General features: G+C 37.5%; 80 protein-coding genes, 1 pseudogene and 1 other annotated feature. Of the genes and pseudogenes, 65 read left to right on the top strand and 16 right to left on the bottom strand.

Translation table 11 applies throughout. The annotated features are described in order from the left end of the window. Positions 1 to 253: 253 nt before the first annotated feature. The 5 genes from KI375_RS24375 (at position 254) to KI375_RS24355 (ending at position 3,733) form a co-directional block, all read left to right on the top strand. Positions 254 to 502: a hypothetical protein gene (locus KI375_RS24375; protein WP_212975971.1), complete on the top strand. Its 249-nt coding sequence runs from the start codon at positions 254 to 256 to the stop codon at positions 500 to 502. A gap of 97 nt (positions 503 to 599) precedes the next feature. Next, a complete protein-coding gene (locus tag KI375_RS24370; protein ID WP_212975970.1) occupies positions 600 to 1,484 on the top strand; it encodes a polysaccharide deacetylase family protein in 885 nt (294 codons plus the stop codon). 336 nt (positions 1,485 to 1,820) lie between these two features. Then, positions 1,821 to 2,090: a UPF0223 family protein gene (locus KI375_RS24365; protein ID WP_212975969.1), complete on the top strand. Its 270-nt coding sequence runs from the start codon at positions 1,821 to 1,823 to the stop codon at positions 2,088 to 2,090. A gap of 266 nt (positions 2,091 to 2,356) precedes the next feature. Further along, positions 2,357 to 2,551: a hypothetical protein gene (locus KI375_RS24360; protein WP_212975968.1), complete on the top strand. Its 195-nt coding sequence runs from the start codon at positions 2,357 to 2,359 to the stop codon at positions 2,549 to 2,551. A gap of 396 nt (positions 2,552 to 2,947) precedes the next feature. Then, on the top strand, positions 2,948 to 3,733 hold the full coding sequence (locus tag KI375_RS24355; RefSeq protein WP_212975967.1) for an inositol monophosphatase family protein: 786 nt from the start codon (positions 2,948 to 2,950) through the stop codon (positions 3,731 to 3,733). Positions 3,734 to 3,790: 57 nt separating this feature from the next. On the opposite strand, the gene KI375_RS24350 is transcribed toward KI375_RS24355, so the two are convergent. After that, positions 3,791 to 3,976 carry a DUF5325 family protein gene (locus tag KI375_RS24350; protein ID WP_212975966.1) on the bottom strand — a complete coding sequence of 62 codons (186 nt, stop codon included), beginning with the start codon at positions 3,974 to 3,976 and terminating at the stop codon, positions 3,791 to 3,793. Positions 3,977 to 4,168: 192 nt separating this feature from the next. Between KI375_RS24350 and typA the strand changes: the two genes are divergently transcribed. Next, a complete protein-coding gene (gene typA, locus KI375_RS24345; protein ID WP_212975965.1) occupies positions 4,169 to 6,004 on the top strand; it encodes a translational GTPase TypA in 1,836 nt (611 codons plus the stop codon). A gap of 328 nt (positions 6,005 to 6,332) precedes the next feature. Continuing rightward, the gene (locus tag KI375_RS24340) at positions 6,333 to 6,596 is read left to right on the top strand and encodes a YlaH-like family protein (protein ID WP_374706906.1); all 264 of its coding nucleotides are present in this window, start codon (positions 6,333 to 6,335) and stop codon (positions 6,594 to 6,596) included. 61 nt (positions 6,597 to 6,657) lie between these two features. On the opposite strand, the gene KI375_RS24335 is transcribed toward KI375_RS24340, so the two are convergent. Both KI375_RS24335 and KI375_RS24330 read right to left on the bottom strand, forming a co-directional pair. Next, positions 6,658 to 6,855: a YlaI family protein gene (locus KI375_RS24335; protein ID WP_212975964.1), complete on the bottom strand. Its 198-nt coding sequence runs from the start codon at positions 6,853 to 6,855 to the stop codon at positions 6,658 to 6,660. A gap of 584 nt (positions 6,856 to 7,439) precedes the next feature. Next, positions 7,440 to 8,027, bottom strand: coding sequence for a YhcN/YlaJ family sporulation lipoprotein (locus tag KI375_RS24330; RefSeq protein ID WP_212975963.1), 588 nt, complete (start codon positions 8,025 to 8,027; stop codon positions 7,440 to 7,442). 302 nt (positions 8,028 to 8,329) lie between these two features. Here KI375_RS24330 and KI375_RS24325 point away from each other — a divergent pair, with 302 nt between their 5' ends. Then, positions 8,330 to 9,661, top strand: coding sequence for a PhoH family protein (locus tag KI375_RS24325; RefSeq protein ID WP_212975977.1), 1,332 nt, complete (start codon positions 8,330 to 8,332; stop codon positions 9,659 to 9,661). A 200-nt stretch (positions 9,662 to 9,861) separates the two neighbouring features. Here the strand turns inward: KI375_RS24325 and KI375_RS24320 are convergent, their stop codons facing one another. After that, the gene (locus KI375_RS24320) at positions 9,862 to 10,350 is read right to left on the bottom strand and encodes a peptidyl-prolyl cis-trans isomerase (protein WP_212975962.1); all 489 of its coding nucleotides are present in this window, start codon (positions 10,348 to 10,350) and stop codon (positions 9,862 to 9,864) included. A 246-nt stretch (positions 10,351 to 10,596) separates the two neighbouring features. On the opposite strand from KI375_RS24320, the gene KI375_RS24315 reads away from it, so the two are divergent. Together KI375_RS24315 and KI375_RS24310 are read left to right on the top strand one after the other, a co-directional pair. Beyond that, entirely contained in the window at positions 10,597 to 10,878 is a 282-nt protein-coding gene (locus KI375_RS24315) for an Fpa/YlaN family protein (RefSeq protein ID WP_207451996.1), read from the top strand. 118 nt (positions 10,879 to 10,996) lie between these two features. After that, positions 10,997 to 12,235, top strand: a complete 1,239-nt coding sequence (locus KI375_RS24310) for an FtsW/RodA/SpoVE family cell cycle protein (protein WP_212975961.1) — start codon at positions 10,997 to 10,999, stop codon at positions 12,233 to 12,235. A gap of 30 nt (positions 12,236 to 12,265) precedes the next feature. On the opposite strand, the gene KI375_RS24305 is transcribed toward KI375_RS24310, so the two are convergent. Then, the gene (locus KI375_RS24305) at positions 12,266 to 13,237 is read right to left on the bottom strand and encodes a COX15/CtaA family protein (RefSeq protein WP_212975960.1); all 972 of its coding nucleotides are present in this window, start codon (positions 13,235 to 13,237) and stop codon (positions 12,266 to 12,268) included. Between the two features lie 439 nt (positions 13,238 to 13,676). On the opposite strand from KI375_RS24305, the gene cyoE reads away from it, so the two are divergent. The 7 genes from cyoE (at position 13,677) to KI375_RS24270 (ending at position 20,611) form a co-directional block, all read left to right on the top strand. Beyond that, a complete protein-coding gene (gene cyoE, locus KI375_RS24300; protein ID WP_212975959.1) occupies positions 13,677 to 14,591 on the top strand; it encodes a heme o synthase in 915 nt (304 codons plus the stop codon). A gap of 154 nt (positions 14,592 to 14,745) precedes the next feature. Continuing rightward, positions 14,746 to 15,822, top strand: coding sequence for a cytochrome c oxidase subunit II (gene coxB, locus KI375_RS24295; RefSeq protein WP_212975958.1), 1,077 nt, complete (start codon positions 14,746 to 14,748; stop codon positions 15,820 to 15,822). Between the two features lie 30 nt (positions 15,823 to 15,852). Next, positions 15,853 to 17,721, top strand: a complete 1,869-nt coding sequence (ctaD, locus tag KI375_RS24290; RefSeq protein WP_212975957.1) for a cytochrome c oxidase subunit I — start codon at positions 15,853 to 15,855, stop codon at positions 17,719 to 17,721. Next, positions 17,721 to 18,347: a cytochrome c oxidase subunit 3 gene (locus tag KI375_RS24285; protein WP_212975956.1), complete on the top strand. Its 627-nt coding sequence runs from the start codon at positions 17,721 to 17,723 to the stop codon at positions 18,345 to 18,347. Before ctaD ends, KI375_RS24285 begins: the two co-directional genes overlap by 1 nt. Before the next feature lie 5 nt (positions 18,348 to 18,352). Beyond that, a complete protein-coding gene (gene ctaF / locus KI375_RS24280; protein ID WP_212975955.1) occupies positions 18,353 to 18,685 on the top strand; it encodes a cytochrome c oxidase subunit IVB in 333 nt (110 codons plus the stop codon). A gap of 332 nt (positions 18,686 to 19,017) precedes the next feature. Continuing rightward, positions 19,018 to 19,935, top strand: a complete 918-nt coding sequence (gene ctaG, locus KI375_RS24275) for a cytochrome c oxidase assembly factor CtaG (protein WP_212975954.1) — start codon at positions 19,018 to 19,020, stop codon at positions 19,933 to 19,935. A 172-nt stretch (positions 19,936 to 20,107) separates the two neighbouring features. Next, a complete protein-coding gene (locus KI375_RS24270; RefSeq protein WP_212975953.1) occupies positions 20,108 to 20,611 on the top strand; it encodes an NUDIX hydrolase in 504 nt (167 codons plus the stop codon). Positions 20,612 to 20,793: 182 nt separating this feature from the next. Here the strand turns inward: KI375_RS24270 and KI375_RS24265 are convergent, their stop codons facing one another. Together KI375_RS24265 and KI375_RS24260 are read right to left on the bottom strand one after the other, a co-directional pair. Beyond that, entirely contained in the window at positions 20,794 to 21,012 is a 219-nt protein-coding gene (locus KI375_RS24265) for a DUF2922 domain-containing protein (RefSeq protein ID WP_212975952.1), read from the bottom strand. A gap of 39 nt (positions 21,013 to 21,051) precedes the next feature. Then, a complete protein-coding gene (locus KI375_RS24260) occupies positions 21,052 to 21,270 on the bottom strand; it encodes a DUF1659 domain-containing protein (RefSeq protein WP_212975951.1) in 219 nt (72 codons plus the stop codon). Positions 21,271 to 21,868: 598 nt separating this feature from the next. Between KI375_RS24260 and KI375_RS24255 the strand changes: the two genes are divergently transcribed. Further along, a complete protein-coding gene (locus KI375_RS24255) occupies positions 21,869 to 22,717 on the top strand; it encodes an HAD family hydrolase (protein ID WP_212975950.1) in 849 nt (282 codons plus the stop codon). A gap of 157 nt (positions 22,718 to 22,874) precedes the next feature. Here the strand turns inward: KI375_RS24255 and KI375_RS27585 are convergent. Next, positions 22,875 to 23,307 (bottom strand): annotated as a pseudogene (locus tag KI375_RS27585) (transposase); the annotation flags it as partial. Positions 23,308 to 24,223: 916 nt separating this feature from the next. After that, the gene (locus KI375_RS24245) at positions 24,224 to 24,910 is read right to left on the bottom strand and encodes an ATP-binding cassette domain-containing protein (protein ID WP_212975949.1); all 687 of its coding nucleotides are present in this window, start codon (positions 24,908 to 24,910) and stop codon (positions 24,224 to 24,226) included. 350 nt (positions 24,911 to 25,260) lie between these two features. Between KI375_RS24245 and KI375_RS24240 the strand changes: the two genes are divergently transcribed. From KI375_RS24240 to KI375_RS24220, 5 genes are all read left to right on the top strand, one after another. Then, positions 25,261 to 25,857 (top strand): ribonuclease FAU-1 family protein, encoded by a 597-nt coding sequence (locus tag KI375_RS24240; protein WP_212975948.1) that lies wholly within the window; start codon positions 25,261 to 25,263, stop codon positions 25,855 to 25,857. 120 nt (positions 25,858 to 25,977) lie between these two features. Continuing rightward, the gene (locus KI375_RS24235; RefSeq protein ID WP_212975947.1) at positions 25,978 to 29,475 is read left to right on the top strand and encodes a hypothetical protein; all 3,498 of its coding nucleotides are present in this window, start codon (positions 25,978 to 25,980) and stop codon (positions 29,473 to 29,475) included. Positions 29,476 to 29,610: 135 nt separating this feature from the next. Next, positions 29,611 to 31,347: an ABC transporter ATP-binding protein gene (locus KI375_RS24230; RefSeq protein WP_212975946.1), complete on the top strand. Its 1,737-nt coding sequence runs from the start codon at positions 29,611 to 29,613 to the stop codon at positions 31,345 to 31,347. 768 nt (positions 31,348 to 32,115) lie between these two features. Then, a complete protein-coding gene (locus KI375_RS24225; RefSeq protein ID WP_212975945.1) occupies positions 32,116 to 33,873 on the top strand; it encodes an ATP-binding cassette domain-containing protein in 1,758 nt (585 codons plus the stop codon). A 3-nt stretch (positions 33,874 to 33,876) separates the two neighbouring features. Beyond that, positions 33,877 to 35,655: an ABC transporter ATP-binding protein gene (locus KI375_RS24220; RefSeq protein ID WP_212975944.1), complete on the top strand. Its 1,779-nt coding sequence runs from the start codon at positions 33,877 to 33,879 to the stop codon at positions 35,653 to 35,655. Between the two features lie 108 nt (positions 35,656 to 35,763). Here the strand turns inward: KI375_RS24220 and ytvI are convergent, their stop codons facing one another. Further along, positions 35,764 to 36,822, bottom strand: coding sequence for a sporulation integral membrane protein YtvI (gene ytvI / locus KI375_RS24215; RefSeq protein ID WP_212975943.1), 1,059 nt, complete (start codon positions 36,820 to 36,822; stop codon positions 35,764 to 35,766). 172 nt (positions 36,823 to 36,994) lie between these two features. After that, positions 36,995 to 37,963: a quinone oxidoreductase family protein gene (locus KI375_RS24210; protein WP_212975942.1), complete on the bottom strand. Its 969-nt coding sequence runs from the start codon at positions 37,961 to 37,963 to the stop codon at positions 36,995 to 36,997. Between the two features lie 119 nt (positions 37,964 to 38,082). Between KI375_RS24210 and KI375_RS24205 the strand changes: the two genes are divergently transcribed. Continuing rightward, positions 38,083 to 38,682, top strand: a complete 600-nt coding sequence (locus KI375_RS24205; protein ID WP_212975941.1) for a TetR/AcrR family transcriptional regulator C-terminal domain-containing protein — start codon at positions 38,083 to 38,085, stop codon at positions 38,680 to 38,682. Between the two features lie 328 nt (positions 38,683 to 39,010). Here KI375_RS24205 and KI375_RS24200 read toward each other — a convergent pair whose 3' ends face one another. After that, positions 39,011 to 39,370 (bottom strand): YugN family protein, encoded by a 360-nt coding sequence (locus KI375_RS24200; RefSeq protein ID WP_212975940.1) that lies wholly within the window; start codon positions 39,368 to 39,370, stop codon positions 39,011 to 39,013. Positions 39,371 to 39,830: 460 nt separating this feature from the next. Between KI375_RS24200 and KI375_RS24195 the strand changes: the two genes are divergently transcribed. The 9 genes from KI375_RS24195 to coaD all read left to right on the top strand — a co-directional run bounded on the left by KI375_RS24195 (position 39,831) and on the right by coaD (position 45,896). Next, positions 39,831 to 40,796: a CAP domain-containing protein gene (locus tag KI375_RS24195; RefSeq protein ID WP_212975939.1), complete on the top strand. Its 966-nt coding sequence runs from the start codon at positions 39,831 to 39,833 to the stop codon at positions 40,794 to 40,796. A gap of 139 nt (positions 40,797 to 40,935) precedes the next feature. After that, entirely contained in the window at positions 40,936 to 41,346 is a 411-nt protein-coding gene (gene ylbD / locus KI375_RS24190) for a YlbD family protein (protein ID WP_244853033.1), read from the top strand. A gap of 13 nt (positions 41,347 to 41,359) precedes the next feature. Further along, a complete protein-coding gene (locus tag KI375_RS24185) occupies positions 41,360 to 41,599 on the top strand; it encodes a YlbE-like family protein (protein ID WP_207451777.1) in 240 nt (79 codons plus the stop codon). Positions 41,600 to 41,655: 56 nt separating this feature from the next. Further along, positions 41,656 to 42,027, top strand: a complete 372-nt coding sequence (locus KI375_RS24180) for a hypothetical protein (protein WP_212975938.1) — start codon at positions 41,656 to 41,658, stop codon at positions 42,025 to 42,027. A gap of 105 nt (positions 42,028 to 42,132) precedes the next feature. Further along, a complete protein-coding gene (locus KI375_RS24175; RefSeq protein WP_207451779.1) occupies positions 42,133 to 42,579 on the top strand; it encodes a YlbF/YmcA family competence regulator in 447 nt (148 codons plus the stop codon). Positions 42,580 to 42,665: 86 nt separating this feature from the next. Beyond that, the gene (locus KI375_RS24170; protein ID WP_207451780.1) at positions 42,666 to 42,941 is read left to right on the top strand and encodes a YlbG family protein; all 276 of its coding nucleotides are present in this window, start codon (positions 42,666 to 42,668) and stop codon (positions 42,939 to 42,941) included. A gap of 122 nt (positions 42,942 to 43,063) precedes the next feature. After that, on the top strand, positions 43,064 to 44,455 hold the full coding sequence (locus tag KI375_RS24165; protein ID WP_212975937.1) for a hypothetical protein: 1,392 nt from the start codon (positions 43,064 to 43,066) through the stop codon (positions 44,453 to 44,455). Between the two features lie 377 nt (positions 44,456 to 44,832). Then, complete coding sequence (gene rsmD, locus KI375_RS24160; RefSeq protein ID WP_374706905.1) at positions 44,833 to 45,417, top strand: 16S rRNA (guanine(966)-N(2))-methyltransferase RsmD; 585 nt, start codon at positions 44,833 to 44,835, stop codon at positions 45,415 to 45,417. Then, positions 45,414 to 45,896: a pantetheine-phosphate adenylyltransferase gene (coaD, locus tag KI375_RS24155; protein WP_207451783.1), complete on the top strand. Its 483-nt coding sequence runs from the start codon at positions 45,414 to 45,416 to the stop codon at positions 45,894 to 45,896. Before rsmD ends, coaD begins: the two co-directional genes overlap by 4 nt. A 272-nt stretch (positions 45,897 to 46,168) precedes the next feature. Here coaD and ylbJ read toward each other — a convergent pair whose 3' ends face one another. Next, complete coding sequence (gene ylbJ, locus KI375_RS24150; protein ID WP_374706904.1) at positions 46,169 to 47,371, bottom strand: sporulation integral membrane protein YlbJ; 1,203 nt, start codon at positions 47,369 to 47,371, stop codon at positions 46,169 to 46,171. A gap of 114 nt (positions 47,372 to 47,485) precedes the next feature. Between ylbJ and KI375_RS24145 the strand changes: the two genes are divergently transcribed. After that, positions 47,486 to 48,256, top strand: a complete 771-nt coding sequence (locus tag KI375_RS24145) for a patatin-like phospholipase family protein (RefSeq protein ID WP_212975935.1) — start codon at positions 47,486 to 47,488, stop codon at positions 48,254 to 48,256. 258 nt (positions 48,257 to 48,514) lie between these two features. Here the strand turns inward: KI375_RS24145 and KI375_RS24140 are convergent, their stop codons facing one another. Further along, positions 48,515 to 49,720, bottom strand: a complete 1,206-nt coding sequence (locus KI375_RS24140; protein WP_212975934.1) for a nucleotidyltransferase — start codon at positions 49,718 to 49,720, stop codon at positions 48,515 to 48,517. A gap of 287 nt (positions 49,721 to 50,007) precedes the next feature. Between KI375_RS24140 and KI375_RS24135 the strand changes: the two genes are divergently transcribed. The 3 genes from KI375_RS24135 to KI375_RS24125 all read left to right on the top strand — a co-directional run bounded on the left by KI375_RS24135 (position 50,008) and on the right by KI375_RS24125 (position 51,710). Continuing rightward, positions 50,008 to 50,547 (top strand): YceD family protein, encoded by a 540-nt coding sequence (locus KI375_RS24135; protein ID WP_244853031.1) that lies wholly within the window; start codon positions 50,008 to 50,010, stop codon positions 50,545 to 50,547. A gap of 32 nt (positions 50,548 to 50,579) precedes the next feature. Beyond that, on the top strand, positions 50,580 to 50,753 hold the full coding sequence (gene rpmF, locus KI375_RS24130) for a 50S ribosomal protein L32 (protein ID WP_212975933.1): 174 nt from the start codon (positions 50,580 to 50,582) through the stop codon (positions 50,751 to 50,753). 384 nt (positions 50,754 to 51,137) lie between these two features. Beyond that, on the top strand, positions 51,138 to 51,710 hold the full coding sequence (locus tag KI375_RS24125) for an RsfA family transcriptional regulator (protein WP_212975932.1): 573 nt from the start codon (positions 51,138 to 51,140) through the stop codon (positions 51,708 to 51,710). A gap of 200 nt (positions 51,711 to 51,910) precedes the next feature. Here KI375_RS24125 and KI375_RS24120 read toward each other — a convergent pair whose 3' ends face one another. Beyond that, entirely contained in the window at positions 51,911 to 52,351 is a 441-nt protein-coding gene (locus KI375_RS24120) for a DUF4064 domain-containing protein (RefSeq protein WP_212975931.1), read from the bottom strand. 72 nt (positions 52,352 to 52,423) lie between these two features. Next, positions 52,424 to 52,897, bottom strand: a complete 474-nt coding sequence (locus KI375_RS24115) for an N-acetyltransferase (protein ID WP_212975930.1) — start codon at positions 52,895 to 52,897, stop codon at positions 52,424 to 52,426. Positions 52,898 to 52,996: 99 nt separating this feature from the next. Here KI375_RS24115 and KI375_RS24110 point away from each other — a divergent pair, with 99 nt between their 5' ends. The 28 genes from KI375_RS24110 (at position 52,997) to ileS (ending at position 84,033) form a co-directional block, all read left to right on the top strand. Further along, positions 52,997 to 53,938: a 2-dehydropantoate 2-reductase gene (locus tag KI375_RS24110; RefSeq protein ID WP_212975929.1), complete on the top strand. Its 942-nt coding sequence runs from the start codon at positions 52,997 to 52,999 to the stop codon at positions 53,936 to 53,938. Between the two features lie 86 nt (positions 53,939 to 54,024). Continuing rightward, positions 54,025 to 55,653, top strand: a complete 1,629-nt coding sequence (gene bshC / locus KI375_RS24105; RefSeq protein ID WP_244853029.1) for a bacillithiol biosynthesis cysteine-adding enzyme BshC — start codon at positions 54,025 to 54,027, stop codon at positions 55,651 to 55,653. Positions 55,654 to 55,779: 126 nt separating this feature from the next. After that, positions 55,780 to 56,211, top strand: a complete 432-nt coding sequence (gene mraZ / locus KI375_RS24100) for a division/cell wall cluster transcriptional repressor MraZ (protein WP_207451793.1) — start codon at positions 55,780 to 55,782, stop codon at positions 56,209 to 56,211. Between the two features lie 121 nt (positions 56,212 to 56,332). Beyond that, positions 56,333 to 57,265, top strand: a complete 933-nt coding sequence (gene rsmH, locus KI375_RS24095; protein WP_212975927.1) for a 16S rRNA (cytosine(1402)-N(4))-methyltransferase RsmH — start codon at positions 56,333 to 56,335, stop codon at positions 57,263 to 57,265. Between the two features lie 141 nt (positions 57,266 to 57,406). Next, complete coding sequence (ftsL, locus tag KI375_RS24090; RefSeq protein WP_212975926.1) at positions 57,407 to 57,760, top strand: cell division protein FtsL; 354 nt, start codon at positions 57,407 to 57,409, stop codon at positions 57,758 to 57,760. Then, positions 57,757 to 59,922, top strand: a complete 2,166-nt coding sequence (locus tag KI375_RS24085; RefSeq protein ID WP_212975925.1) for a penicillin-binding protein — start codon at positions 57,757 to 57,759, stop codon at positions 59,920 to 59,922. Before ftsL ends, KI375_RS24085 begins: the two co-directional genes overlap by 4 nt. A 111-nt stretch (positions 59,923 to 60,033) precedes the next feature. After that, complete coding sequence (locus tag KI375_RS24080; protein ID WP_212975924.1) at positions 60,034 to 61,947, top strand: stage V sporulation protein D; 1,914 nt, start codon at positions 60,034 to 60,036, stop codon at positions 61,945 to 61,947. A 446-nt stretch (positions 61,948 to 62,393) separates the two neighbouring features. Beyond that, the gene (locus KI375_RS24075; RefSeq protein WP_212975923.1) at positions 62,394 to 63,851 is read left to right on the top strand and encodes a UDP-N-acetylmuramoyl-L-alanyl-D-glutamate--2,6-diaminopimelate ligase; all 1,458 of its coding nucleotides are present in this window, start codon (positions 62,394 to 62,396) and stop codon (positions 63,849 to 63,851) included. A 139-nt stretch (positions 63,852 to 63,990) separates the two neighbouring features. Continuing rightward, positions 63,991 to 64,965 (top strand): phospho-N-acetylmuramoyl-pentapeptide-transferase, encoded by a 975-nt coding sequence (gene mraY, locus KI375_RS24070; RefSeq protein ID WP_212975973.1) that lies wholly within the window; start codon positions 63,991 to 63,993, stop codon positions 64,963 to 64,965. A gap of 1 nt (position 64,966) precedes the next feature. After that, entirely contained in the window at positions 64,967 to 66,334 is a 1,368-nt protein-coding gene (gene murD / locus KI375_RS24065) for a UDP-N-acetylmuramoyl-L-alanine--D-glutamate ligase (protein WP_212975922.1), read from the top strand. 71 nt (positions 66,335 to 66,405) lie between these two features. Further along, positions 66,406 to 67,500 (top strand): stage V sporulation protein E, encoded by a 1,095-nt coding sequence (gene spoVE / locus KI375_RS24060; RefSeq protein WP_280528683.1) that lies wholly within the window; start codon positions 66,406 to 66,408, stop codon positions 67,498 to 67,500. A gap of 296 nt (positions 67,501 to 67,796) precedes the next feature. Beyond that, positions 67,797 to 68,897: an undecaprenyldiphospho-muramoylpentapeptide beta-N-acetylglucosaminyltransferase gene (gene murG / locus KI375_RS24055; protein ID WP_212975921.1), complete on the top strand. Its 1,101-nt coding sequence runs from the start codon at positions 67,797 to 67,799 to the stop codon at positions 68,895 to 68,897. Between the two features lie 57 nt (positions 68,898 to 68,954). Continuing rightward, entirely contained in the window at positions 68,955 to 69,734 is a 780-nt protein-coding gene (locus tag KI375_RS24050; protein ID WP_212975920.1) for a cell division protein FtsQ/DivIB, read from the top strand. Then, positions 69,715 to 70,419 (top strand): DUF881 domain-containing protein, encoded by a 705-nt coding sequence (locus KI375_RS24045; protein WP_212975919.1) that lies wholly within the window; start codon positions 69,715 to 69,717, stop codon positions 70,417 to 70,419. The genes KI375_RS24050 and KI375_RS24045 overlap by 20 nt, the downstream gene beginning before the upstream one ends. Beyond that, the gene (locus tag KI375_RS24040; RefSeq protein ID WP_212975918.1) at positions 70,419 to 71,144 is read left to right on the top strand and encodes a DUF881 domain-containing protein; all 726 of its coding nucleotides are present in this window, start codon (positions 70,419 to 70,421) and stop codon (positions 71,142 to 71,144) included. Before KI375_RS24045 ends, KI375_RS24040 begins: the two co-directional genes overlap by 1 nt. Position 71,145: 1 nt before the next feature. After that, the gene (locus tag KI375_RS24035) at positions 71,146 to 71,502 is read left to right on the top strand and encodes a small basic family protein (protein ID WP_212975917.1); all 357 of its coding nucleotides are present in this window, start codon (positions 71,146 to 71,148) and stop codon (positions 71,500 to 71,502) included. 130 nt (positions 71,503 to 71,632) lie between these two features. Continuing rightward, the gene (ftsA, locus tag KI375_RS24030; protein ID WP_212975916.1) at positions 71,633 to 72,907 is read left to right on the top strand and encodes a cell division protein FtsA; all 1,275 of its coding nucleotides are present in this window, start codon (positions 71,633 to 71,635) and stop codon (positions 72,905 to 72,907) included. 233 nt (positions 72,908 to 73,140) lie between these two features. Further along, positions 73,141 to 74,283 carry a cell division protein FtsZ gene (gene ftsZ, locus KI375_RS24025; RefSeq protein ID WP_212975915.1) on the top strand — a complete coding sequence of 381 codons (1,143 nt, stop codon included), beginning with the start codon at positions 73,141 to 73,143 and terminating at the stop codon, positions 74,281 to 74,283. A 437-nt stretch (positions 74,284 to 74,720) separates the two neighbouring features. Further along, positions 74,721 to 75,647, top strand: a complete 927-nt coding sequence (gene spoIIGA / locus KI375_RS24020; RefSeq protein WP_212975914.1) for a sigma-E processing peptidase SpoIIGA — start codon at positions 74,721 to 74,723, stop codon at positions 75,645 to 75,647. Between the two features lie 21 nt (positions 75,648 to 75,668). Then, on the top strand, positions 75,669 to 76,388 hold the full coding sequence (gene sigE, locus KI375_RS24015) for an RNA polymerase sporulation sigma factor SigE (RefSeq protein ID WP_207451808.1): 720 nt from the start codon (positions 75,669 to 75,671) through the stop codon (positions 76,386 to 76,388). Positions 76,389 to 76,553: 165 nt separating this feature from the next. Beyond that, positions 76,554 to 77,330: an RNA polymerase sporulation sigma factor SigG gene (sigG, locus tag KI375_RS24010; protein ID WP_207451809.1), complete on the top strand. Its 777-nt coding sequence runs from the start codon at positions 76,554 to 76,556 to the stop codon at positions 77,328 to 77,330. Between the two features lie 353 nt (positions 77,331 to 77,683). Then, a complete protein-coding gene (locus KI375_RS24005) occupies positions 77,684 to 77,956 on the top strand; it encodes a YlmC/YmxH family sporulation protein (protein ID WP_207451810.1) in 273 nt (90 codons plus the stop codon). A 167-nt stretch (positions 77,957 to 78,123) separates the two neighbouring features. Further along, complete coding sequence (locus KI375_RS24000; RefSeq protein ID WP_212975913.1) at positions 78,124 to 78,795, top strand: YggS family pyridoxal phosphate-dependent enzyme; 672 nt, start codon at positions 78,124 to 78,126, stop codon at positions 78,793 to 78,795. 21 nt (positions 78,796 to 78,816) lie between these two features. Then, the gene (locus KI375_RS23995) at positions 78,817 to 79,257 is read left to right on the top strand and encodes a cell division protein SepF (protein WP_212975912.1); all 441 of its coding nucleotides are present in this window, start codon (positions 78,817 to 78,819) and stop codon (positions 79,255 to 79,257) included. 3 nt (positions 79,258 to 79,260) lie between these two features. After that, positions 79,261 to 79,521: a YggT family protein gene (locus tag KI375_RS23990; RefSeq protein WP_207451813.1), complete on the top strand. Its 261-nt coding sequence runs from the start codon at positions 79,261 to 79,263 to the stop codon at positions 79,519 to 79,521. Positions 79,522 to 79,536: 15 nt separating this feature from the next. After that, positions 79,537 to 80,313 (top strand): YlmH family RNA-binding protein, encoded by a 777-nt coding sequence (locus tag KI375_RS23985; RefSeq protein ID WP_212975911.1) that lies wholly within the window; start codon positions 79,537 to 79,539, stop codon positions 80,311 to 80,313. A gap of 94 nt (positions 80,314 to 80,407) precedes the next feature. Continuing rightward, complete coding sequence (locus tag KI375_RS23980; RefSeq protein WP_212975910.1) at positions 80,408 to 80,923, top strand: DivIVA domain-containing protein; 516 nt, start codon at positions 80,408 to 80,410, stop codon at positions 80,921 to 80,923. Positions 80,924 to 80,978: 55 nt separating this feature from the next. Beyond that, positions 80,979 to 81,199, top strand: a binding site (T-box leader). Positions 81,200 to 81,270: 71 nt separating this feature from the next. Continuing rightward, positions 81,271 to 84,033 (top strand): isoleucine--tRNA ligase, encoded by a 2,763-nt coding sequence (ileS, locus tag KI375_RS23975; RefSeq protein WP_212975909.1) that lies wholly within the window; start codon positions 81,271 to 81,273, stop codon positions 84,031 to 84,033. Positions 84,034 to 84,175: the final 142 nt, after the last annotated feature.

Raw genomic sequence — 84,175 nt, 5'->3', positions numbered from 1 at the left:
ACTGGGGTTGTGTTATTTTTTTACTTGTCATAAATTAATAATACACGAGAGCAGACCCTTTGTGGTCTGTTTTTTTGTGCACAAAAAAACTGTTGCACGATCAGTTACCTGATTGTGCAACAGCTCCTTTTTTTGGATTATTTTATATATTTACATGCATATTATTTAAGAGGACGTTTTTTTTACAAGATGCTCCTTTTCCAACTTCTATCTAAAATAGCGTAAATCTTCAATGAAATGAGTGAAGAATTCAATGCTTCTAAAAAATTACGTAGCTGCTCTCATTCAAATTATGATTTGGAGTGGTTTTCATGTTGCACAATGGCTTTCGGGAAAAGATCGCTTTCTTGCAAAAGTTCTTCTATTCCTCGTCTTTTTTTATTTAGCTTATTTAGTTGCAAGAAAAATCATTGGATCAAAAGGAGCGACTATTCTTACAACGATAATGAGCTTATGTACTTATATTTCACTGCAATTTCTGCTACAGTTTTTATTCTACTAAATCTTCGAAATTACATCAAAATCTGATCGCTTGAATACTATATGTCGACAAATTATAATGGAAGTTAATTCCACATAAAGAGAGAAAGGGGAAACGTATGAAGAAACTTATGATTTTGCTCCTTGTTGCAGGCGGATTGGCCGCATGTGGCAATCAGAGTTCTCCAAGTCAGTCGACAGATGAGGCGGACAAGTCTTTAACAGAAGAAAAAGACGAGGGAAAGCAACAAGGTGAAGAACAGCAAGAAGAAGCGGGAGAAGAGCAGCAAGAGGAGACAGGAGAAGATAATGAAGCGGAAGAGGCTGAAGAATCGTCAGCACCAGTTGAAGAGGAAGAACAGGCTCCACAATATGAATTAAGTGAAGTTTATTCTATCGTGCCAATTGATGATGCAAACCAAAAAGTGGCGTTACTCACAATCGATGATGCTCCGGATGAACATGCCTTAGAAATGGCAAAAACGCTTAAAAAACTTGATGCGCCGGCCGTCTTTTTTGTAAATGGTCATTTTATAACCACACCTGAAAAAGAAAAAATCGTAAAGGAAATTTACGATATGGGCTTTGAGATCGGAAATCATACCTATTCACACCCAGATTTAACAACCCTATCACCAGATGAACAAAAGGAAGAAATTCTCTCTGTGAATGATCAAGTTGAAGAAATTACAGGAGAACGTCCTAAATTCTTTCGCGCTCCTTTCGGCCAAAATACTGACACAAGTAGAGAAATAGCGAAAGATGAAAAGATGGTGTTAATGAATTGGACCTATGGGTACGATTGGAATGAGGAATATATGAATAAAGAGGGAATTGCCGATATTATGGTCAATGCCCCTGAATTAGGCAATGGTGCTAATTTGTTAATGCATGATCGAGAATGGACGAATGCGGCTTTGGAGGATATTGTTAAGGGTCTAAGAGATAAGGGCTATGAAACTGTTGATCCTGATCTGATTAAAACTCCACGTAACGAAGAATAAGCATTAAGGCTGGGACAAAACTAAAATACTAAATTCTAGAGACGAACAATGCATTACTTTAGCGGTGGGAATATACCTAAACTCCTGCGGGAAGTGAGAGTTCGGCAAGATCCCGGAAGGCTCATGCCTGAGGAGACTTGCCACTCCCCGCAGAAAGCGAAGTGTATTTCCGAAGCGGGTATATGTAATTCGTTTTTTTCTTTGGTGAAAATCCCTTTGTCTCAGCCTCTTTCCATATCGGTTATCTATTTTTCGTGGGATTTCTACATAATTATCTGTATAAGTATAGAAGTCTGAATGTAAAGAAATAATAAGCAAAACAGGGAGGAAGTTGGTTTGGAATATTCTTATCCATTTTCTATTGATTGGACCCAGGATGAAATTGTGACTGTCATACAATTTTTTCAAAAAATTGAACAAGCTTACGAAAAAGGCACGAATAGAGATGAGTTATTACATGAATATCGTAAATTCAAAAAAATTGTCCCAGCAAAATCTGATGAAAAGATTTATGGGAAAGAATTTGAGGATTCGAGTGGCTATTCCTTGTATAAAACCGTTAAAAAGGCAAAAAGTACTACATCCAATCAATTAATTAAGATGTGAATCTCACGATATCTCCACGTACACATCAAATTTGAATAGCAACTACTTTACTCATTACAAGTTCCATTTGTTTAATCACGACTTGATCCGGGTACAAAATTACCAATAGCAAATTACACAAAGTGAAAGTGCATCATGAGTCGGAAAATATCTAATATGGGGTAATCACACAATTTAGTTCCTCCTTCTCTTCCGACAACATATATTATAATAAGTTATTCCAGAATGGTAAAAATATTTTGAATGACTAAAGGGGTGTTTCTTCCATGAAACAAGTGATGAATGCTTATCGAAGAAAAAACCTAGATAAACAAAGACTGGCTGTATTACGTTTAGAATTGAACTATGAATTGGCCGTTTTGTATGATGCTTTGCAAGAAGAAAATGAGGATAAAAAGACAAAAGCAAAGCGTAAGCTTACACGGATCCGGGAAGAGCTTATTAAGTTGGAAGCTTTGTAAGGTATTTGCTTATGACTAGATTCGAACTTCCTTTAGAGCTTAAGTAAGGAAGTTCGTTTCATGTTCTATATGCAATCATTCATTTTCTTAGCTAGCCGCCTTGCACTTTTCTTTTGGTTTGGAAAATTATAAAATTCTTGGCTATGGGTAACTAGCTTATGTGGCGGTTGGTGACTAGCTCTAGGTGCCATCGGCTCGAGACTCGTAGGAGCAAGCCTATCGGTGTTACGACGTACAGGATATATTAGTGCAGACGAAGTAACAGGGCGTCGCGAACTTAGCCTTTCTTCCTAGTCCAAGGCGCTTGCGCTTTTGGTTATAAAACACTTTGCTTGAAAACAAGGGTTGAAATCCCTATGCTATAGTAAATATAGGGAGTCGATGGAGGGTGGAAAAATGGCAATATGGCATGAAGTAGATCAATCTGTAAAGCAATGGTTAAAGGAAGCGAGAAACTCAATAGTAGAGTCGCTTGAACATGCATTAGATATTCAGACGAAATCAGATGCAAATGATTTAGTTACAAATGTAGATAAAGAAACAGAACAATTCTTTGTAAAGCAAATCAAAGAGCATTATCCCGATCATAGAATGATGGGAGAAGAAGGATTTGGAGATCAAGTGAATGACTTAGAGGGGGTTGTATGGATTGTTGACCCCATTGATGGAACGATGAATTTTGTCCATCAGCAAAGAAACTTTTTCATCTCCATTGGTATTTTAGAGGATGGGGTTGGGCAATTAGGTTATTTGTATGATGTCATATTAGACGAGCTTTACTGTGCAAGTAGAGGGAAAGGGGCCTTTTTCAATGAGAAAAAAATTGCTCCGCTACAAGAGGGCAATATAAATGAGGCAGTTGTTGGCTTTAACCCAGCGTCGATCCATTCCGAACAAACGGCTCGTATGTTTATTCCGTTAGTAAAAGATATACGAGGGGCTAGATCATACGGATCAGCAGCTATGGAATTCGCTTACGTTGCAACGGGGAGGATGGACGCCTACATAAGTTTGCAGCTCTCACCATGGGATTTCGCTGGTGGGAAAGTGATTATTGAAGAACTTGGAGGCGTCGTAACGGATTTGCAGGGGAATCCAGTAAATATGCTGGAAAAGAGCTCCATCCTTGCAGCGAAGCCTGAACTTCATAAACAATTACTTCCGTATTTTCAATCACGTTAAAACTTTAAACGGCAGTCTTCATTCGGTGGGGGGAATACCCACTGAATGAAGACTCTCTTATATATTACCTTCTTTTTGTAGCTTTTTCTTTTTTTTGAATCCATACATCATAGCGATACAGAGAACGATAAAGCATAACGCAATGCCTAACCAACTATTCTCTGCTAGGCAAATTCCCATGCCCATGATGGAAAAAGCGGCGATCATGGCTAATAGTAAAAAATCCCACCTGATCCTACTCAAGTTTGAAGCCCCCTTAGCTAAATGAATAATCATTCTAATTTTGCTCCTTTGAACAAGAAAAAACTCCATTTGTACAAGCTCACTTTTATATTGTACAAAAAATATTACAAATTCTCCAGTGTATGTGATATAATAACTCAGTTAATGAAAAAGTTATCAATCAGTTGATTTTAAATATAGGAGGAAACACTTTTGAACCTTAGAGAAAACATTAGAAATATTGCCATTATCGCGCACGTTGATCATGGTAAAACAACATTAGTAGACCAATTATTAAAACAGTCGGGAACGTTTCGTTCCAATGAGCTTGTCGAAGAAAGAGCCATGGATTCAGGTGATATTGAAAGGGAACGCGGGATTACCATTTTGGCTAAAAATACAGCCATTCAATATAAAGATACAAAAATAAATATATTAGATACACCAGGTCATGCTGATTTTGGTGGCGAAGTGGAACGTATTCTTAAAATGGTAGATGGTGTTTTACTTGTTGTAGATGCATATGAAGGCTGTATGCCACAAACTAGATTTGTGCTGAAGAAAGCATTAGAGCAAAACTTAACTCCAGTTGTTGTTGTAAATAAAATTGACCGTGATTTTGCAAGACCTGCAGAGGTTATTGATGAAGTCCTTGAGCTATTTATTGAACTTGATGCAAATGACGAACAACTTGAATTCCCCGTGATTTATGCATCCGCTATTAATGGTACAGCCAGTAAAGACGCTGAAAAACAAGATGAAAACATGGAATCATTATACGAGACAATCCTGGATTTTATTCCAGCTCCCATTGATAACAGCGAAGATCCATTACAGTTCCAAGTCTCTTTACTCGATTACAATGACTATGTAGGAAGAATTGGCATCGGTAGAGTATTCAGAGGAACCATGAAAGTGGGTCAACATGTAGCAGTTTTAAAACAGGATGGCACGACCAAACAATTTCGTGTAACCAAGATGTTTGGCTTTCTAGGATTAAAGAAGATTGAAATTGATGAGGCATTTGCAGGTGATTTGATCGCTATATCTGGAATGGAAGACATTGATGTAGGTGACACAATTTGTCCAATTGAGCATCAGGAACCTTTACCGATCCTCCATGTGGATGAACCTACACTCCAGATGACATTTCTTGTGAATAACAGTCCATTTGCAGGAAGAGAAGGGAAATATTTAACTTCCCGTAAAATTGAAGAAAGACTGATGACTCAATTAGAAACAGATGTAAGCTTACGAGTGGAAAATACGGAATCGCCAGATGCCTGGATCGTATCCGGACGTGGTGAGCTACATTTATCCATTCTTGTTGAAAATATGCGCCGTGAAGGGTATGAATTGCAGGTCTCAAAACCTCAAGTCATTATAAAAGATATTGACGGAGTTAAGTGTGAACCGATTGAGCGGGTGCAAATTGATTCACCTGAGCAGTATACGGGAAGTGTGATTGAATCTCTTGGATCTCGTAAAGGAGAGATGCTGGATATGATTAATAACGGAAACGGACAAGTGCGCCTTATTTTCCATGTTCCAGCACGAGGGTTAATTGGTTACTCAACAGAGTTTATGACATTAACAAGAGGATATGGGATTCTAAATCATACGTTTGACAGCTATCGTCCAATGGAGAAAGGCAGAGTGGGTGGACGCAGGCAAGGTGTTCTCGTATCTATGGAAACCGGGAAAACATCTACCTATGGTATTATGCAAGTAGAAGATCGGGGAACGATCTTTGTAGAACCAGGAATAGAAATTTATGAAGGCATGATTGTCGGCGAGCATAATCGGGAAAATGATATTACTGTCAATATCACGAAAACCAAGCACGCAACAAATGTTCGTTCTGCCAATAAAGATCAAACAAATGTTATTAAGAAACCTAGAATTCTTTCTTTAGAAGAAACATTAGAATATCTTGATGATGATGAGTATTGTGAGGTTACTCCAGAATCGATACGTTTACGCAAAAAAATATTAAATAAAAACGAGCGGGAGAAGGCAGCAAAAAAGAAAAAGACAGCAGAAATATAAAATGAAACTTTAAACAGTGAGGGCGATGATTCTCCCTTACTGTAGGGTGAAAATTTAGGCTTTCTTGTTCGTATATGATATGATACAGGTGAAACTCTCTATATCGATGTTTCACCTGTATAGGGGATGTTCAAAAAGGCCGGTAAAAATGCTACTGTGAGATAAATGATCCTTACCTTTCTTTTTGAACATGCATTTAGGGTTAGGGAAGGGGAGAATAAGAATCAAACTTTATTTTATACTCAATCAATTGTATTTGTTAGGGTCTATTGATGCTGACCAAAGAGCGATCGAACGTTTTTCCCCCACTTTAAAGTTCTATTATACATTGACGGGGAATCCAACGGCTACAAATTGGTTGCTTTGGCTAACAATCACTGCTCTAGCGATTCTTGTATACAAGCTTGGGTTTGCCAAGAAATTACCTTTATTAAAATCAGTAGTTATCTATCTTTTTTTAATCGTAGGTTGTTTATTCTTAACTTTTTTAGCAATATTTTTACCTATAACAGAGGGACTTATGGTCGCGGCCGTGATCCTCATTATTTATAAAATTCGCTTGAGAAAAGAGAAGAAAGCAGGTACGATCTAAAAAAGAGGCTATTTACCATTTTTTGATGGGATAGCCTCTTTTTTTTGCTTATAAATAAGACTTAAAAATCTACCTTCTTCTGATCAGGATATAAGCGGAAATTCTCATTTTGTTTTCTTTTTTCGGTGTTCACTCTTATTCGTTCATAGCATATAGGGCACATATAAGTATGAATCGGTCGATTTCTGAGTTTTTTCGCAAGGTTTGAGTCATCCTCTAAGGTGTTATGCTCGTGACAGATTACGCATTGTACTTCCATTTGCTCACCTCTGGGTGAAAATTTCTTTCTCATTCCCAGTATAACATCAAAACCCTATCACTTAACAGCCCTACAAGTTGTTTTAAGTGGGAACTCTATACCCTCAGAGAAAGCAACACCCATTAGTAAGAACCGAGCAACGCTCTTCTACCTTAGTGCGGCGGAACATAAGGACGCCCCTGCCACAGGAGCTAGTAACTACACCGATATGCTCAATTCCTTTATTGTGTAGGTTCGTTGCACCATACGGCCACCATTTGATTGGCACTGCTAGTTTTTACATTTAAAAGGAATTAATAGAAAGCCCAAAAAACAGAAACATTTCAGTTTTTACTCATCCTTTTTCTGCTACACGACGAACACCTATCAAATCTTTTAAAACAAACATAGTATCTTTGTAATTTGATGATTTACATCCGCTACATAACAGTTTTCTCTTGAACCAATTTAGTTTTTTACGAGTAGCTTGAAATTTACCGCACTTAATATCATAAGTGGTAGCAAGAAAGCTGATTCCTAAATCAATGCAGCCCTCGTTGGGTTGTGTCCCCAAACACGACTGAAGAAAGGGGATTGTATTGAAGTTACTGATTTTTATCATTAGATTGCTCTTTTTGTATGTGTTGGATGTCCTCATCATTTTGTTGGTCATCCTCCTCCATGGCATCCTCTGGTTTTTTCTCGTTTTCAGGTAAAGGAACGTCCGGTATGACCCGTCCAACAATATCCGCTAATTCATTCATAACACCTCTAATGGGCTTACCAGCACGAGCGTCTTCACCAACTTCTTTAAGGCGGGCATTTAGGTCTGGATCCGCTATTACAATCGCTCCAGCGCCTTGTGGATCATGTCTAAGGCTTTCCGTCACCGAATATTTAATCGTACCCACTTTTGAACGCTCTATATCCTGATCAATGTCAATGCCTACAACGGCAAGGTTTCCAATCACAACAGATGAGGCATTGTGAACATCTGGAACACTTGCAGCGAGATTTGCTAAATAATTAGCTCTTTTTTCATCTGTATAATTTTGATTACCATTATTGTCAAGATGGCTATCTTGAACAGATACTCCCCTTGGCAACACATCTTTTTCTCCAATGTTTTCCGGCTTCTGTGAACAAGCTGACATGCTGAATACGGCAATCAGTATAATAAGCCATGTACGCAATTAAATCCCTCCAATAAAATTTTTCCATTAACGTCCTCAGGTTAATTTTTGATATATCTTCTAACTTTATTCAAAAGTTCATATATTTCATTCAAAAGGGTCCCTTCATAAAAAATTTTAATGAACCGGAGACTGTTTCAAGACATAAGATATGAGAAGCGCAGCATATGCTACAAGACACCAAATTTTAGTGGGATGTAAGGCGATTTCTTTTCAACCTTACGCCTAATGCTTTATAAGATGAACTTTTAAATTTGCTAGGCATTGAAGCTAGATCGATTAAAAAGGGGCAGGAGGCATCAATTTTGAGCAAAATATATGTTTTAGATACAAATGTCTTGCTACAAGATCCAAATGCACTTTTCTCATTTGAAGAAAATGAAATTGTGATTCCAGCAGTTGTATTGGAAGAGGTGGATTCGAAAAAGCGATATATGAATGAAATAGGTAGAAATGCCAGGCACATTTCAAAGCTGATAGATAGCTTTAGAGAACAAGGAAAACTTCATGAGAAAATCCAGCTCGAAAATGGTGGGAGTTTAAGGATTGAATTAAATCACCGTTCTTTTAAACAGCTTGAAGAGGTTTTTTTTGAAAAGACGAATGATAATCGTATTTTAGCAGTCGCTAAAAATATCGCCCTGGAAGAAGAAGCGAAGGTTGATGGAAGACCAGTCATATTGGTCAGCAAAGATGCTCTTCTTCGTGTCAAAGCAGATGCTATCGGAATAGATGCTGAAGACTTTTTGAAGGACCGAGTTGTTGAATTGGACCACCTATATACAGGTGTACAAGAACTGTATATTGATATCCATCAGATCAGCTTATTTTATGAACATGGGAGTATATCCTTGGCAAATTACACAAATGAACCATTTTATCCGAATCAATTTGTCATTATTAAAGATGAGCTAGGCAGTTCCACTTCTGGAATTGGGATGATTGATGAGACTGGAATGACACTTCAAAAGCTTTCCGGGCAAAATGAGCTGATTTGGGGTATTAAATCAAAGAATGCTCGACAAACGATGGCATTAGAGTTGCTAATGAGACGAGATATCCCGCTTGTCACATTAATTGGAAAGGCGGGGACAGGAAAAACATTACTTACTTTAGCTGCGGGCTTGATGCAGACAGAAGATTTACGAGTTTATAAAAAGATGTTCGTTGCACGACCGATCATTCCAGTTGGAAAAGATATTGGTTATCTCCCTGGAGAAAAACAAGAAAAACTTAGACCATGGATGCAGCCGATTTATGATAATCTAGAATTTTTATTTAACACGAAAAAGCCGGGAGAGTTAGATGCGATTTTAGCAGGAATGAGCTCCATTGAGGTTGAAGCTTTGACATATATTCGCGGGCGTAGCATCCCTGACCAATTTATTATTATTGATGAAGCTCAGAATTTAACAAAGCATGAAGCAAAGACGATTCTAACAAGGGTGGGGGAAGGAAGTAAAATTATCTTTATGGGCGATCCTGAACAAATTGATCATCCTTATTTGGATGAATATAACAATGGTTTAAGTTATGTGCTTGAGAGCTTTAAAGAGGAGGCAATCGCAGGACATATAAAATTAATCAAAGGGGAACGGTCACAACTTGCTCAATTAGCCGCAGATTTATTATGATCATGATCGATCACTAGAAATACCGAACCTCAAACCAACCTGAAGAAGCAGAATACTATTGTATAAGTGAAAAATACTCCCGGATAGAGCAAGAATACTATTGTATAAAAAATACAAGCAAATAAAGAGTAAAAACGGGGTTGCCACAGGACATCGAATCCTGTGCCGTTTTCACTCTTTCAAGGCGCTTTCATGGTTACTTACTCAACTCGAAAAGCCTTGACATTCTTGATAGGATGATCAACGTTTGAACCATCCGGAAAAAGGATATGGACAGGTCCGTCCTCTTTTAAAGCCTTGCCTTTATTGGAGAATTGTACAAGAATAGCGTAACCTTCCTCTAAAGGAATCGACACATCCTCGCCATTTGTCTCAAAAACGAGAAGAGAAGCTTTTGGATCAGGTTCTGCGTTTTTAAGAAAGGGCTCTAGCTTAATGGCAAAGGTGCTTGTAAGCATTTTAGCTTTTTCATATCTTTTACGCGTCTGCTTTGGAGAAACGGCTCCTTCTTTTACAGAGCGGTCCCAATGCTTGGATACAGTCGTAGCCTCTTCAGTTAAATCATCTTGTTTTTCATCTTCAAAGGAATATGTATCTAAATCAATACGACGATCATCAAAAATCCAAGCTCCAACATCCAAAGTAATGGGAAATTTAACCTTCCCTTTTATGTTCATGATCATATCCATTCTGTAGCCCCCTTATCATTACAAATGTCAATTATAGCGTGAATGGATAGAAATTTAAAGTCATGAATATTAAACCAAAATGATAGGGGGAGAAATTCCGGTATTGAAATAGGAAGTAATCGTCTTTCCTGTTGCAATTTCCCTAGTTTAGTTGTAATATTTAATAATAGTATTGTCCTCATTAAATGATGATCGGACAGGCAAGTGGAGAATATATTTTGTTTTTATGATTAAGGGGGATTAAATGTGGTGTCGGATACGAAAGTTGATCATCGGGAAAAAGCCCATGCATTATTGAAGGCAGATGCAGAGAAAATTCTCCGCCTGATTCAAGTGCAAATGGACAATCTAACTATGCCGCAATGCCCTTTATATGAAGAAGTTCTAGATACACAAATGTTTGGCTTGTCTCGCGAAATTGATTTTGCTGTTCGCCTTGGGCTAGTCGATCAAAAATATGGGAAAGAATTAATGGATTCCTTAGAAAGACAGTTGTCTGTTCTACATGAAGCCTCAGTTAGAAAGTAAAGGATGCGGTTTAGGCATAAGCCTTTAGCATAAACTCAAACAGTTCTTAGAAATTGTTTGAGTTTTTTAGGATGAGGAAGGTCTATCTGCAAACTGACTCATAGATTGGAAGAATTTTATGTTAAAAAAAATCCTTAAATCATATGATTATTCAATTATTATTGCATACATACTTTTGACATTATTTGGCCTTATTATGGTATATAGTGCTAGCATGGTCATTGCTATAAAAATTTACGATGTGCCTGCTGATTATTTTTATAATAAGCAAAAAATTAATATTCTTATTGGCTTTTGCGCTTTTTTGTTTTTTGCTCTCTTTCCTTATAAAGTCTTCAAGAATAAAAACCTTCTTATCTTAATGACGATTATTTCTGTTGTCGGATTATTAGCTGTTTCAATTATCGGCCATACTAGCAATAATGCCCAAAGCTGGATAAAGCTCATTGGATCAAGAACAATCCAACCCTCTGAATTTGCAAAGTTAAGTGTTGTGATTTATTTATCAGCAGTCTATGCGAATAAACAGAGATACATTAACCAGTTGAATGTTGGAGCATTGCCTCCAGTCATTTACCTTGTCTTTGTTTGCTTTCTTATTAAAATGGAACCAGATAATGGAACAGCGATGATCACCCTGGTCCTTGGCATGATCATTATTCTCTGCTCTGGTATGAATTTCCGGACGATCGGAAAGCTTGTGCTAATGGGAGTTGGTGCTTCTCTATTATTAATTCCTTTTGTGATCCTTAAATTTGATAGTTTTTTTACAGAGGGGAATATGAAAAGAATAACTGGCTACCTCGATCCGTTTGGAAATTACGATGATCAAGGCTTTCAGCTAGTTAATTCCTATTTGGCGATAGGGTCGGGTGGCTTAAAAGGGGCAGGTCTTGGACAAGGGATTCAAAAATATGGTTACTTACCAGAGATCCACACTGATTTCATTATGTCGGTTATTTCAGAAGAATTAGGAATTTTTGGTGTAGGCTTTGTCGTTCTTGGGATTGCTTATATTGTTCTGCGAGGGATTATCATTGCGACGAAATGTAAGGATCCTTTTGGCAGTATGCTTGCAATCGGTATTGCTGCAATGATTGGGATTCAGGCGTTTATTAATCTAGGAGGGATGTCCGGTCTAATTCCGATTACAGGGGTTACGCTTCCGTTTATCAGCTATGGAGGGTCCTCGATCATTGTTGTATCGATTGCCATGGGCTTACTTGCAAATATTTCGATGTTCATACAGTATGATGAGAAATACCGCACAAAAAATAAAAAGGACCAGCCAAAATCACAGAAAAGCCGTTCTTCCGTTCAACCTACTTTTAAAAGATCTTATCAGCATCCCCAATAAAAGAACCACGCACAAATGTACGTGGTTCTTTTATTGGGGAATCAGCTTATTGGGATCAACAGGTTGTTTCTCCCCTGACTGAATTTGCTGTTTGGCGATGTTATTCCTATTCCGAGATAAGAGGAGGAGAAAATAACATAACAAGCCGAATAATAGCGAGATAAAGATTGCATGTGATAAGGCTACAACAATATTTGCCTTTGTGAAAATCACACTTGCTCCTGAAATGGCTTGAAGCGAGACAAGGATAAAGGCAATAATCCAGCCATAATAAAGAACTTTTTGCTGTTTATAATGCCGAATGGCCAGAATCATCACATAGCCAATCCAAATAAAAATAAGTGCAGCGGCTGTACGATGTCCCATCTGAATCCATTGATACATATTAGCTGGTAATGAAAACTCACTATTTATACATAATGGAAAATCTGAACAAACTAGACTTGATTCGGTATGGCGGACGAGTGCACCCGTATAAACCACAATATAACTGTATATGGTTAGACCGATAATGTGAAACGTCATTCTTTTGTCAATAACTAGCTTGTTCGCATCGAATTTTTTATCCACTTCAAAAATAAGTAAGGTCAGTAATAGTACTGCTGCAAAAGAAATAAGCGAGATACCAAAATGTAAGGCCAAAACAAAATCAGATTGTGGCCATAATACTGCAGCTCCACCAATTAGTGCTTGGATAATTAAAAAGGAGATCGATAGGATTGCAAGCAATTTTGTCTCTCTCACCTTTCCGATTGCCTTCCAAGCCCAGAAAGATAATATGGCAACGAGAATGGCAGCACTCCCTGACACAAGTCTGTGCGAGAATTCGATTAACAATGCGGGTGTAATATCCTCTAATGGAATTAATTTACCATGACATAATGGAAAAGAGCGGCCACAGCCCATGCCCGAATCAGTTTTTGTTACTAAAGCTCCACCAAGTAACACACCTAGCATCACTAATGAAGTTATAACAGAAAACCATTTTAATTTTTTACTCAAGCCTCCACCTTCTTTAAAAGAAAATAAATTCGTTAACTTTTAAATAAACATTCCATAACCGATACTACCTAAAGAACTAGAAAAAAACAACTGACAATATTGTTACAGTCGCATCGTAAAGCCGAAAGCTTGAAAGATTGTCCTTTATTTGGTAAAAATAAGAAAGTAGATTCATCTATTTGCTATAACTTGTCACATTTCCGACATAAAAACACTTTTCTTTATCTCCCTAATCATAAGGAATTATGCTTTAATATTCCATTGGGGGCTTTGAATCAATAGCATTCAATCAAAGGATATAGCGAGATTGAAAAATCCCTTGCAATAATCGTGTTTAATTAGTGAACAAATACTGAAAGTTTCATTAAAAACAAGAAATGTTAAGCAAAATGCATTATAGTAAATGATGGAATAAACTTTTAGAAAGGAGGGAATAAAAATGGGAGATAGTCGTACATTAGCAAGTGCTGAAAGAACGGTCCAGCCAGTTACTACTAGATGGAAAGATTTTACGGCATTGATTAAAATTGGCATTGTGAATTCTAATCTTATTACCAGTTTCACTGGGTTGTGGCTAGCCTTTGTTTTTACTGAAGGGCATTTCCTCCAATCATTAGACATTGTTTTTTATGCTCTAGCTGGCTCGTCCTTAATTATGGCGGGATCATGTGCCTTAAATAATTACATAGATAGAGATATAGATCATATTATGGAACGAACAAAGAAAAGACCAACAGTGACAGGGAAAATTAATGGTTCTAAAACTTTAATATTAGGTTTTAGTTTCATCATTGTAGGATTAATATTTCTTTTTCTGACCAATGTAGTAGCTGGGATTCTTGGAGTCATCGGTGTTTTTAGCTATGTGGTGGTCTATAGTATGTGGGCAAAACGGAATTTAGTTAGTAATACGGTTATTGGTAGCCTACCGGGAGCTATTCCGCCTCTCATTGGTTGGGCTGCCGTTGATCCTTCATTGCCTACAATGGCTTGGATGTTATTTTTACTTATGTTTATTTGGCAGCCGCCACACTTCTATGCGCTTGCAATGAGGCGAGTAGAAGAATATAGGGCTGCTTCTATCCCAATGCTGCCAGTCGTAAAGGGCTTTTCTGTTACAAAAAAACATATCATGCTTTGGGTAGCATTGCTATTACCCATTCCCTTTTTTATGATGTCATTAGGAGTCCCATTTGTTATATTTGCCACTGCTTTGAATATTGGGTGGTTACTTATGGGCATGATGGGTTATAAGAAAAAAGACGATGTAAAATGGGCCAACGGAATGTTTATTTATTCATTGAATTATTTAACCATTTTATTTACGGCAATGGTCATTTTTTCAGTGATCTAGATAAAGATTATGGCTTATACTTGAAAGGCAATCAGACATTATTATAGGTTATATTTCTAGGGAATTCTTTCTTATATTTTTTAAGAAATCCATATAGTTAACGGCATGTCTTTGGCTGCCAAGACATTTTACGAAAGAGGGGTTTGATTACATTATGAAAAAATGGCTGCAAAAATGGCGTCTCGCTTCAATTATAGCGATGTTAGCGTTAGTCCTGTCAGGATGTGGCGAGCCGTTTCTCTCGGCTTTAAAACCAGCTGGAGAAGTGGCAAAACAGCAATATGACCTCATTTTATTCAGTTTAGGGATCATGACTTTGGTCATTATTGTCGTAGTAGTGTTATTTGCGATTGCCGTGGTCCGTTTTCGCCGGAAGGATGATAGTGAAATACCTAAACAAGTTGAAGGTAGTCACACATTAGAAATCATTTGGACGGTTATTCCGATCATCATTATTTTGGTGCTTGCTGTCCCTACAGTTGCTGCTACTTTTTCACAAGGTGATGTGTCGGCAATGGATAAGAAGGACGCGGATGGAAATCGAGAGAATCTTGTGGTCAATGTGCGAGCTCACTTGTACTGGTGGGAGTTCGAATATGAAGATCTCGGCATTTTAACAAGTCAAGATTTAGTAATTCCAACTGATCAAAAAGTGTATTTTAATGTTGAATCTGCTGATGTCAAACACTCTTTCTGGATTCCATCAGTAGGCGGAAAATTAGATGCTAATCCAGAAAACGTCAATAAGTTTTATTTAAGTGTTGATCAAGATAAAGCAGACGATGTCAATAATATTTTCTATGGGAAATGTGCGGAGCTTTGTGGACCTTCTCATGCTTATATGGATTTTAAGGTTAAAGCCATTTCACAGGATGATTTTGACCAGTGGGTTGCAGATATGCAAAACGCGGAAGAACCAGTTCCAACTTCTGAATTAGCTAATAAAGGCGAAGAAATTTTTACTGAAAGCTGCCTTACCTGTCATGCTGTAACACCTAGTAATGAGCAACCAAAAACAGCAAGAGTTGCGCCTAACTTATCTGATTTCGGCAACAGGGAAACAGTCGCTGGAATTTTGGATCACGATGAAGAAAGTTTAAAAGAATGGATAAAAGATCCAGAGCAATTTAAGCCAGGAAACAAAATGACAGGTCGATATCCTGATCTTGAAGATGATGAGTTAGATGCATTAGCAGCTTATCTAATGGAATTAAAAGTTGATAACCAATAAACAGTCCCAAGTATTTAAGGAGGTTAAATTGTGAGTACAATTGCTCAAAAGCGAGGCTTCGGTGCCACTCTTTGGGACTACATGACAACGGTAGACCATAAAAAGGTTGGTATTCTATATATCGCAGGTGGAGGTTTTTTCTTCCTAATTGGCGGTATTGAAGCTTTAATAATACGGATTCAACTCGCTGTGCCTAACAATGGTTTTGTAAGTGCACAGGTATTTAACGAAGTCATGACAATGCATGGAACGACCATGATCTTCCTCGCAGCCATGCCGATATTGATCGGGTTAATGAACCTGATTATGCCCCTGCAGATCGGGGCGCGTGATGTGGCATTTCCATTTCTAAATGCTTTAGGTTTTTGGTTATTTTTCCTAGGTGGAATTTTGCTGAATACCTCATGGTTTTTAGGTGGGGCGCCGGATGCTGGATGGACTTCTTATGCATCTCTTGCAATTAATTCTCCCCATCATGGAATTGACTTCTATGTAACAGGTATCCAAATTTCAGGATTTGGAACACTTATGGGCGGAATTAACTTTCTTGTAACGATTATTAATATGCGTGCACCAGGAATGACTTATATGAGAATGCCAATGTTTACATGGACAACATTTGTCATCTCTGCACTTATTTTATTTGCTTTTCCACCGTTAACAGTAGCATTATTCTTGTTAACCTTTGATCGTCTATTTGGAGGACAGTTCTTTGAAGTAGCTGCGGGGGGAAATACCATTATTTGGGAGCATTTCTTCTGGATTTTTGGTCACCCTGAAGTATATATCTTGATTTTACCGTCATTCGGGATCTTCTCTGAAATTTTTGCAACGTTCTCGAGAAAAAGATTATTTGGATATTCTTCCATGGTCTTTGCGACAGTACTAATTGGATTCTTTGGCTTCATGGTTTGGGCTCACCATATGTTCACAGTTGGGTTAGGGAATATCGCTAATGCGATTTTCGCAGTTGCCTCGATGGCCATTGGGGTACCAACCGGAATTAAAATCTTTAACTGGATCTTTACGATGTGGGGCGGGAGTGTTAAATTTACAACCCCGATGCTCTATGCGGCTGGTTTTATTCCATCATTTGTTATGGGTGGGGTAACTGGAATCATGGTCGCTGTAGCACCTGCTGACTATCAGTTCCATGATACTTATTTTGTTGTAGCTCACTTCCACTATGTAATTGTTGGAGGAGTTGTCCTAGCTATTTTGGCCGCTGTTCACTTCTACTGGCCGAAAATGTTTGGTACAATGTTGAATGAAACACTTGGAAAGATTGAGTTTGTCTTATTCTTTATTGGTTTCCACTTAACATTCTTTATTCAGCATTTCCTTGGTTTAATGGGAATGCCAAGAAGAATTGCTTCATATCTAGATGGTCAAGGCTTAGATATTGGGAACTTAATCAGTTCAATTGGAGCAGCATTTATGGCTGCTGGCGTATTAATTTTGCTTTACAATGTAATTATGACACAGGTGAAAAATGTCCGTGTTGGCAACGATCCATGGGGCGATGGCCGGACTTTGGAATGGTCATTACCATCACCACCACCATTTTATAATTTCAAGCAATTGCCTTTGGTCCGTGGTATTGACACATACTGGATCGAAAAAATGGAAGGAAAGAAAGAAGTGACCCCGGCTGAACCTATCAATGACATTCATATGCCGAACGGCTCGATACTTCCGTTTTTCATTTCTCTAGGCCTGATGATTGCTTCATATGGAGCGATCTTCCGTAATGATCATGCGTGGGGAGATCCTGTATTGATTATCGGTCTGATCGTAGCATTTGTTTCTATGTTACTAAGATCCTTAAAAGATGATCATGGCTTCCATATACCAAAATCAGAGCTAGTTGATAAAAAGGATAAGGGGGTAAAGGCATAATGCATGTTGAAGAGAAATTCACACCCAAAACATGGCCTGAGTCACCCGAAAGAGCCACTCTTGAAGGGAAAAATAAATTTTTAGGCTTCTGGTTCTTCCTTGGAGGCGAAACTGTTTTGTTTGCCTCCCTGTTTGCAACATACTTGGCTTTAAAAGATAAAGTACCAAGCAGTGACAGCATTATTTCGACCGATATTTTTGATTTAAAATTAGCATTTATTATGACGATGCTACTTTTAACCAGTTCGATTACAAGTGTTTATGCTATTTACCATATGAAGAACTTTCATTTTAAAAAAATGCAGGCATGGTTATTTATCACAGTTGCCCTTGGTTTGGCTTTCTTAGGCTGTGAGATTTATGAATTCTGGCATTATACCCATGAGTATGGCTTCGGGTACTCGTCAAGCGCATTTAGCTCAGCATTTTATACATTAGTCGGTTTCCATGGAGGCCACGTAGTATTTGGACTTGGCTGGATTATCTCATTGATGGTGCGAAATGCGAATAGAGGGTTAAGCTTATATAATGCCCCTAAGTTCTATCTAGCAAGTTTGTATTGGCACTTTATTGATGTCGTATGGGTGTTTATTTTCACTGTCGTATATCTAATGGGGATGGTGTGATAAAAATGGGAAACGAACAATTGAATTCAAGAGATCTTGATACAAAATATGAATACCGCAGAAAAAGAAATGCTGAAGAAATGCGTCACCAAGTGATCTCTTTTGCAATTTCTATTTTCTTAACACTTTGTGCATTTGGCGCTGTTGCAGCTGGCTTTGATAAATGGTTTATTATCCCATTTATCCTCTTGCTTGCTTTGATCCAAGTTATATTTCAACTATATTACTTCATGCACATGAGTCAAAAAGGACATGAAGCTCCGCAGTTATTTATATACGGTGGAGTCATCATCGGATTTGTCACAATCCTAGCATTCCTAACCATCGTTTGGTGGTAATAAGAAAAGCGGAAGACGGTTAAGTTGAGGAAGAACGGCTAAATTCGCCACATCCTGTGGCAACGCCGTCCTGACCCGCTTCCTGCGGGCCTGCGACAAGCAAATGTTCTGGAATCTGGAAGGGCGATCTTACCCTTCCAAGATTCCAGGTTATTTGACCTCGAGCCCCTACCGCCTGCAGCTAGACAATAAGAAAAGCGGAAGCGTCTGTTTATAAAAGCCAGCCTAATCGGCTGGCTTTTGTCATCAATATGTCAATTGGATACGTTGAACTCTGCATTTTATAAAAGTATAATAAACATAATATCAGTAATTTAAATGGGGTGAAGAGCGTGCCTTTAAGTATTTTTGGGTTCCGTGCATTATGGAGTCCGTATTTTATGATTTTTGTCCTGCTACTCATTGCCGGCTATTTTTATATAACGATAACAAAAAGGGGCAATGCTCCTGAACGAGAATCACTTAAGCCAAAGCAGGCTGTTTTATTTATTGTTGCCATGTTGCTTCTTTATGTGACAAAAGGTTCTCCTGTCGATTTAATGGCTCATATTATGTTTACTTTTCACATGTTCCAAATGGCCTTTTTATACTTAATCATCCCCCCAATACTAATTGTTTCCATTCCAAATTGGGTGTGGAAAGAACTTATTCAGTCTAAGTATTTGAATCCGATTTTTAAGTTCATGACAAAACCATTGATTGCTTTACTTGTGTTTAATGGTATCTTTTCTATTTACCATATTCCCGTTGTAATGGATGCCGTTAAGATGAACATTTTTGTACATGCTGGTTATACAATCCTTCTGTTTGTTTTAGCCATGTTCTTGTGGTGGCCTTTAACGAATAAGCTTGAGGGGGTATACCAACTTCATGGTTTGAAAAAGGTCGGATATGTTCTAGCGGCGGGTATTTTACTCTTACCAGCATGTGGGATGATCATATTTGCGCCTACTGCCATCTACGCAACCTATACAGATGGAGAAATGTGGATGAAAGCGATGGCGCTTTGTGTGCCTAGCTCTACATTGTCGGGACTTGCTGGCAGTGGCCTCAGCCCCGAATTATTCACGAATGTTGCGCCGAGAGTAGACCAGCAACTTGGTGGCGTATTGATGAAAGTTATTCAAGAAATTGTTCTTGGTTATATGCTTGTGAAAGTATTTTTCGCATGGTATGAAAAAGAACAAAAAGAGGGAGAAGAGATTAATAAAGCTGCGCTTCTCCAACATCGTCCCAACCATGCTGAATAACAAGGAAAAAGGAGCTGTACAGCTCCTTTTTGCGTATTTACAATTTTTTCATCAAGAGAAATAGTTAGAAGGGAACACTGATCATATTTTATCTGAACAATAATTTTGTAACCGCATACATAAAAGAGGTTGCTTGAGAGAAAATCATTTTTTTGGAAAAGGAGAATTGTATATGTTTGTAAACGTCAGAGCAATTATAGAAAGAAAAAGGGGAGATGTGACGGAAATCGTCATACAAAGAAGAGTGAAAGCACATGAAGATGGCAGACCATTTGAACTTCCTGGTGGCCGGATAAATCCCTATGAATCATATATATCTGCACTAAAAAGAGAGGTTTTGGAAGAGACCGGTCTTCATGTAACCAAAGTTTATGGGGAAGAAACAAAAATGGAAACAAATGAATCTACCTCCAACGTGGAGATTATGGAACCTTTTGCTATTTATCAAACAGTCAAGGGACCCGTTGATTCTTTAGGTGCGTATTTCCGATGTGAAGCTAAGGGGACTTTACTTCAAGAAGGGGACGAAACAGACAACATCATGTGGATTTCAGTAAATGATCTTTCTTCAGCAATCGAGGAAGGTAGAATCGATTTTAGTTGGGTAGATATGTCCGGTATTTTATATTATTTGAAATGGTGTCGGCAACAAACTCAAAGTACTATAGATTATTAGTTAAGGGGGAATGGAAATGTTTGCTTCTTTAAAAGGTTACTTTTTTGAAATTTGGAGGTTCTCAGATGATAAGATTACATAAGGACGGAAAGCCAATTTCACTGATAAATGATAGAATTTGCTCCACATTCACCACCTCTTTTTGTATGGAAAGGCTCACCCAAAAGAGTGAGCCTTTATTCTTAATCAATATCAATTGGTGTAACAGTGCGGTCGACGATCCGGGCGGATTTAGCTTCTGTCAGGGCGTTTCCTTCTGAATCAAGGAAAACATCGGCCTCGATGATCGTGTTTACGGCTGTCTTAACTTCTTCCGCATCGATCGGTTCGATTGGATTATCAATCGATACACGGACGTTTTTCCCTTCCGCTGATAGGAAATTCAATTCTAAAACCTTCATATTCTCACCTCACTTTCTAATTGGCTTAAAAAGAAAATCTTAATCACCAATTTGGTACGTATCATTCCGTTCGACCTGCCAAAGTGGCTGGGCGGATAAAGAGCCGATCGCTTCAGCGGCTTCATAAAGCTGATCAGCAGAAGCGTGAGGACGAATGCGATTAAACGTCTTCATTTTAAAGACAGGTTTATTCTCTTCATCCACTCCATAATCAAATAGAAGCTTTAATTTCGAAGCATTCAAAATTTCCTGTGCCATGTTCTCACCCCCTTCACCCTTTATATAGAGTGGGAGAGGGGAAAAGGACACCTAGGAATTTATTTTTTTAAAAGGCGAGATTGAATACGTGAAAAAGAAAAGACTTATTGTCTAATCCTATTAGTTGTTTATAAAGAAAAAGATGAATTTTGCTTTTTGTCTCTTTTTTTCCTTGGAAAAAGAGAAAATAAAGCAGGATATACTATACTAATCTTGATATATTATCATTCAATCATATTAATAGATTAAATAAAGACGATAAGATAGGATTTGCCCCCATGGAATTTTGTGACATATTAGGTTCAAACATAAAGAAACAAGCCCCTTTAGCCGGCATAGTTGTCCCTAAATTAGTTTTAAATCAAAAATCAAAATTTAAATCAATTAATATTTAAGAACGGCTAAAGGTCTTAAATGACAATATGTTAATACCCGATCCTGCATTTTCATTATATTTTAAAAATCAATCTACAAAAGATTTTAATCGTAACCTGTTTAATAAATTAATCTCCTTACCATGGGTATGTATTGAAGGTGATTTTTTAGATCTCCAATTCAATTCTATTGTTAAGTACTTCAATAAGTCTGGAGGAATATTATGAAACAAGAAAATCTTTTTGTCACTGACCTTGATGGAACGTTATTCCACTCTAATGTAACCGTATCAGAGTACACAACTATGACTATAAACAAATTAATCAATGCTGGGTACTACATTACTTTTTGTACTGCTAGAAGTTACTATATGGCAAGAAAAATCATGAATAAAATAAATTTTAACGTACCATGTATTGTATTTAATGGTGCCTATATTATCGACTGTATGACTGGTGAAAAGTTGGTAGCTAATTCACTTCAAAAATCTCTATGTATTGAAGTATTAGAAGACGCCAAAAAAATAGGTATAGTTCCTTTCGTATTTGGACAAGAAAAAGATGAAGAAGTTCTAAAATATGTATTACCTGAAAATAAAGGACAAAAAAATTTTATCATGCAACGAAAAAAGCAAAAAGATAAACGATTACGTTTTGTTAATAAAATAGAATTACCAGACGAAATAATTACATTGAATTTTATAGAAAAAGAATCCCAATTAAGAAAACTAAAGAAAATTTGTGAAAAGAAATATGAAAACCTTCTATCTATTAAATTTGCAGAAGATATCTATTTAAAAGGTTTTTTTTCATTAGAATTATCTAACCATAATGCTGATAAAGGAAAAATGATTAAAGTATTAGCAAAATATATGGATATTCCGTTACAAAATGTAGTAGTCTTCGGTGACCATCTTAACGACTTAACAATGTTTAAAGTGGCAGGTCGAACGATTGCGGTAAAAAATGCTCATAGAGAAATACTTAATTTTGCGGATGAGCACATAGCTAGTAATAATGAAGATGGAGTAGCGCGATACTTAGAAAATAATTTACTTAATAAGTTTCTATAAGGGAGTGGAAGTAGTGAAAAATAACTTTCTAGACTATAATGTTATATTTATAACACTCGATTCTTGTCGATTCGATACCATCTTCAGTCGTTTATGAAGTACCACTAATTGTTTCATTTATTGATGAGTAAGGATGTTGATAATTAGTTCAGTAAAAGTTTTCGGGTAGTTTAAAGTTGTAAACCTCCTGTATAACAGCGTTTTCCTTAACCTTGAAAGGAAAAAGTGAACACGGTCGAACACATACATGCATTCTTTTCACCTACTATGACTTCAAGCTGATCACGGTCATTTTCAATTGCCTTTGTTATAACGGCCTTTTCTAGATAGGGACTACCTTCTTCCATAAATACAAGACGGAGATGCGGTTTTACGCCTGTTTTTGTTTTGAGGAACCTTTGCCCACTTATGATTCGCTAAATTTAGCGGTCAAGCTGCTTGAATCGATGATTTTAATGGCAACACAAGTTTCGTATAATATGTTTTGGCATGAATTTGTGATACTAAATCGAGTAAGAGCCTTTGAAATAGATCTGGATTCAACCCATTTAGAGGGCGTGCAGCTGAGAAATACTAATAGAATCAAGGTTGCCCTCTATTTAGATGGAAGTAATCAAACATTGAAATTAGATTTCTATACGAAAAAACTCACGACGGAGTCACTCCAAAAATTACTGCTTTTTGCGCAACTACAGGAAGTTTAAAGCCTTCATGCACTAAGTGATTGCTTTTTTGACGACAATCTTCAGAAAACTCAGTGTCAAGGATGCCTTTGGAACGGTCGGTAAAAAGTATCCGCCCAGCCTTTGACGGTGATGTAGAGTTTTGTATGGTAAATGGGAAGTCAAAGAATAGTAAAATTTAATCGGGTAGTACAGAAGATGGCAGTAGGTGGTAAATTCCACTGGCCGTAATCATGTTTTCATCTTCCTCAAATAATTGAGAATTACTCCAGGTTGCTAAAGATTTTATAATGTGGTATTTGCAAATCAATTAAAGTGATCCTCGCAAAATAACCGAGTGAGGACCATTTTAATTTTAAGTTGCAAATGTAGAGATGAGCTCTACTTGGTTGTTAAGCTGCTTGTGACAATATTTTGAGCTAAAGGTCCCATTAGAAGTGTCTTTAATGGTGATGGCAAAGAATCCGCATCATCATTTCTAAGCTTTTCCACTGGGCTATTAAAGGCACTTATCTAAGTAGTATTAAAAAATAATGAATTATATAAATACAAATCAATTATGTATTATGTGCTAATTTTAACCGGAATATCTTCTTCGGAATTAATCAATTTATAATAGAAGCCTTTTTTATCTACTAGCTCATCATGTTTTCCTTTTTCCACTACTAAACCTTGATTTAATACAAAAATACAATCAGAATCCTTGATTGCCTTTTCCGAAATTGATCGATATTGCTTTGTATTTCTCTCTCTGTTATCAGGTCAAGTGCCGACGTAGCCTCATCCAAAATTAAAATTTCCGGCTTTCGTATTAATGCTCTAGCTATGCAATTCTTTGTCTTTGTCCACCAGATAAAGTAATTCCCCTTTCACCAATGATCGTCTCATATCCATTCGGTAACGAAAGGACATAGTCATGAATAGAGGCAATTTGACAAACATGAACCAATTCGTCCTTACTGACATTTTCCATCCCCATCAAGATGTTGTTTTGTACTGTATCAGGGTATAGGTAAGGCTCTTGAAGAACAATAGCGATTCGGCTTGCCCAATCTGAACGATCAATATCATAAAGTGAATGGCCATTTACCTTGATTAATCCCGTTGATGGCTCATGCAAACGAATAAGGAGTTGTGCAATAGTAGACTTTCCACTGCCACTAGTCCCAAGAATGGCTACTTTTTTTCCAATGGGTATATCCATGCTCAATTCTTGTAGAATGTTCTCGGTCTCCTTGTTATATTTAAAACAAACATTATTTAATTGGAGTGTTGCTATCTTTTCGTCCATTTTTTTTGTTCCATTTTCCCATGTTGGTCCATCCATCACACTGCGCACACGATCAAGACTTGGCGTTTTACTAGAAAAGTCCATGGACATGTTAAACAGATTTTGGAAGGTAGACACAAGCTGATTACTAAATTGATACAAAATGACAAATATACCAATGGACATCTGTCCTTTAAAAAGGAAGTACTTCGTTAAATCCAATAGAATAGTAGTGTTCATGATAATAAGCAACCGAAGATCTATGATTTGATAGCTATTTTGATTCTTTCCTATCCAGGTAGCAATACTTTTATTTTTAAATATTTCTCGCTCAAAATAAAGTATGTTTCTTAGGAGGGGCGGAAGAGGAGCTTTCATCAATATGCGAAGTGCCCCTTGAACCAAATACTTGGGGAATTAAATAACAAAGCCCTCTTGCTGAGATATATAGTTTTATGTTATAAATGAAAGCGTTGTTATAAAGGGGTGACTTATCAAATAGCTTCTTAAATTTCCTCACTAAGGAATATCAACGCTCATTTTAACAAAGCATGAAGAAATAAAATAAAGATTAAGGAGGATTCTACTAAATGAATAAAGTTAATTTTTTCAACCTCCATCTTCCAAGTGAGGTAAGAGTTTTTGAGGTCCATGAGTCAAATATTAAGTTATTCAATCATGAAGTAATTGTGTTTGATGTTAAAAATTCAAATCATACTCTTTTTAGAAGTTATTCCTTTTTCAATGAATGGTTTGAAATTAATTGTTCTTTTGATTTGAATGGACATTTACTACCAGAAGAGGGACCAATTACGTGGAGTTTTAACTGCGATATAAGTACGCCATGCTTTAAAAATAAAAATAACATTTTTAATGTGGATCTGGAATATGATGTTCTAGTTAATCCGAATGGTAAAGACTTTGTTATCATTGATGAAGATGATTTTTGTAAAGCTGTGACGAATGATTATTTATCTTTAGAGGAGCAAGCAGGTGCTTTAAGGGGACTTGATAAACTTACTAGTATTATTCATAAGCAAGGATTATCTACCTATTTAGATACTATTTATCCATTCGAAGATGTCGTTAACTGTGATATTGCATTACCTATGTGCAAGAAAGAAATTGGAGAAGTGCCAGCATTATTAGGCCGTAAAAGCAATCAATATTCAACTTACAGAGACTGAAATAAAGTGATATAGTTAGATAAACCTGCTATCCATTGGCATAAGTGACTTTTATTTAATTTTTAAATTGCTTTATTTGCCAGTTTGATGGCATTATCAAGTTAAAAAAGGGGGAAAGAGATGGATGAGATTTCGCGGTCAACGAAAGAAAATATTGTAAATGAGGAAATAGGAAAATTGTACCAACAGGGCTTTATCACTGAAAAAGAGTTTCATCACTTTATGCAGACCTATCAGCAGTACCGTATGCAGCGGCTAAAAGAACTTGCTCAATTGCAAGAGGAACCGAGTGTTATCAAGGAATCACAGGCAGCTGATTCATCCAAGGAATTAATAGAGTCAGCTACTGTAACAACAAAAGAGGACATTCCTTCAACACAAAAATCTGTTGAAAAGACGAAAGAAAAGCAGTTAAAACCTGAGAAGTCGAGTGAACAAATTCGGGAACGAAATATCACTTGGCTATTGAGTATAGGTGTTGTGTTCTTATTAATCAGTGGGTTAGTGGTTGCGACATCGTCATGGGATCAAATGGGAGCTCTGATGAAAGTTCTTACGTTACTGGGCGTTTCTTTATTCTTCCTTGGATTAAGTATCATTTCTGAGAAATTCTTAAAAATCGATAAAACCGCTTTTGCCTTTCTTACGTTAGGAAGCTTATTGCTCCCCATCGGGATATTAGCGATTGGTTATTTCGGTTTGTTAGGTTCCTATTTAATGATTGATGGCGAGGGCAGGTATATCTTGGGGATTATGTGTACATTGATTCCGCTCCCATTATATATGAGAAATGCAATGGCCAATCAATCTAGATTATTTGTCTGGATTTTCTTTCTATTCTTATCCTTCTTTGTTGGCTTTCTATTTGCGGCCATTCAAATGCCGAGAGATCTTTTTTATTTATTCATTATGATCTATAATGCCGGTTTATTATATGTCTATCACCGCTTTCACCGGCAAAAGCAATCAAAAATCTTATTGTTTTTAAAAGAATTACCAGCTTATGCGCAATTGAACTTGATTATTTCTACATTACTAATGCTGGTGATCTTTGAACAGGAACTATTTTATAGCTTTAATGTTTTATTGACAGCTGTTCTTTATATGGCCATGGTATTTGTCTATAATACAAAGGCCTACCAGTTTGTTTTTATTGCCTTGTTTGCCTATGGTGTGTTTCAATTCACGGAATCTTCTTGGCTTCAGTCTATTGATCTTTTTGTTTATGCTTTATTAGGTGCTGGATATTTAGCCTTTGCCTATATAATGAGAAAGAATATATTTGTAGAGAAGGTATTCCACTATACAGCAGGTGTTATTTCTTTTTTTGCTTTTATCTATATCAGTCTTCAAGGTCTGATGATAAGGGCAGGATCAGACTCATGGACTATGCTGCTGGCTTATTTCGTCATAGCCGGAACCTATATTTATCTCTCCAATATCACGAATAGGCAGGTATTCCGCTGGCTGGCTCCAGTCTTTCTTGTTAGTGTTGGTATACAGCTATGGAATGTAGTAATTGAGCCTTATTTTATTATAAGTTGGTCTTTTTTTCTGTTTATCTATGCAGCGCTGCTGTTTTTTATAATTGGTTTCAGGAGACAATGGAAATATATTCAAGCAATTGGGACAAGTACGTATTATGTTAGTGCAGGAGTTATGTTATTTACCTTGTTATATGGATTACTGTTAGAGGAATTTATCGAATTAGCAATAATGCTGGTTTTATTAGGAGTCCTTTGCCTGCTTGTATCGACTTCTGCAAAGGTAGTAGAGAAGCAAATGGCAGAATGGCTCCATGCGATTAGTTGGATTCTAGCTCTTTTTGTGATTTATCCTGAGTTAGTGGAGTGGATTCCAGCTTATCAAGAGCGATTGGATATTCCCTTTCATATTGCTGTATCTTCTATTCTTTTATTAGTAGTATACAAGATTTGGGATCGTACAAAGAGGCCTGGCTTAGCGCAGGCGGCCTTCTACGTTGGCCAAGTCGGTTATTATATCGCTGTTTTGCAAGCGATAGTTTATTACTATAACAATGGACATTTGGTTCGATCGTTGATCTTTTTAATGGGGATCGCATTGGCGTTTTGGTTGGTACAACGCTCTAAGGTGCAGCTGCTATGGAGCCTGGTATCTGTTATCACATTGTGTTTCTATCTGTCCTTGTTTAGCTTTTTGCCAATCGATTCGATGGAAGGCTATGCTTGGTATATTATGTTTGCCCCTGTTCTCTTGTTAGTAGTCGACTGGTATGGAGGAAAGTATAGTAAGGAGTTAAAACCATATTTCTTTTGGCTCGCCCATATTACGTTGATGGGGGTAATGCTGTTTCTTTGTATCGATTCGTTCGTTCAACATTCGATCCATCCAACTATTATGTTTATTACCCTTACTATTTATCTATACAGTACTTTCATGAAGAAAAAAGAATGGCAGATTAAGCTGTTTTTATATGCGGCCATGTCAATGATCCCGTGGTTGATCATGATGCATATTTTCTATTACAATCTAACCTCTCAGTTACCCATCGAGTATGCAGCGATCATAGCAAGTATCCTGTTCTTTGGTGTATGGTGGTTTGTCCCATCTGTTTGGAAAAAAAGAATGGAATGGTATATGATCCCATTCATTCATGTAAATCTGCTTATAGCCGTTACTACCCTATCGATTGAAACGGTAGTTGAAATCATCATTCTTATCGGTTGGATGGTGTTAAGTTTATATTTACTACATGTTCGGAAATGGTTAATTTTCAGCTTAGTCCCAGTGATTGCTTCGATTATAATGTGGATTCAGCAAGAATGGATCACAGAAACAGATCATTTGATGGTTGTGAGTGTGATTTTCTTCATCCTATTAATAGGGGTTGGGAGATACTTGTTTACAAGCCTCTATACGGAATTGGAGAATAAGGTGACAGAAGTAGATTGGTATACGGTTGGTGCCCTCTTCTATGTAGTCTTTGAGTTTAGTCTTTCATTAGCAGTAGATAATGTTTGGCTGCGGGTCATTCCGTTTCTAATGATCGCATGTTGGTTATTTTTACAAATCAATCGTCTCCAAAAAGGGATAGAGAAAAAGATTTATATTACCTTATCTGGTATTTCAATTTTACCTGCTTACTATCTAGTATTATCAGAATATCTGGATCTTGTTACGCCGCTGCTACATGCCGAGTTACGGGCATTGCCAATTCTAATTTTGTCTATTTTACTGGCCACACGAACATGGAAAGATAAAAAACAAGTTATGAATCATATCCAAACTGTTATTCTTGTAGTCATTACGGTTTATCTCATTTATGATGCGATTCAGAGCGGTACGATTTGGGATGCACTTATTATTGGTACACTCTCGTTAGCAGCTTTCTTATTAGGTATGAAGTTTCAAATCAAATCTTATTTCTTCGTCGGGCTAGGGACATTGTTGTTTAATGTTATTTATCAAACAAGACCTTATTGGGGCAATATGCCATGGTGGGGTTATCTATTAATTGTTGGTTTGTTACTGATTACGATTGCCAGTTATAATGAGTGGCAGAAACAGCGAGAATCAGAAGGAAAACTTATGCAGTTCATGAAAAAAGTAATGGCTCGATTGAAAGAATGGAATTAATAATTGATCACAGTAGAAAGGCTATGGCTATCATTTAACGATAATAGTCATAGTCTTCTACTATGTGTAGTCTTGAAAAAATTGACCATATCCTCTTCCTACAGGAGTGGTAAAACAATAAGGAGGACTATTTTAGTGTCAACTAAACAAATTATTTTGGCTGTATTAAGAAATAGTAAAACGATGCTGCTGCTGATTTTACTATTTAATTTAATCGCCTCATTGATCTCCATTGTTCAACCGCTGGCTTTTCAAAAGCTATTTGATCAAGTATTGCCTAGTCGCGATATGAAACAAGCGATTGTTCTTGTTATCACGATTGTTCTTGTTCCAATTTTATTTGCGGTATTTAACGGAATTACTTCCTATTTTAACAATAAGCTAGGGAATAAGCTGGCCAAAGAACTTCGGGTTAACGTGTTTGAACATCTATTAAATGTAGGGTTGTCTAAAATTGATAAGATCGGAAAAGGAGAAATCATCAATCGCTTAACTTCACAAATTGGACAGTTATGCAATGTATTTATTGTCGATACCTTCATGGCTTTTATTTCCAATATTATTCTTCTAGTTATCACAGTGGGAATCATGTTTTCCATGAGTGTTGAATTAACATTTGTTTCACTTATTTCTTTTCCGCTTTTAATGATCCTGATGAAGAAATTCAAGAAAAAAACACATCGACTTGATAAGGTATATTTTTCGGTATTAGATCGTGGTGTAAATTATTTGAACGATTTTTTTACAAATATAAAAGCTGTGCATATTCATAATGGGCAAGAAGCTGAAAGTAAGGTATGGGCTAAATGGAATGAGGATCTCACCCAAATTAATACTAAATCCCAAGTATTCCATAGTACATTTGTAAACCTGATGGCCGAGATCATTATTTCTGTTATAACGGGCGTAATATACAGTTATAGTCTCTATTTAATTTTCAAAAGTCAAATTACGGTTGGCACTTTACTTGCCTTTATCGTCATTCTTCCAAGATTATACGCGATTTTCAAAACATTATTTACGACTAACATTGATATAGAGCGAATGAAAGTGATTGCGAAAAATATAAATGATCTGCTTTTGATGGAAACGTTTCATAATGGCAAAAAAGATCTAGTTTTTGAGACGATTCCAACGATAAAGTTAAAAAATATTCACTTTCATTATGAGAATAATGAATTGGCTGGACTTAAGGGCATAAACCTTGAGGTTGAACCTGGAAGCTTTGTTGGCCTCGTAGGTCTTAGTGGGTCGGGAAAATCTACATTGTTTGAATTACTTCATCGACATCTTAAACCGCAAAAGGGGCAAATTTTGCTTAATAATGATCCTATTAATGAATTTGATATAAAACAGTTGCGAGAATTTATGAGTTATACCCCGCAAAGCAATGTACTCTGGAATAAGTCGATACTTGAAAATATTATTTATCCCTTAACGAAAGAACAGATGACTCCTCAACATTGGGAAAAATTCAATCAAATAACCAGAGAGACAAAAGTGGATTCGTTTATTAGCAGTTTACCCAACCAATATGAAACAATCGTAGAAAATAACGGTACGAACTTCTCAGGAGGGGAAATTCAACGGATTAATTTGGCAAGATCCTTTATGCATGATTCGAAAATTATGTTGCTTGATGAATTTACCTCAGCTCTTGATGCGATGACCGAACAAGAATTAGGTGAGATACTCATACGTTTCAAAGGTCATAAAACGATGATTGTCATTGCTCATCGGCTATCAACGATAAAACATGCGGATAAGATCATCGTGATTGAAGATGGAACAATTAAAGAGTCTGGAGGCGTACCAGAATTACTGGAGAGGCAAGGGATCTTTCATAGCTTGTATGAAATACAGAAACTATAATTCTGGAACTTTATTCAAACAATGAATAGGATAAGCGGCTGTATTTGTTGAACTGACCCATATAGAATTTACGATCATTACCTATAAAACAATCTCCTGTATATTCTTGTCATGTTTATTTTCATGCAATATATACAGGAGGTTGTTCTATTTATAGTGGATTTCTTTCCCACATTGTCTGTTTCCAACCTCCGTAATTGTAACAATGAGCAAAAACAATTCATAAACTTTATAAATTAATTTACAAAATCCCTTGCTGGGGAAGGTTGTTTTATGGTATAAATGAAAGCGTTGTTATTTCAGGGCTATACATTATATTAGGGGGGATCGATAGATTGATAATAGAAGACTGGTAAGTTAATAAAGATAGATAGACGGGTGTCAATGATTTTGCTTTCTTAGATCAGATCCTGAGAAGTTGTTTTATTTCTTTAAGTGCGTGTTCAAAAAGGAGGATAAAAAGGGCCAAGTCGGCTAAAGGCGCTGACGTCCTGTCAGCAACACCGACACTAGTACATCCTGTACGTCGAAAGTTCGAGGCGGCGAAGTTCCGAGCAGCGGAATGTATGCATTTAGATACATGAGCAGCGGAGAAACAAGCCCACGAGCTTCCACAGGATGTGGTGACTTCGACGTTCGACACAGGACGTGTCGGTAACTAGTCGAAGTTCCTTTATCTCGCAGCGTCATTTTTACCGGAGTTTTTGAACATCCTCTTTAAACGAATTCAGAGGTGGAAGGCTAATCATAGGAGGAGGATACTACGTTTTGGCTAACTTTATCTATGCTGTAAGGCTATTTTACTCAAGTAACAAGAGAAATTTAATGATCTATTTACTAACAAGTCTATTGTCTATTCCTATTTTATTTGCGGAGTTGTTCGTGACAAAATATGTTGTGGACGTTATCCAAGGCACGACTCAAAATACTTTTAATTTTACTGATGCCCTATACTTAATCGCTTTACTAAATCTCATTTTATATGCTGGTGGTGTGACGCATTCATTAAAGGCTATATCTACAACGAATCTAAGGGTAACCGATTTATATGAAATAGAAAATAAAATTCTTAATAAGACATCTGCATTATCTTTGAAGGATATTGAAAACCCCTTCGTTAAAACCATGAGAGAGAAGGCAAAAAGGTTCTCTTTGACAGGAACTTTGGATCAATGGGTTGGTTTAATAACTAATTTAATCTCACTGATCGGAATTTTCGTGGTATTAATGATTTGGGGATTTTATTATTTAGCGATTATTATCGCGGTTGTGCTCCTTTTACAGATGAAAATAAGTAAATGGGTCTCTAAAAAGGCAGAGGATACTGCGCGTGGGCAAACATCATCGATTAGGGTTTTTGACTATATCGTTGATCTGCTGGTGGATCGAAAATCGGTACAGGAAATTAGAGTATATAAGATGTATAAATACTTAAGCGAGAAAATGAGACTTATATTCTTTAATAATTTTAAACAAACACAAAAAAAGCTGATTTTATCTGAAACGATTAATTTTTCCAAAGATATTGTAACCGCCTTACTAAGAGGGATTTCTATCTTGTTGTTAGTAGTGGTGCTAGGTCGTAATGGACAGACTGCAGGAGCTTTTGTGATGTTGTTTCAAGTGGTTAATCAGTTGTATGTCATCTTTCCTTCATTCATAGGTTCATATTCAGGTCTGCAAGCTAGTCATATGCGTTTTACTGATTATTCCTCCTATTTGAAAATGGAAGAAGAAGCAATTCCGGATGAAGCTTCTGTCCTTCAGTCTAAAGGACTGGGGATTATCGCAGATCAATTGATATTTAAATATCCGACCAATCAGCATGATACGTTAAAAAATATTAATTTTACGATTAAGCCCGGAAGCAGTGTGGCTTTTGTTGGGGAAAATGGGTCAGGGAAAACGACACTTGTCAAAATGATCCTAGGTTTGTACAGGCCTACTTCTGGCATAATCAAGTGGTCCAATGAAAATGGCCAAGTGCAAATACACAATGTTGCGAATGAAAGCAGAGTCATATTCCAGGATTTTATAAAATTGCTTAGACCAATTCGTGAAAATGTAGCGATAGGCAATATTTCGATGATAAATAATGACTCGGCTTTAATACAGGCTTTAAAAAAGGCTGATGCAGACAGCTTTTCTGAAGGACTGGATACTTTCTTAGGTCCTCAATTTGGCGGTTTGGATTTATCTGGAGGGCAATGGCAGAGACTGGCGATAGGACGGGCCTATCTTAAAGAAAGTTCCCTCACAATTTTTGACGAACCGACGGCATCCTTAGACCCTAATTCCGAAAAGAAAGCTTTTGATATATTTGTAAATTTAGGTGAACAGCAAACTTCGATTATAGTTACTCATCGGCTTTATATTACAAAATTCGTAGACGAAATATTTATGTTTGAAAATGGGGAGATTGTGGAGAGAGGATCCCATAAGGAGCTCATGAATGCTAAAGGAAAGTATGAAGAAATGTTTAGACAGCAATCCACATTATACTCATCAAAAAATGAGGAGGTATAAATATTGAATTCAAAGCTAGCCAATATTTTCCAACTCCTATTGAAAATTTTTAAGGAAACGCCTGTTATTTCCTTCCTAACCTTTATTATTCCATTACTAAGTGGGTTATTAACCTTTTATACCTTCTCAGCACAGAAAAATTTGATTAATTTAATTCCAGATCATTCAGGAACTACAGATTGGAAAGACTTACTTCACTTAGCGATGTTTCCAATATTAGTATATGTCTCGATCTATGCTCTTCAATCATTCTCCAGTAGTGTAACGAACATCTTGAAGTCTAAAATGAATGCCAATATCACCTATTCGTTCCAATCAGAAATTGCGAACGTGGCGAGTAAAATTGATTTCAAGAAATTTGATGATAAAGAATTTGGAAATACCTTACAACGCGCAAAGAACGTAGTTGGTGAAGATATGGACGGAATAACCGGCTTTTTAGTTGCTACAGTGGGTACGGTATCTTCCTTAATCAGTGTAGTATGGCTTGCCGCAACGAATGGATACTTTCTTATAACACTTATTGTTTCACTGTTGATCATAAGTAATTTAGTTATTCGAATGATGGTAGAGGTAAAAGTTAGAAAGGTCGGAAAAGAGGTCACCTTTGATGGCAGAATGAGTGAATATTTTTCCAACTCACTTTTGGATGCAAATGTTCTTAGGGAATTAAAAGTATATAACGCATTTCATTTTTTCCTTGACTTATGGGGGAAGGTTACATTAAGGCAATATAATCAAAGTTATGGAGCCAGAAAATATGAAATAAAAATAGGTATGTTTCTTGCGATCATCCAGACTACCGCCATTTTTATTGTATTGGTCTATTTACTTAACAAAATGAATGGATCTGATAGTGTAACGATCGGAGGAATTTCCGTTTTATTCTTAGCATTGTTATCAGTTGGGGGACAAGTCATGAGTTTATCCATACCACTCAGCCGATTATATATGAGTAGTTACAAATTGTCTGATCTGCATGAAGTTTTAAAATGGGGAGAGGGATTAAAGAAAACACATGATAACAGATCAAAAACCGAAATTTCTGATCCAGTGGCCCCAATTGTAATCTCAAAATTATACTTCAAGTATTCGAATTCCGAAAGATATATACTTTCGGATATTAATATGAGGATTACAAAGGGAGAAAAGATTGCATTAGTTGGAGAGAATGGTGCTGGCAAATCTACCCTTATAAAATTAATTTTAGACCAATATAAACCTACATCGGGTGAAATACAGTGGAATGGTCAACCAGAATTATCTGGCGATATATCTATTGTCTTTCAAAGTTTTATAAGATTTGAATTAACATTAAGGGAAAATATCACTTTGGGAAATATGAGTGAACATCATAACGATCAAAAAATCATAGAAACATTAAAAATATGTGAATTAATGGATTTGTATCACGAACTAGGCGGATTAGACGTCGTTGTGGGACAAGTAATGGAGGGAGGAAGGCAATTATCGGGAGGACAATGGCAAAAACTGGCGATCGCTAGAGCACTCTATCACGATGCAGAGTTGATTATCTTTGATGAAATGACATCGGCCATTGACCCAAGTTCCGAAGTGAAGATATTTAATAAATTAATCGAAGTTTGTCAAAATAAAACAGCAATATTTATTTCACACAGATTAGGCTGGACGAAGAACGTCGATTGTATATATGTATTAGAGAATGGAAGAATTGTTGAGCACGGGGAGCATAATGAATTAATGAACTATACTGGAGTGTATTCACAAATGTATAATCAGCAAGCATCTTGGTATAGATAATAAAATACTTTTTAAAGAGAGCCTGCTTGTAAGGTATACTTCAAACAGGCTCTTTCAATTGATAACATAAGTACTCCATCAGAATATGTTATTATTTTTTAATGCATTTTATATTTTATAATTCAATTTAATAATTCCAGCTTCTTTTGCTGATTTGAATATGATTAAGCTAGCTGGACCGATAATAAATCCCCATATTCCAAATAACTTCAATCCCAGATACATGGATATTAATGTAGCAAGTGGCGACAGGCCAAGATGTTGCCCCATAACTTTTGGTTCAACAGTTCTCCGTATGACAAGTAATACTACCCCCAAAATGGCCAATTTTGTACCCAGTACTGTATCCCCAACCAAAAGATGGTATAAGGCCCATGGTGCCATCACAATGATTGAACCAATGATAGGGATTAAGTCAATAATCCAAATAATGATCGCCATCATCAGCGCTATCTTAGGTTGGATAATTAAAAGTCCTAAGAGGGTTGCTGCAAAGATAATGAGTGAAACGAGAAATTGTGCTTTAAAAAAGCCAATAATGACAGAAGAAAGGCGTGTTGTCATAAATTTAAACTTCTCAGCGGTTTTATCCGTCATATACTTATAAATGCCTGTTTTTAAACGTGGTAAATCAATCATAAATAAAAACAAAGCGATAAGATATACAATAAAACTAACCAAATAGTTTGGGATATAGGATAGGAAAGCACTGATTTTCTCAATGTTTACATATTGCTTAAGACCAATAATTAACGTCTCAAAAGCATTATTAATTTCTTCTGTAAATGCTTTAACGACTTCATCGGGAAAGTCCTGTGCAGCATGCCTTAAATTTTCTTCATATTCATGCCAAATAGTTGTTATGTTGTTAATATAACCTGGTGCATCCTCTATAAATTTAATCCCTTCGGCTACAACTTTTGTAGAAATAAAAAAGATTGTTAAAGCGAGGACCAAGGTAAAAATAGCAAAAACAATAATAATAGAAAATTGGCGATTTAACTTCACTTTTGTCTGTAGAAAAGCAACGACCGGTTCTAAGAGAAGGGCCGTAAACAACGCTAAGATCAGCGGGACAGATATAGGTAAGATAAAGTAAAATAATATTGCAACAACGATCAAAAGTATAAAAGCAATAATATACGTTTTTTTCGAAATTTTAGACAAAATAGCTCCCCTTCCATACTCTTATCTGTTTACTATTATATATGGAAGTGATCGTAATAAACAAACCATAACTGTATGAAAGCGGAGATTTATTATAAAAATTGAAAATTAATAAAACGCCTCCCGTGGCAGTGGGGAATTTTCACACTTATTAACTGTGCTTATAAAGAATCTAAGGGACAATGACGATCCTTTTGCCTTGAAAATCTGAACGTTCCCAAACGTTCTCGATATCTTGAAGTGGGATGATCTCCATGTCCATAAAAAGCTTATCCTCTTTTATCCAATTCCACACCAAATTAGAGCCCTCGCTTAATGATTCTGGTGTTATACCCAAAGCTCCACCGGATATTATAAGCCCTGAGGTTCTTAAAGCATCTGCGGAAAGTGTAAGTTTTGATCCAGCTTTTTCTCCTATTTGAACAAGTTGAGTTCGTTGTCCGTTAAGACTTATTTCTTGAGGAACTAACGCTTCTATGAGTGCTTCAGTCGGATCGCCCCATAAAAAATCCAAAATGATGTCTACACCCTCATTTATCACCTTCTTGAAGGATGTATTTAAATCTTCTTTAGACTGTTTAAGATCTAGTACAGTATCTGCTCCAAGTTCCTTGATTCGTTTTAATGATTCTTCATTACGACCAGTGCCAATGACATGTCCTGCACCAAGTAGCTTGGCAATCTGGACAGCAAGCTTACCTGAAACGCCGGTTGCACCATTTATAAGTACAGTCTTTCCAGGCTCCATATTTACGCCCCATTTAAGTGGTAAAAGAGATGTCAATGCCGAAGATGGAAGTGCGGCTGCTGTCTCAGCATTTATCCCATCAGGAATCAGAATCGTAGATTCTTTTGGGACAACGGTTTTTTCAGCCATGGCGCCATATGGAGCCTTTGCGCTTGAAAACCCAACCAGTTTACCATCTGAACGCTCTCCTACCCCTCTTAACCCTGCAATTGCTGGTAATTCAGAAAGAAATTGACGACTCGCAAAATGTTCACCTTTTGCGATCATCCGATCGACATTTTCAAGTGGGACTGCTTTCACATGAATCAAAATATCATCCTTACCTAGAGATGGATCTGCAAAATCCTCGTATTGTGGAATGTCTCCGATTTTGTGTAATACGGCTGCTTTCATGATAAAACCTCCTAAAATGATTTACTTAACACCGTTAAATTTAACGGTGTTAAGTAAATGTATACGCCACTTATGATATAATGTCAAGAGTAAATACAGTGGAATGAAAGGGACGTGCCATGGCACTAAAAAAACAACAAATTATAAAAGAGGCATTGGAGCTTCTCAATGAAAGTGGGCTTGAAGGGGTCACGCTAAGAAAATTAGCAAAAAGACTGGATGTACAGGCACCAGCTTTATACTGGCATTTTAAAAATAAAAACACCCTGGTTAACGAAATGGCTGAGGCTATTTTACAAATTGAGTTTTCCAATATACATATACGGAAGATGGATGAGTCCTGGCAAGATTGGTTAATCCTTCTATTTAACCGTTTACGGAGAGCCTTGCTTTCATATACTGATGGAGGGCGTGTAGTGGCAGGGGCGCATCTCTCGTTGACGATGGCGAACCTATCTGAACAAGCGATTAAAACTCTTGTGGAGGCGGGTCTAGGTCTTCGTCAGTCCCGTTTGATTGTTTTGACCGCGACTCGCTATACTTTTGGTCATGTGATCGAAGAACAAACGACCACTACTCAAAAAGAGATGCATGATTTTCATTTCGAACAATTTCGGAAGGCACATCCTCTGCTGGCGGCAAGCATAAATGAATATTTTTCCGCTGGACAAACAGTTGAGGACCTTTTTAATGATGGGTTGAGGATTATTATTGACTAATTGAGAGCTCGACAAACAAGAAAAGCGCAAGGCGCCCGCTACCTTCGACAAGCAAATGTTCTGAGACAAAGAAAGGCGTTCTTTGCCTTTCATTGGCTCAGGTTAAAGTAGAACATCGGCTAAATTCGCGCCGTCCTGGCGGCAGACTCAAACGCGACGTCCTGTCGCTTCGTCTGCACTAGTACTTCCTGTACGTCGCAACGCCGATGGCGCCTGGAGCTAGACACCAACCGCAACGTAAACAGTCATCCACAAGCGACAATTTTATCGTTTCCTTAACCTTAAAAAAGAACATGAGGGCATCGGCCTCATGTTCTTTTTAAACAAATTAATCAGCAAACACGGATAGTTCTTTATAGATCTTTTCAAGCATTTGTTGGCATTGTTTCACAAGATGTTCTGGGAAGTATTCATCTTCTCCATATTCAACACCATGTGGATAATAATGCTTACCAAGAATCGGGGTCATAAGTTGAATGAAAGCATCGTGTGCTCCAACATCTCCCTGTGTTGCATAGCCCTGAACACGTAAATAGTATGTACCTTCACGAATTTGAAATTTGTGGTCATACGTGACACGTTCATAATCCCATTGTCCAGCTCGTACCATAGAGTTTTCTTCCATTACTTCATCTAAACGATCTAAGTCCATATGTAATGTTTCAATACTAGTATTTTCAAATTTCAAGATATGTCCCTCCTTTTTGTTCCAACTGCCTCATCAATTTACCTTTAGCATCATAAAATCAATTATTCCTCTTATATAATAGTCGAAATAACATGAACTTGCAATCTTATGCGTTTAACCGTAGGAAAAGATTAGGGAAAAGGTGACAATTTTTAGACGGTTTCATTTTCTATTTTAAAGAAAAAAATAAAGTGTAGAAATGCCTTCAATCTAGCTATATTCATTTTCATTGAGAAGAAAACAATGTTAGAATGGAATCATTATATCTATAACAATAAAGTAAAACTTCATTTAGTGGGATTTTTCCTTTCTGCTAAATTCGGGATAGAGTAAAGAGAAACTGTTTTTCGAGAAAGGAGGGTCAAGGCTGCGTACTTTTGTTCGTGTTTGTATTATGACGACGATTATTTTTTTGTTCATGATTTTTTCACATTCTACTCATGAGGATGATCATGAACCATTGAAAGATCAGAATTCTGCCACTCCTCCTAAGATCGACTATTTTATGGATGATGGAAATAGAGTGGAGGATACGACCCGTCCTCAGGAAGGGTTATCTGTCTATATCGGCAAAGACAGCAAAGCCATTGTAGAAGATTATGGCAAGCCAGAAAGAATTGAACCATCTGCCTATGGATATGATTGGTGGATATATAAAGGGTTTAGCGGAACCTATATGCAGGTTGGTGTTGCAAAGAAGAAGGTTGTGACAATATATGCGATGGGGACCCAATTAAATGTTGCACCATATACGATTGGTCAGCCTATTGAGGATATTTTTCGATCGACTATTTTAGATACGGAGATTACAGCTTCTACAGAAGATGGAATGTATCGATTTGAATTATCGGAAGAGGACTTATATATTCGGCCACTTGTTCCTCTAGGGGATATATTTGCTCAATTAGCCATTGATAAATTTACCGGGACTTTATTTAGTGTCCGTTTTTTAGATACAAAAACGCTTATTACTCAAAATCCCTATGAATTGGTTTACAATGGTGACCTAATAGAGCCAGCAGAATTAGAAAGAGATGATTGGCAGGCGATTGAAGAGGGGAGCAAGAAGCAAGTATTTGATTTGACCAATATTATTAGAGAACGATTTGATTTATATCCTTTGGAATGGGATGAAGATGTAGCCGCCGTTGCCTATGATCATAGTAAGGATATGGTTATGGAGGACTATTTTTCCCATAATTCACCCGAATATGGTTCGCTTGCTGAACGACTTGGTGTACAGGGAATTGAAGTGAACGAAGCGGCTGAGAATATTGCTAAGGATTATATAGATGGCCCTGCTGTTGTGGAAGGTTGGCTCAATTCTGATGCTCATAGACAGACACTATTGGATGAGTCATATACAAACTTAGGCATAGGGGTTTATCGAAGATATTATACGCAAAATTTCATTGAGGTGGAGTAAGAGATAGCGTGGTTTCCTAGACTTATTCATTTTTAAAACAGTGAATTCCAAAGATTTTCGCTATCAGCTTTTTACTCACTTTTTTCGCAAGCCAACATAACCTATACATAGGACGATTGTATAGGTGAGGTGAATGATAATGGATAAGGATCTCCATCCTTCCGTAAAGGAATTTAAAGATTTTATTCAACAAAACCCCCATTTAATTAAAGCGGTTCGCCAGGAAGAGTATACCTGGCAAGAGTTATTCGAGGATTGGTATCTACTTGGAGAAGATGACCCTAAGTGGAAAACTGGAAGTACAGGTAAAACGGAAAACAGTGAAAAAAAGGACGAAGATAGTAAATTGTCATTAGGTCAGATCACAAAGATCATAAAGAATATGGATGGAAATCAATTGCAACATCATATTCAACAACTAAGTCAGGCAATTGGTACTGTTCAAGGTGTTTTAACTCAATTTAACCAATCAGGTGGTCAGACAGGTTCGCCATCAGCTGGTGCTCAACAAGCAAAATCAAATAATCCTTTTTCTTTTAGAAAAGATTAAAGGGGGTTAAAGCATGCGCCAGGAAGTGATTCAATATATCCATAATAAGAAAGAATTAACACAGTTTTTAAGAGAGCAACCACAATGGTATCGGAAATTATCACGAGAACCAGAACTGCTAGAACAATTTGAAGTTGCCTCATTACACTATTTTAAAAAGACGATCCCTCATCGTGTAGAAAAATTCTCAAATAATATGCATATGGCATCGATGATGATGAATATGTTTCAGGCATTGAACGCCTCAAAGTAATATTTCTTGTATGAAGCTCTTCCTTTTGTAAAAACTACAAAAGAGGAGTGATAATGATGTGGAGATTGATCTTGCTATCAATGATATTCATTTTAATGACTGGTTGTGGTCAAAAAATACCTGAGCCTGAATCTTTTAAAGCGAAGGCAGCAGAACTGGAGAAGAAAGAAGCTGGCATTCAACATTTTGTTGACGGAAATCATGTCAAGGTAGAATGTTTTGTTCCAATGGTATCTTTTAACAAAGCGGAGAAAAATTCTGCGAAAATTAATGTCTATATTGATGGTGAATTTTACAACGAATACGATACGGCAGCATTCATTATAAAAAACTTACGGGCTGGATCACATAAAATGAAAGTAGAAGTTGTGGGACTGAATGACCAAACCTCTCATGTATCCAAGAGCTTTGAGGTGAATATTTTTTAAATATAGAGTGTTAAGAGCTGCAGAAATGATAAATTATGGTCAAACTGTGAAGAATGGTCGCAACCTTATTCGAAACATGGTAAAATAGCGATTGGAGGTGAGCATATGCTTGCTACAATCGAAACTGTTCAATTATTAGAAAAAGCCGAAAGCATTGGTAACCAAATTATCCATTCAGAGGTCGCCGATCAATATAGATTAACTTATAGTAAATTGCAAGAAGATCCGGAGACGCAACGGAAGATCAAGTCGTTTCTTGAGATAAAGGATTTATACGAAGACGTTCAAAGATTTGGACGATATCATCCTGATTATAAAGACATCATGGTGAAGACTAGGGAGCGGAAAAGGGAAATGGATTTGGATGAAAACATTGCTAATTTCCGCAGGGCAGAAAACGAACTACAATCACTATTAGATGAAGTAAGTGTATTGATTGCTCGATCTGTTTCAGAACAAATAAAAGTTCCAACTGGAAATCCATTTTTCGAGACAGGTTCATCTTGTGGTGGAAATTGTGGTACCGGCGGGGGCTGTGGTTGTTCGGCTTAAGTCAATTAAAGTGTTCAAACAGTTTGGTGAAAATGATACTTTGCATTTCTTGTGCCTGATTGAACACGAACTAAAGGGGAAGATATATGTTTAATGACAGACAAGGATTGATCATTTGGCTATATAATTTAAAGAATGTGAAAACCTTAAGAAGATACGGCTCTATTCATTATGTATCCAAACGGATGAAATATGTAGTCATGTACACCGCACAAGCAGAGGCCGAGGAAAAAGCCGAAAAACTAGCTTCTATGCCTTTTGTCAAAAAAGCTGAATTATCCTATAAACCTTTCTTAAAAACGGTGTATGAGAATTCTAAGCCAGATAAGGCAAAAGAATATGACTATCGAATTGGTTTGTAAATATGAATCAAGCTGTTACAGCAGAAAAAGAAATCCTGTTTTTTATTAGGACAAGATCTTTTCTCCTGTGACAGCTTTTTATCGTGTCGATATCTTTAGTAGAACGACTAAGGAGAATAGCAGTGAAAAGACAGGTGATTTTGATCGTTATGCTGCTTCTTTTAATTGGAAGCACATTATTTTATCAATGGAAAGTTTATTCTTTGGATGATGACAATGTTGCGATACCAGCCAATCAAGTGATCAATATTCAACATGCTAAAGGGCAATTTCGAATTAAGCAGGAGATCGAAGACTTGCCCAATCAGCTATTTAAGTTGAAAATCCCAGATAAGCTAAACGATATCCAATGTGATTATGGAAACAATGAAATTTGTTCATTAGAAGATCCTTATATAGAAGTAAAAGCAGAAAAAATTATTTTTACTTATACTATTCCAGCCCCTAAACAGAAACCTAAAAGTTTTTTATTGCAAGATTGGCTTATTCAATTGGAGGGTGTTGATGTTCATTCGCATATAATCCAACTTAGTGAATCTAATTGGAGAGAGGGAAGTTGGGTTGGGAATACAAGAAAAGCAATGAGGAAAGAAATGGATCTTTTAGATTATTATTATTTAGAGGGAATAGAAAGTGATGTTACTTTGTTTTGGCAACAGAAACCATTAGATAGTGTTGAAGTTCATGAAAATACAGTCCTATATGCGACAAATGCAAGCAAAATTATGGAGAAAATCAACTATGAACCATTTAGTGGAGAATCCTTATATCTTATCCTGACTGATCAGCATAAAGAAATAAGCAAAGATCAACTATGGATTAGGCAACCAAAAGATAATATGAAAGATCTTCACCAACAAGTAATCATGAACGATTTGATACATACTTTTTCATTCAAACCGGAAGAGGAATGGCTATCAGAGGTATTAGCCGCAATGATCATTGATGAGACACCGAGGAATCCTAAGGCAAAGAAAATGTATACAGAGCTTAACCAGTATCTATCCAAACAACAATTTGAGAAATGGACACAGACTCTTCGTTCCTTTAAGCAAAAACAATTGAAGAGTGAAGATCTTGACATGATGTTGAGTGATATTTTGAATGGGGAGATTCGTTTTTTCACTCGTAATACGGTGAAAGACAAGCCTTTTCTGACATTAATACGAGATGATCCTAGAAAGTTGGTTTTCAATGGAGAGGATAGGGGAGAAATAATTGTTTTACAGCAAAACGATCAATGGCTGATCGATGCTATTCCTCTATTAAAGTCTTTAAATTTTCAGGTGCAGATAACAGATCAGCATACTATTCAAGCAGATAGAGGAAAGATACATTATCAATTCTATCCCGAAAAGCGATTTTTTGATTTAAATGAACAACGATATGGCATCGACAAAGCGCCTGTGCAATTTTATCAGGAAATGATCATGATGGAGATTCCCTTTATCCCTACATTGTTTAATGTAGAAATTGAAACAGATGCAAATACTATTCGAATAAAAGAAAAATAACCCTGCATTTCTGCAGGGTCCTTCCATTTCCGTCTAAACGGTTTAGAAGGCAAAAGGGAGAGGAGAAACCGGAGGAAGAACTTAAGGGGAATGTAAGTCTTCTCCGCGGTTGGCAACAGCATCATCTTGATGCCATTAAGGTTATTATTACCTATAGTTAATGGAAATATACGAATGTAGCTAATAAACTTCAGAAAGATAAACAGTTTGAAGGAGAACTGCATATTTCATTTGTATAGATAATTTAGAATGTGGTAGGATAAAGCGAGACTGCCATCTGCGGGTGGCACCGGGATAAAATGGATCTTAATAAGAAGACTTTGATTAGGGGGATGAATGTTGGCTAGTATTCTAGCCATAGCAATTATAAGAAATCTATAAAATTTGGTGACGAGATGAGAGTTATTTCTGGAACATTAAAAGGAAGACCGTTAAAAGCAGTACCTGGAAATGGAACAAGACCCACAACTGATAAGGTAAAGGAAACACTATTTAATATCATCGGGCCTTACTTTACTGGTGGTATCGCCCTCGATTTATTCGCAGGGAGTGGAGCGTTAGGCATCGAAGGACTAAGTCGCGGAATGGAAAAAGTGATTTTTATTGATAGAGATCGTCAAGCTATTCAAACAATCAAAAATAATGTTCAATATTGCAAAATGAACAGCCAAGTAGAAATCTATCGGAATGATGCAGAACGCGCCTTAAAAGCTTTATTGAAAAGGGATATCCAATTCGATTATATTTTCTTGGATCCTCCTTATCATCGACAAAAATTAGAAGCCATCTTACATACCATTGAAAAAAATAATCTGCTTAAACAGCAAGGAATGATTATAGTGGAACATGATTCTGAACTGCCGCTGCCTACGAGCGTGGGGGAGTTACATTGTGATAAGAAGGGTCAGTTTGGTATCACTGCTCTATCCATTTATAAAGAAGTAGCAAGGGGGACATCATGAAAAATATTGCAGTTTGTCCAGGGAGTTTTGATCCCGTTACAATGGGACATATGGATATTATTCAAAGAGGAGCAAAAGTATTTGAGGAAGTTCGCGTTGTGGTTTTGAATAATTCTTCGAAAAAGTCTTTGTTTTCTGTCGAAGAGCGATTAGAACTCTTAAAAGCAGTAACAAAGGACTTTGACAATGTTATTGTCGATACATTCGACGGTTTACTTGTTGATTATGCGCAAAAAGTAAAAGCGAAAGCGATTATTCGCGGATTGAGAGCAGTTTCAGACTTCGAATATGAAATGCAAATCACCTCTATGAATCGCGTGTTAAATGAACAAATTGAAACATTCTTTATTATGACAAATAACCAATATTCATTTTTGAGTTCAAGCATTGTAAAAGAAGTAGCGAAATATAAAGGGAATATTTCTGAACTAGTGCCAAAAGAAGTAGAAAAAGCGCTGGAGAAGAAATTTAATAAATAAGCTTTTGAATAGACAGCTGTATTGATCCGTGATTTTTAGTCACTGGATTAATACAGCTTTTTTAAAAAAGATATGAAAGCTCCAAATGTAAAATGACAACAAAAGAAATTGCTCCTGAATCAGCTTCCCTAAATTTGCTGTAAAAGTAGTCCAGAGAAGGTAGCTACGCACACAAATCAGCTTCGAAATTGCGAAAAAGAGTTCATAGGGTCATGCTATGCACCCAAATTCGTTATGACATAGTCAAAATTCACCTTTAGCAGACTGACTTTTTATAGTCTGCTACTGTTTATCTTTCTTAGGTAGAAGAAAATATAAAAAACAAGGGAGAAGATTGTAAATAATGGCCCAATCTTGATAAACGCTTGCAATATTGCCTCCCACCAGCGGTCATGCTCTTGAAGAAAAGCAGGTACAGCTGTGTCCATCGCTTGAATATGAAAATAATTAGAAAAAGGCTTCCAAAGTAAGACCGTAAATAAACTTGCAAGGAATCCATGTAATACGCGAGCAAAGAAAAATGGTTTATAATCAATATCCGTGGTCGCTAGTATACTAGCGACTTGTGCATGAACACTAAAACCACTAAAACCAAGAATGAAACTCACAATAATCGCTTGTTGCAAGAGTAATGATCCCTGTACTTCACTGGCCATTTGGCTTCCTAATGTGATTTCAAAAATTCCTGCTACTAACGAGTTACCAAATTCCTTTGGCAATTGTAAAATTGGCAAAATGTAATCCAGCATTGACGCGATGGCTGGCGTAAAATGAAGATGGAATAGTAATTTATTGAGCACAGAAAAAAGAATAATAAAGCCGCCAACAGCCAGTAAGGTATGAATAGAGGACATGACGGCATCACCTAAAAGTTTTCCAATCGGTTTTTGATTGTGAATTCTCGTTTGGTGCAAAGCTGAAAGAGCTTGAGAAATATTTAGTACTGGCTTTTTTTCTCTTTCCTGCTTTTGTTTCTTTACACCATAGAAGCGCATAATAAAACCTACAAAAAAGTTTCCTAAATAGTGTGCGGCGGCTAGTAAAAGGCCTAAACGAGGATTATTGAAAAAGCCTACTGAAACGGCCGCAAAAATAAACAATGGGCTAGATGAATTTGTGAAAGAGACCAATCTTTGTGCCTCGATTTTGGTTAATTGTTTTTCTTCCCTTAATCGAACCGTTAGTTTAGCACCAGCAGGAAAACCAGTGGCCATGCCCATGGCCCAAGCAAACCCTCCAACTCCAGGAACACGAAAAAAAGGTCTCATAAAAGGTTCGAGAAGTACGCCCAAGAATTTAACAACGCCAAATCCAATTAATAATTCGGATATGACAAAAAATGGGAAGAGCGATGGAAAGACAATCTCCCACCACATTTTTAATCCACGTATGGATGCTTTCAATGATTCGTCTGGCATAGCGATCATGGATATGGCCATTAAAGAGACCGATGTTGCTAATAGTAATGTTTTCATTTTTGACAAAGTGAACCTACTCAATACTGTATACCCCCTGTCCAACATCCACATAATCAATATACTCATAAAAACAGCATTTAGACCATAAGATGTTCCAGGAGGCGATGGGGCATGCCGAAAATAGGCTTAGCACTGGGGTCTGGAGGAGCAAGAGGTTTTGCTCATTTAGGAGTATTAAAAATCTTACAAGAGCATTCAATCCCGATTGATATGATCGCAGGAAGTAGCATGGGCGCCCTAGTCGGTTGTTTTTATGCATTTGGCCACGATCTTGAGCAATTAACTAAGCTTTCAGTTGCGTTTAAAAGAAACCATTATCTTGATTTCACCATTCCTAAAATGGGATTTATAGAAGGAAAAAGAATAGAGAATCTGATTCATTTATTTATGCATGGAAAAAATCTTGAAGAATTAAATATTCCCGTCAAGGTAATCACAACGGACTTACAGACGGGAAAAAAGGTAGAATTTAGTAAGGGGAATATTGCCCGGATTGTTCGCGCGAGTATTGCGATCCCAGGGATTTTTACGCCTGTGAAAATCAACGGGAGACTGCTAGTAGATGGCGGTGTCGTAGATAAAATTCCGATTTCCGCAGTTAGAAAAATGGGCGCTGACATTGTTTTAGCTTCAGATGTCACTATCGTCAACAAGAAGGCAGAAATTACGACAGTATATGATGTCATTATGCAAAGCCTTGATATTATGCAAACCGAAATCGGAACAGTAAGAGAAAGCGAATCAGATTTAATGCTCCGACCCAATGTGGAAGAATTTAGTGCAAGATCATTCAAAAACATTGAAGAGATTATTAAAAGAGGGGAAAAGGAAACACTAAGACAACTCCCTAAGATTAAACAAATAATACAAGAGTATAAGTAGAAAAGCGAAAGCGCCTTGAAAAGGCTCGACAGCAAATGTTCTGAGCCAAAGCAAGGCGTACTTTGCCTTACATTGGCTCAGGTTATAAGTGGAACATCAGCTAAAAGCGCCACATCCTGTGGCAACGCCGATGAACTAACCTCCAGTGAGCTTCTCGAGGCTAGGCGCTGGAGCTGGATCAAGAAAAGCTGGAGCGGATGCGGCTAATGGCGTGGCAATAATCGCCTCGCCATCCGACTCTCTAGGCGTAATCCGAGTTCACATCATAATAGGCGGTTGCCTATAATCAAGATCGCGCATTTTAGTTCGGTATGGTTCTGGTAAGCCTTGTGCATACATATGAGTAGCTTTTATATCTAGCGCCAGCATTTGGTTCTGTTGTGCGGAGACCTTAGCAATCAAAGGGATTTGTAAATCCTTTTTGATCGACCTTAAATATTTTTGACCAACATGACTCATGCCAAGGAGACGAATATATTGGGGTTTCCTTCCCAAATCATTGATTTGCTCTTTCTGGATATTTAGAAGAATTTGAGTTGAGATTCGCTGCAACCTTGTCCATGTATATCTTTTTGTTTTCATGATCTCCATGAAACCTTGGTAGTCTTTAGCTGCTTGAGCGGCTCGGATAAATCGATTTTCAAGCCCTTCCTCCATATCGTAAATGGCTTCTAATTCTTTACTACTCTTAGATAAAATCTGGTATTGCAAATAGTCCCAATAATTTTCCCAAGAATGGAGCTGACCAAATTCAACAAGGTAGTGTTGTAATTCGGACAAGCTGGTCTTGGGGATATAGTTTTTAATTGAATCGGTTTGGTGCGTTCGTAATCTATTTCTTATGGAGGTAGCACTTGCTATATTTGTTTCATTCACAGAGGGGTCATGATACCCAGCGTTTTTTCTTTTGATCGTAAGAAACCGTAGCTGAGGATTTATCTCGGCGGCAGCCTCCATATAGTGAAACCCAAGAATATTATTTGGTTTAGATAAATCAATTAAATCTCTCCCTGGTTCCAGTGCTTGATAGGCTTTTGATAAAGCAGATGGATAACTCATTCCCTCTTTTATAAATTCATGAATATATTTTTCGTATTGTAAACGGTGATGATGTACAAAATCGATTGTATTGTGAAAATCAGAAATCTGACCTGATTCACTCCCGAAGCAAATATGGCTACAGTTCAATGCATCAAGCAAATACACGGCTCCATAAGCAAAAATTTCAGCTTTTTGTACCGAAAAAGCGAAGGGTAACTCAATGACAAGATCAATTCCTGCTGATAATGCCATTTTTGTTCTAGACCATTTTGAAACGAGAGCAGGTTCTCCTCGTTGTAAAAAATTGCCACTCATGATGCATATGGCGATATCAGCATGTGTATCTTCTTTGGCTTTTTGCAATTGGTACAAATGTCCATTATGAAACGGATTATATTCCACGACAATTCCGACTGTTCTCATGATTGCTCCCCCTGCAATTTAACTTTCTATTTATGATACTAAAGGTTGAAGAAGAACAAAAGCGCAAGCGCCTTGATTAGCCCCTCGAGCTAGATCGTAACACTAGCCAATTTTTTTAAATAAAAACGAATTTCTTTTTATGAGAAATACATAATATTATTATGGTTAACTAAAAAGACTATTTTACAATTAAGTGGACAAAATAATATGAGAAAGAATAAAGTACATATATTGACAAACGAAAACCCGGAGGCTATAATTATTCTTGTTGCCAAGAGGTGATAAACATGAAATGGACAGTTTCTCAATTGCGAAATTTACGAGATACTGAAGAGGAAATTAATCAAAAAGTTGATATTAAAAACGAGCTTATGAACCGAAATCCTGACATTAGAGAAGCTTCTCTAATCGAGGTTAAGGGGAATATTCAGGTGGATTCTGAAAGAGCCACTTTTCACCTTCAATTGAATGGTCATTTAGTTTTACCTTGTTCTCGTACATTAGTGGATACTGATTATCCGATCGATATTTTTTCAACGGAGGTTTTTTCACTTCAAAGATCGGAAGTTCCCGGTGAAGATATCGATGAATTTGTTCATGAACCAGAAAATGGAGTAGTGGATTTGCTCCCTGTCATAGAGGAATTGATTCTTGTAGATATTCCTATACAAGTTTTCTCGGAAGAAGCATTGGCAAGTGCCAAACAATCGGGAAAAGATTGGAATGTGATGACAGAGGACGAATATGAAGCGGAAAAACAGAAGAATAAAAAAGTTGATCCTCGTTTAGCTGGGCTCGCTGCTTTGCTAGAAAACGAAGAGAAATAATCCTGTATTTGATTTTAAGGAGGTGGGAATTTATGGCTGTACCAAAAAGAAGAACTTCAAAAACGGCAAAGAGACAACGCCGAACTCATTATAAATTAGTAGTCCCAGGCATGGTTGATTGCCCAAATTGCGGAGAAAAGAAACTTAGTCATCGCGTTTGTAAAGCATGTGGAACTTATAAAGGTAATGAAGTTGTGAATAACTAAATGTAAATAAAAAGTGTGTAGAGACCATGGCTCTACACACTTTTTTTATGTCTAGATTATTAATGGCGGGGCGGTCCAGCTTCAGTTCTAGAGCGGATCCTTTAATCCCGGCGTAACTGTCCGTAAGACCCCCGCTTCAAGACTAGGAAATTTCAAAGAAGTCTAAGTGGGGGATAATGGATGCTAACACCCTGATGATGATGCGTCTCGCTAACCATCAGTGAGGGATGAAGAAAACCCATACTGATGGCAGTCTCGCTTTATATACGGAAGATTCTTTCCAGCTTTTTATTCATTTATGTTGTCTTTCTATTGCTTTTCTCAAAGGCTGATTCTATCTTTCAGTCTAAGAGCATATACTTACAAAAAAGTAGAGGTGATAAAATGACAACTTCACGGCAAGATGCATGGTCTTCGGATGAGGATCTTCTATTAGCTGAATTAGTGTTATCTCACATACGTAAGGCCAGTACTCAGCTTAAAGCGTTTGAAGAGGCTGGAAAACAATTGAAAAGAACTGCTGCAGCATGTGGGTTCCGATGGAATTCTAATATTAGGAAGCAATATAAAGGGGAAATTAATCAGGCTAAAAAGGAAAGGAAGCAATTAAAAGCGGGAGAGGCTCAAGCAATTACAGTGGATTCACAAAAATCAGAGAACGCATCATTTGAGCAAGAGTCATCATCCAGCATATTGGCAAATGCTACTTCACTTCTTAGCGAAATAGAGAAGGAGCTGGCTGGTTTAGATTATTATAAATCAGATAATAAACGCTTAAAGGAGGAAGTTCGAAATCTAGAGATCTTAAACATCGCAGCAAATGAAGAAGTGAAAGAAATGGCTGGAAAGTATCAGCAATTAAAAAAAGATTATCATTCTTTAATGTATCTTTTAGATAAGGCAAGGAAGATAGCAGATGAATTTACGGAAGAAGCGGAAATGCAGGATGTAAAATAAGAAGAGGAGCCGAGTATATCCATCGGCTCCTCTTCTGTTGATCCTATGTTTATCCCGGTGCAACTGTCTGTAAGACCCCCCTTCCAGACTAGGAAATTTCAAAAAAGTCTAAGTGGGGGATAACGGACGCTAACACTCCGATAAGTTTCGCTAACCATCAGTGGGGGATGAAGAAACCCCGTACTGATGGCAGTCTTGCTTTATAAAGTTTGTGATTGGATTGGATCTTCAAGCGGTGGTTTGCGAACAAAGCACATAATTCCGGCGATAAGTAGAAGTAATGCTGGAAGAAAAGCGATACCGATAGAAACGATACCAGTAAGCACAGCGCCAATAATAAACACCCAGCCGGCTACTTTTGGTTTTTTATCCCCTACAATATTAAAGACCGCAATGATTCCAAGGACAAGACCGATAATAGATGCGATAATAATTGCCCATCCAGCTCCAGAGAAAATGCTTAAGAAGCTATTCATATCTTCCAATGTTAATGTTGGATCATTCGCAATTGTTGGATCATTAGCCATCTCATTTTTCACGGCATCTGATCCCATAAATACGAAGAACATCCCAATCAAACTGGTTAATGCACTTAATACAACTCCAATAATACCTAAAGTAACCTCACCTGTTCTTTTCAAAAAAAATACCTCCTAGATATAAATGTTTACATACTACTATACGACCATCATTTAAAATAGTTTCATATCTTGTTAAAATGATTGGAACGTTACCCCTTTTGGACACCATACAAATGGTTCTTCGCCACGATCGCGTTCTATTTCATAATGGATTGGGTCAAAACCCATCCTTTCAAAAAAAGCTCGAGAGTTCATGCGCGGATTTGTTTTAAGCGGCATTTGATAGCTTTTTGCATATTCTATAAGCGCTTTGCCAAATCCCATTTTCTGATATCCGGGTAGGACCTCCAGTTTCCATATTTCTAGATAGGCCTGGGGAGGATTAAAGTATTGATCATATTTAGCAGAATGTTGATACAAACTCATCCTGGCAACTAGTTTATCACCAAAATAGATACCGTAGAATGGGGAATAAGAATTATCTTCAATCATATTTGATTGCAGGTCTTCAATCATGGATAACTCCTGTATACCGAACTCTTTAAATTGCTTAAATTCTTCTAGCGTTTTAAAATTAATCTTAAGCTTCTTTACACTTTGTGGCATTTGCACACCTCCTAATCCTGATATATGCATTTCAATTAGGAATATTATAATATAAAGTTAATAAAAAATCAGTTTATTTGAATGGGTGCTATTTTTGGAATGAAGGAAAATAAAAATGTAGGTGATGAGATGAAGATAGGTATTCTTGGTGGAGGTGCGGTCGGTCTGTTATTTAGCACCTACCTTAGTTTAAATCATCAAGTTGTATTGCTTACGAGAACGGAGGCGCAGGCTAGGGATATTAATGAAAAGGGGATCATATTGTCAAATTCTCACAAACATATAAAGTATGAGGTAACGGCTTACGCAAATTTTAAAGAATTGGAAAAGCTGGATCTAATCGTGATTGCCGTGAAGCAATATAATCTTGTATCTTTAATGAAGGACCTCCTAACTGTGCCCGTTGAAACCCCACTTTTATTTATTCAAAATGGGATTGGGCATATTAAATTGTTAGAGACATTGCCACAAGAAACCATTTATGTCGGAACGGTTGAGCATGGGGTAAAGAAATTAGCTGGGAACCATATTCAACATACAGGCGAAGGGGTCACGAATATTGCACTTTTCCGAGGAAATCAAGAAACAATAAGCTGTTTTCCTAAAAGTGAGGCGAAAGCATTTCCCTTTTACTTTCACAAAAATTATAAGGAAATAATCCTTGCGAAATTAGTCGCCAACAGCGTAATTAACCCTTTAACGTCTATACTTAAAGTGAAAAACGGCAGCTTGATCGAGAATCCTTATTATTATGAGATATTCAAAAGTCTTCATGCCGAAATATCCTCGGTATTCCCAGAAATAGATCCCAACCATTCATTAGAGAAAGTAATTTATATTTGCCGTAGTACAAAGGAAAACCGTTCTTCTATGCTTAGTGATATGCTGGAAGGAAGAAAGACAGAAATTGATGCGATCCTTGGATCTGTTCTAGAGTATGCTGAAAAAATGGATATGATTTTACCCCTTACTACAATGATCTTCGAAATGATTAAAGGTATGGAGGAGGAAGCCGCCTCTGAAAAGAAGAATATTTTGTAGAGCCAGCAGGACAATTTAATATCAATTTTTTCTTCATTTTGCTATACTTTTATCTACCTTTACCAATGCATGAAAGGAAGTCATTTATGGAAATTGAAAGCATCGTCATTCCAGCAACGAACGACTTTGCTTCTCTTTATATGGAACAAAAAGAACCCGTGAAAGGTTTTTTTCATTATGATATAACAGAGAACGAGGTTTATAAAAATCGCTATAACGATTTAATGAAGCAGAATTTTAATCGAAAAGCGCTTGCTGCCTGTATCGAAAACTATATGGAGCGTTTCCCAACATCTGAAGAAACAAGGAAGTCACTTGAAAAATTACAAAATGAGCAATCCACAGTTGTGATAGGAGGGCAACAAGCAGGGTTATTAACTGGCCCGCTTTATACTATACATAAGGTTATCTCCATACTTAAATTAGCAGAACAACAAGAAAGAAATTTAGGAACTCCTGTCATTCCTGTGTTTTGGATCGCCGGGGAAGATCATGATTTTTTAGAAATTAATCATGTATATACTGAAGTTGGAAATAAGATGAAGAAGGTCAATTTCCCAGAACAAAAGGGCCTGAAACAAATGGCATCTGATATCGTATATGATAAAGAAGAAATGCAAAAATGGCTGGAAACTATTTTTATGCATCTAGGAGAACGTAAATATACGAAAGAAGTGTTCGCTTCTGTACTGGAGGCGAGTAATCGGAGTGAAACAATAACTGATTTTTTTACAACATTGATCATGACTTTATTTAAAGACTATGGCTTGTTAGTCATAGACGCAGCGGATCCACATTTGAGAGAGTTGGAAAAGCCAGTTTTTGCAAAAGTGATGGAGCAAGCATCACTGATTACAGAGAAGGTATTAAACCAGCAAGAGCTTCTTGCTGACAATGGATTTAATCGAATGATTGAGATTCATCCACAATCAGCCAATTTATTTCTGTATGAGGGAAAGGAACGTCTCTTATTGGATTATGATTCACAACTAGATCGATTTAAAGTTGAAAAATCAGATTGGCAAATGGATCGCCAAGATTTGTGTAAAAAGCTTCAAGAGACCCCGGAGATTTTTAGCAATAATGTCGTCACCAGACCGTTGATGCAAGAGTTTTTATTCCCATCTCTTGCATTTATTGCTGGACCCGGAGAAATTGCCTATTGGGGTGAGTTGAAACAAGCATTTGAATTATGGGATATGAAAATGCCGCCCCTTATACCACGGATAAACATTACTTTTATTGAATCAAATATTGAGCGAGACGTACATGATTTACAATTAACGACCGAGAATGTTTTAAAAAATGGAGTAGAGAAACGAAAAAAAGTCTATCTTGATTCTGTGACAGACCAACATTTAGAAACGATGCTGGACGATATCAATCAGTACCTGGAAGAACGTTATCGATCCATTTTCGAACGGCTTGATGATACAGAACGCGGGCTTTTACCTCTTGCACAAAAAAATCTTACCTTTCATACAAAACAAATTGAGTTTCTAAAAAAGAAAGCAGATTGGTTTGTGCAAGAAAGGTATAAAAGTGAAGTGGCGAAATATGAACGTGTGGAAAGGTCACTACGCCCGAATGGCAGTCCTCAGGAAAGGATATGGAATATCTTTTATTATCTAAACGAAAGAGGAGACCAATTTATCCACCAATTAATGTCCTTGCCATTTGAATTTGATGGAAAGCACAAAATTATTAAAATATAGATTTTTTAGGGCTTCTAATCAGTCGACTATTCGGCGATTAGAAGTCTTTTTTATTTGTAAAGAAAAAAAGGTGGTGAAAAGTGGTAGGTTGTGGTAAATTAGAGATAGAAAGTGGGGGCATGTCTCATGTTCATGGGAGAATACCAACATAACATTGATACGAAAGGGCGTTTAATCGTCCCATCAAAATTCCGAGACTCTCTTGGAGAATCCTTTGTTATTACAAGGGGTCTTGACCAATGCTTATTTGGATATCCTCTTAATGAATGGCGCCAACTAGAGGAAAAGTTAAAAACTTTACCAATGACCAAAAAAGATGCACGAGCTTTTACACGGTTTTTCTTCTCTGGAGCAATTGAATGTGAGATCGATAAGCAAGGTAGAATCAACCTCCCCACCACACTGATTGGCTATGCAAAATTAGAGAAAGAATGTGTAGTTTTAGGCGTTTCCAATCGAATAGAGATTTGGAATAAAGGAATTTGGGAAGAATACTTTACAGAGTCAGAAGAATCATTTGCAGAGATTGCTGAGAATATGATTGATTTTGATATTTAATTTACTAATAGTGCGTGTTCAAAAAGAAGGATTAAAGACCAAGTCGGCGACTACACTGACGTCCAGACGATTTGAACATCCTATAATACAACTAGGGGTTAGGGGAAGAATAGGGGGCATCATGTTTAAACATACGACAGTCTTATTAAATGAAGCATCGGAAGGACTGAACATTCACCCTGATGGGGTATATGTTGATTGTACTTTAGGTGGTGGCGGCCATTCCCAAAAAATCCTTTCACAGTTATCAAACAAGGGAAAATTAATTGCGTTTGATCAAGACGAAACAGCGATTGCCCATGTAAGAGAAACACTCTCTTATGAGCAGGACAAGCTCGTAATGATCCAAAGTAATTTTGTTCATCTCCAGGATCGACTTGCTGAGCTTGGAATACAAAAGGTAGACGGGATATTATATGATTTGGGCGTTTCCTCCCCGCAGTTAGATGATCCTGAGCGAGGCTTTAGTTACCATCACGATGCACCGCTTGATATGAGAATGGACCGCAGTAGTGCTGTTTCTGCTTATGAAGTTGTCAATGAGTGGTCATATGGTGATATGGTCCGAATTTTTTTCAAGTATGGTGAAGAAAAGTTTTCAAAGCAAATTGCGAGGAAAATTGAAGCTGCTAGAGAAAAGGCACCAATTGAAACAACAAGTCAATTAGTTGAACTTATAAAAGAAGGAATACCAGCACCTGCCCGCAGAAAAGGCGGACATCCTGCTAAAAGAATCTTTCAGGCGATTAGAATAGCGGTGAATGATGAATTGCATGCATTTGAAACTTCGCTGCAACAGGCGATTGAATTGCTGCGGCCAAAAGGCCGAATCTGTGTGATTACATTCCACTCTTTGGAAGATCGAATTTGTAAAACGGTCTTTAAGGCAGCAAGTGAAGGGCCGCCATTACCACCAGGGATGCCAGTCATACCCGAAGGCTATGAGCCAATACTACAATTGGTTAACAGAAAACCCATTAGTCCAAGCGAAACAGAATTAGAGGCTAATAATCGTGCTAGATCAGCAAAATTAAGGATTGCTGAAAAAAAATAGTACATATAGTACGTGTTCAAAAAGAGCGGTAAAGGGCCGAGATGCTCTCCTAATCGCCGCTTAGCAAAGTGTCTTTTACCGGACTTTTTGAACATCATCATAATATAGAAGATATTTTATGGAGATGGAGGGGACTTTTATTTGAGTAATTTAGCGCAGAAACAATATCAATATCAACCAGCACAACAGCCGGAAAAAGAAATAAAAAAGGTTAAACGCCATGCCAAGATCACTCCTGGCGAGAAAGTCCTAGCTTTTTTATTAGTCGCTTTTCTGGCAGTTATGTCCATTCACATTATTTCCGCGAATGCACAAGTGTATGAAGTGAATAGAGATGTGGAAGATGTGAAGACGGCTATTCAGGAACAGGAAAAGGTTAATAGTGAACTTGAAGCACAAGTGAAAGATATGAGCAGATACGAAAGAATTAAGGAAATTGCTGAAAAAAAGGGACTCAATTTAGATGGAAATAATGTCAAGGTTGGGGAAAAATGAGTAACCATAAAAAGAATAGAAATATAGGAGCGGCAGTATTTTTCATTATATTTAGCCTGCTCTTTTTTGTATTAATTGTTCGATTTGTAACCATTCAGACAACGGGAAAAGTGGAGGGGAAGGTATTAGCCACAGAAGCGAAGGAATTATATTTACGGGAAGGCGTTCTTCCAGCGCAGCGCGGTTCTATTTTTGATCGCAATGAAGAGGTTATAGCAGAAGACTCAGAGTCTTATACATTAGTTGCTGTACTAGATGAATCATTAACGGAAGATAAAAAGAACCCGAGACATGTCGTAGATCCTTCAGAAACAGCGAAGCAATTAGCCGAATATATCGATATGGAAGAGACCGATATTTATGCTGCTTTAACGAAAAAAGCCAAACAAGTGGAGTTTGGCAAAGCTGGGAAAGATCTATCCCATAGTGTGAAAAACAAGATCGAATCCCTAAATTTACCTGGTATTGGATTTTTAAAGGATACAAAACGTTTCTATCCAAATGGAGTTTTTGCTTCTCATCTTATTGGTTATACACAAGAGATCGAAGAAAAGGGAGGAGAAAAAAAGCTGACTGGAACGGGATTAGAAATGAGCTATAACGATCTTTTAAGTGGGAAAGATGGTTCCATTCAATATGAAGGCGATGTTTGGAACTATATATTACCAAACTCGGAGAAACATATTAAAGAACCTGAAAACGGACAGGATATTTACTTAACATTAGACAAAAAAATTCAAACCTTTTTAGAAGATGCGATCAGTCAAGTAGATGAAAAGTATTCCCCTGAAAGAATTATGGCGGTTGTAGCCGAGCCAAAAACCGGAAAAATCCTAGCAATGGGACAGACCCCCACTTTTCATCCAGAGACAAGGGATGGGATTGAGAAATCTTGGCATAATGAAGTGATTGAAACGAGCTATGAACCTGGATCTACGATGAAGGTTTTTTCATTAGCCACAGCAATTGAAGAAGGGGTTTTTAAACCAGATGATACATTCCCTTCTGGTAAATACAAAGTAGACCGCCGAAGTACAATAAATGATCATAACAGTGGTGAAGGTTGGGGAACCATTTCTTATTTAGAAGGTGTGCAACGCTCATCTAATGTAGGCTTTGCCTATTTGCTTGAAGAAATGGGCACAAAAGCTTGGCGCGAAGCGATGGATGATTTTAAATTTGGACAACGGACCAATATTGGCTTACCTAATGAGGCAACCGGTAAGATTCTCTATCGCTATCCTATTGAAAAGGTAACGAGCGTATATGGTCAAGGGACAACGGTCACTGCCATTCAAATGGTTCAAGCCATGACCGCTATTGCCAATGAAGGCGTGATGATGAAGCCATATGTCGTTGATAAGGTTGTAAATCCTAATGATGAGACTGTTCAAGAAACAAAGCCAGAGGTAGCAGGGAAGCCGATTAGCAAAGAAACCGCCAAAGAAGTAACAGATGTGTTAGAAACGGTGGTTACTGGTAAAAATGGAACAGGGAAAATGTATAATATTGAAGGATATCAAGTAGCGGGGAAAACAGGAACAGCACAAATAGCTGGACCAACAGGATATCTGAAAGGGAACAATAACTATATTTATTCCTTTCTTGGCCTTGCGCCTGCTGATGATCCTCAGTTAGTTATGTATGTGATGGTTGATCGTCCACAATTAGATGATGATGAAAGTGGAAGTAAACCTGTTTCGATGATTTTCAATACCGTTATGAAAAGCAGCTTACAATATTTAAATATCAAACCAGAAGAATTTGGTAAGGCAAAGACGGTACAACTCTCTGATTTCTCCGAAATGGACTTGAATGAAGCCAAGAAATGGGTGAAAGACAAAGGTTTGAAGCCGATTGTATTGGGCGAAGGAAAAGAGATCGTTCAACAATCACCACTTCCTGAAGAGACATTAATTGTTGGCGAAAAGGTCTATCTTAAAACAGAGGGTCCGACAACCGTTCCTAATATGGAAGGATGGTCTAAGCGTGATGTGATCAACCTTTCTGAAATGGCCGATATAACCATCAATATTAAAGGAGAAGGCTATGTAGTAAGACAAAGTGCCAAGCCGGGAACAGAGGTGAAATCTGAGGAAACAGTGGAGATCGAGTTTCAATCTCCCAGTGAGGCATTGAATAAGAAAAAAGCAGATGAATAATGTAAGATTATTTGGAGGGTGCCTATGCACTCTCTTTTTTTGCCGAATCGTTCTAGGCTCGTGGAGTTTTGCATATAGTGGAACGAGCCCTGGAAAGAGGAGGTCCTTTTTTTGAAGCGAGTATCTGCAGTAACTGTAAGGAAAAGATTGTCGTTTATATTAATAGCTGGACTGTTTGTCTTTTTTATTATTGATATTCGATTAGGTTATGTTCAGTTTGGCATGGGAAACGATTTAACAAATCTTGCGAGAGATTCGTGGAGTAGAAATATACCATTTGAACCTGAACGAGGAAAAATTGTGGACAGGAATGGTGTTTCTATTGCTGAAAATAAATCTGCGCCAACAGTGTATGTTATTCCGAGACAAATAGAAGATCCGGCGGGAACGGCTGAGAAGCTTGCAACAGTATTGGATGGTTCTAAAGAAGAGATTTATCAACGAGTTTCTAAGAACTCTTCGATTGAAAGATTACCTGAAGGAAGAAAAATAACCTTTGAGAAAGCAAAAGAAGTTCAAGCCTTGGATTTAAAAGGAGTTTATGTTGCGGAAGATTCGAAGCGTCATTATCCATTTGGAAAATATTTATCCCATGTATTGGGGTTTACGGGTATAGATAATCAAGGGCTTGCCGGATTAGAATTATATTATGATAAAGAACTACAAGGAGAGAAGGGGTCTGTGCAATTCTTTTCAGATGCGAAAGGAAAGAGAATGCCAGAAATGTCAGATGAATTCGAACCTCCCCAAGATGGTTATAATTTAAAATTGACGATTGATACCAAAATTGAATCCATCATTGAAAGGGAACTCGATAATGCCGAGGCGTTATATAATCCTGATGGGATTATATCCATCGCCATGGATCCGAATACTGGAGAGATTTTAGGAATGTCTAGTAGGCCTTCCTTTGATCCTGATGATTTTCAAAATGTTCCACAGGAAGTATATAATCGAAATCTGCCAATTTGGAGTACGTACGAGCCTGGATCAACCTTTAAAATTATTACACTGGCGGCTGCGTTGGAAGAAGGAAAAGTGAACTTAGAGGAAGAGCATTTTCATGATCATGGATCGGTTAAAGTAGGAGGTTCCAAGCTACGATGCTGGAAAAGTGGGGGACATGGAGACCAAACATTTCTTGAAGTGGTGGAAAACTCCTGTAACCCAGGTTTTGTCGAGTTGGGACAAAGACTGGGAAAAGAAAAATTATTTGATTATATTCGTGGTTTTGGTTTTGGCGAGAAGACAGGGATTGATTTGGCAGGAGAAGGAACGGGGATTTTATTTGCTTTGGATCAAGTGGGTCCTGTTGAATTAGCGACAACAGCGTTTGGCCAAGGGGTTTCCGTCACACCTATTCAACAAGTAGCGGCTGTTGCAGCTGCAGTAAATGGTGGAACCTTGTACCAGCCCTATATTGCTAAAGAGCTTATAGACCCGCGAACAGGAGAAGTTGTGATGCGCAAAACCCCTGTTGCTAAAAGAAAGGTGATCTCAGAGTCTACTTCAAAAGAAGTAAGACATGCACTCGAGAGCGTTGTTGCACAAGGGACAGGTGGGAATGCATTTGTAGAGTCTTATCGTGTTGGTGGGAAAACGGGTACGGCCCAAAAGGCAAAAGATGGTCGTTATTTAGAAAACAATTATGTTCTCTCGTTTATTGGATTCGCTCCTGCAGATGATCCTCAAATCGTTGTCTACACGGCGGTCGATAATCCCAAAGGAACTGTTCAATTTGGTGGAACGGTGGCTGCACCGATCGTAGGCAAAATTCTCGAGGATTCATTGCATGCTATGGGTGTCGAGCCTCGTGAAAATCAAATAGAAAAAAAGAAAAAATGGAATGACCCTGTTATGCTCACAGTACCAGATTTACAGGGGATGACAATTAAAGAAATTCAACAGCAACAGTATAACTTAATACTTCAAACAAGTGGTGAGGGCACAAAGGTCGTTCAACAAAGCCCGAAACCAGGTGCAAAGGTGGAAGAAGGCTCCGCCATTAGAGTCTATCTTGAGTGATTTCGTTTTCAACGCCTAGTAACGAGCGGCATGATTCATTCATGACCGCTTCTTCAAGTGGTTAAAGTGCGTATTCGAGAGGGAGGATAAAAAGGACCAAATTCGGTTAAAGACGCTGACGTCCTGTCAGCAACACTGACACTAGCGTCGAAAGTTCGGGGCGGGCCGTTTTGAGCAGCGGACTTGTACGGGATGTACTGACTTCCGTGTTACCCACAGGACGTGTCAGTACTTAGTTGAAGGTCCTTTATCCCGCAGTGTCATTTTTATCAGACTTTTTGAACAACCTCTTAAAAATTTTATTTGAAAAAACATGCTTCAAGGATAGCTTCAAATTCAATTATTATGTAAAATAGATAAGAATGTTTTTTTACAACAGGATATATGACATTCTAGCTTATATAATGGGAAGATTTTGTTCACTGTTATGAAAGGATTGAAGAACATTGAATTTGCGTACGCTAATACAATCACTTCCATTTATTGGAGTACCGGAAGAAAATAACGAAATAACCGGAATATCGAATAATCATCAAAAAGTAGAAAAAGGGCATTTGTTTATTTGTATAAAAGGTCATGCTTTCGATGGTCATAATTTCGCTGAAGAGGCGGTAAATAATGGAGCTGTAGCGGTTGTTGCTGAAAAGCCTTTGCAGGTAGGAGTGCCTGTTATTTTGGTTAAAGATACAAAAAAAGCGATGGCCATTCTCGGAGATGCCTTTTATCACCATCCAAGTCAAAAAATACATTTAATTGGGATTACCGGAACAAATGGCAAAACCACAACAAGCCATATGATTGACTCGATCTTTCATGATGCTAAACAGGAAACAGGCTTAATTGGAACCATTAATATCAAGATAGGCAATAAGGTGTTAGAAACGAAAAACACCACACCGGATAGCTTGGAACTACAAAAAGTTTTCCATGAAATGGTCAAGGAAAAAATAGACACTGCCATTATGGAAGTGTCATCTCATGCCTTAGTGCAAGGGCGAGTCAATGGCTGCGATTATGATGTGGCTGTATTTACAAATCTTTCTCAAGATCACCTTGATTATCATCATACGATGGAAGAGTACAGAAGGGCAAAAAGTTTATTGTTTTCTAAACTAGGAAATACCTATTCAACTAAACACCCTAAATTTGCTGTACTGAATGCTGATGATGAGATTTCGGAATCGTTTGCTTCAGAAACATCCGCACATGTAATCACATATGGAGTTAAAAAATCAGCTGATTTTCAAGCTGATTCCATTACGTATCACAGTAACGGGGTTACATTTACTCTTCTTTCTCCAGAAGGGAAAAGGGAAGTACACTTACCATTAGCAGGGGAATTTAATGTGTATAATGCCTTGGCAGCTATTGCAACAGCCTATGTATCCAATATTCCTTTCCAAGACATTATCAAATCGATTGAACAGATAAAGGGTGTCCCAGGACGCTTTGAATTAGTGGATGGTGGACAACAATTTTCCGTCATTGTTGATTACGCTCATACTCCAGATGGATTGGAAAATGTTTTAAGAACGATTCAACAATTTGCTGAAAAACGTGTATTTTGTGTTGTTGGCTGTGGTGGGGATCGAGACCCTTCCAAGCGTCCATTAATGGCCAAAATTGCTTGCAAATGGGCGACAGATCCGATCTTCACGTCAGATAATCCTCGGATTGAAGATCCAAATGTCATCATTGAAGACATGGAAAAAGGAGTAGAAGGGGAGCAATTTATCATTGAGCCTAATCGAAAAAAGGCGATTGAGTGTGCCATCGCATTAGCCGAAGCAGGTGACGTTGTTCTTGTGGCAGGAAAAGGGCATGAAACATATCAAATCATCGGTGATCAAGTGCATGACTTTGATGATCGCTTAGTTTCTTTGGAGGCTATTAGGAAGAGCTAGAGGATACTTACGTGTATAAGTAACATTTCTATAAATATAAAAATAAAAAAGCTGATTCACATTATGATGATGACGATTTATCATGTATAATCATTCATTAAAAGAAAAACAGCGTTTGGAATTGGAGAGCGAAGAAATGATGATGGAAAGAGTTATTTTATTTTCCTTACTTATTAGTTTTCTTATTACTGTCTTACTTTCTCCGATCTTTATCCCGTTTTTAAGAAGACTTAAATTCGGGCAAAGTATTCGGGAAGAAGGACCGAAATCACACCAAAAGAAGAGTGGAACTCCAACAATGGGAGGGATATTGATTGTCCTATCCACTTTGATTACTACATTGATCATGCTTTGGAAATTTTCACAGCCAAGCTGGGAAATTTATTTATTATTGTTTGTAACTTTAGGGTATGGATTACTCGGTTTCTTAGATGATTTTATAAAAATTGCCTTTAAAAGAAATTTAGGATTAACATCACTGCAAAAATTGATTGGTCAAATTGTGATTGCTATTATTTTTTATATTGTCTTAAGAACAAATGAAATTTCAACTGCTATTACCATTCCCATGACTGATTTCAGTATAGACCTTGGCTGGTTTTATGCAGTATTTATTGTTTTTTGGCTAGTAGGATTTTCCAATGCAGTAAATTTAACAGATGGCTTAGATGGATTGCTTTCTGGAACAGCTGCTATCGCATTTGGTGCATTTGCCATTGTGGCATGGAGCCAATCGCAATTTGATGTTTCCATTTTTTCCGTTACCATTGTTGGAGCAGTTTTAGGTTTTCTTGTATTCAATGCTCATCCTGCAAAGGTGTTTATGGGAGATACGGGTTCACTAGCTTTAGGTGGAGCGATTGCCGCTATTTCCATTTTATTAAAGGCGGAGATTATTTTACTTGTTATTGGGGCTATCTTCGTAATTGAAACTCTATCTGTTATATTGCAGGTCGCATCCTTTAAAACAACTGGAAAAAGAATTTTCAAGATGAGTCCTTTACATCACCATTATGAATTATCTGGTTGGTCAGAGTGGCGTGTTGTTGTAACTTTTTGGGTTGTTGGACTTCTTTGTGCCGTTTTAGGAATTTACGTAGAGGTGTGGTTGTAGAGTGAAAAATATCAAAGAATATCATTACAAAAAAGTATTAGTGCTAGGACTCGCAAAAAGTGGTGTCGTAGCAGCCTCTCTATTACATCAGTTAGGTGCTTTCGTCACAGTGAATGATTTTAAGCCATTTGAAGAAAATCCAGATGCCCAAGGATTACTTGAGCAGGGGATCAAAGTGATTTGTGGGAGTCATCCAGTTGAACTATTGGATGAGGGGTTTGAATTGATCGTGAAAAATCCAGGAATCCCATATTCTAATCCCATTATTCAAGGAGCCTTGGAAATGGGGCTGCCAATTATAACGGAGGTCGAACTTGCATCTCAAATTGCTGAAGCTGATATCATCGGTATTACTGGTACAAATGGGAAAACCACGACTACCACTTTAATTTTCGAGATGCTTAAAGAAGCGGATAAACAACCGCTTATTGCCGGAAACATTGGAACAGTGGCATCTGAAGTAGCACAAATATCAACCGCAAATAATACGATGGTCGTGGAATTATCTTCCTTTCAATTAATGGGAATTGAAAGTTTCAGACCTCATATTGCTATTTTGACGAATCTATATGAGGCACACTTAGATTATCACAGTTCTTGGAATGAATATGCACAAGCAAAAATGAATATTACTAAAAATCAAACTTCAGATGATTATTTAATCGTGAATGCAGACCAAGAGGTATTAGTAAACTTGGCGCAAACAAGTCATGCGCAAATCATTCCATTTTCCACAAAAGGCTATCTTGAACACGGTGCATCTGTCTATGATGGGAAGCTAATGTATGACCAAGAAGAAATCATGAATATATCAGAAATTGCTTTACCTGGTGCTCATAATCTAGAAAATATTTTAGCGGCGACGATCGCTGCTAAATTAAAGGGTGTAGGAAATAAAGATATTGTGAAGATTTTATCTACTTTTACAGGTGTGAAGCATCGTACGCAATTTGTAACAGAATTCAATCAAAGGCGATTCTACAATGATTCAAAAGCGACTAATATTTTAGCGGCTTCAAGCGCTTTAAGTGCTTTTACCGACCCTATCATCCTTCTAGCAGGTGGTTTAGATCGGGGGAATGAATTTGATGAGCTTATTCCTTCTTTAGCAAATGTAAAAGCTCTTGTTCTATTTGGCCAAACTGCAAAAAAATTAGAAGAGATAGGAAAAAAGGCAGGGATACAAACGATTATACATGTCGATAATGTGGAAGAAGCTGTGCCTACAGCCTATGAAATATCTAACCGCGGGGATGTTATTTTACTTTCACCGGCATGTGCTAGTTGGGACCAATATAAAACTTTTGAAGTTCGCGGTGATATTTTCATTGAGGCTGTGCATAAACTGGAAGAGAGCAATAATTTTTAGGGGTCATCAGTGGAGGGCATATACATCCCCTTAAAAGCTCTAAATTGCTAGTTACGAGGTGTGTATAGCCATTGAAAAAAACAGCCCCTGATTTTATTTTAATTCTGTCGACCATGTTATTACTGGCAATCGGATTAATCATGGTTTATAGTGCGAGTGCCGTATGGGCTGACTATAAATTTTCCGATTCATTTTTCTTTGCTAAGCGTCAGTTCTTGTTTGCTGCCCTTGGCATTGTAGCCATGCTTGTCATTATGAATGTCGATTATTGGGTATTAAAAAAGTGGTCCAAGCCTTTACTCATTATCTGTTTTGTCTTATTGATTTTAGTTATTATCCCTGGTGTCGGAATGGTGAGAAATGGTTCAAGAAGCTGGTTAGGTGTTGGTGCTTTCTCCATTCAGCCGTCTGAATTTATGAAATTAGCGATGATTGCTTTTTTAGCTAAATTCCTTTCAGATAAGCAAAGATATATTACAACGTTGAAAAAAGGATTGCTCCCATCTTTAGGACTCGTTTTTCTAGCATTTGGTGTTATTATGCTGCAGCCTGATCTTGGGACAGGGACCGTTATGGTTGCTACTTGCATGATTATGATATTTATTGCTGGGGCACGTGTATCACACTTTGCTGTACTAGGCTTGATTGGACTAGCTGGTTTTGCTGGACTTGTCATTTCCGCTCCCTATCGAATTGCGCGAATCACCTCATTTCTCGATCCATGGCAGGATCCGCTAAAAAGTGGATTTCAAATTATCCAATCTTTATACGCCATTGGCCCAGGAGGATTATTTGGATTAGGATTAGGGGAAAGCAGACAAAAATTCTTCTATCTACCGGAGCCACAAACAGATTTTATATTTGCCATTCTGGCAGAAGAGCTAGGCTTTATCGGAGGCAGTCTCATTCTATTATTATTTGCCTTATTATTATGGCGGGGAATAAGAGTCGCTTTAGGTGCTCCAGACTTATTTGGTAGCTTCCTGGCGGTGGGAATTATATCAATGATTGCCATCCAGGTAATGATCAATATCGGAGTGGTAACAGGCTTAATGCCGGTCACGGGGATTACACTACCATTCCTCAGCTATGGCGGCTCATCTCTCACATTAATGCTAATGGCCGTCGGAATCCTCCTAAACATCAGCCGCCACTCCCGAATATAAAAAGAAAAGCGGAAGCGCCTGTACAGGAAAACTGTTAAAAACGTGAGGCCTTGTTGACCACAAATAGAACTCTGTAGGGGGTTCTTTTTTTTGTCGTAAATATTGAAAATAAAGCTATTTTAATATTTTTTATTACATTTAAACAACATTCGATGACGAACACTTTATTATTGAGTAAAATATAGTAAGATAATGATTAAGATAAATTTATTTAGCTATATAAAAGAGGTTGTTCAAAAAGCACAACCTTTTTGAACACTCACTAAAAAGAGAATGATTAAGACTGAGGTGGGAATATGAAAATAGTGGTTACGGGTGGAGGTACAGGTGGACATATCTATCCGGCACTCGCTTTAATTAGGACGATTAAGCAGCAATACCCAGAAACGGAATTTACATATATCGGTACAGAAAAAGGCTTGGAAGCTGAAATCGTTCCGCGTGAGAATATTCCTTTTGAATCGATTCATATAACGGGATTTAGAAGATCGTTATCATTTGAAAATGTTAAAACTATTTTTCGCTTTTTAAAGGGTGTAAAGGATAGTAAGCATATCTTTAAAAAAGTGAAGCCAGATATTGTGATCGGAACAGGTGGTTATGTTTGTGGACCAGTTGTCTACGCTGCAGCGAAGAAAAAAATTCCCACGATTATTCACGAACAAAATAGTGTACCTGGACTAACGAATAAATTTCTCAGTCGATATGTTGATAAGGTTGCAGTATGCTTTGAAGAAGTAAAAGAATTTTTCCCTGAGGATAAGGCGATCTTAACAGGGAATCCACGTGCTTCAGAGGTTATTGGAAAAAGGAAACCTGGGGCGTTAGCAGCTCTTGGGTTGAAAGAGGGGATTCCCACGGTCTTGATTACAGGAGGCAGCAGAGGAGCAAGACCGATTAATGATGCTGTGGTGAAATCATTAAGCTCTTTATCAAGAAGACCCTATCAAGTCATATATGTGACAGGGCAAGTGCATTATGACCACGTAATGGAAGAAGCAAAACTGGTAGGAAAACTTTCTAATATCGCGATTGTTCCGTTTATTCATGAGATGCAAACAGTCCTATCATCCGTTGATGGAGTTGTTGGAAGGGCGGGAGCTACGTCTTTAGCTGAAATTACAGCTATCGGTCTTCCTTCCATACTCATTCCTAGTCCATATGTGACGAATAATCACCAAGAGAAAAATGCTCAAACATTGGTTGAACATGGAGCTGCTATTATGCTACTTGAGAGGGAATTATCAAGCAAACAGTTTTTAGACTCATTAGATTCAATCATGCTAAACGATGAAAAGAGAAAGATCATGGGAGAACAATCTAGAAAACTCGGCATACGGGATGCATCTAAACATTTATCTGATCTGATGTTTCAATTAGTTAAACAACCTCAGTAAATAAGAGAGACGAGGTGTCTCATTATGAAGTAGATAAGGATGGAAGGGGGCATGCCTATGCCAAAAGGGAAGGTTTTATCATTAGAGGATAGGATACCGAAGATAAAAGTACATCGAAGAAAAAAAGCCAACAGAAGATTAATCATCTTGTTATCCGTATTTTTTTTATTGATTGTTGTCGTTGTATACTTCCAATCCCCTCTTAGTCATATTAAAGAAATTGATATCCAAGGAAATAAAATCGCTTCTAAAGAGGACATTTTATCCGTATCTGGGCTAGAAACTGACGGGAAATTATGGAATATAAATAGAAAAAATGTGAAGAATAACCTAAAGAAACTCCCGGAAGTAAAGGATGTAGATGTTAAAATTGCATTTCCAAATACAATTAAGCTACATATAAAAGAACACGCAAGTCTTGCTTTACTAATGAATGATGATCAGCACGTTCAACCAGTTTTAGAGAATGGACAGGTATTGAAGGAGAAAAATCGTCTTTTAATGAATGCCCCTATTTTGATTAAATTTAAAGAAGATGAGATATTAAAAGACTTGATTGCCCAATTAAAAGAAATTCCGACGGAAATATACTATTCCATTTCTGAAATTCAACATGACCCTAAAAAAACTGATCCGCATCATATTTATTTATATATGAATGATGGAAATGAAGTAAATGCAACTATTCCGACTTTAGCGGAAAAAATGGCGCATTACCCCTCAGTTGTTGGACAATTAGATCCAGATACTAAAGGTGTGATTGATTTTGAAGTAGGATCATTTTTTAGAGCATATGAGAAAGAGGGGGAAGATATGAATGAGGAGGAGGAAAGGTAAATATATCATATTTTCCTTTGTATTTCTGATATTTGGCTTTATCTTAGCTTTTTCATATAGTCAAACAGAAAAAGACAAGCACGCAAATGTGAAAATTACAGATAGGCAATATAGGATGGAAAAGGATTTACAAAATCAATTGATCTCCATTCAAGATCGGAACCAAGAATTGCAAAAAGACTTGTATGGTAAACAAGATCGAGTAAGGCAAATAGAGAGGGAATTATTTCAAGAAGAAGAAAATTATCAAACATTAGCTGCCAACGCGGAAAAATACCGGATGTATCTAGGAAAAGTAAAAGTGAAGGGGCCAGGAGTCGAGATTTTACTGGAGGATGGAGAATATAAAAAAGATGAAGATGCTAACAATTACCTTGTTCATGAGCATCACGTCTTTAAGGTAGTGAATGAATTATTTGTATCAGGAGCCTCTGCAATTGCCATAAATGGGCAAAGATTAAAATCTGATTCTTATATTGTATGTACAGGTCCCGTTATTACGGTTGATGGGAATCCTTTCCCGGCACCTTTTAAAATTACTGCAATAGGAGACACGGACACCCTTACAGCGGCTGTAACATTAAAGGGTGGGGTGCGAGATCAATTAGTAAATGATGATATAATGTTTACAATTGAAAAGAAAAAACAGCTTGTTTTAGATCCAATTTTAGGAGAAACATCATAATGGCGGGTAAAACGAGAATATATTTTACACTTATCACGTTCATTGTTGGTTTTATGGTCGCTGTGCAATTTAATACAGTAAAAAAACCAGATAATCGAGATACGCGGGATACATGGGAGCTACGCGAAGCAATTAATAATGAAATGGATTTGCAAGCAAGGCTTTTACAAGAGATTCGTCTTCAAGATAAAAAAATCCATGATTATTCTTCCGAACTGCAAGATAATAAGGAAGATGTCTTGAAACAGACTATTTCAGAGTTAAAGAAGGAAGCAGGATTAACGAAGATAGATGGTCCAGGTTTGATTCTCAGCGTAAAGGCTATAGATGAAAGCATGTTGCTTGGACAGCCTCCACCCCAAACGTCTCCTACTGTATTACAAAGATTGATTAATGAGTTAAATATGTATGGAGCAAAAGCTATAGCTATTGATGGGGAGAGATACATAAACACAACGGTGATTCGAGATATTAATGGAGAAACGAAGGTTGGGACCCATTCAGTCAACGATCTTCCATTTCAAATCCTTGTGTTAACGGAGAGTATGGAAGTAGCAGAGAAGCTATATAATCATATGCAAATATCTCCTGTTTTAGATGATTTTTTTATAGATAATTTACAGGTCGATGTATCAGATCCGAAAGGGTCTATCGAATTGCCAGCCTATGTTAATCCAATTACAACGAGGGATATGGAGCCTGTGGAAGAAAAAGGAGATGTATAATGTGTTGCTTCCCATCATCGGACTCCTTATAGGGATACTTCTAGGTTTTTTAGCGGATATACAAATCCCGGATGAATATGCAAATTACTTGTCCATCGCTGTATTGGCGGCATTAGACACTTTATTTGGTGGGATTCGCGCGTATTTACAAAATTTATATGATAATCGGGTATTTGTTTCCGGCTTTTTCTTTAATATTTTACTCGCAGCAAGTTTAGCTTTTCTAGGAGTGCACCTTGGTGTAGACTTATACTTAGCTGCAGTATTTGCATTTGGAATTCGTTTATTCCAAAATATAGCAGTAATTCGAAGAATCTTGCTTAATAAGTGGGGTAATACTAGAGAAAATTCGAAATAAATAGTATGATGAAACAGGAAAATTCTTTTAGGTGACGAATTAGTTAATTAAGCATACTCAAGGATTGATTATTCATGAACAGAATAGAAGAGAATAATAGAGGAAGAACGAAACAAGGGGGTGCCAGGAAATGAACAACAGCGAAATATATGTCAGTCTAGATATTGGTACATCCTCAGTCAAGGTGATTATTGGGGAAATGACCAATCATTCCCTTAATATTATCGGAGTAGGCACCGCCAATTCCGAGGGGATTAGGAAAGGTTCCATTGTGGATATCGACAAGACGGTTCACTCGATCAGACGGGCTGTAGAACAAGCTGAGAGAATGATTGGAATGCAAATTAGCCAAGTGATTGTTGGTATTGCTGGTAACCAAGTAGGTCTACAGCACTGTCATGGAGTAGTAGCTGTTTCAAGTGAAAACAGAGAGATTACAGATGAAGATGTTGCGAGAGTCATTGATGCAGCAGAAGTAGTTTCTATTCCACCCGAAAGGGAAATTATTAATATCATTCCACATCAATTTATTGTAGATGGACTGGATGAAATTACAGATCCAAGAGGAATGATTGGTGTTAGACTTGAAATGGAAGGCATTATTGTGACTGGTTCCAAAACAAATCTACATAATACTCTTCGCTGTGTTGAAAGAGCTGGTTTAGAAATTGTTGATATTGTCCTTAAACCACTTGCTGTGGCTTCAGCTGCGCTATCTAAGGATGAACAAAATTTAGGTACAGCATTAATCGACATGGGTGGTGGATCTACGACCATTGCGTTGTTTGAACATGGTTACATAAAAGGAACCACGGTGATTCCAATTGGTGGAGATAATATTACCAAGGATCTATCGATTGGACTAAGAACAACGACAGAAGATGCTGAAAAGATTAAGAAAAAGCATGGACATGCATACTATGATGAGGCATCTGAAGATGAGGTCTTTAGTGTACCGATTATTGGAAGTGATCAACATCAGCAATTTAATCAATTAGAGTTGTCTGATATAATTGAAGCAAGGGTACAAGAGATATTTGAACTCGTTCAAAGTGAATTAGTAAGAATGGGTGCCTCAGATCTGCCTGGAGGCATTGTTCTAACAGGCGGTGCTGTCAACGTTCCGGGTATTATGGAATTGGCACAAGGAATCTTTCAAAACAGGATTCGAATTGCGATCCCAGATTATATCGGTGTTCGCGAACCACAGTATATTACGGCTGTTGGACTAATTAAACACGCTTATAAGACTGCTAGATTAGAAGGGAGAAATATTAGTTCCACTTCCGAATCATATGAGCAAACAGAGCCTGCAAAAGTGACACATACGAAAAAACCTGAAAAAAATTCGGATGAAAAAATTACCGCAAAAGTAAAGAAATTTTTTGGAAACTTTTTCGAGTAGGCATCCCAGTAAATGAGTGTTCGAAAAGGAGGATAAAAGGACCAAAAAGTTCGAGGCGGCGATGCCTTTGAGCAGCGGAGAAGGAAGCCAACGAGCTACCACAGGACGTGGTGACTTCGACGTTCGACACAGGACGTGTCGGTACTTAGTCGAAGATCCTTTATCTCGCAGTGTCACTTTTACCGGACTTTTGGAACTTCCTCAGCTAGTAAACAAAATAGGAGGACTTGCCAATGTTAGATTTCGATACGAATTTAGATTCTTTAGCAACCATTAAAGTAGTTGGAGTTGGTGGAGGTGGGAACAATGCGGTAAATAGAATGATTGAACATGATGTTCAAGGTGTTGAATTTATCGCAGTTAACACGGACGCCCAAGCTCTCAACCTATCAAAAGCTGAAACAAAAATGCAAATAGGCGCCAAGCTTACAAGAGGACTAGGTGCTGGAGCAAATCCAGAGGTCGGTAAAAAAGCTGCCGAGGAAAGCAAAGAACAAATTGAGGAAGCTATTAAAGGCGCCGATATGGTCTTTGTCACTGCTGGTATGGGCGGAGGAACTGGAACAGGGGCTGCACCTGTGATTGCGAAAATCGCTAAAGATATGGGTGCATTGACTGTTGGAGTTGTTACAAGACCATTTACATTTGAGGGTAGAAAACGTTCAAACCAAGCGAGTGGCGGAATCGGCACAATGAAAGAGGCAGTTGACACTTTAATTGTCATTCCTAACGATCGTTTGTTGGAAATTGTGGATAAAAGTACACCTATGCTTGAAGCATTCCGAGAAGCAGATAATGTACTGCGTCAAGGGGTTCAAGGGATCTCTGATTTGATCGCTGTTCCTGGATTAATTAATTTGGACTTTGCAGATGTTAAAACGATTATGACAAACAAAGGTTCAGCGCTTATGGGAATTGGCGTTGCTTCTGGTGAAAACCGTGCGACTGAAGCAGCGAAGAAAGCTATTTCATCTCCATTACTTGAAACATCCATTGATGGTGCGCAAGGTGTCTTGATGAACATCTCTGGAGGAAGTAACTTAAGTTTATATGAGGTTCAAGAAGCTGCTGATATTGTCGCTTCCGCCTCAGACCAAGAGGTGAATATGATCTTCGGTTCTGTTATTAATGAGGAACTCAAAGATGAGATTGTTGTCACAGTCATTGCTACAGGTTTTGATGAAGTATCTGCACAACAACCTAAAAAGACGAGACCATCTTTTGGACAATCAAAACCAAATGCGAGTCAACAAGAAAAGCCACCTGCTCAAGAAGTGAAAAAAGAAGAACAACGTGAACCAGTTCAATCAGGTCAATCTGTTGAAGATACATTAGATATCCCAACATTTTTAAGAAATAGGAATAGAAGACGTTAAAAGATTTTAAGTGAAAACCAACCCCCGGGTTGGTTTTTTTTGTCGCTAAGAAAGTGTAAAAATTTGCCAAGTGTTTGTTTGGATCTAGCGCCAGCGTCCAGCGACTAGCAAACTTTCAGCTTCTGCTTGCGTAAGTCAACATCGGCTCATTCTTCGCCGTGTATCCTTTATCTCAGGCCTACAGGATGTAGGTCGGAACAGCGTTGCGCCAGGACGGCGCGTTTTTAGCTGTTCATCCTTACTATGAAAGTTTGTACGTCGCTAAACGGGCGCCTTGCGCTTTTGTTCTGACAAACTTCGTCTAAACAAGCGAAAACTTCCGACTTTTTCATTACAGAATGTGACACAATCTAGAATATTTGTGTTTTATACTCAATATATATGTAAGACAAGGAAAGATATATTTAAGTGGAATATGAAAGAGGGAGGAGGGCAATTTGGTTGTTTATCTTGATATTATATGGCTATTAAACTTTATTATTGACAGTTTTCTTTTATGGGCTACATCTATTTATTTAAAAAGAAAAATCCACCCTTTTAAAATAATAATAGGAGGCTTAATAGGCTCTCTCATTATTTTGATGGCGGCTACGCCAATCTCTACATGGGCCATGCATCCTTTTATAAAGTGGAGTTTGTCTATAGTAATGATTGGAATAACATTTGGCTATAAAAGATTATCAACGTTTGTGGCTTCTTTATTTACTTTTTATTTCGCAACTTTTCTAATGGGCGGTATTTTAATCGGCACCCACTATTTTTTATCCTTTCATTTGGATTTAAGAAATTCAGTAGCAATAGAAAGTGTAAGAGGATATGGTGACCCGATTAGCTGGCTTTTTGTAGCAGTCGCTTTTCCAATTGCATGGTTTTTTTCGAAAAAAAGAATTGGCCATTTAACAAAGACAAGCATTCAATATGATGTCTTGTATGATGTTTTTATTTTAATGAATGGGATTGAATTAAAGCTTAAAGGACTTATTGATAGTGGTAATCAATTATATGATCCTATCTCCAAAAAACCTGTTATGATCGTTTCCATTGAATCTGTCAAAGACAAATTGCCTGAGGAATTGCAAAATATTGCAGATGCTCAAGATGACCTTTACACTGCCTCTACTTTATTGCCAACAGACTGGGCACATATTATGAGACTCATCCCTGCTAAAACTTTAGGGAAAAATAATCAACTATTATGTGCCTTTAAGCCGGAAAAAGTAGTGATCCAAGAAGAGAGCGGGAGGGAGATAGAAAAAGAAGTGCTACTTGTGTTTACGTCTCAACTATTATCAGGTGATGGAACATTTCAATGTATTCTCCATCCACAAATGGCCCCTAGCTTGGCAATGGATTCTGCATCTTAATGTATAAAAGGAGGAAAAAGAATGAAGCGGTTACGGTTACGTATTCAGTATTACTGGTATCGACTTTTAATGAAATTAGGAATGAAAACAGACGAGATTTTTTATATTGGCGGAAGTGAAGCACTACCACCTCCTTTAACAAAAGATGAAGAAGAAGTATTACTCGAGAAACTTCCTCATGGTGACAAAACAGCAAGATCGATGTTAATTGAAAGAAACCTTCGCTTAGTTGTTTATATTGCACGGAAATTCGAAAACACGGGGATTAATATTGAAGATCTAATTAGTATTGGTACGATTGGCTTAATTAAAGCTGTCAATACATTTAACCCAGAGAAAAAAATTAAATTGGCTACATATGCTTCACGCTGTATTGAAAATGAAATTCTGATGTATTTACGCAGAAATAATAAAACAAGATCAGAAGTTTCGTTTGACGAGCCCTTAAATATAGACTGGGATGGAAATGAACTATTATTATCTGATGTAATGGGAACGGAAGAGGACATCATCACAAAAGATTTGGAAGCAAATGTTGATAAGAAGCTTTTGTTAACTGCTTTACAAAAGCTTTCTGCTCGTGAAAAGCAAATTATGGAGCTGCGATTTGGCTTAAATGGAGGAATGGAAAAAACTCAAAAGGATGTAGCTGACCAATTAGGAATATCGCAATCCTATATCTCAAGACTCGAAAAAAGGATTATTAAAAGACTGCGAAGAGAATTTAATAAAATGGTTTAAGCAGTAAAAGAAAAATAATTTTTTTATAAAAAAAGAACGCATAACGATAGAGTTGACAAGAATTTAAGTCAGATTAAAACTTTTTTGAAAAAATAGGGATGCATATATTTCCCTTCCGAGGAGATACTGAATTTTGTAATCAGCTCCTGCAAGGAGGGAAAAAAGTTGAAGCGAAATAAAGTAGTAATATGCGGTGTGGATACTTCGAAGCTCCCTGTCCTAAAAAATGAAGAAATGCGGGAACTTTTAAAGCAAATGCAGCAGGGTGATAGGTCAGCTCGAGAAAAATTAGTGAATGGCAATTTGCGTCTTGTATTAAGTGTGATTCAACGTTTTAATAACAGGGGGGAATATGTGGATGATCTGTTTCAAGTTGGCTGTATAGGACTCATGAAGTCAATCGACAATTTTGATTTAGGTCAAAACGTTCGATTTTCTACATATGCAGTGCCGATGATTATTGGAGAAATACGCAGATATTTAAGGGATAATAACCCTATCAGAGTTTCGCGATCTCTCCGGGACATTGCATACAAGGCTTTACATGTACGTGAAAAATTAATGGCCAAAACCTCTCGTGAACCGACAGCTGCAGAAATTGCCAAAGAATTGGACATCCCACATGAAGAAGTAGTTTTTGCAATGGATGCCATTCAAGATCCTGTGTCCTTATTTGAACCTATTTATAATGATGGGGGCGATCCCATATTCGTAATGGATCAGCTAAGTGATGAAAAAAATAAAGACAGTACCTGGATTGAAGAAATAGCGCTTCATGATGGACTACAAAGACTGAATGATCGTGAAAAAATGATTATTCGCAAGCGCTTTTTTCAAGGGAAAACACAAATGGAAGTGGCCGAAGAAATCGGTATCTCTCAAGCTCAAGTATCTCGGCTAGAAAAAGCCGCTATCAAACAAATGAATAAAAATATTTTGTGAAAAAGAAGTCTAATTCCTTAGGTATATCATCCAAGGAATTAGACTCTTTTTATTTACAATAAAAGAATAAATTTTGGCTAATGCTGGATCTAGCTCCAGCGCCTACCCCCGAGAGGCTCGCAGGATGCGAGTCCATCGGCGAAGACATGCGGACGTGGCGTTCTTAGCCGATGTTCCACGAAATAACCTGAGACAAGAAAAGTCAAAACCGGACTTTTCTTGTCTCAGAACATTTGCTTGTCGGAGGCCAATAGGATGTTGGTCAGAAAGGCGTTGCGCTTTTCTTACAATAAATTAATTACCTCAAGCATACATATATAGAAATAGCTTTTAATAAAAGGGTGGGGAGCCAGATGGTAAGGATTTCCGAATTTCAGGTCAAAGATGTGGTCAATATTGCGGATGGACGTAGGCTTGGACATGTAGGAGATATAGAGATTAACTTAGATACGGGGAAAATTGAGACAATCATCATTGGTCATTCTACACGATTTTTAGGTTTTTTAGGGAGAGACGAAGAAGTAATCATTCCTTGGAGCCAAATTGTGAAAATTGGCGAAGACGTGATTCTCGTAAGACATCAAGGACACCAATATGTTCAACAACAATTAGATAAGCCAAAGTAAGATTGATCATATGGCTAACAATTATAAAATAGTACCTTAGAACAGTTGCTTACGGTTTTGGTTCTCTACTGCGGGCTTTTATGGTACACTATATAAAAATATCCCTTTTTAAGCTTGATGAGGATGTTAATAAAGAAAAACATGAATATCAATAGGAGTTTTGATTTGTGAAGGTTAAAGATCAATTATCAATCATAGAAGAGAAAATAGCGCAAACGTGCTCTAGAGTAGAGAGAGATCCTAAAGATGTGAATATCATTGCCGTCACAAAATATGTTTCAAATGAAAGGGCTGCTGAAGCATTAGCGGCAGGAATTGAGCATTTAGGAGAAAATCGGGATGAAGGCCTGCTTTCTAAATGGGAGACATTGGGAAACAGGCCAGTATGGCATTTTATTGGAAGTTTACAGACACGAAAAGTAAAGAATATTTTAGATAAAGTGTCCTATATTCATTCTTTGGACAGGCTTTCCTTAGCAAAGGAAATAAATAAACGTGCCGCTTCACCCATCAATTGCTTTATTCAAGTTAATATGTCTAAAGAAGAATCGAAACATGGTATTCAACCAGAAGCTACAATTGATTTTGTTAAAGAATTAGAGAAATATCCTACTATTCGAACAATTGGCCTAATGACGATGGCACCTTTGACACAGGATGAAACGGTTATACGCAATTGTTTTCGGAACTTAAAGGCATTACAAGAGGAAATTCATCAGCTTGATCTTCCCTACGCACCATGTACAGAGCTGTCAATGGGAATGTCGAATGACTTTGAAATTGCGATTGAGGAAGGTGCCACCTATATTAGGATTGGTACGGCTCTGGTTGGTGAATAACGAGAAGGAGGATGTCAATAGATGGGAATAAAATCGAAATTCAAGAATTTCTTTATGCTTGAAGATGAATACGAATATGTGGAAGAGGAAAACACAAAAGACATCTCACCTGAAGAAGAGCAACAGACACCGGCAAATCGGAAGCAAAACGTTGTGAGCTTACAAAGCGCAAAAAAATCTTCTAAAGTTATTTTAATTGAGCCGAGAGTTTACGCAGAAGCACAAGAGGTAGCGGATCATCTAGTGAATCGTAAAGCGGTGATCGTAAATCTACAACGTATCCACCGGGACCAAGCTTTGCGTATTGTAGATTTCCTTAGTGGAACAGTGTATGCTTTAGGTGGTGACATCCAAAGAGTCGGGCACGACATCTTTTTATGTACCCCAGATAACGTAGAAGTTTCAGGAAATATTTCAGAACTAATAAATGAACATGATTTTGACGACTCGAGGTGGAATTAAAGCATGAACTTTGTTTTTGGGATTTTATCACAAATTATTTCAATTTATTCATGGGCACTCATTATATATATATTGATGAGTTGGTTTCCCAACGCACGGGAAACCTCAATTGGACAATTTTTGGCTCGGATCTGCGAACCATATTTAGAACCGTTTCGGCGATTTATCCCGCCTATCGGTATGATTGATATCTCTCCTTTAGTTGCTTTTTTTGTTCTAAATCTTGCAGCAAGAGGGGTTATGTCATTATCCGTGTGGTTCTAAGGGAGGTGGGAAAGTATGTCTGATGTATATCAACATTTTCGCCCTGAAGAGAAAGAATTTATTGATCAAGTCATCGCTTGGCAAGAAGATGTTGATCGTACCTACGCACCGAAATTAACCGATTTTCTGGATCCACGTGAGCAATATATTTTACGATCAATGGTCGGTGTGCAAAATGAAATAAAGTACCAATTGTTTGGCGGTACAGATCGATCTGAAAGAAAAAGGGCCCTGCTTTTTCCAGAATATTATCAGCCGACGATAGAAGATTTTCAAATTGGTTTATATGAAATGAACTACCCGAAGAAATTTGTTCAATTAGATCATAGAATGATTCTAGGCTCTATTATGTCATTGGGCATAAAGCGTGAAAAATTTGGAGATATTATCATTCACGAGGATCGAATCCAATTTTTAAGCGATCTTGCAATGGAGGATTATATTCTTGTTCATTTGCAGCAAATCGGCAAAGCAAAAGTATCAATCAGCAATCAAGACTTGGCAGCAATTCTATCTTCAGAAGAACAATGGAAAGAAAAGGAAACGTCAATGAGTTCCCTTCGTTTGGATACACTGACCTCAACTGCCTTTCAAATTTCTAGAAACAAGGCACAGCTTGTGATTCAGCAAGGAAGAGCGAAGGTAAATTGGGGAATTATTGATCAAACTTCTTTCGAGTGTGCCTTAGGAGATGTGATCTCGGTAAGAGGATTAGGAAGATGTACTTTATTAGAAATCCTTGGGACGACAAAAAAGGATAAACTACGAGTTAAATTAGGGGTCTTAAAATAATCTTTTAAAAAAATAAAAGGATTGTAGCTAAATTACGTCGAACTTTGTATAATATAAATAGCGATTCAGGAGATCTAGTGGAGGTGGCGTCACAATGGCTTTAACGCCCGTGGATATACATAATAAAGAATTTGGTCGAAAAATGCGCGGATATGACGATGATGAAGTGAATTCATTTCTTAATCAAATTATTAAAGAGTTTGAGATTATCCTACGCGATAAGAAAGAATTGGAAGACAAATTAGCAGGTACGAACGAACGTCTGGGACATTTTAGTACTATTGAAGATACCTTACACAAATCCATTGTCGTTGCGCAGGAAGCGGCAGAGGAAGTGAAAGGAAATGCCCAAAAAGAAGCAAAATTGATTATACGTGAAGCAGAAAAAAATGCGGATAGAATTGTGAATGAATCTTTGACGAAAGCCCGTAAGATTGCTTTAGAGATCGAAGAATTAAAAAAGCAGTCTAAAGTATTCCGAACAAGATTTAAAATGTTAATTGAGGCTCAGCTAGATTTAATTGATAATGATGACTGGGATAAATTAATGGAATATGATGTCGATACAACGGAATTAAAAGGATTAGAAGAAGTTGAAAGTGAATATTGACGAATTGCTAAGAGATCCTCTATAATGATGGGATCATTAAAATATTGCAATGAATAATAAAACAATGACAGGGAGAGTACATTTCTATCTCTTTACTTAGCGAACTAGGGATGGTGGAAGCCTAGAAAAAGTAGAAATGGAAAATCACCCTAGAGTTCTTGCGTTGAAAGTCTTTGACGAGTAAATGGAAGCGGCCCTCCACGATACGGAAAGAGCGAGCAATTATTGATTGCTAATTCGGGTGGTACCGCGGGAAATAGTTTTCTCGTCCCTTTCAAGGGATGAGAAGACTATTTTTTTATATATGAGAACTGTACTTACGTTTAAGAATAGGAGGAAATTTATCAATGGAATATAAAGAAACGTTATTAATGCCCAAAACAGAGTTTCCGATGAGAGGAAACCTCCCTAAGAAAGAGCCAGCAATGCAAGCTGATTGGCAAGAACAAGATATTTATAAAAAGGTCCAAGAACGGACGAAAGATCGGCCATTATATATTCTGCATGATGGTCCTCCATATGCAAATGGGAGCCTCCATATGGGGCATGCCTTGAATAAAATTTTGAAGGATTTTGTTGTTCGCTATAAATCAATGAGTGGATACTGCGCTCCTTATGTGCCAGGTTGGGATACACATGGCTTACCTATTGAACAGGCTCTTACGAATAAAGGTGTTAAGCGAAAAGAAATGTCACTAAAAGAATTTCGGGAGCTTTGTGCCAAATATGCATTAGAACAAATCGATAACCAAAGAACTGAATTTAAGCGTCTTGGTGTACGAGGAGATTGGGATAATCCCTATATTACCTTGAAGCCTGAATACGAAGCACAGCAAATTTTAGTATTCGGTGATATGGCGAAAAAGGGCTATATTTATAAAGGAAAAAAACCTGTTTATTGGTCACCATCCAGTGAATCAGCCTTAGCTGAAGCGGAGATTGAATACCAGGATAAACGTTCACCTTCCATTTATGTGAGCTTTGAAGTGACCGACGGAAAGGACGTCCTTGAAGCAGGAACGAAATTTATTATCTGGACGACAACACCTTGGACGATCCCGGCTAATTTAGCTGTCGCTGTTCATCCAGATTTAGATTATGCGGTTGTCAAAGTAGGAGATCAGAGCTATGTGATTGCACAAGCTCTATTAGAATCTGTGCAAACGACTCTAGAATGGGAAAATGTCGAGCTGTTACAAACATTTAAAGGGTCCCAGCTAGAGAATATTGTGACGAAGCATCCTTTCTATGATCGCGAATCACCAATTATTTTGGGAGAGCATGTTACTATTGAATCAGGAACTGGCTGTGTCCATACAGCTCCTGGTCATGGGGAAGATGACTTCTATGTTGGACAGAAATATGGCCTTGATGTGCTTTGCCCTGTTGATGATAAAGGCTGCATGACTGCAGAAGCACCCGGGTTTGAAGGTTTATTTTACGATAAAGCGAATAAAGCCATTACAGATAAATTAAATGAAGTCGGTGCCTTGTTGCATTTAAGCTTTATCACTCACTCTTATCCACATGATTGGCGGACGAAAAAACCAATTATTTTCCGGGCAACTTCTCAGTGGTTTGCCTCGATTAAAGATTTCAGAGAGGAATTATTGGAAGCTGTAAAGAATGTACAATGGGTACCAAAATGGGGCGAAACACGTCTCTTTAATATGATTCGTGATCGTGGTGATTGGTGCATTTCTAGACAACGTGTATGGGGAGTTCCAATTCCCGTCTTTTATGCAGAAGATGGTGAACCTGTTATGACAGATGAAACCATTCAGCATATTGCCAAGCTATTCAGAGAACACGGTTCTAATATTTGGTTTGAAAAAGAAGCGAAGGACTTACTTCCAGAAGGTTTTACACATCCGGGGAGTCCAAATGGGCAATTTACAAAAGAAACAGATATTATGGATGTTTGGTTTGACTCAGGATCGTCCCATCAAGGTGTACTAGAAGAACGTAGTGACCTACAGCGTCCAGCTGATTTATATTTGGAAGGTTCGGATCAATATCGTGGTTGGTTCAATTCCTCTTTAACAACTGCTGTTGCAGTGACAGGGCAAGCGCCTTATAAAGGAGTCCTTAGCCATGGTTTTGTTAATGATGGAGAAGGCCGTAAAATGAGTAAATCAATCGGGAATGTCATTGTTCCCTCTAAACTAATGAACCAATACGGAGCTGAAATTGTTAGACTTTGGGTTGCTTCAGTTGATTATCAAGCAGATGTACGGATTTCAGATCCAATTATTAAGCAAGTAAGCGAAGTGTATCGGAAAATCAGAAATACTTTCCGTTTCTTGTTAGGGAATCTGGCTGATTTTGATCCAGCTACAGATATGATTCCATATGAGAACTTAAGAGAAGTAGATCAATTTTTAATAGTGCGTTTAAATAATTTGATCAAAAAAGTACGTGATTCCTACGATAACTTCGAGTATATGAATATTTATCATGAAGTGAATAATTTCTGTACGTTAGACTTGAGCTCGTTTTATTTAGATTTTGCAAAAGATATTCTATATATTGAGGCAAAGGATCATTATGAACGACGTGCGATGCAAAGCGTAATGTATCAAGCACTTGTAACATTAGTGAAGCTTCTATCTCCGATCTTGCCACATACAGCAGATGAAGCGTGGTCGTTTATACCAGGAGTTGAAGAAGAAAGTGTGCAGCTAACAGATATCCCTGAGTGTAAAGAAATCGAGGATAGTGAGCAAATCGAAGCACGTTGGAGCGAGTTCCTAAAATTACGTGATGATGTATTGAAAGCTTTGGAAGAAGCGCGTAATCAAAAAGTGATTGGAAAATCATTGACAGCAAAAGTAACGCTGTATGTCAACGAGGAAACAAAAGCTTTATTGGAACAGCTGCATGGCAATATGAAACAATTGTTTATTGTCTCTGACTTTGCTATTGGTGGCAGCGTTGAAGAAGCACCTGAGACAGCATTGAAATTAGAACATGGTGCGATCGTCGTCGAGAAGGCAGAGGGACAAACCTGTGAAAGATGCTGGGTTGTGACTCCAGAAGTTGGCCAAGATAAGGATCATCCAACGCTTTGTCTGCGCTGTGCTGCTGTTGTAAAGGAACATTACGTATAATTTTGGTATGAGGCAGGGACAAAACCCAGTAAAAACAGAAAAAGTGATTTTCTACTAAGATGAAGTAGGAAATCACTTTTTTAATTTGATTAAAAAATGAAAAAATATACAAAAAAAGGATACCTTCTGATAAAGTTAAAGT

Origin of the sequence: Bacillus sp. J14TS2 (assembly GCF_018333015.1) — a bacterium.
GTDB lineage: Bacteria > Bacillota > Bacilli > Bacillales > Bacillaceae_C > Lederbergia.
Note: the sequence above shows the minus strand (reverse complement) of the source record. Positions and strands in the feature narration are given on the sequence as shown.

Bases quoted from the DNA above. Each gene is read 5' to 3' on its own strand.
- KI375_RS24115 (WP_212975930.1), bottom strand. From the start codon at position 52,897: ATGCCACAAAGTGTAAAGAAGCTTAAGATTAATTTTAAAACGCTAGAA.
- KI375_RS24140 (WP_212975934.1), bottom strand. From the start codon at position 49,720: ATGAGAACAGTCGGAATTGTCGTGGAATATAATCCGTTTCATAATGGA.
- KI375_RS24040 (WP_212975918.1), top strand. From the start codon at position 70,419: ATGGCGGGTAAAACGAGAATATATTTTACACTTATCACGTTCATTGTT.
- KI375_RS24005 (WP_207451810.1), top strand. From the start codon at position 77,684: ATGGTAAGGATTTCCGAATTTCAGGTCAAAGATGTGGTCAATATTGCG.
- KI375_RS24320 (WP_212975962.1), bottom strand. From the start codon at position 10,350: ATGGATATGATCATGAACATAAAAGGGAAGGTTAAATTTCCCATTACT.
- KI375_RS24370 (WP_212975970.1), top strand. From the start codon at position 600: ATGAAGAAACTTATGATTTTGCTCCTTGTTGCAGGCGGATTGGCCGCA.
- KI375_RS24180 (WP_212975938.1), top strand. From the start codon at position 41,656: ATGTGGAGATTGATCTTGCTATCAATGATATTCATTTTAATGACTGGT.
- murG (WP_212975921.1), top strand. From the start codon at position 67,797: ATGAAAATAGTGGTTACGGGTGGAGGTACAGGTGGACATATCTATCCG.
- KI375_RS24335 (WP_212975964.1), bottom strand. From the start codon at position 6,855: ATGGAAGTACAATGCGTAATCTGTCACGAGCATAACACCTTAGAGGAT.
- rsmH (WP_212975927.1), top strand. From the start codon at position 56,333: ATGTTTAAACATACGACAGTCTTATTAAATGAAGCATCGGAAGGACTG.
- KI375_RS24265 (WP_212975952.1), bottom strand. From the start codon at position 21,012: ATGAAGGTTTTAGAATTGAATTTCCTATCAGCGGAAGGGAAAAACGTC.
- coaD (WP_207451783.1), top strand. From the start codon at position 45,414: ATGAAAAATATTGCAGTTTGTCCAGGGAGTTTTGATCCCGTTACAATG.
- KI375_RS23995 (WP_212975912.1), top strand. From the start codon at position 78,817: ATGGGAATAAAATCGAAATTCAAGAATTTCTTTATGCTTGAAGATGAA.
- KI375_RS24110 (WP_212975929.1), top strand. From the start codon at position 52,997: ATGAAGGAAAATAAAAATGTAGGTGATGAGATGAAGATAGGTATTCTT.
- KI375_RS23985 (WP_212975911.1), top strand. From the start codon at position 79,537: ATGTCTGATGTATATCAACATTTTCGCCCTGAAGAGAAAGAATTTATT.
- KI375_RS24050 (WP_212975920.1), top strand. From the start codon at position 68,955: ATGCCAAAAGGGAAGGTTTTATCATTAGAGGATAGGATACCGAAGATA.
- KI375_RS23990 (WP_207451813.1), top strand. From the start codon at position 79,261: ATGAACTTTGTTTTTGGGATTTTATCACAAATTATTTCAATTTATTCA.
- KI375_RS24270 (WP_212975953.1), top strand. From the start codon at position 20,108: ATGTTTGTAAACGTCAGAGCAATTATAGAAAGAAAAAGGGGAGATGTG.
- KI375_RS24360 (WP_212975968.1), top strand. From the start codon at position 2,357: ATGAAACAAGTGATGAATGCTTATCGAAGAAAAAACCTAGATAAACAA.
- ctaF (WP_212975955.1), top strand. From the start codon at position 18,353: ATGGGAAACGAACAATTGAATTCAAGAGATCTTGATACAAAATATGAA.
- KI375_RS24045 (WP_212975919.1), top strand. From the start codon at position 69,715: ATGAGGAGGAGGAAAGGTAAATATATCATATTTTCCTTTGTATTTCTG.
- KI375_RS24240 (WP_212975948.1), top strand. From the start codon at position 25,261: ATGAATAAAGTTAATTTTTTCAACCTCCATCTTCCAAGTGAGGTAAGA.
- bshC (WP_244853029.1), top strand. From the start codon at position 54,025: ATGGAAATTGAAAGCATCGTCATTCCAGCAACGAACGACTTTGCTTCT.
- ylbD (WP_244853033.1), top strand. From the start codon at position 40,936: ATGGATAAGGATCTCCATCCTTCCGTAAAGGAATTTAAAGATTTTATT.
- KI375_RS24245 (WP_212975949.1), bottom strand. From the start codon at position 24,910: ATGAACACTACTATTCTATTGGATTTAACGAAGTACTTCCTTTTTAAA.
- KI375_RS24085 (WP_212975925.1), top strand. From the start codon at position 57,757: ATGAGTAACCATAAAAAGAATAGAAATATAGGAGCGGCAGTATTTTTC.
- KI375_RS24255 (WP_212975950.1), top strand. From the start codon at position 21,869: ATGAAACAAGAAAATCTTTTTGTCACTGACCTTGATGGAACGTTATTC.
- KI375_RS24170 (WP_207451780.1), top strand. From the start codon at position 42,666: ATGTTTAATGACAGACAAGGATTGATCATTTGGCTATATAATTTAAAG.
- KI375_RS24185 (WP_207451777.1), top strand. From the start codon at position 41,360: ATGCGCCAGGAAGTGATTCAATATATCCATAATAAGAAAGAATTAACA.
- ftsA (WP_212975916.1), top strand. From the start codon at position 71,633: ATGAACAACAGCGAAATATATGTCAGTCTAGATATTGGTACATCCTCA.
- KI375_RS24260 (WP_212975951.1), bottom strand. From the start codon at position 21,270: ATGGCACAGGAAATTTTGAATGCTTCGAAATTAAAGCTTCTATTTGAT.
- KI375_RS24210 (WP_212975942.1), bottom strand. From the start codon at position 37,963: ATGAAAGCAGCCGTATTACACAAAATCGGAGACATTCCACAATACGAG.
- KI375_RS24310 (WP_212975961.1), top strand. From the start codon at position 10,997: ATGTTAAAAAAAATCCTTAAATCATATGATTATTCAATTATTATTGCA.
- mraZ (WP_207451793.1), top strand. From the start codon at position 55,780: ATGTTCATGGGAGAATACCAACATAACATTGATACGAAAGGGCGTTTA.
- coxB (WP_212975958.1), top strand. From the start codon at position 14,746: ATGAAAAAATGGCTGCAAAAATGGCGTCTCGCTTCAATTATAGCGATG.
- ileS (WP_212975909.1), top strand. From the start codon at position 81,271: ATGGAATATAAAGAAACGTTATTAATGCCCAAAACAGAGTTTCCGATG.
- KI375_RS24125 (WP_212975932.1), top strand. From the start codon at position 51,138: ATGACAACTTCACGGCAAGATGCATGGTCTTCGGATGAGGATCTTCTA.
- rpmF (WP_212975933.1), top strand. From the start codon at position 50,580: ATGGCTGTACCAAAAAGAAGAACTTCAAAAACGGCAAAGAGACAACGC.
- ftsZ (WP_212975915.1), top strand. From the start codon at position 73,141: ATGTTAGATTTCGATACGAATTTAGATTCTTTAGCAACCATTAAAGTA.
- KI375_RS24285 (WP_212975956.1), top strand. From the start codon at position 17,721: ATGCATGTTGAAGAGAAATTCACACCCAAAACATGGCCTGAGTCACCC.
- KI375_RS24355 (WP_212975967.1), top strand. From the start codon at position 2,948: ATGGCAATATGGCATGAAGTAGATCAATCTGTAAAGCAATGGTTAAAG.
- cyoE (WP_212975959.1), top strand. From the start codon at position 13,677: ATGGGAGATAGTCGTACATTAGCAAGTGCTGAAAGAACGGTCCAGCCA.
- KI375_RS24375 (WP_212975971.1), top strand. From the start codon at position 254: ATGCTTCTAAAAAATTACGTAGCTGCTCTCATTCAAATTATGATTTGG.
- mraY (WP_212975973.1), top strand. From the start codon at position 63,991: ATGATGGAAAGAGTTATTTTATTTTCCTTACTTATTAGTTTTCTTATT.
- sigE (WP_207451808.1), top strand. From the start codon at position 75,669: ATGAAGCGGTTACGGTTACGTATTCAGTATTACTGGTATCGACTTTTA.
- KI375_RS24135 (WP_244853031.1), top strand. From the start codon at position 50,008: ATGAAATGGACAGTTTCTCAATTGCGAAATTTACGAGATACTGAAGAG.
- KI375_RS23980 (WP_212975910.1), top strand. From the start codon at position 80,408: ATGGCTTTAACGCCCGTGGATATACATAATAAAGAATTTGGTCGAAAA.
- ylbJ (WP_374706904.1), bottom strand. From the start codon at position 47,371: ATGAAAACATTACTATTAGCAACATCGGTCTCTTTAATGGCCATATCC.
- KI375_RS24235 (WP_212975947.1), top strand. From the start codon at position 25,978: ATGGATGAGATTTCGCGGTCAACGAAAGAAAATATTGTAAATGAGGAA.
- KI375_RS24175 (WP_207451779.1), top strand. From the start codon at position 42,133: ATGCTTGCTACAATCGAAACTGTTCAATTATTAGAAAAAGCCGAAAGC.
- KI375_RS24205 (WP_212975941.1), top strand. From the start codon at position 38,083: ATGGCACTAAAAAAACAACAAATTATAAAAGAGGCATTGGAGCTTCTC.
- KI375_RS24145 (WP_212975935.1), top strand. From the start codon at position 47,486: ATGCCGAAAATAGGCTTAGCACTGGGGTCTGGAGGAGCAAGAGGTTTT.